This window comes from Bittarella massiliensis (ex Durand et al. 2017), from assembly GCF_017566145.1.
GTDB classification, from domain to species: domain Bacteria; phylum Bacillota; class Clostridia; order Oscillospirales; family Ruminococcaceae; genus Bittarella; species Bittarella massiliensis_A.
Genome location: NZ_JABFCL010000005.1, coordinates 1 through 114400, shown reverse-complemented (window position 1 = coordinate 114400; position 114400 = coordinate 1). Strand labels below are relative to the sequence as shown.

The window sequence follows — 114400 nt, the reverse complement described above, 5'->3', positions numbered from 1 at the left end:
GTAGGTGGCTGTCTGCCCGTAGCGCAGGGCCAGAGCGCCGGAGACCGGCCGCCCCTGCCAGCGGCAGAGAAAAAGGCGGCAGCGGGTGGGGCCAAAGGCCCGCAGCAACCGCTCCAAATAGGCCCGGGGGCGGATGACAAATCCGTCCCGGCGGCCGGTCTCTTCCAACAGCGGGTAGAAGTCGTCCAACCCCTCCGCCCCACCCAACCGGCACTCCACCCCCTTTTTGAGCGCCTGGCGCAGATTGTAGCGGCACTTCTGTGAAAAGCCCGCCAGCAGTTCCTCCTCCCCCCTGCCCGCAAGGGGGAGGAGATAGCCAAACCGGGGCTGCAGGGTGCGGTAGTCCCCCACCCCCGGCCGGTGGCGAAAGCCGGCCGACTGCAGGGCGGCCGCCTCCGGCCCGCCGGGGGCGATCAGGGGGTCGAGCTTGAGCAGACAGGCGCGCTCCCTCTCTGCCAACCGGGCAAAGCCCTCTGTCAAATCGTCCAGGGCCGCCCGGTCGCCCCAGTCCCCCACCGGCCCCCGGGGGCAGTAGAGCAGCGCCCTCCCCGCCAGCGGCAGGGGGCGAATCAGGACCTGGGCCGCCGCGCGAACCCCGCCGTCCTCCCCCCGGGAGAGCAGGGCCTGAGCCCGCCAGTTTTCCTTGACCTCCCCCCAGGCGAGGGACTGAAAAAAGCTCCCCCACTCCTCCACAAACGCCTCGTACTCCGCCGTCAAGGCCTTGTCCGCCCGATCCACCCACACAAGCACGCGATCTCCTCCTCTGCCTTTTTCTTCATGTTATCTGTATTACAGATAAAAGTCAATATCTTGATTTCAGATAGCACATACTGTCACTGGGTGATCAAAATGGCTTACAAACACATTCGCGACCTTCGCTGCGATCGGGACATCCGCCAGCGAGAGGTGGCCGAGTATCTGGGGATGGCGCAAAACACCTATTCCCAGTACGAGACCGGCACCATCGCCCTGACGGCGGAGGTGCTCTGCCGCCTGGCCGACTTTTACAGCACCAGCGTCGACTACCTGCTCGACCGCACCGACAACCCCGCCCCCTATCCGCCGCCCAAGCGGTGAGGGCGGCGGCTCAGAGAAAAAGAGCGAGGGGAGCGAACCGTCTAAACGGTTCGCTCCCCTCGCGCCCATCGGCCCGTCCTGCGGGCGGCGGCTTACAGGTGCAACTGAAAGGCGCCGAAATCGCGCACCCCCAAGCCCTGGCGGCACTCCCCCTTTTGCCAGAGGCCGGCAAAGGCCCGGTCGATCTCCCCCACCAGTTCGGCGGGGATGTCCAGGCGGTGGTGGCCGGGCAGCACCCGCCGGGGCGACAGGGCGTGTACCCGCTGGATGGACCGCCAAAAGGCCAGGGGGTCGGTGGTGGGGTAGAAGGCGTCCAGGCAGCCGGCATAGACCAGGTCCCCGGCATAGAGGGTATCCCGCCGGGGCTCATAAAAACAGAGGTGTCCCGGCGAGTGGCCCGGGGTGTGCAGCACTTCTATCACCCTATCCCCCAGGTCGATGGCGTCGCCGTCGCCCAAGGTGATCGCCGCGCCCCCCTGGTAGATGCGGTACTGCTCCGGGTCAAAGGCGGGCGGAAAGACCGTCTCCTCCCGCAGGAGTTCCGCCTTGACCGCCGACGGGGGCAGGGGAAAGTGGCCGGCAAGCCACCCCTGCTCCTGCGCGCCGACGGCGATGTCGCCAGGGGCAAAGCAGTGGTGGCCGCCGATGTGGTCCCAGTGGGCGTGGGTGGTGGCCAGCAGCACCGGCAGCGGGGTCAGTTCCCGCACCGCCCGGCCGATGTCCGCCACCCCCAACCCGCTGTCGATGAGCAGGGCCCGCCGCGCCCCCAACAGCAAGTAGCAGTGGCTCTCCTCCCAGTGGCGGTATTCGCTGATGGCGTAGGTGTCGCTCTCAATCTGCTCGACGGTAAACCAATCGTCCATTTTTTGTACCCCTCTCCCCGGTCGCCCGCCTTTTGGGGCGGCCTCTCTCCCCTTACCATATCCCTCCCCTCCCCCGCCGTCAAGCTGTTTCTCTGTCCCTCGCCAGCGCGCCCGCCGCGCTGGCGGGCACTTCCCCCTTCTCTTCTATTTTTATTTTTTCGCTTGACTTCTCTCACTTTTGATACTATTATCACTATTGAGAACAATCGCAAGAGGAGGGGTGTCCATTGCAGTTCACAGCAGACACCATGAAGGCCATGCTCAACCCGGTGCGGATGCGGATCGTGCAGCACCTGATCTTGCACCCCACCGCCACCAGCGGCGAGATTGCCGCCGCCCTCTGCGACGTGCCGAAGGCCACCCTCTACCGGCACATCAAAAAGCTGGCGCAGCTGGAGCTCCTGCAGGTGGTCGAGGAGCGGCCGGTGCGGGGTTCGGTGGAGCGGGTCTACCGCCTGGCCCCCAGCCCGCCGTGGCACGGCAGCGGGGAGGAGCTGGAGCAGATGCACCAGGGGCTGTTTGCCATCCTCCTGGGCATCATGGGCGACTTTGAGCGCTACTTTGCAGAGCAGCCGCCCCCCGACCCGGCCAAGGGGGACATCGCCCTCACCACCTCGACGCTGATGCTCACCGACGATGAGCTGCGGCGCTTGAGCATGGAGATGGGCAAAGTTCTGGGCCCGCTGGTGGAAAACGGGCCCGCCCCCGGGCGCAAGGCCCGCAAACTGACCTTTATCATCACGCCGGCGGAGACGCCGACTGTCCCCCCAGCGGGGGGAGAGAAGGAGGAAACCCCATGCTGAAAATCGAGCATTTGACCAAGGTGTACAAGGGCGGCAAAAAGGCCGTCGACGACCTGAGTTTAGAGGTGGCCGCCGGCGAAATCTACGGGTTCATCGGACACAACGGCGCCGGCAAGACCACCACCATCAAGGCGGCGGTGGGGATTTTAGACTTTGAGGGGGGCGACATCTTCATCGACGGCCACTCGGTCAAAGGAGAGCCCATGGCCTGCAAATCCGTCACCGCCTACATCCCCGACAACCCCGACCTGTACGACCACCTCACCGGCATTCAGTACCTCAATTTTGTCGGCGACGTCTTTGCCGTCGAGGGGGAGCTGCGCCGCCAGCGCATCGCCCAATACGGCGATCGGCTGGAACTCACCGCCAACCTGGGCGACCCCATCTCCTCCTACTCCCACGGGATGAAGCAGAAGCTGGCCGTCATCTCCGCCCTAGTCCACGCCCCCAAGCTGTTTGTTTTGGACGAACCGATGGTGGGGTTGGACCCCAGCGCGGCCTTCCAGCTCAAACAGATCATGAAGGAACTCTGCGCGCAGGGCAGCACCATCTTCTTTTCCACCCACGTGTTGGAGGTGGCCGAAAAGCTCTGCGACAAAATCGCCATCATCAAAGAGGGGCGGCTGGTCGTCAGCGGCCCCACCCGCGAGGTGATCGGCCAGAGCAGCCTCGAAGACGTATTTTTGGAGTTGATCGACCATGAATAAGCTGTTTTTGCTCGGCAAAGTCTACGCGCTTCAATCCCTGGGCATCGGCAAGATGCTGCACGCCAAAGACCCGGCTGCCAGGCGCAAGTCGCTGCTCATGGGGGTGGGCTTTGCCTTTGTCGCCGTCCTCCTGGTATCCATGTCGGCTGTCTACTCGGTGGGGATGGGGCAGCTGGCCGCCATGGTGGGGCGGCCGGAACTGGTGCTGACGGTCATGGCCGTGGCCGCCTCCCTCCTCTCCCTCGTCACCGTCATCTACAAGGCCGGCAGCGTCCTCTTCTCCTTTCAGGACTACGACCTGCAGATGGCCCTGCCCATCCCCCAGAGCACCATTGTCGCCAGCCGGGTGCTCATCCTCTACTCCAGCAGCCTGCTCTTTTCATGCCTGCTCCTCCTCCCCGCCGCCGTGGTCTACGCGGTGCAGACCGGCCCCTCTCTCTGGTTTTGGTTGGCCCTGGTGCCCGCGCTGCTGGCAATGCCCATCCTGCCGCTGGTCGTCGGTCTGGTGCTCGGGGGCGCGGTGGCCCTGCTCGCCGCCCGGTTGGGCCGCAGCAAAATTCTCTCCATCCTCCTGTACGGGCTGCTGATCGTGGGGGTCCTCTTCGGCTCCACCGCCTTGAGCTACCGCGCAGCCGAGATGGAGGTCACCGAACTGGCCCAGCTCGGCGGCCAGATCGCCCTGCAGCTGGAGTCGGTCTACCCGCCGGCCCGGCTGTTCACCCAGGGGGTGGCCGGCGGCGACTGGGGCAGCTGGCTTCTGCTGATGGCCCTGTGCATCCTCCCCTTCGCCCTCTTTTGCCTGTTGGTGGGGCGCTACTACCGGCAGCTGCACGCCATCTTCACCACCACCTCGGCCAGGGGGAAATACCGCCTGGGCGAACTGCGCCAGTCCTCCGCCCTCTCGGCCCTCTACAAAAAGGAGTGGCGGCGCTTCACCTCCTCCACCCTCTACATCTTCAACGCCGGGATGGGGGCGCTGATGTTGGTGTTGCTCTGCGGGGCGCTGCTCTTTCTGCCCCAAAGCCAGCTGGAGGCCGTGTTGGGCATCCCCGGCCTGGCCGGGATACTCACCGGCATCTTCCCCCTGGTCATGGCCGCCGTCGGCGGGATGGGGTCTGTCAGCAGCAGCTCCATCTCCCTGGAGGGAAGCCACCTTTGGATTTTGCAGTCCCTGCCGGTTTGCACCTCGCAGGTGTTTGCCGGCAAGGCCCTGGTCAACCTCACCGTCCTCGTCCCCGCCTGCCTGCTGGGCTCGACCATGGCGGGGATCGCCCTGCACCCCTCCCCCGCCGGGTGGGCGCTCTTCTACCTGACCCCGCTGGCCTTCGCCCTCTTCACCTCCCTGGGGGGGCTGATCTGCAACCTCCTGTTCCCCAAGTTGGACTGGCAGAGCGAGGTCACGGTCATCAAGCAATCGGCCGCCTCCTTTTTGGGATACTTTGCGACCCCCCTTCTGGCCGCGGCGTTCATCGGTCTCGGCTTTGCCCTCCACCTGTCCATGGTTTTGGTCACGGCCGTGGCGAGCGGGGTGGCCCTCCTCCTCTGCCTGGCCATGTGGGGGTGGCTGAAGACAAAGGGCGCGCAAATATTTACCCGGTTATAGCGACCCAATCCAGGGGCAAGGCCCCTGGATCTTTCATTTTCCAGGCCGAGTTCACCCACACAAATATTGGAAAACTCTTTCTCCCCTCCTTGCAAGGGAGAGGAAGATTCACTATAATAACAACAGACCAGTCATTTATTTTGAGAGGACGTGGGGCGATGCTACTGACAGCCGAGGAGAAAGAGGCACGAAGGGTCAAAATCATGGAGGCCTGTTTTGACTGCTACTGCGAAAACGGCCTCAACGAGACGGGCATGAAGGCGTTGGGCGAGGCCTGCGGAATGAACCACTCCTCCTTTTACAACTACTTCGAGAACCTGGACGAGCTGATTGTCGCCTCCACCGCCCACTGCATGGCAAAGGTGGAGGACGAATTTATGGAGAAGGCCTTCTCCTACTGCTCTGAGGACGGCCCCGTGGACCTGGGCGTAGTCCTCCAATTTTTGCGGGAGGTGCCCTACTGGACGGCCGAAAAGCACGGCAAAAAGTACCGCTTTATGTATCAGGTGTACTCCTCCCCCAAATACCTGGAGCACGGCAAGCGGTTTTTCGAGGGCGTCAACACCCGCTATGCCGCCTACGCCGCACAGCTGGAACCCAGGATCGGCATCCCCCGAAAGGTCATCGAGGGGATTATCTTTACCGTGGTCCGGGCCTCGGTCCACTTTGCCATGTTTGAAGACGCCTATTACCTGACGGCCCAGCTCGACTTGCTGACCGCGGCCGTGCAGGCAATCGCCGGCAGAAATTCCGGCGAAGCAGTTCCACCCCCCAAACGCCAATAGAGTAGAAGCGGACGCGTCCCTTGTTTCGCCTGCTGCCAAGGTCAAATCCGCCCCGGCAATGGGGCCAAAGGAGTTTTTGCCATGAAAAAAGCAATCGCGGTATGCACCCTCTGTGCACTGCTTCTCTCCGCATTCCCCCTGCCGTCAGCGGCGGCCCCGGGAGATGTGGTGGTGCGGGTGAACACCTATGCCGAACTGGCCGCGGCGGCGGCAGACCCCAACTGCGAGGTCATTGAAGTCATGGAGGACATCGTCCTCAACGCCCAGATCGCCCTCACCCACAGCGTGAGCATACAGGGCAATGGCTTCACTGTATCAGTGCCGGTACCGGGTCTCCTCGACTCGGGGGTGCTCAACACCGCCGACAATATATCGGCCTTTCGGGCCTTTGCGGCGACCGCCCCCCAGACGAGCATCTCCCTCTCCAACCTAAAGATCATCGGCGGCAGGATGGAGGGGGGCGGAATCTATGTGGCGGGCGGTGCGACGGTCTCTCTCGACCGGGTGACCATCACCCGCAGCGGCGGCGGTCAAAGCATTCCGGGCGGCGGCATCAACAACGCGGGGACCATCTACATCCGCAACAGCCAGATCAACCGCAACGCGGCCAGACACGGCGGCGGCTTTTTGAACACAGGTACCATGGTCATCGAGAACTCCAGCTTCAGTGAGAACAGAAGCCTTAGCTCTGGCGGCGGCGGAGGCGCTGGTGAAAACCAGGGGAAACTCTACATCAACAACTGCACCTTCTCCAACAACAAGAGCACCGAACTGGGCGGCGCCATCAACGACTATAAGGGCATGGCCTATATCATGAACTCCACCTTTACCGGAAACGTGGCCTACGGTTCGTCTAACGGGGGCGCGCTGCGGGGCAGCGCCTCCATTGCGGTCAACTGCCTGTTTGGGTACAACTACCATTTAAACAACGATTCCTACACCGTCAACGACATATCGAACTGGGGCAGCGGGACCATAGGCAGCACAGCCCCGATCACCGCGCGGTTGATCGGGTCTGTATTCCACGATGCGGCGCTGCGCGGAAAAGGATTGTCAATGACCTACTACGGCGGGGCAGGCGACGGCAGCGACGACACGCTCTTTGCCGGCGGCACCCGCACAAAGGTGCTCGCCGCCGACGGCAGCCAGACTGGCAGCGAACTGATCTACCAGCCCTACCTCCATACCCCGGAAGGTGGGTACAGTTCGATGGTCCCCGTCAAAGCCCCTCTGCCCGCCGTCTTGGGCGGCGGGGTGAGAACCCTGTTCGATCCCTATGCGAAAGCACCCCTCATCGCCTACTACAATGATTTTAGCGACCCCGCCAATCCCCAGTGGTCCCACCTGGACGTGGACAGCAACACCTGGAGTTGGTTTGCCCCCACACCCGAGCAGCTGCTCAAAGAGGTGAACACCGATCAGGCAGGCAATCCGCGAGATGAAGGGGTTGTCGGCGGCTCTGCCACGTCGGCCGACGACCTCTACATGATCAAGCTGCTGCACAAGGCGGACCAGGCCCACGGCACGGTCCACGGGGTGACGGTGTACGGCGATGTGTATGAGAGCGGCGACAGGGTCACCCTGATCGCCACCCCCCACGACGGCTACTATTTTAAGGAGTGGGTGGAGGAGTACACCGACAGCGCGGACCAGATACAGACCGTACCGCTGAGCGCTCAAAACCCCTACCGCTTTGCCGTCAGCCGGGACATCTCCCTCTACCCCACCTACTCCACACAGCCCACCCGCCCCCAGACCGCGACAGAGCTGCAGGGGGCGGCGATCAGCCCCACCCTCATCGACCTTGACAACCCATTGAGCAATCGAACCGTCACCGCCTCCGCCACCCTGAAGGACAGCGCGGGCAACCCGCTGGGGGGACAGCCGGTGACCTTCTATATTCTCAACAGCGCCGGGCGGATTGTCTTTGAAAAGACGCTGGACACCGGCGCCGACGGCGCCGTATCCTTTGCCGGCGGGAACGGCTGGACGGCGACGGCCTCGGGGGCATACCGGGGGCTGATCGCCTACACGGGCGACGCCGACTACATCGCCGCCTCGGCGGAGGAGAGCATCGTCGTGCAGGCACAGACCTACGCCATCAACTACCAGCTGGGCGAAAACGGCTCCTCCTCCATCCCCCTGCCCCGCACCGGCATCTGCGACACAGCGGTATACGTGGCCGCGCCCGTCCGCGTGGGCTATACCTTCACCGGTTGGAAGGTCGAGGGGGTCGATTTGGCCAACGCCCGCTACGGTTCGGGGGCCAACCCCTCCAGCCCGTTTGCCGGCGAGGACACCGTCTGCTTTTTTGGCCCCGGCAGCGGCATCTACTTTAAAAACCTCACCGACAACGGCGGCGCGGTCACCCTGACCGCGCAGTGGTCGGTCAATAGCTATCGCCTCCAATACGACCACAACGGTGGCAGCGCGGGGGGAAGCGAACCGGCCTCCAGCGCGTACGACGCCGCTTTCACCATAGCCAATCCCACCCATCCCCAAGGCCTCCCCTTCGCCGGATGGACGGTGGAGGGTGGGGACTACGCGGTGGCAGAATACGGACAGGCCAGTCCCAACGCGTCCATCCCCGACAACACCCAGCTCTGCGCCTCCCTGCCCGGACAGACAGCGGTGTCCTTTCAAAACCTGACGGGGGTCGACGGCGCCACCGTCAAGCTGACGGCGCGGTGGATGCAGCCGTTCACCCTCACCCTTGCCCTGGACAGCGCGCCGCGGACCGGGCTCGCCGTGACCCTTCAAAACGCCTCCAACACCTATGCCCTCACGGCCGCGCCGAACGCCGGCGTCTACCTCTCCACCGCGGTCCCCGACGGCGTCTACGACATCTATTACGACGGCGTCAAATCCAACGAGCAGGCCAGACTGCCCGTGGGCACCTCGGCCCTGGCGCTGGACTACTTCACCGTCACCTTCCACCCCAATGGCGGCACCCCCGCCCCCGCGCCGCAGCAGGTGGTATCGGGCGGAAAGGTGGGCAGCGTGTCGGTGAACCGCCCCTATGGCGATCAGGTGAACTTTGATGGCTGGTACACAAGCCCCACCTATGCCGGGGACAAATGGGTCTTTGCCTCGACCCCGGTCACGGGGACGACCGACCTCTACGCGCGCTGGCTCTCCACCGTCAGCGAGATGACGGCCTTCTCCATTGCCAGAACCGAGAGCGGGACCCCGGTGGGGGCAAGCGGGGTCATCAGCGGCTCCGACGTCACCGTCACCCTGCCTGCCGGCACCGACCTGACCAGCCTGGTGGCGGAGTTCACCCTCAGCCCGGGGGCAGAGGCCAAAATATACAATCCGTCCTCCTATCGGTACGAGCCACAGGAGAGCGGGACAACAACCAATTCCTTTGTCGACCAACGGACTTACCGGGTATACAGCGAAGCGGGAGCAGGTTGGAGCAAAGATTACTCTGTACAGGTTCTCTCCGCCCCGGACATTGCCACCACATCTCTGCAGAGCGGGTCGGTCGGCTCTCCGTACAGCGCCATCCTCGCCGCCAACGGCTCGGGCCCGTTCACCTGGGGTATTGCGGCGGGGAGCAGCCTGCCATCGTGGCTCTCCCTCAACGCCAGTACCGGCGCCCTCTCGGCGACGAGCGCCGTGGCAGGTACCTACGCCTTCACCGTCCAGGTGACAACTTCGCAGGGCAGCGACACCCAGGCACTGACCCTGTCGGTGCTGAACCAGTACACCGTGACCCTGACCGACAGTGACCCGGGCATCACCGGCCTGCAAGTGAGCACAGACGGCCAAGCCTACTCCGACTACACGGGCGCGCTCACTCTGGAGGAGGGAGACGACCTGTGGATCAAAGCGATTTTGGCGAGCGGCTACACCTTTGAAAAGTGGGAGAACGGGATCACCGCCAACCCCTATAAGATCGAGGACATCACCCGGTCCCTGGCGTTTGCCCCCACCTCCGCGCGCACCACCTACGCCATTTCCTATGACGCCAACGGCGGCAGCGGCGCCATGGACGCCGACAGGGCGACGGCCGAGACCCCCTTTGTCCTGCCCACCTGCAGCTTTCAAGCGCCCGCCGGCAAGCAGTTTAAAGAGTGGGCCGTCGGCAGTGCGGACAGCGCCATCAGGGTAGCGGCCAGCGGGTCGCACACCTTTGCGGCGGCCACCACCGTCTACGCCGTGTGGGAAGACCAGCCCCCTGCCCTAGCAGCGCCGCTCATCACCGCGCAGCCGGGCGATCAGGCGGTGACGAGCGGCCAGCGCGCGGTCTTTGGGGTGACGGCCACCGGGAACCCCGCCCCCACCTACCAGTGGCAGATCAACCGAAACGGCGGCCGCGGCTGGGAGGACATCCCCCAGGCGACCGGCGCCAGCTATACCACCGGCGCCACAGAGCTGTCGGAAAGCGGATACCGATACCGCTGTTTGGCCGCCAACAGCAAGGGCCGCGCCACCAGTGAGGAGGCCCTCCTCACCGTGACCAGGGTCCCCGTCGACCCGCCCCCCTCGGCAAACAGCATCACCGGCATCACGGCAGGGCAGGTCTTTGCCCTGGGCGACACGGTGACCTTCACGGCCAACGGCGGCGGGGTCCCCAACGCCTCGCCGGTCACGGGCGACAGGTGGTGGCTGCCGACCGGGTGGGCGATCCATCTCTCCGGCGACTTCAGCGGTGGGTTTACCCAGCGCGTTTCCACCGCGAATATGCCCGCCGGCCCGCACACCCTCACGGTCACCTTTGCCCGACAGCGCTACGACGGGACCGCCTGGGTCAGCACCGGGGAGAGCGATCAAAAGAGCATCTCCTTTGCGGTGGTGGACGCCATCCAGCTGGCGCCGCCCATCTTCACTTCACCCGCGCAGGAGCAAATCGTCGAGGTTGCGCTCGGCCAGCGGGTCACCTTCACCGTCGCCGCGCAAAACGCAGCGAGCTATCAGTGGTGGGTTGAGCGCGACGGCAGTCATGCGCCCATCAGCGGCGCGGACGGCGCCAGCTACACCCTGTCCGCAGTCACCTTGGCCGACGGCGGAGCCCGCTACTACTGCGTGGCGAGGGAGGAGGGGGGCAGCGCCGACAGCCCGGCGTTCCTCCTGCATGTCGCCGAGGAAGCGCCCGTTGCGCCGCCGGACGAAGAGCCGGCCAAACCGCCCGTTCTAACACCCGTCGAGCCCCCGGCCGCCGTCGATACGGGCGACTCCATCGCGCCGGGCCTGTGGGCGGGCGCCCTGCTGGCGGCGGGCGCAGGGGTTGCCGCGGCAGCCGCGCGCCGGCGGCGTAGAGGGCAAAACAGCTAAACCGCAGCGGCGCGCGAAAAGCGGGAAGCCGCCGGCAATCGCCCCTCGAGGGCAAAAAGAACCCGCCCCCAATTGCAAAGGCCGCCCCTCTCACACGGTGGAGAGGGGCGGTCTTTTCCCCGCCGTGGGCGCAATGGGAGTGCGATTTCGAGCGGCAAAACGCGGGCCGGACCGGCAGGGGACGCAGCGGGTCTCGCCCTGGCGGGCGGCGAATCCGGGTGGGCGGGGCCGGTCTCTCCCCTGAGGAGGGGCTCCGGCGCCGCCATTTTCCCGGCGGCCCGGGGTCTCCCCTGCGGGCGAGGGGCGGGCCGAGCCCCCCTGCGACGCCCACCTTGTTTGTGCACCCGAGATCGGGCGAAGGCGCCGCCCCTCCCCTCTCAACCGCCCCCGGCCCTTTGCAAAGGGCGCGCAAAAAAGGGTCTCTGCCCGAATCGCTCAAGCAGAGACCCTTTTTGATTTTTCTCGATTGGCTGCAATCGGGGAGTCGCGCAGGTGTTTACATCATCCCGCCCATGGGGGGCTGGGCCATACCGGCGGCGGGGTTCTCCTCTTTCTGGTCGGCGACCAGGCTCTCGGTGGTCAGGACCATGGCGGCCACGGAAGCGGCGTTCTGCAGGGCGCTGCGGGTCACCTTGGTGGGGTCGACGATGCCGCTCTCCAGCATCTCGACATACTGGTCGCTGTAGGCGTCGTAGCCGTAGCCCATCTTGCGGGAGCGCTTGATCTTGTCGACCACGACCGAGCCCTCGACGCCGGCGTTGGCGGCGATCTGGCGAACCGGCTCTTCCAGGGCCTTGAGAACGATGTTGGCGCCGGTCTTCTCGTCGCCGGTGCAGCTGGCGGCAACCTTGGCCACAGCGCCCACGGCGTTGAGGTAGGCGGTGCCGCCGCCGGCGACAATGCCCTCGGCCACGGCGGCCTTGGTGGCGGACAGGGCGTCCTCGATGCGCAGCTTGCGCTCCTTCATCTCCACCTCGGTGGCGGCGCCCACCTTGATGACGGCCACGCCGCCGGACAGTTTGCCCAGCCGCTCCTCCATGTGCTCCTTCTCAAAGTCGGAGGTGGAGGCGGCGATCTCGTTTTTGATCTGGGCGATGCGCTCGTCGATGGCCTCTTTGGCGCCGGCCCCGTCGACGATGATGGTGTTCTCCTTGGTGACCTTCACCTGCTTGGCGTTGCCCAGCTGCATGACGGTGGTGTCTTTCAGTTCCAGACCCAGCTCGCTGGAGATGACCTCGCCGCCGGTGAGGATGGCGATGTCGCGGAGCATCTCCTTGCGGCGGTCGCCGAAGCCGGGGGCCTTGACGGCCACGCAGTTAAAGGTGCCGCGCAGCTTGTTGACCAGGATGGTGGTCAGGGCCTCGCCCTCGATGTCCTCGGCGATGATCAGCAGCTTTTTGCCGGCCTGAACGATCTGCTCCAGCAGGGGCAGCAGGTCCTGAATGCTGGAAATCTTCTTGTCGGTGATCAGGATGTAGGGATCGTCGAGGACGGCCTCCATCTTGTCGGTGTCGGTGACCATGTAGGGGGAGATGTAGCCGCGGTCAAACTGCATGCCCTCCACCACTTCGGAATAGGTCTCGGCGGTCTTGGACTCCTCAATGGTGATGACCCCGTCGGCGGAGACCTTCTCCATGGTCTCGGCGATCAGCTTGCCGACGGTCTCGTCCCCGGCGGAGACAGAGGCGACCCGGGCGATGTCCTGGGAGCCGTTGACCTCTTTGGCGTTGGTGACGATGAAGTCCACCGCGGCGTCGACAGCCTTCTGCATCCCCTTGCGGATGACCATGGGGTTGGCGCCGGCGGCCACGTTCTTCATCCCCTCGCGAACCAGGGCCTGGGCCAGAACGGTGGCGGTGGTGGTGCCGTCGCCAGCGGCGTCGTTGGTCTTGGTGGCGACCTCTTTCACCAGCTGCGCACCCATGTTCTCAAAGGGGTCGTCCAGCTCGATCTCCTTGGCGATGGTCACGCCGTCGTTGGTGATGAGGGGGGAGCCGAACTTTTTGTCCAGCACCACGTTGCGGCCCTTGGGGCCCAGGGTGACCTTGACGGTGTCTGCCAGCTGATCGATGCCGGCCTGCAGGGACTGTCTGGCTTCCTCGCCGAATTTAATCTCTTTTGCCATGTTGCCTTACTCCTTTATCAGTTGTAGTGATGTTTAGCGGTTGTCTGCGGGCGATGGTCCGGGGCCGGTCCTACTCGACGATGGCCAGGATGTCGCTTTGCCGCAGCAGGGTGAATTCCTCGCCTTCCACCTTGACCTCGGTGCCGGCGTATTTGCTGGCGATCACCTTGTCGCCCACCTTCAGGGTCATGGTGACCTCGTTGCCGTCCACCATGCCGCCGGGGCCCACGGCCACCACTTCGGCCACCTGGGGTTTCTCCTTCGCGGCGTCGGGGAGAATGATGCCGCTGGCGGTCTTCTCTTCCGCCTCGAGCAGTTTAATCAGAACGCGGTCAGCCAAGGGTTTGATGGTCATACTGAATTCCTCCTATATAATAGTTTGATATGATTGGTTTGGCAGTCTGTATACCTGAGTGCTAAATATCATTGTAATCACTTTCCAACAAAAATCAAGGGGTATTCCAGGAAAATCAGTTAAAGTCAAAAGAATTTACATTTTGTACAAATTTGAAGTCCTATTTTTTCCCTCCGTGTGCATTTTAGGGCTGGCTTTGGCCTTTAACCATCGCTTCTCCCCTTTTCAGTTTGGGGGATCACACGCCTTTGCATACCCCTTGAGCGAGCAAAAATCCCCCCTCGGCACAAAAAACAGCCCCGCGAGAGAAACATTTTCTCCCGCGAGACCATTTTGAAGCCTTTTTTTGCGACAGATCGCCTGTTCGCCTTCTCCTGTTCTGCGCGGTGTCGCCCGCCCCGGCGCAGATCACATGAAAAAAGGGGCGTTTTCAGCCGTTTTAAATGTCGGGGGCGATCCCCTTTTTGCGCAGGGCCGCCTTGCGCAGCAGGTCCACCGGCAGCACCAGGGTGGCGATGAGGAGCACCGTCGCCAGCTCCCGCAGGGTGAGTCCCGCCACCCGAAAGAGACTGCCGCCAAAGTAGATGAGCAGCAGCTGCACCCCCGCCACCGCCGCCATGATGAACACAAAGGCACGGTTGCCCCCCAGGTTGGCAAAGAGGTTGACCCGCGGGGTGCGGGCGTTGAAGCTGTTGAGGATGCCGGTGAAGATAAAGAGGGCGAAGAAGGCGGTCATAAAGTACTGCTCTCCCCGCTCAATGCGAAAGAGGTGCTTGAAGAAGTCCACCTTCAAAAAGGCCACGCAGAGGCCCACGGTGAACACCCCCATGCAGACGATCTGGTGGACCATGGAGCGGGTGAGCACCGGTTCGTCCCGCCGTTTGGGGGGCTCCTCCATGTACTCTTCCAGGGGGGGCTCGCCGGCAAAGGCCAGCCCGGCCAGGGTGTCCATGATGATGTTGATCCAGAGCATCTGCATCACCGTCACCGGGGTGTCGATGCCGATGAAGGGGCCGATGACCGAGACCCCCACGGCACAGAGGTTCATGGTCAGCTGAAAGACGATGAATTTGCGGATGGACTTGAAGATGGTGCGCCCGTAGAGGATGGCCCGGGTGATGGACTGGAAGTTGTCGTCCAAGATCACAATGTCGCCGGCCTCTTTGGCCACCTCGGTGCCGCTGCCCATGGCAAAGCCCACGTCGGCCTTTTTCAGGGCTGGGGCGTCGTTGATGCCGTCGCCGGTCATCCCCGCCACCAGACCCAGCTCCTGGGCGGCCTTGACCAGGCGGCTCTTGTCCTGGGGCAGGGCCCGGGCCACCACCCGAATGCCGGGCAGGGCGTCTTTGAGCTGGCTGTCGCTCATGGCGGCCAGTTCCCCGCTCTCGAGGATGGCGCCGGGGGCGGCCTCCCGCAGAAGGCCCACGTCCCGGGCGATGGCGGCGGCGGTGTCCCGGTTATCGCCGGTGATCATCACCACCTGCACCCCCGCCGCCTGGGCCTGGCGCACCGCCTGCTTGGCCTGGGGGCGCACCTCGTCGCGAATGCCCACCAGCCCGATGAGGGTCAGCTCGGAAAAGCGGCCGCCGCCCTCCCCCACCGGGACGGCGCTCTGGCAGAGCACCAGCACCCGCACCGCCTGGGCGGTCAGTTCCCTCCAGCGCAGCTTGAGCAGCTTGAGGGAGCTCAGGGGCCGGGCCCGCCCCTCCCCGTCCACATACTTGGTGCAGTTCTCCAGCAGCTTTTCCGGCGCGCCCTTGACGAAGGTGCGCCCGTCCTCCAGGGTCACGGCGGCGTACTTGTTGGCCGAATCAAAGGGCACCCGCCGGGCCACCTGCACCTCGCCCTTGGTGCTCTGGGGCAGGGCGAAGGCCAGCAGCGCCCGATCGGTGGCGTTGCCCCCCAGGGGGCCCTGGGGGCTGATGACCGCCTGGTTGTTGTAGCGGCAGCAGTCCTCCACCTGCCGCCAGAGGCCCTTCTGCCCCCGCAGGGTGGCGGCGGTCTTGTACTCCCTGCCGTCCCCGGCGAGGAAGTGGGTCACCTCCAACCGGCCCCGGGTGAGGGTGCCGGTCTTGTCGGTGAAGAGGATGTTCAGGCTGCCGGAGGTCTCGATCCCCACCAGCTTGCGAACCAGCACGTGGTCTTTGAGCATCCGCCGCATGTTGGAGGAGAGGACCACCGTGATCATCATGGGCAGCCCCTCCGGCACCGCCACCACCACCACGGTGATGGCCAGGGTCACGGCGTGCAGAATGTGCTCCAACACCAGTGAGGGCTGGGCAAAGAGGGCCGAGATGGCCGCCGGGTCAAAGTGGTTGGAGAGGAAGAAGGCGTTGAAGAGGTCGGCGACGGCCACCAGGGCGGCGGCGCAGTAGCCCAGCCGGGAGAGGATCTTCGCCAGCCCCCCCAGCCGCAGCCGCAGGGGGCTCTCCCGGGTCTCCTCCTGCATCTCCCGGGCCATGCCGCCGTAGAAGGTCTTGTCCCCCACGGCCAGCACCTCCATGGCCCCCTCGCCCGAGCAGACCACGCTCCCCCGAAACAGCCAGTTGGGGGCGGCCAGATCGGCCTTCCCCGCCTCCCCGGCGGCGGGCTTTTTCTCCACCTCGGCGCTCTCGCCGTTGAGGGCGGACTGGTCCAGGTGGAGGCTGCCCTCCACCATCACCCCGTCGGCGGGCACCCGCTCCCCCGCCTGCAACAGCACCACGTCCCCCACCACCACCTCGTCGATGGGGACCGAGGCGGCCATCCCCGCCCGGCGGACCCGGCACTGGATGCTGGCGGCGTCCTGCTGCAGCTTGATGAAGGCCGACTCGCTGCCGTACTCGCTAAGGGTGGAGACAAAGGTGGCCAAAAAGATGGCCACCGCGATCCCCACCGTCTCGAACCAGTCGAAGTCGCGGAACAAAAAGACGATGTTGATGGCCAGCGCGCAGAGCAGCACCTTGATGATGGGGTCGCCAAAACTGGCCAGGAACTGCTTGAAAAACCCGCTGCGCTCCCCCTGGGTGAGGGCGTTGGAGCCGTGTCGCTGGCGGGCCTGCTCCACCTGGATCGGGTTGAGCCCCCGGCGGTAGTAGAGCGATGGCGCCATAGAAGTCATGTCGCATTCCTCCCTGTGAACATTCCTGCATTTTTCGGGACGGACTTGTCCCTTCTCTCCACTCTATGCAGCCCGCGGCGGGGAATATGCTCGTCCCCCTCTGCACCGGGGCGGCCAAACCGGGACGGCGGCGGATCGCCCCGCCCGGCAGGGGCCGGCAGATGCAGAAAAAAGGAAAAAACCACTTCCCCCCTTGACGCGCCCCCCTGTCTGCCGTACAATAGATACCGACGGTATGTATGTGAGGTGAACGAGATGGCCAGGAACAAGCACCCGGAGGAGACAGTCAAAAAGATTTTGGACGCCGCTCAGCGGCTGTTCACCCAAAAGGGGTATGAAAACACCTCCATCCAGGACATCATCGACCAGCTGGGAGGGCTCTCCAAGGGGGCCATCTACCACCACTTTCGCTCCAAGGAAGAAATTTTCGAGGCGGTCTGCCAGCGAATTGGCGAGGCCAATCTGGCCCTCTTCACCGCCATCCGCGACGACCCGGCCCGCAGCGGCCGGGAAAAATTGCGGGCCATGTTGGCGGCGGCCTGCCACAACCCCGGCGACGAGGCGATGGCGGCCATGGTGCTGGAGACGGTGCGCGACCCCCGCTTTGTCATCACCCAACTGGACGAGGTGTTCTCCCTGGTGGCCCCCCACTTCATCCAGCCGGCCATTGAGGAGGGGCTGCGCGACGGCTCCCTGCCAAACGCCGTTCAGCCCCGGGAGCTGGCCGAGGTCTTTGCCGTGCTGCTCAATGTCTGGGCCAACCCCTTTGTCCGCCCGGACCAGCCCGAGCGGCTGCGGGCGCGGGTGCAGCTGCTGGCGCGGATGCTCCAGAGCGCGGGGCTGGACATCATCGACCGGGAGCTGGAGGAGGACTACGTGGCCCTCGCCGCCCTCTTTCGCGCCCCCAAAGACAGCGCAGGAGAGACCCGGTAAAGGGGTCTTCCCCCCCGCGCCCCCTCTGACTGCCCCTCCCCTCCGCCCGGGAGGGAGTGGCGGCTCTCCCCCGGTGGCCACAGCGGCCGCAACAACTGCTCCTGTGCGGAGCAAATTTTTTTCGCAAAATACATACCGTCGGTTGGTATTAAAAATCGTCTTTCCGCTGACAAGGAGGCACCGATGAAAACAACATCTCCCCCCAAACTCTTTCACCGCGACTTCGCCCTGGTGGCGATCGGCCAGATCATCTCCCTCTTCGGCAACGCCATCCTCCGCTTCGCCCTCCCCCTCTACCTGCTGCGCCAAACCGGCTCGGCGGCCCTCTTCGGGCTGGTGAGCGCCTGCTCCTTCCTGCCGATGATCGCCCTCTCCTTTCTGGGCGGGGTGCTGGCCGACCGGGTCAACAAGCGCAATATCATGGTGGCGCTGGACTTCTTCACCGCCCTGCTGGTCCTCTCGGTCTACCTGGGGCTGGGGCGGCTGCCCCTGGTCCCCCTCATCCTGGTGGCGCTGATGCTCCTCTACGGCGTCAGCGGCACCTATCAGCCCGCCGTGCAGGCCAGCATCCCCGCCCTGGTGGAGGGGGAGCAGGTGCTGCGGGGCGGGGCGGTCATCAACCAGATTTCCTCCCTCTCGGGCCTGCTGGGCCCCATCGTGGGGGGGATGCTCTTCGGCGCCTTCGGCATCTTCCCCATCCTCGCCATCAGCGCCGCCTGCTTCTTTGCCTCGGCGGTGATGGAGCTCTTTATCCGCATCCCCTTCACCCCCCGGGAAAAGGGGCCGGGGGCCTTGCAGATCGTCCGCGCCGACCTGCGCGACAGCACCCGCTACATCCGCCGGGAAAAGCCCCTCCTGGCCAAGGTCATCCTGCTGGTGGCCGCCATCAACCTGGTCATGACCTCGGTGATGACGGTGGGCCTGCCGGTGGTGGTGGTGGACACCCTGGGGATGAGCGACCGGATGCTGGGGCTCTTTCAGGGCATCGGGGCCCTGGGCGGCCTCTGCGGCGGCCTCTTTCTCGCCGCGGCGGGCAGCCGTCTCACCCTGCGCCGCTCCCCCCAGCTGCTCCTCCTCTGCAGCGCCTTTGCCGGGGGGCTGGCCCTCCCCTTGCTGCTGGGCCTCTCCCCCGCCGTCAGCTTCTGGCTCATCACCGCCTTCAGCTTCTTCATCATGGCCCTGGCCACCGTCTTCAGCGTGCAGATGATGGCCGCCGTCCAGCTGGAGGCCCCGCCCCAGCTGGTGGGCAAGGTCATCGCCCTGATGATCGCCCTCTCCATGTGCGCCCAGCCCCTGGGGCAGGCCGTCTACGGCGCCCTCTTCGAGCAGTTTCCCGCCGGCGGCGGCGCCATCCTCCTGGCGGCGGCCCTCCTCTCCGCCGGGCTCTCCATCCTCTCCCGCCGCATCTTCGCCGACACTTAAGCACCCCCGCGCACAAAAAAAGGGCGCACCCTCTCGGGTGCGCCCTTTTTGGCGGCTTTTTACCTAGCGGATGAAGTTGGTGCGCAGCGGCGCTTCGGGGGCCGGCGGGTTGACGCCCGCGGCCTTCCCCGCCTCGATGCAGCGCAGCAGCCAGGCCATGTTCCGGCCCAGGGTGCGCATGATCTGCAGTCCCTCTAAGTCCTGGCGGACCTCCTCCGGGGTGTTGCCGTGCACCATGTTCCAGTACTGGGAGGAGACCACCGGCATCTTGGCGATGGTGAAGTACTTGTTGAGCGCGTCCAGCGAGGCGGTGGTTCCCGCCCGGCGGGCCGAGGCCACAGCCGCCCCCGGCTTGTAGGCAAAGGCGGCGCTGCCGGCGTAAAAGGCCCGGTCCAGCACCGAGAGGATCCGCCCGCTGGGGTGGGCGTAGTAGACCGGGGTGCCAAAGACAAAGCCGTCGGCCCCCTCGGCCTTTTCGATGAGGCGGTTGACCACGTCGCTGTCAAAGACGCAGCGGCGCTCCATCTTCCGGCAGCCGCCGCAGCCGATGCAGTCGCGCACCGGGTCGGCCCCCAGCTGCAAAATCTCGGTCTCCACCTGCTCGCCCTCCAGGGCGGCGGCCACCTCCGACAGGGCGGTAAAGGTGCACCCGCTCTTATTGGAACTCCCGTTGATCAGCAAAACTTTCATCAGGCTGCTCTCCCTTCTCGCGGTGGGCGGCCCCGTCCGGGCGGCGGGTGGCCTGTCCCCACATCTCTGTGTTTCAGTATAGCACGGCCGCCCTCTTTTTTCCAAATGATTTTTACCGCGGCAAAGGGGCCCGGCCTCGGCGCTCTCGCACCCGCTGCCGGGCCCCTCCCCGCCTGCCAAAAAATCAGAGCGCCTGCAACTCGCCCTTGGGCTCGGCGGTCAGCTGGCAGCCGTCGTAGTCCACCGCGATGGTGGTGCGGGGCGCCAGCTCGGCGCGGATGATCAGCCGGGCGATCAGGGTCTCCACCTTGCTCTGGATGAAGCGCTTGAGGGGCCTGGCGCCGTAGACCGGGTCATACCCCTGGGCCACCACGTACTCCTTGGCAGCGGCGGTCAGCTCCACCGACAGCTGTTTGTCCGCCAGCCGGCGGCGCAGGTCTGCGATCTGCAGCTCCACAATGCCGGCGATCTCCTCCCTGGTGAGGGGTTTGTAGAAGACGATCTCGTCCAGCCGGTTGAGGAACTCGGGCCGGAACTGGCGGCGCAGCATCCCGTTTACCTCCTCCTTGGCGCCCTCGGAGATCTGCCCGTCGGGGCCGATCCCCTCCAAAATCGCGCCGGAGCCCAGGTTGGAGGTGAGGATGATGATGGTGTTTTTAAAGTCCACCGTCCGCCCCTGGGAGTCGGTGATCCGCCCGTCGTCGAGCACCTGCAAGAGGATGTTGAAGACGTCGGGGTGGGCCTTCTCCATCTCGTCAAAGAGGATGACGCTGTACGGGTGGCGGCGCACCTGCTCGGTCAGCTGGCCCCCCTCCTCGTAGCCCACATAGCCCGGAGGCGCGCCGATGAGGCGGGAGACGGCAAACTTCTCCATGTACTCGGTCATGTCGATGCGCACCATGCTGCGCTCGTCGTCAAACAGGGCCTGTGCCAGGGCCTTGGCCAGCTCGGTCTTGCCCACGCCGGTGGGCCCCAAAAAGAGGAAGGAGCCGATGGGGCGGTTCGGGTCCTGGATCCCCGCCCGGGAGCGGAGGATGGCCTCGGAGACCTTCTCCACCGCCTCGTCCTGCCCCACCACCCGGCGGTGCAGCTCCTCGGGCAGCCGCAGCAACTTGTCGCGCTCCCCCTCCACCAGCCGGGAGACGGGGATCCCGGTCCAGCGGCCGACGATCTTGGCGATCTCCTCGTCGGTGACCCGGTCGCGCAGCAGGCTGCCCGCCCCCTTCTGGCCCTGCTCGGCGATCTTCTCCTCCTCTTCCAGCTCCTTTTTCAGGCCGGGCAGCCGCCCGTATTTCAGCTCGGCGGCCCGGTTCAAATCGTACTGCCGCTCCGCCTGCTCGATCTCGGCGCCCACCTGCTCGATCTCAGCGCGCAGGTTCTGCACCTTGGAGATGGCGCTCTTCTCGTTCTCCCACTTGGCCTTCATCTCCTTGAACTGGGCCCGCAGGTCGGCCAGCTCCTTTTGAATCTCCGCCAGGTGCTCCTGGGAGAGGCGGTCGGTCTCCTTCTTCAGGGCCGCCTCCTCGATCTCATACTGCATGATCCGGCGGGAGATCTCGTCCAGTTCGGCGGGCATCGAGTCGATCTCGGTGCGCACCATGGCGCAGGCCTCGTCCACCAAGTCGATGGCCTTGTCCGGCAGGAAGCGGTCGGTGATGTAGCGGTTGGAGAGGGTGGCCGCGGCGATGAGGGCGGCGTCCTGAATCTTCACCCCGTGAAATACCTCGTAGCGCTCCTTGAGCCCCCGGAGGATGGAGATGGTGTCCTCCACGTCCGGCTCCTCCACCATCACCGGCTGGAACCTGCGCTCCAGCGCCGGGTCCTTTTCGATGTACTGGCGGTACTCGTCCAGGGTGGTGGCGCCAATGCAGTGCAGTTCGCCCCGCGCCAGCATCGGCTTCAAGAGGTTGCCCGCATCCATGGAGCCCTCGGTCTTGCCCGCCCCCACAATGGTGTGCAGCTCGTCGATGAAGAGGATGATCCGCCCCTCGCTCTTCTTCACCTCTCCCAAAACGGCCTTCAGCCGCTCCTCAAACTCGCCCCGGAACTTGGCCCCTGCCACCAGGGACCCCATGTCCAAGGAGAAGAGCTTGCGGTCTTTTAAGTTGTCGGGCACATCCCCCCGGGCAATGCGCAGGGCCAGCCCTTCGGCAATGGCGGTCTTGCCCACGCCGGGTTCGCCGATGAGGACCGGGTTGTTCTTGGTCTTGCGCGAGAGGATGCGGATGGCGTTGCGGATCTCCGCGTCCCGGCCGATGACTGGGTCCAGCTTCTGGGCGCGGGCCAGCTCCACCAGGTCCTGCCCGTACTTTTTCAGGGCGTCATAGGTCTCCTCCGGGGTGTCGCTGGTGACCCGGGTATTCCCCCGCACCGACGACAGGGCGGCCAGGAAGCTGTCCTTCTGTACCCCAAATCGGCTCCAAATTTCCCGCATGGCGGCGCTGGGCCGCTCCAACAGCCCCAGCAACAGGTGCTCCACCGAGACGTACTCGTCCTGCATCCGCCCCGCCTCGGCCTCGGCCTGCACCAGGGCCTGGTCCACCTCCTGCGAGACGTAGATTTTGTCCGGCTCCCGCCCGGGGCCCGAGACGCCGGGCATCCCCTCGATGCGCTGGCGCAGGGCGGCGCGCAGGGCCTCCAGGTCGCAGCCCATCTTTTTGACAAGGGCGGGGATCAGCCCCTCAGGCTGTTCCAGCAGGGCCGAAACCAGGTGCTCCTGCTCGATTTGCACATTGCTGTGCTCTATGGCCAGGCTCTGGGCGGTCTGCACCGCTTCCAGCGATTTCTGTGTCAGTTTGTTGGCGTTCATTGGAACCACCCTCCCATTCTTTTCAACTTATTAGCAGTCTATCTTCTTGAGTGCTAAACACAATATACCCGATTTCTGTGTACAAATTATGAACGCCACAAAAATATTTTTGACTTTTTCTGACCTTTTGTTTTTTCCCCTTTTTAGACGACAAAAAAGGGCGGCTCCCCTCCCTTGCGGAAGAGGGCGCGCCCCTTTCACCCGGTTCTCTAGAATTCTTTTTTGGCGTAGATGCGGCAGGAGACCCCATAGGAGATCAGGGCCAGCCCTACCATCGCGGCGGCGAGCAGTCCCACCCAGAGCCCCGCCGGCAGCTGCGGCAGGGCGGGCAGTTTGAGGGCGGCAAACTTTTCCGCCAGAAAGGTGACGGCAAAGACGGCGGCCATGGCCGCATAGAGGATGATGCGGCTCTTCTCCGCCCCCCACTTAAAGGTGGGCGGCAGCAAAAGCAGATTGAAAAGCACCCCGACGCAGGCGGTCAGCCCCGCCGCCATGGCGTTCTCCACCATGTTTTCCGGGCGGATAAAGGAGTACCCGACGGTGATGAGGAAGGCGATCACACCCCCCAGCAGGGGCATTCCCACCCCCAGCGCGTACTTGGAGAGCACCACCTTGTTCCGGCTCACCGGCAGCGCGGCGACATAGGCCGGCCAGCGGGCCAGGTCGTCGTAGGAGAAGGTGGTGATACAGAGGATGGAGAGCATCATCACCATGATCCCGATGATGAAGGCAGAGCTGCTCATCCCCAACCCCAGCGCCGCCATCCCGATCAGGTAGAGGATGTAAAACTTGGCCGATTTGCCGAAGATGCAGAAATCCTTGAGCAACAGTCCCCTCATCTCTTCTTCCCCCTTATAAAATAGAGTACCATTTCCTCCAGAGAACAGCGGTCAAAGACCAGCCCCTCAAAGCGGCGGCGGTTTTCCTCGCTGCGCTCCACCAGCGCGTCAAAGCCAAAACTGGTCTCCCGCAGGCCGATGAGTTCACTGCGCTCCAGCCGCTCCAGCTGTTCCCGGGTGCCCTTGAGCACGCTGTAACCGTAGAGAAGGGCGTCCTTCTCCTCACAAAAAATCAGTTGGCCCTCGTCCAGCAGGGCGATGTAGTCGGCCACCCGCTCCAGATCGCTGGTGATGTGGGAGGAGATGAGGATCGAGCGCTCCCCGTCGCCGATGAACTCGGCAAAGATGTCCAGTATCTCGTCGCGCACCACCGGGTCCAGGCCGCTGGTGGGCTCGTCGAGCAGCAGCAGCTGGGGCGCGTGGCTCAAGGCCGCGGCGATGGAGAGCTTTGCCTTCATTCCCCGGGAAAAGTTCTTGATGGACTCTCCCGGCCGCAGGCCGAAGCGCTGCAGGTAGCCGGCAAACTGCCCCTCGTCCCAGTTGGGGTAGATGCCCGCCATGATCTTGGAGACCCTTTGCGGGGTCAAAAAGTCGTGAAAGGCGCTCTCGTCCATCACCACCCCCAGCTGCCGCTTGATGGCCATCTCCTCTTTTTGGTTGTCCATCCCCAGCACCGAGATCTCGCCGCTGTCCCGGGCGATCAGGTTTAAAATCAACTTGAGCAGGGTGGTTTTGCCCGCGCCGTTTTGCCCCACCAGGCCCATGATACAGCCCTTGGGCACACTCAAATTTATGTCCCGCAGGGCAAAGGAGCCGTAGCTCTTGCCAACCCCGCGCAGTTCCAAACAATTTTGCGTCATCGCACTCTCACTCTCCGCTGTAAAGCAATGTCACCAGCTGTACCAACTCCCGCTCCGACACGCCGCAGCCCCGGGCCAGCTCGACGGCTTTGGCCAAGCTCTCCTCCAGGGCGCGCATCCGCTCCTCCCGGGCGAATTCCAGGTTTTTTTCGGCCACAAAGCTGCCCCGCCCGGGTTGGGTGGTGAGGAATCCCTCCCGCTCCAGCTCCTCGTAGGCGCGCTTGGTGGTGATCACGCTGATCTTCAGCTCCCGGGCCAGCAGCCGCATGGAGGGCAGCGCCTCCCCCGGCTGTAAGACCCCGGTCAAAACCCTGTCCTTGATCTGGTCGACAATCTGCTGGTAGATGGGTTTGTCGCTGGAATTTTGGATGATGATGTCCATGGGTCACCTCAAACACAGAATATATCGATATATTGTATATACAGTATATATACAATCAGCACAGTTGTCAATATCTTTTTTCACCTGGAAAAAGGTTCCCCCGCCCCGCCCGTGGACAAAAAAGGCCCCTGCCTTTGGTCCGGTTCAAACAGGGGTAGGTCTTATGCTTTTTTCTATATCATTGAAATGCGGAAAAAGGGGGGCGGCATCCCGCCCCCGGACAGCTAGGTCACCTGTGTGCGCGGCGCGCCGGGCAACCGCACACCCGGGTATCGGCGCGGCAGCGGCGTCCCCCTTCCCGCAAAAGGCCCCCGGCACAGCGACTGTGCCGGGGGCCTTTGTCTAAATTGTTCTCTTTTCTCAACCGGCCTGGGGACTGCCCCGCCCCCGCAACGCCAGCAGGGGCCTACAGACCGCGGTGGAGAGAATGGCCGCCACCAGGGCTTCCGGCACCCCCACGGTCCCCACCAGGGCGGCGATCCACCCGAAGAGGGCGCTGTAAGCCACCCCCTGGGCCGCCGCGTAGGCCGGGCCGAAAAAGAGGTAGATCCCCCCCATCACCAGCAGGGTGTTGCAGAGGGAGCCCGCCACCGCCGCCAGGGCCATGGCCGCCGTCTTTCGCCGGCCGCCCCGGGCGATGGCCCGGTAGCACAGCCCCGCCACCACCCCGATGAGGATGCGGGGGACCAGGCAGATCACCAGGCTCCACAGGTTGCCGCGGGTCTCCCCCACCCCGTAGAAGGGGGAGAAGACAAAGCTGCTCAAGTTGGGCTGAAAGGTATTTTTCAGCAGGCTGGTGAGCCCGAAAAATCCCCCCAGCACCCCGCCGGCCTTGGGGCCCAGCAGAATCCCCCCGACGATCACCGGGATGTGGACGGTGGTGGCGTTGATGAACCCCAGGTTGATGTAGCCCAGCCAGGGCACCGCCGACAACACCGCAATCAGTGCGGCCAGCAGCGCCATCTGTACCAGGACGGTTGTTTTTTGTCTCGTTTTTGACACAGCGCATTCCTCCTGCTGCCGTTCCCGCATGAAGGGCGGGATACAGCGCATATTCTGGGAAAAGAGGGCCGGGGTTATTCGCCGCCCCGGCGCTCCGCTGTATTTTTCCGATAGATGGCCGCAAGGCCCCGCAGCAGCAGGTGCTCTTTTAAGAGGAAGGGCGCCCGGCAGTAGGGCTGCACCAGGGCTGCCCACCGCCCGCAGAGGTAGAGGGGGCAATCTCCCCCCAGCGCCTCCTGCAGCCGGCCGGCCATCCCGTCGAGCATGGCGGCGTGGCCGTGGAGCAGGCCGCCCCGCATGGCCCCCACCGTGTCGCTTCCCAGGGGGGGCGCAAAGCCCCCCTCCAGGGCGATCTCCGGCAGGCAGGCCGCCCTCTCCCGCAGGGCCTCCAGCGAGAGGGCCAGGCCGGGCATCACAGCGGTGCCCCGCAGGGTGCCGCCCTCCCCCAGGGCCACGGCGGCGGTGGCCGTCCCCAGGGAGAAGGCCGCACAGGGCCCCCCTGCCAGGGTCAGCGCCCCCACCGCCAGGGCCACCAGGTCGCTGCCGGTGGCCGCCGGGTTCTGGGTGCGGATGTCAAGGCCCGTCTTGACGCCGGGTCCCAACACCAACCTGCGCCCCCCCGGTTTCACCAGCAGGGCGGCCGCCTCGGCCGCCGCCTGGCGCAGCGAGGGCACCACGCAGGAGAGGATCGCCCCTGCAAAGGGCTTCTCCCCCCCGCCGGCCAGGGCCAGCGCCTGGCGGATGTGCAGGGCCAGATCAAAGGCGGTTGCGCCCTTGCGGGTGGCGGTCTGCGCGACAAAGCGCAGCTCCTCCCCCGCGAACGCCCCGGCCGAGATGGCGGTATTGCCCACATTGAGCGCAAGCAGCATAGCAAGGTCCTCCCCCTTGTGACAATCAATCGGAAAACCAGCGGATTTCCCGGTGTCAGTGTACCCCATTTGGGGCCGATTGTCAAGGCCGCGCCGTCCCCGCCTTTCCCCTGCCCCCCCCTCCCGGTGCGCACCGGCGGGCTGCACCGGGGAAAAGCGCGAAAAAAGAACCCTCCACCTTGTCAAAACCGCTTTTGATTTTTTGGTAATTTCGATAAAATAAAAGAAAATGATTGATTTTTTTGTTGACCACCACTATACTGTGGGTAGTGGTATTTACAGTTTGTTAACAAGAGGGAAGCGCTTGTCGAGGTCGTTTCCCGCCTTGTTTGGCAGGCCGAACGGATCACAACTTTTGAGGAGGTACGCATCCATGAAAAAAATGAACAAACTGGTCATCTTCTTAATTCCCATCGGCATTGCAGTCAACTTCGTGGGTGGGCAGATCGCCATTCTGCTCAAACTGCCGCTCTATCTGGACGCCATTGGCACCATTGTGGTGGGCGCGCTCTGCGGCGGCGTCCCCGGCGCCCTGGTCGGTCTCATCACCAACCTGCTCAACGCCATCACCTCGCCGACCACCCTCTACTACGCGGTGCTCAACGTGGCCTTCGGCTTTGTGGCCGGTTGGTTCTCCAAGCTCGGCATCTTTAAGAGCCTGTGGAAAACCCTGCTGTCTGCCCTGGTCTTCGGCTTTATCGGCGGCGTCATCGGCCCCTGCATCACCATCATCTTCCTGGGCGGCTACGGCGCCAACGCCACCGGCCTCATTACCGGTGCCCTGGTCGCGGCCGGCTGGTCGGTCGCTCCCGCCTGCTTTGCCTCTGAGGCCTTTGCCGACTTGCTCGACAAGATCCCCACGGTGATCATCGTCTTCATCATCCTCAAGAGCATGCCCAACCGCTTCCTCACCAAGCTGCCGCTCGGCCACGTCTACATCGGTGCCAGCGGAGCCGGGGAGGACGACGACGAAGAGGAAGAGACCCTCTAGAGTCCCCTCTCCCTCCCCAACCTCGACTGCAAAAAAGACAGGCCGCTGGGTGAGCAGCGGCCTGTCCCTTTTCCCAAGACACCCCCATTTTCAACACAAAGGAGTGGATCGGTTTGGATCTGGATTTTGCCTATTCCTTTAAAAATCCCCAGCTCTATAAAAACTGGCTGATGGATGTCAATCCCCTCAACAAACTCAACTTCTGCGCCGTGATGGCGGCCGTGGGCTTTATCCTCCCCTACTGGTGGATCGGCTACGCCATGATGGCGGGCTACCTGATCCTGGCGGCCAGCGCCGGGAAGTTTGGCCCCTTCTTCAAGATGTTTTACAAGGTTTTTTTGCTGGTGGGGGCCATCCTCTTTTTGATGCGCGCCATGTTCACCGAGGGCTCCACCATCCTCTTTTCCTGGGGCAATATCCACGTGAGCGTGGAGAGCATCTTCTACGGCCTGCGGGTGGCGGGCACGGTGGTCGCCTTCTGTGCGGCGGTCATCCTCTTTTACAACATCACCCCCATGCGCGATTTGATGTACTCCCTCGAGCGCGTCGGCGTCTCTCACGAGACCTCTTACATCTGCCTGGCCTCCATGCAGGCCATCACCGACTTGGGGGAGAGCTCCAAGGTCATCATGGACTCCCAGAAGGCCCGCGGCATTGAGACCGAGGGCGGCCTCATCAGCCGGATGAAGGCCTTCATCCCCATCATTGGGCCGCTGGTGCTGGGGGCCATCTCCAACACCGAGGAGAAGTCCATCGCCATGGACGCCCGCGCCTTCTCCGCCCCGGTGAAACACACCTTCTTGCGGGAACTGCGCAAGACCCCGGCTGCCGAAAAGGCGGTCATCATTCTCATCGATCTCGCCCTTGTGGCGGTCATTGTGGGGAGGGTTATCTGGCTATGAGTTTTATCACCTTACAAGACGTCTCCTACAAATACCCCCTGGCCAAGACCTTTGCCCTCAAGCATGTGGACCTGACCTTTGAAAAGGGGAAATTTTACGGCATCATCGGCCAGAACGGGGCCGGCAAAACCACCCTGTGCAACCTGGTGCGGGGGCTGGTCCCCCACTTCTACGGCGGCTCCCTCACCGGCAAGACGATCATCGACGGCACCAATGTCAAAAAGTGGGACACCGACCAGCTGGCCACCCAGATCGGCTATGTCTTTCAAAATCCCTTTACCCAGATCAGCGGTGTCAAAGAGACCGTTTTTGAAGAGATCGCCCTGGGCCTTGAAAACCTGGGCATCCCCAAGGACGAGATGATCGAGCGGGTCATTCGCGTCTGCAAGCTGCTGAAGATCGAGGACCTCATCAAGCGCGACCCCAACGCCCTCTCCGGCGGGCAGCGGCAGCGGGTGGCCTTTGCCGCCATCATCGCCATGGACTCCGACACCCTGGTCATCGACGAACCCACCTCCCAGCTCGACCCCGAGGGGACCGCCGACGTCTTCGCCATCATCCAGCTGCTCAAGGAGCAGGGGAAGACGGTGCTCCTCGTCGAGCACAAGATCGACCTGTTGGCCGAGTACGCCGACGAGATCGTGGTGCTGGAAAAGGCCCAGGTGGCCTTTCAGGGCCCCGCGCAGGAGGTGCTGCAAAACCCCGCCCTCCTGGAACACGGCGCGCAGATTCCCCAGGTGGCGCTGCTGGGCAGCCGGCTGCAGGAAAGGGGCATCGGCCTGGGGCGCATCCCCATCACCCAAAAAGACGCCATCGCGGCCATTGAAGAGAGATTGGGGGGAGAGAGCTGATGGCTATTGAACTGAAGGACGCGTCCTTTACCTACCCCAACGGCTACACCGCCGTTGAGCACCTGAACCTGGTCATCGAGAGCGGCGAAAAGGTGGGGATCGTCGGCCAGAACGGGGCCGGCAAGACCACCGCCGTCAAGATGATGAACGGGCTGCACAAGCCCTCGGGCGGCGACGTCATCGTCGACGGGGTCAACACCAAGGAGAAGACCACCGCCCAGATTTCCACCTATGTGGGCTATGTCTTTCAAAATCCCGACGACCAGATTTTCAACAAGAGCGTCATCGCCGAGATCGAGTACATGCCCCGCTACCTGAAGATGGAGGAAAAGGAGGTCAAGCGCCGGGTGGAGCGGGCGGTCGAGCTCACCGGCATCGCCAAATACCTCAAGAAAAACCCCTTTGACATCCCCTACTCCACCCGCAAATTCGTGGCCATCGCCGCCATCCTGGCCACCGAGACCCCCTACCTCATCCTCGACGAGCCCACCGCCGGGCAGGACGCAGAGGGGATCGCCATCCTCTCCCACCTGATCGACGCCCTGCAGGCCGAGGGGCGCAGCGTCATCACCATCACCCACGACATGGAATTCGTGGCCGACAACTTCGACCGGGTGGTGGCCATGGCCCAAAAGCAGATCATCGCCGACGGCAGCGCCCGCGACATCTTCTGGAATGAAGAGGTGGTGCGCACCTCCCGCATCCGCAAGACCGCCATCGGCGAACTGGCCAAAGAGCTGCAGATCGGCGAGCGCATCCTCTACTGCGACGAGATGGTGGAGGAGATCGCGCGGCGGCTGGGGCAGTGAGCCCTCCTCCCGCCAAAAGCAAGGGTACCCGGAACACCGCCTTGGTGTTCCGGGTACCTTTTTTCTGCCGCGGCGGTGGCGCGAGGGCTATCCGCCGCCCGAGGGCCAGCACTGCCGCGCCGGCACAGAGGGTCTTTTTCGGGGACGGGGGTCTCCCCGCGCCCGCGTCGGGAACCGGATCGGCGTCCGACAGCAACTCGAGGGACGACAAACGGGGACAAGGAGGCTATCGCGCGCGCCGGCGATGCCGCCGGAGGGCCAGTACAAAGGCGGCCCCGCAGAGGAGGGCGAAGGCTGCCCCCAGAGGGTAGGCAAGGGCCGGGGCCAGGCGCAGCCCCTCCTTGGCCATGAGGATGTAGGTGCCGCTCACCCCGGACATGAAAAGGGCGGGCAGCGCTGCCAACAGACAGGCCGCACCGGGCCGCTCCCGGCTGATATACACCGCCGCCGCCCAGAGGGCAATCATGGCAAGGGTCTGGTTGGCCCAGGAGAAGTACCGCCAGACCATGTCGAAGTTAAGCTGGGTCAGCATCGCCCCTGCCGCCAAAAGGGGGACGGTGAGAAGGAGCCGCTTGCCGATTTTGCTCTGGTCCAGGTGAAACCAGTCGGCCAGGGTGAGCCGGGCACTGCGAAAGGCCGTGTCCCCCGAAGTGATGGGACAGGCCACCACCCCCACCACCGCCAGAACGCCCCCTACAACTCCCAGCAGGGAGGTGGCAATTTCATATCCCACCCCGGACTGGCCCAGCGAGGCCAGGGCGTTTTGCAAACCGCCGGTGGCCCCGTAAAAGGCCACCCCCGCCGCCGCCCAAATCAGGGCGATCACGCCTTCGGAGACCATGGCGCCGTAGAAGACCTTGCGGCCATCCCGCTCGCGCTTCAGACAGCGGGCCATCATGGGAGACTGGGTGGCGTGAAAACCGGAAACCGCCCCGCAGGCCACGGTGACAAACAGGTAGGGCCAGACAGGGGTCCCATCCGGGTGGAGGTTTTGCAGGGTGAGCTCTGGTAGGGCATACCCCTGCCAAACCAGTCCCCCGGCAATGCCGGCCACCATCACCAACAGCACCACCCCAAACACCGGGTAGAGCCGGCCGATGAGCTTGTCGATGGGCAGCAGGGTGGCCAGCAGGTAGTACAGCAGGATAACTGCCACCCAGAAGGGGGTGCCCAGCTGGGCGGGGGTGAGCATGGCGATGAGGGCGGCCGGACTGGTAACAAAGACCGCCCCCACCAGTACCAACAGAAGCACGGAAAAGACCCGCATGACTTGCTTCATTCCCGCACCCAGATAGCGGCCCACCATCTCGGAGACACTCGCGCCCCCCAAGCGAACCGAAATCATCCCGGTGAAGTAATCGTGTACCGTGCCCCCCAGGATGCAGCCAAATACAATCCAGAGAAAGACCACCGGGCCGAACACCGCCCCCATCAATGCGCCGAAGATAGGGCCGGTACCGGCGATATTGAGCAGCTGGATTAAAAACACCTTCCAGGTGGGCATCTCCACGTAGTCCACCCCATCGGCCAGGGCCGTGGCCGGGGTGGGCCGGTCATCGGGTCTGAAGACCCGCTCCGCCAGCCTGCCATATAGGAAATAGCCGCCCACCAGCAGGGCAAGGGAAATCGCAAAGGTGATCAAAAAGATCTCTCCTCTCACAAAAACACTGTCGACAAAGAACAGCTGCCGCGCTGAAAGAAGGCAGATATTTTTCTAATTTTATCACACTTGATCCGTTTTGGGAAAGGGCTATCGCGCAGATGGCACAATTGGCGCTCAATTGGCATCCGCAAAGCTCTCACCCATCCCAAAAGAGCAGGGTCTGGCTGCTCCCATCCACATCAGCGCCATCCATGGAGACCGGCCACGGCGCCCCTCTGGATAGAGGTGGTGCCGGTGGCCACCGGCTTGCCGCCCTGCTTGCGCTTCATCACCGGCATGGGCAGAGCTGTGGCCCCTCCATCTTCTTGACAGCGGTGCCGGTGTCGCGATCGCATATATGTACCCCACATCTCCTTTATCGGCTTCACTCTGCGCAGTGGATACGGATGGTTGAAAAAATACGGGTTTCCGTCCTGGATGGACTTTGAACACAACGTGCAAAAAGGCTGGTTTGCTTTTCGCAAACCAGCCCAAAAAACACCTGCAAACTTTCTCTTTGCCGAACAGATGAAACACCTGCCTAGGCACTGCCGATCACTATGCCATTTGGCCAAAATACAGACATAGCCCCTCTCCCCACAGCGGCCGCCCAGCAAATTGGCGGCAGGCGGGGGCATCTCTCTAAAAGGCCTGTTTTGGCAGCCGGGGGCAAAAGAGAGGGGGGCCGCACCGGGCGGCCCCCCTCTCTTCGCGCCGGACGGCGCTATTTGGAGTTCTCCCCCCGCTCGGGGAAGAACTTGCACAGCAGCTTGATGCTCAAATAGATCACCAGGATAACGGCAAAGATGCCGCCCATCCCGTAGCCCATGACGGGCAGGGTCGATAAAAATTCGGGAATATGAAACACAGCGCGCCCTCCTTACTTGGCGATCAGGCTGATGATCAGCCCGCCGGCAATGACCGAGGCGATCTGCCCGGCCACATTGGCCCCAGCCGCGTGCATCAGCAGGAAGTTCTGGGGGTCCTCCTTGAGGCCCATCTTGTGGATGACCCGGGCCGACATGGGGAAAGCCGAGATGCCGGCCGCCCCCACCATGGGGTTGACCTTCTTCTTGCAAAAGAGGTTGAGCAGCTTGGCGAAGAACACGCCCCCCACCGTGTCGAAGATGAAGGCCACCAGCCCCAGCCCCATGATGAGCAGGGTCGCCGGCTGCAGGAAGTACTCGGCCTGCATCTTGGTGGCAATGGTCAGCCCCAGAAGCAGGGTGATCAGGTTGGCCAGCACCTTCTGCGCGGTCTCGGAGAGCATCCCCAGCACCCCGCACTCGCGGATGAGGTTGCCGAACATCAAAAAGCCGATCAGCGAGACCGATTTGGGGGCGATCAGCCCGGCGATGACGGTGATGAGGATGGGGAAGAGAATCTTGGTCGTCTTGGAGATGGAGAGGGGGTTGTAGGGCATTTTGATCCGCCGCTCCTTCTGGGTGGTGATCAGGCGGATCACCGGCGGCTGTACAATGGGCACCAGCGCCATGTAGGAGTAGGCCGCCACGATGATGGCCCCCACGTAGTTGGACTCAAAGTAGTTGGCCACAAAGATGGAGGTGGGGCCGTCGGCCGCGCCGATAATGGCGATGGAGGCCGCGTCGTGCAGCTCAAAGCCAAAGAGCGAGGCGATGCTCAAGGTGAAGAAGATGCCGAACTGCGCCGCCGCGCCGAAGAGCAGCATCTTGGGGTTTGACAGCAGCGGCCCAAAGTCGATCATGGCGCCAATGCCGATAAAGAGCAGCAGGGGGAACAGCTCGTTGGCGATTCCCGCCCGGAACAGGGTGTCGATGGCCCCCTGCTCCACCCCGCTGCCGGCCACCTGGTCCACCGCGCCCGAGAGGGGGAGGTTGACCAAGATGGCGCCAAAGCCCATGGGCAAAAGGAGGGTGGGCTCCATCTCCTTTTTGATGGCCAGCCAGATCAGCAGCCCGCCGATGACCCACATGACGATCTGGCCCGGGGTGATGTTGAGAATGTTTTCAAACAAAACTTCCATTGTGCACTCCCATTTCTTCGATCTGCGTTTGCGCCGCCCAAAACGGTGCAAAAAAAGAGACCCTCACCGTGAAAACCACAGTAAAAGTCTCACTTTTTATAGTATGTGCGGATTTTTTTGCAAAAATCGGATTGACGCACCATACGACAGCGACGGAGCGCTGCAAGTTACTCCCTTTTGGGCGGTATGCAGTTGTTACCGGATAAGAATACCACACTTCCCCGTCCCAATGCAAGGCCCATCTGTAAAGTCTGGGTAAAATCCCCCCCCTTGCTCAAAGAGGCCAGCGCCGCTCCCGCCGGCCCGAGAGCACCCACGAGATCACCGCCAGCACAGCCAGCCAGAGGGCAATCGAGCAGCCGTCCAGACTGCAGCGGCGGCGGGTGTAGAGCAGGGCCGACACCCCTGCCAACAGGGTGAAAAAGCAGCTGTCCCACCACTTCAATTGCCTGCCCTCCCCCTGTGCCCGGGGCCGCATGCCGGACGATCGCAGCGCCAGATAGGCGACGGACACCCCGATCCCCAGCAGGGCCAACCAGTGGATCGGGCACCCTTCCCCCGCCGGTTGCAGCGCCAAAAAAAGGCCGGCAGCCCCCTCCGTAGAGATCACCCCAGACCACCCCCTTCAAACAACCCTCTACCAATAGGTGTCTGAAGGGGGCGCAAAGCGGTCACTTTTTTCCCTTTTTGGCTCTTTTTTCTGCATTTTTGTGTCGATTGAGGCAGATTTAGGCCGAAAAGTGCGGCAAAAGGCGGTCAGGGGCGTCCCTGATCGCCTTTTGCAAACTGCCTTTCAAAAAGAGAAGGGGGCCGCCCAACCGGCTGCCCTCCCTCTCGCCGCACGCTGCCAGCCGCGCTCACTCGGCCGCGGCTGCCTGTGGCTCCCCTTTCCAGACCAAAACCCGGTCGATGCGCCGCTCTTCCATCCGCGCCACCCGGGCGCAGTAGCCCCCTCCCAAGGGGAAGACGGTGGCGTCCCCCTGCTGGGGAATATAGCCCAGCTCTTCGATGAGCAGGCCGGCCAGGGTGTCGTACTCGCCCTTGTAGTCCAGCTCCATGCCGAGGATTTCCTCCACCTCTTCCAATTCAATGGAGCCGGCGAAAAGGTAGCGGCCGGGCGCCAATTCTTGGCAATCGGCCTCTTCCCTGTCGTACTCGTCGGCAATGTCGCCGACAATGTCCTCCAGCAAATCCTCCATGGTGACGATGCCGGCGGTGCCGCCGTACTCGTCCACCACAATGGCCATGTGGACCTTTTCCTTTTGGAAGGTGCGCAACAGTTTGCTGCAGAGCATGCTCTCGGGCACATAGATGGGGGCGCGCATGCAGTCGGCCGCCTTTTCGACCTGTTTGGAGTCGTCCAGCAGATCCTTTACGTAGAGGATGCCCACCACGTCGTCGGCCGTCTCGTGATAGACCGGGATGCGGGAGTACCCCTCCTGCCGGGCCAGCTCCTTCACGGCGGCGATGTCGTCGCTGTCCTCCACCATGCTCACGTCGGTGCGGTGGGTCATCACCTCGCCCACCGTCTTGTCGTCAAAGGCAAAAATGTTCTCGATGAGCTCTTTCTCATCGCCGTCGAACACCCCTTTCTTGGTGCCGGTCTCCACCATCAAGAGGACGTCCTCGGGGGTGATCTCCTCCTCGTCCTCTCCCGGCTTTTGGCCCAGCAGCCGCAAAATGCCGTTGGTGGATTGGGCCAGCAGCCAGACAAAGGGGCGGGCGATGCGGTAAAACAGGGAGATGACCCCCGCCACCCGCAGGGCCACAGCCTGGGCCTTGCGCATGGCAATGCGCTTGGGCACCAACTCGCCAAAGACGATGGTGAAGTAGGACAGAAACAGGGTGATGAGCACCAGGGAACCGCCCTGCAGGACGCCCCGGTCCACCGGCAGGAAGGACAGGGCGTCCGCCAGCATCCCCGCAAAGTTGTCCGCCGCCACGGCCGAGGCCAGGAAGCCCGAGAGGGTGATCCCCACCTGAATGGTGGAGAGGAAATTGGAGGGGGTGCGGGTGAGGAAGAGCAACTTCCCCGCCGCTTTGCTGCCCCCGTCGGCGAGTTTTTGCACCTTGGCCTCGTTGACCGAGATGACGGCAATTTCGCTCATGGCAAAAAAGGCGTTGGTGGCGATGAGCACCAACAAAATGGCAATACTGAGAAAAAGACTACTGTCGGATTCCATATCCGCTCCCTTTCCTTGATGGGTCAAGTGGTGTCCGCCCATGGGCGGGCGGCCCGTCCGGCCGCTGTCTGCGGCCGCCCACAGGGGCAGCCGGGAAAAATGGTACAAGGTGATTCTATTATAGCGAAACAACGGCCAAACGCCAACAATCGGCCGGACTTCCCCGGCGGTGCGGCGGCAAGACAGAGAAAGGCAGAGGCCCCTCCCTTTCTCCGGGCGCACCATTCCCGGCCAAATCCACCCCAAAAGGGGGAAAATCGCCTTTGGCCTGCGGCAGACAGCGATTTCGAGGCCGCTTGACACAAATTTTACAGGGTTTCCGCAAACGGCGGCTGCCACCGGCCTCCTTTTGGTCCGGGGAACAGGGAGACAACTGCAGGCATTGACTTTTGCCCCCGTCTTTTTTACACTGGTACAAATTTCTGCAAAATAGGGGCGAGACGATGAAACGCACCAAAGAGGGACTTTCCACCCTCCTCTCCGGCCTGGTGGTGGGCAGCAGCATGCTCCTGCCGGGGATGAGCGGGGGAACCATGGCCATCATCCTGGGCATTTACAGCCGGCTCATTCACGCCATCAGCAGCCTGACCAGAGACCGGGGCGCCAAGCGCCGGCAGAGCCTTTTCTTCCTGCTGGTTTTCTGTCTGGGCTCGGTGGGGGGGATGTTGCTTTTCTCCAAGGCGGTCCTCTACCTGACCGAGCGCTTTGGCGACCCCATGCTCTTTCTCTTTTCAGGGCTGATTCTGGGCAGCCTGCCGGTTTTGTGGCGGCAGGCCGGCATCCGCCGCCCCACCCCCGGCTGTCTCGCCGGGGCCGCCCTCGGCCTGGGGCTGGTCTTTGCCCTGCGGCTGTTGCCGGACGGGCTCTTCGCCGCCGGAGAGAGCTTCTCCATTCAGGGGGCTCTGCTCCTCTTTTTGGCGGGGGCGGTGGTGGCCGTGGCCCTGGTGCTGCCGGGTATCAGCGCCTCCCACGTGCTGCTTCTGCTGGGGCTCTACCAGGTGGCTCTCTCGTCGGTGAGCCGGCTCTACCTGCCCTTCCTCCTCCCCCTCGCCCTGGGGCTTTTGGGGGGAATTCTCGCCACCACCTCTCTGCTCGACAGGGCCATGGAGCGCCGCCCCCAGCTCACCTACTCCCTGATCATCGGCTTTGTGATGGGTTCGGTGGCCGAGGTTTTCCCCGGCTTTTCCGGCGGCTGGGAGGCCGTTCTCACCGGCCTTATCTGCCTGGCGGCCGGGTGCGCCGCCACCCTTTTACTGGGGCGGCTGGGCCGGGCCCAGGGGTAGTCACACCATTCGGGCCAGGCGAACATATATTGGGGCGTGACCAGATCGTCACGAGATTTGTTCGTCCGCTTGAAAGGAGTGTCTATCCGTGTACCGTTCCAAATACATCTGCGGGTTTTTGGCCTTTGCCAGCGCAGTGTTGGGCGCCGTCTTTGCAGCTCTCTACTATACGGGCATTGCCGCTGTGTTGGTCTATGTGGCGCTGGGCTTTATTGCCGTCCTCTCCGCCATCGCCCTGCTTTTGCTGCTGATCTTTGCCCTGCGCCGTCCCTGCTGTGACAGCTGCGAGTTCTCCGACAGCATCTGCGGCTACCTTCCCTGCTTCCTCTTCTCCTCTCTCGGCGCCCTGATCCTCTCCCTCTTCACTGCCATCGTGGCGGTGGCAGGGGCGACGAGTGTAGCCGCCATCATCCTCCTCTTCTTTGCCGGCGCCTTTGCCTTCATGATGCTGTTTACCCTGGCGGCCCTGGTCCATGGGATCATCAAGGGGGGCTGCCCCACCTGCGACTGCCACTACAGCTGCAACTGCGAGCGCCACTGACCCCCCGACCGGCTGGCACTGCCGCGCAAAAAGGGACCGGACGACTGTCCGGTCCCTTTTCTTTTGCCCGGCCTAGCGGACAAAATTGCTGACGACGGCGGCGATGGAGTTGAGGGCGGCCACGCAGATGGCCACTGTGTTGAGGACCTTTCCCACCGTGTCCTTTTCCCCTGTATAGGGGTTTTGCCCGGACATCACCAGACCGGGGATGGAGCAGCAGTAGGTGACAATGGGCAGCAAAATTGAAAAGACCAGCCCAATGATCCCCAGCGTCAGGGTGGTGGTTTTGCTGTTTTTGCGGGGTCTCGGAATCTGGTAGGGCATCTGCTGGGGCGGCTGATAGGGGGACTGGCCGCTCTGCTGGGGGGGAATTTGCTGGTAGGACGGCGGCTGCGGGGGCGAGGGTGGGTACTGGTCGTTTGGCCGGTAGTTTTGCGCCTGTTTCCCTGCATAGGGGTCACCCACGTAGGTGGTGGGTGGCGGTGGGGGCGGCGGGGCGTAGGCCGGCCGGTTGGCAGTGGCGCTGGGGTCCTGGGGCGGGGTGCTGCCGTCCAGCGCCGCGCCGCAGGTCTGACAAAAACGGGCTCCCACTTCTGCGACAGCGCCGCAGGTGGGGCAATATCTGGTGTCCATCTCTGAAGCCTCCATTTTCAGGCGGCCCTTTCCGCCGGGCGGGGGCGGCCTGTCGGTAATCCAATGTATCCAGTATACTGAAAAGCGGCCCCGGGAACAAGTTTTTTTGCCCCCTTTTGGGAATTTTCCCTGTTTTTTTGCGGCAGTATATGGTAGAATGGCAACCGTCGGCGGATGCCGAGGAGTATGCCAACGCGGAGGATTTTATGATTACCGTACAAAATGTCAGCCTGCAGTTCGGCGGGCAGAATCTCTTTAAAAACGTGGACCTGAAATTCACCCCTGAAAACTGCTACGGCATCATCGGGGCCAACGGGGCGGGGAAGTCGACCTTCCTGCGCATCCTCTCGGGGGAGCTGGAACCCTCTACCGGCGAGATCATCATCCCCCCTGGGACCCGGATGTCGGTGCTGGGGCAAAATCACTTTGCCTACGACGAGTTCACCGTACTGGACACCGTTTTGCAGGGCAACCCCCGGCTCTTTGCAATCATGAAGCAGAAGGACGAGCTCTACCAAAAGCCCGACTTCTCAGAGGAAGACGGCATCCTCGCCTCCGAACTGGAGGGGGAATTCGCCGAACTCGGCGGCTGGGAGGCCGAGACCGAGGCCCAGCAGATTCTGCAGGGCCTGGGCCTGTCGGCCGAGCTGCTCTACGAGGGGATGGCCGGCCTGGCCGAAAAGGTCAAGGTCAAGGTGTTGCTGGCCCAGTCCCTCTTCGGCCACCCGGACATCATCCTCTTAGACGAGCCCACCAACGGTCTGGACATCGACGCCATCAACTGGCTGGAGGACTTTTTGCTGGATTTTGTGGGCACGGTGATCGTGGTCTCCCACGACCGGCACTTTCTCAACGTGGTCTGCACCCACATGGTGGATGTGGACTACGGCAAAATCAAGATGTATGTGGGCAACTACGAGTTCTGGTACGAGTCCAGCCAGCTGATGCAGCGGCTGCTAAACGACCAAAAGCGCAAACGGGACGAGAAGATCAAGGACTTACAGGACTTTATCTCCCGCTTTTCGGCCAACAAATCAAAGGCCAAGCAGGCCACCTCCCGCCGGAAGCTGCTGGACAAGCTGACGGTGGAGGAGATGCCGGCTTCCTCCCGCCGCTACCCCTTTGTGGGCTTCACCATGGACAGGGAGCCGGGCAAAGAAATCCTGACGGTGGACCGCCTCTCCAAATCGCTGGAGGGGATCCCCGCCCTGCAGGAGGTCAGCTTCACCGTCAACCGGGGGGACAAGATCGCCTTTGTGGGGGAAAACGACCTGGCCTTCACCGCCCTGTGCAAGGTGCTCACCGAGGAGGAGGAGCCCGACGGCGGCAGCTTCAAGTGGGGGGTCTCCACCAGCCGCAGCTACTTCCCCCAGGACAACACCGCCTACTTTGAGGGGGAGGACAAAAACCTGGTGGAGTGGCTGGCCCAGTACTCCCTGGGGGACACCACCGAGACCTACCTGCGGGGCTTTTTGGGGCGGATGCTCTTTTCGGGCGATGACGTGTACAAGCCGGTGAGCGTCCTCTCCGGCGGCGAGAAGGTGCGCTGCATGCTCTCGCGGATGATGCTGGGCGGGGCCAACGTGCTGCTGCTGGACCAACCCACCAACCACCTGGATTTGGAATCCATCACCGCTGTGCAGAAGGGGCTGCAAAACTTTGGGGGAATTCTCCTCTTTGCCTCCCACGACTACCAGACGGTGCAGTCGGTGGCCAACCGCATCATCGAAATTCGCGCCGACGGCATTCTCGACCGCCAGGGCAGCTACGAGGAATTTTTGGAGTACAAAAAGGAGCGGGGCCTGTAAGGGGCTGCTCTTTTCTGGCAAAGAAGGAGGGCGAGGCAGATGCCTCGCCCCTTTCTTTTGCCAAAAGCCCCCCTTCTCCCGGCTTTTTGACCGGCCAACCCGTATACTGGCGGCAGAGCGTTGCCGTGCTGCCACAATGCGGCCGAGGGAGGGGCGCACATGGACGAAGTCCTTGATTTTGGGCTGCGCCTAAAGGCGCTGCGGCAGAAGATGAACCTATCCCAGCAGGCGCTGGCCCAGCGGCTGGAAATCAGCAAGGAATCGGTCTACCGCTGTGAGAGCCCAGACCCCCAGCTGGGAGATGGCCGTCCCCTTTCGCGTCTCGCCGGACTACCCGCGCATCTCCCCCGCCCAATTTTTTGATATTCCGGAGGAGAGTGAGCAGGCCGCAATCATCCAGCGGTTTCTGGCCGCCGGCCCTTCGCGCCATCGACGAGCTCATCCGGCGAATTTCATAGCCCGTCTCCCCCCCCCGCCGCTCTCGGCGGGGGGATTTTTTATCCCCTGTGTAAAGGGGCTCATTCCCCGCGCCATGGCTCCATTTCTTTCAAAACTGCCATTCTTTCTCCATCACTTCTCAAGAAATGCACCAGAAAGAATACAAGCGCCCCCTGCTCTTTTCTGGTTTGATGGAGGGGAGAAAGGAGCTGCATTGCCAATGACAAGACAGAGGAAAAAGAAGAGGGGAAAAGCGCTGCTGGCAGCCGCCATTTTGCTGGCGGCCCTGGGGGGCGGGCTGGCCCTGCGCGCCACAGGGGGAGAGGCGATTCCCCGCCCCTTCCCCGTGGAGAGCGCTCCCCAATTTGACGACCGGGGAACGGACGCCCCCTTGGAACTATACAGCCCGGTCGCCCTGCTGGTGGAGTGTGGGGGCGGACAGGTGCTGCTCTCCCAGCGGGGGGAAAAGCGCATCTACCCCGCCTCCCTCACCAAGATCATGACGGTTTTGCTGGGGATCGAGGCCCTTCCCGACTGGAACGCCACGGTGCGCCTGCCCTCAAACTTTCAGCCCCTCTACGCGGCAAACGCCTCGATGGCCGGGTTCCTCCCCGGCGAGGAGGTGCGGGTGGCAGACCTGTTTTACGGCGCTCTCCTCCCCTCTGGGGCGGACGCCTGTCTGGGCATCGCCACCGCTGTCAGCGGGTCGGAGCCCGCCTTTGTGGAGCGGATGAACCGGCGCGCCCGGGAACTGGGGATGGAGGACACCCACTTTGTCAACGCCGACGGGCTGCACCACCCCGACCATTACAGCACCGCGGCGGACATCGCCCTGCTGCTGGACAGCGCCCTGCAAAACCCCGCCTTTTACCGCGTCTTTACCGCCCACAGCTACACCACCGCCCCCAATTCGGCCCACCCCAACGGTCTTTTTCTCACCAGCACCCTGTTTGGCGTGGGGATTCCCTCCCAGCTGGGAGGAGGGGCGATTGTGGGAGGCAAGACCGGCTACACCGAAGAGGCGGGCCTCTGTCTGGCCACCCTGCTGCAAAAGGGGGACAGCCGCTATCTGCTGGTGACGGCGGGGGCCCCCGGCTCCCACCAGAGCGCCCCCTACCACGTGGAAGACGCCCTCAACATCTGCCAAAATGCCCTGCCCGACGCCTGACAATCCCTGTCCCCTGTGCTATACTGGTATCAAGTTGCTGCACAGGGGGAATTTTTTGTGAAGCTGATCGACACCACCTCCATGAAGGAGGCAGAGCGCCGCGCCGACGCGTCGGGGCTCTCTTATTACCAGATGATGGAAAACGCCGGGCAGGCGGCTGTCTCGCTGCTGGCCGGGCGATATTCCCTGCCGGGCAGGCGGGTCTGCCTGCTCTGCGGCAAGGGGAACAACGGGGGCGACGCCCTGGTCATGGCCCGGCTGCTGGCGGAGGCGGGGGCCCAGGTCTGTCTCTACCTCACCGACGGGGTCCCCCGCACCGCCGAGGCAAAACAGGCCCTGCAAAATCTGGCGGGGGCGGTCTCCCCCACCCCGCTGAAACAGGTCCCCCAGGGGGAGACCTTCGACCTGCTGGTGGACGGGGTCTACGGCACCGGCTTTCGGGGGGAGTTGGACCCCTTTCACCGGGACCTGTTTGCCTGGGCGCGGGGAGCCGCCCCCTTTGTGCTGGCGCTGGACATCCCCTCCGGGGTGGAAGCGGACACCGGCCTGGTGGCCGGCGGGGCCCTGCGGGCCGACCTGACCGCCGCCTTTGCCGCCGCCAAGCAGGCCGCCCTCCTCCGCCCTGGCCGGGAGTGGATGGGGGAGTGCGCCGTGCTGGACATCGGCATTGAGGAGGGACAGCTGGCCGATCTCACCCGCCGGGTGGAGATGGCCGACGAGGGGTACCTGCGGGCGCAACTCTCCCCTCTCTCCCCCCTCTCCCACAAGGGGACAAACGGCAGGCTGGCGGCTGTCTGCGGCAGTGACCTCTATCGGGGGGCCGCCGCCCTGGCCGCCGAGGCGGCTCTGCGGACGGGGATCGGCTACCTGACCCTCTGCTCCACCGAGCGCGTCTGCCAGCTGGTCTCCCTCCGCTCGCCGGAGACGGTGCTTTGCCCCCTGTCAGGGGGCGAGGAGGGCCAACTCTCCCCCGGCGACCTGCCCGCTCTCTGGGCGGGGGCAGCGGGGGCGGACGCCCTGCTCGTCGGCCCCGGCCTGGGGCGCAGCGAGGGGGCGGGAGAGCTGGTGGGAAAGCTGTTGGAAGGCTTTTCCGGTCCGGTGCTGGTGGACGCCGACGGGCTCTACCACCTCGCCCGCCACCCCCAGTGGTTGGCCAAACGGCAGGGGGCCACCCTGCTCACCCCCCATCTGGGGGAGATGGCCCGCCTCACCGGCGAGAGCGCCGAGAGGATCGCCCAAAACCCCTTGGCCTGCGCCGCCCACTGGGCGGCCGAGTGGGGGGCGGTGGTGCTGCTCAAGGGGCACAACACCGCCATCGCCGGACCGGACGGAGCTCTGGCTGTCAACCCCACCGGCGGGGCGGGCCTGGCCAAGGCCGGCAGTGGCGACACCCTCTCGGGCATCCTGGCGGCCCTGCTGGTCCAGGGCACGCCCCCCTTTGCGGCGGCGGTCTGCGCCGCCTGGCTCCACGGTCGGGCGGGGGATCTCTGCCAGGCGGGCCGTTCGGCCCGCTCCACCCTGCCCCGGGACCTACCCGGGCAGCTGGGGGAGATCTTCGCCCAGTTGGGGATATAGACTTTTTTGACCGAGAGTGCAAAAGGAGAGATGGTTGTGGTGCAAAACGGAATTCTCCCCCAAAAGGGCGGCCACTGCGCCCTGCGGGTGGTGGGCAGCTGCGGGGTCTTCACCCCCGACGCGCTGCGGGCGGCGGCCCAGGTGGCCGAGCGCTGCGGCGGCGGGCGGGTGACCGCCACCAGCCGGGGCACCCTGGAGATCGACCGCATCCCCGCCCAGCGGCTGGATGAGGCGGTGGCCCTGGCCGGGGCGCTGGGGCTGAAACTGGGGGGCACCGGCGCCACGGTGCGGGCGGTGGCCGCCTGCAAGGGGACCGACTGCCGGCGGGGCGTTTTCGACACCCACCGGCTGGCCCTCCAACTGGATCGGGCCTTCTTCGGCGCCCCCGTTCCCAAAAAGTTTAAAATCGGGGTCTACGGCTGTCCCAACAGCCTGGGGAAAGCCCGCGGACAGGACGTGGGGATCCTCCCCGCCCCCGGCGAGGCAGGGCGGTTTCTCCTCTTTGTCGGGGGGATGATGGGCCGCCGCCCCCGCCTGGGCGACGCGCTGGGATCTGCACTGCCGGAAAGCGCCCTGGTGGAGGCGGTGGGGCGGGTTCTGGCCTTCTACCGCCGCCACGGCGCAGAGGGGCAGCGGCTGGGCGACCTGCTGGAGGCGGGGGGCGCGCCCCTTTTTGCCCAGCTGCAAGCAGAGCTAAAAGAGTTGGCTTAAAGAGCAAAAGAGGGCCCAACCCCGGGCTGTTCCCGCGGGTTTGGGCCCTCTTTTGGGCAACATCACTGTTCCCGGCTCAACTGTTGCGCCAAATCCTGCACACTCTTGAGGCTGAGATTGTGGTTGACGGCGCTCTCCCCCTCCAAATTGAGGGCGGCGCAGGCCAGGGCGTGAAAGATGGTGTCCTCTTCCGAATAGTCATAGGCCAGGCCGTAGCAGAGACCGGAGGTAAAGGCGGTACCCACCCCCGCGTCGCTCACCGGCTTGACCGGGCGGGTGCGGTAAATCCCCTCGCCGCTGGCACTGGAGAGGGCAACGCCCCGGGCCCCCATGGTGACCACCACCCGCTTGGGCCCCATCCGGCCGATCTGCTTGGCTGCCCGCAGGGCCTCCTTCTCGGTGCTGATGGCGATGCCGGAGAGGTACTCGGCCTCCGCACTGTTGAGCTGCAGGGTGGGGATGGCGCTTATCAGATGGCGGATGGCGGAGAGTTTGGCCACCGACCCGGCGTCGATGACGATCTCCTTGCCGGCAAAGGCGGTGAGGAGGTACTCGATGCTCTCGCACGGCAGCCCACTGCCCACCGACATCACCTTTGCCCCGGCGAGAGCGCCCCAGCGCCCCTCCAAAAAGGCGGGGGTGATCCGCCGCTCGATGGTCATGTCCGACAGGCCGAGGGCCATCTCCCCGTCAGGGCTGACGATACCGATGAAGAGGGAGGAGCTCTCCCCCGGGAGGACGAGACAGCCGGTGACGTCGATGCCCAGGGAGCGGCAGTCGGCGAGGATCTTCTCGCCAAAGACATCGCCGCCGATGCTGGAGATCAGCTTGACCCCCATCCCCAGCCGGGCCAGATTCTCCGCCAGGTTGCGGGCCTCCCCGCCCGGCTCGAGGCGAATCTTTCCGGCGTTGAAGTTTTGGGGGATCAGGGGGCCGGAGGAAAAGCCGTTGACATCCATATTTGTGCCGCCGATGACCACGGCGTAGTTGGGCTGCTCAAGGATGTAGCCCCGGCCGATGATCTTTCCCTTTTTGGTCAGGTTGGTCAGGTGGACCGACGCCGCCGAGCGGGTGATGCCCAGCCGCTCGGCCAGTTCTTTGTGGGAGATGGTGGGATTTTTGCGGAGGATGGTCAATATCTGCGCCTCGCGCTTGGTGACTCCCGTCTCTTTGCCAGTGGTGTTTTGATGCATGGGCATTTCCCTTCCGGACCCTGGGGCCCCTTTTTCACTTTCCGATATTAGTATAGAAAAGCCCCTTTGACCGGTCAAGGAGAGACGGCCCTTTTCAGGAAAATGCCCTGTTTCAGGCGGGGTTTTTAGGCAGTTGTGCCAACGGTTCCCTCCAGGGGCACCACCTGCCAGCGGGCGCCGCCCCAGAGGTCTCTCTGCCGGTAGTCAAAGGCGATGGCCACCGGGCCGGGAGCGCCGGTGAGGGGGTGAAGGGAGAAGACCTCCAGGTGGGCGGTGCGGGCGATGCGGCCGGGGTGCTCGCCCAGGTAGGAGGGCAGGTAGCGGGCAACCTTCTCCCCGTCGCCAAAGAAGTCGCCGACGGCGCGGCGGTAGCGGGGGGTCAGGCTGCTGTCGTCGAGAAAGGGCAGCCGCTTGCGGGGCTTTTCGCAGCAAAGCCAGTCCAGCCGCAGGGCCTCCCGCAGCCGCTGCTCGTCGACCCCGGGGCGGCCCCTGCCAAAGCGCCAGAGAAAGGCGTGTTTCCCCTCCCGGGAGAGGGCGGGCTCCTCCGCCAGGGCGTCCCCTAGCTGGCAAAAGAGGGCGAAGGGGCTGCCCTGGCAGGCGGACAGGTAGGCCATTGACGCCCGGTAGCGGCCACTGTTGGAAAAGGTCTCTAGCGCCTCCTCCGCCCGTTTGAGGGCGCAGATGTCGCCGTAGGAAAGCCAGCGGGTCTTCAGCACCTCGTAGGGGGGCAGATCGGGGCAGAAGACGATGCCGTAGCCCCCCGCCTCCTCCCGCAGGCGGCTGCCGTGAAGGAGTTTGAGAAAGCCCAACTGCAGTTGGTGGGGCCCCAGGGCATACACCTGGTCAAAGGAGCGGCCGAAGCTCTCCCTGTCCTCAAAGGGGAGCCCGGCGATGAGGTCGAGGTGGAGGTGGATGTTCTCCCCCGCCAAAAGCCCCCGCACCGCGCGGGAGATGGCCGCAAAGTCGTGTACCCGCTGCACCGAGGCCACCGTCCGGGGGTTGGTGGACTGCACCCCGATCTCAAACTGAAAGAGGCCGGGGCGGGCGGCGCGCAACAGCTCCACCTCCTCCGGGCCCAACAGGTCGGCCCCCAGCTCAAAGTGAAAGTTGGTCACCCCGTTGTCGCGCTCCATCAGGTGGCGCCAGATGGCCCGGGCCCGCCGCCGGTCGCAGTTGAAGGTGCGGTCGACAAATTTGACCCGCACCACCCGCTGCTCCAAAAAGAAGTCGAGCTCCCGCAGGGTCTGTTCCAGGGGCTTGAAGCGCACCCTTCCCCCAGCCCCCGAGAGACAGTAGTGACAGGAAAAGGGACAGCCCCGGCTGGACTCGTAGTAGAGGTGGCGGTGGGGCGGCAACGCCCCCTCGCCGTAAACAAAGGGGAGCTTTTCCAGGGGGAGGGGCGGCGCGGGGGGATTGCGGCGAAGGGTCCCTCCCTCGCGGTGGAGAAGGCCGGGAACCTCCCCCTCGGGCCGGCCGGCGGCGAGGAGGGGGAAGGCCCCCTCCCCCTCCCCGCAGAGCACCCCGTCGCACCAGGGATGCCGTTCCAAAAACTGGGGGTCCCACTCGGCCTCGGGGCCGCCGCAGTAGAGGCGCAGATCGGGGCGGACCAGCCGCAGCCGCCGGGCCACCAGGTCGATAAAGGAGCGGTTCCAGATATAGCAGGAAAAGGCCACCCGCTCCCCCGCCAGGCGGGCGATGGCGGCGGTCACCTCGTCGGGCTGCAGGTTGATGTGGTACTCGGCAAAACCGCAGTCCTCCGCCCCGGCGCGGCGGGCGCAGGCGGCGAGATAGCGCACCGCCAGATTGGTGTGGGTGTACTTGGCATTGACGGCCACCAGCAGGGTGGAAAGCATGGGCGGGGTCCCCCTTTGTCTCTTTATGATCAGAAGGAGGGCGTCGGGGACGCCTCTCCCGGCTTTTTCTATTGTAGCACCTGGCGGCGGGAAAGTCATGGCCCGCCGCCCACTGGAAGCTCCACCCAAAACAAAAATGAGAATTGTTATTATTTTTTTCGCAAAACCTATTGACGTAACTGGATGGTCGTGGTATAGTTAAGCCATGGTAAGAAACCCCAGCAAAACAATAAAAACAACAATTTTATTTTGAGGTAGGAGGAACAAAAAATGTCTAAATTTGTTTGCACCGTCTGCGGTTATGTGTTCGAGGGAGAGGCTGCTCCCGAGAAGTGCCCGGTCTGCGGGGCCCCTGCTGAGAAGTTCAAAAAACAGGCTGAGGGCGAGCTGTCCTACGCCGACGAGCACGTGGTGGGCGTGGCCCAGGGCGCTCCCGAGGAGATCATCGAGGGCCTGCGCCAGAACTTTAACGGCGAGTGCAGCGAAGTTGGGATGTACCTGGCCATGAGCCGGGTGGCTGACCGCGAGGGCTACCCCGAGATCGCCGAGGCCTACAAGAGATACGCCTTTGAAGAGGCCGAGCACGCCGCCAAGTTCGCCGAGCTGCTGGGCGAGGTGCTGACCGACAGCACCAAAAAGAACCTGGAGATGCGGGTGGACGCCGAGCACGGCGCCTGCGAGGGCAAAAAAGAGCTGGCGACCCTGGCTAAGAAGCTGAACCTGGACGCCATCCACGACACCGTGCACGAGATGTGCAAGGATGAGGCCCGCCATGGCCGCGGCTTCGCCGGGCTGCTGAAGAGATTCTTCTAAGCCCCCTCCCCCTGGTTTTTCCTGAACAACTTGCTTTTTCTCTTGAGAGGGAAACGGCTGCCTTCCCCGGGCGGCGGTTTCCCTCTCTTTTTTGCGCCTCTTCCCCTCTCCGCCAGGGGCGAGAGGGGGGAAGGGGCGCAAAAAATGGCCGGCGGGGCTTTCCCTGCCGGCCACTGTTCACCTTTCAGAAGGGGCGCTCTCTTTGGCCTGTTCCAAATCGGTCAGGATGGCGTCGAGGACGTTGCAGACGTGGCGGGCCCGGTCCGGCGGCAGTTCCCCGATCGGCAGCAGCCGCGAATCGACGGCGGTCTCGTCCACCGGCCAGGGCTCGCCCCGGAGCAGCTCGTTGGCCGAGCAGCCCAGGGTGTTGACCAGCTTGACAAAGGTCTCCACACTGGGGTAGACCCTGCCGGAAAATACACCATTGAGAAAACCGACGCTGACATCTATCTTTTCGGCCAAAAGCTCCGTTTTTATCCCCGTCTTTTTGCGAACTCTGTTGAGGCGCTTGCCGAATTCCACCCTAGTCATCCGCCTTCTCCTCCTTTTGCATGGCATTGACAAAGTACCGCGCAGCACCGTACAGATACTCCCTTTCCGCTTCTGGCAAACCGTCTATGCGCACCGAGATGTCTTTGATTCTGTAAAGGACACCAGCATCCAGAAAATCACACAAAATGTCCTCAACTGCGGTATCCGCATAAACCTCTGTCAATTTGATAAAGGTTTCAAATATGGGTGCAGTCTTTCCCGTTTCTATCTTCCCAATCGAAGGCACTGACAGTTCTATCACTTCTGAAAGTTCTTTCTGTGTGAGACCGTGTGCTTTCCTAATTTTGCGAAGTCGTTTGCCCAACAAGCTTTTCAACATATTGCAACCCACACTTTACATTAAATACTATTGACTTATAAAGCGTAGGTAAAACAAATCGCCCCTTAAATATATCTATAGTTATACACCCGCAATATTACATTGTATTTTTTCTGCTTTTTTGCTATAATAATAAAAAACATTGTCAAATACGGGGGATTTGCAGATGTTAAAAGGACATTCGCGTCACCGGAGGTCTTTTCGCGGAAAAAGGGGGAAACAGAATGCGGCCCGGGCGACTGCGGCCGCGGCGGCAGACTTTTTTCTGCCGGAAATCTTTCGGCAGCCGCTTTGCTACCTGGACGAACACGACGCCTGCTTTCGCGCCCGGCGGCAGTGCTTTGGCCGGGACTGGGCTGCCTTTTGCCGACAGGTGGAAAAACAGGGGGTGCTGACCGGAACCCACTGCGCGCTGTTTGAAGCGCAGCTGGCCCACCTCTGCTACCTGTACAGCGCCGGGGCCATCCTGGCGGGAATGCAGGAGGTGGACGCCCTTGGGGTAGAGGGGGTGGCGCTGGCCCCATTTGCAGACGACGAGGGCGGGCGGGCCGCCCTGCACGACGCCATTTTGTGGAAGGTGGGTTCCCTGGACCGGGAGGCGCTGGCCCGCTGGCCGGGAGCGGAGGCCGATTTTCGCGCCGCGCTCGCCCCGCAGGCGCGCAAGGCGTACCAAGGGCTGCAGGGGGTGCTGACCGGGTGCTTTCACAGCTGGCTGCCCGTCTGCTTTATCGCGGGGGTTGAGGTGCGTTTGGCCGACCAGCCGCACCCGGCGGAAGCGGCGCTGGCGGCCCAGGTAGAGCGGATTTACCGCCTGCTGGGACTGGCGCGGGAGGCAAAGCGACACTGGAAAATTTGAGCGCAGGCGAACAGGGGGCAAGAATGCCCCCTATTTTTTACGGGCAAAACCGGCGCGCTTGTGGTATCATAGGGAGTGGAAAAAGGGCGGCGAGCCGCCCGGGGGAAGGGGGCGCGCCGGATGGACGACCGGGTGATCTTGCACTGCGATTGCAACGGGTTTTACGCCTCGGTGGAGTGCGCCCTCAACCCGGCCTACCGGGCGGTGCCCATGGCCGTCTGCGGCGACCCGGAGAGCCGCCACGGGGTCATTTTGGCCAAAAACGAGCTGGCCAAGGCCTATGGCGTGCAGACGGCGGAGACGGTGTGGCAGGCCCGGCGAAAGTGCCCACAGCTGGTGCTGGCCCCGGCCCACCACAAAAAGTACCGGGAATTTTCGGAGGCGGTCAACGCCATCTACTGCCAGTACACCGATTTGGTGGAGCCCTTCTCCATCGACGAGTCGTGGCTGGACGTGACCGGCAGCCAGACCCTCTTTGGCAGCGGGGTGCAGATCGCCGACGAGCTGCGCCGCCGGGTGAAGAGGGAGACCGACCTGACCATCTCGGTGGGGGTGAGTTTCAACAAAATTTTTGCCAAACTGGGCAGCGACTACAAAAAGCCCGACGCCACCACCCTCATCACCCGGGAGAACTACCGGCAAATCCTCTGGCCGCTGCCGGTGGGCTCGATGATCTATGTGGGAAAGGTGGCGGCGGAAAAGCTCGCCCGCGCGGGGATCGACACCATCGGCCAGCTGGCCCAGGCCGACGAGGCCCTGATCGAGCGGCTGCTGGGAAAGGCCGGCATGGCGGTACAGCTGTACGCCCGGGGCGAGGACGAGGAGCCGGTGCGCCCTGCCGGAGCCGAGCGGGAGGTCAAGAGCGTGGGCAACGGCATCACCTTTCGCCGCAACTTGGAGGGGGAAGAGGACGTGCGGGCCGGGCTGTTGATGCTCTGCGACACGGTGGCGGCCCGGCTGCGCCGCTACGGCCTTCGCTGCCAGACGGTGCAGGTGCAGATCAAGTCGCCCCAGTTCAAGGTGATCTCCCGCCAGCGGCAGTTGGAGCGGAGCACCGACCTCTCGCGGGAGCTGTTTGCCGTCTCGATGGAACTGGTGCGGCAAAACTGGGACCTGCGCGCCCCCATCCGGATGTTGACGGTGACCGCCGCCGGGCTGGGGGGGAAGGACAGCGGGGAGCAGCTCTCCCTCTTTTCCGACCGGGCGGCTTTGGCCCAGCGGGAGAAGCAGCGCCAGCTGGAGACGGCCATGGACAGGGTGCGCGCCAAATACGGGGAGGGGGCGCTCTCCTTTGCCTCCCTGTTAAAGACCGACATCGTCAGCAAGAGCCAGGGCGAAAAGCTGCACGTCGAGGGGGCCGACTCCCCCGACAGCCCCGCCGGCCCCTCTGAAAAATAGCGGGGACCGCCAAAAAATTTACAAAGTTTTTCCTTTTTCACCCGGGTGCGCAGGCCCGCTGCGGCCCGGTATGATCCCCTTTTGAGCCGTTTTTCAAAACCTCCCCCATCTTCTGGACTTGTTCACATTTGGGTGTTACAATAGGGGACAAATGCCAAAACCGCCCGCAAAAGGGCGTTTTCCCACAACTTTATTTTCCGCAACAAAGGTGGTCGTAAACTGATGGAAGAAACCAACTTCACCCCACAGCCCCCCCTCTCCCCCCAGCCGGGGGTGCAGCCCGGCGCCGCCGGCGCGGCGGAGAGCTCCGCCCCGGTGTTTGACCGCCCCGAAGGGGCCGCCGGCTCTCCCCCACCCCCTGTAAATGGGGCCCCCCACGTCCCCGGGGGAGAAACGCCCCCTGTCCCGCCGGGCATCCCCCCTCTCTCCCCCGCAAAGCAGGCCAAAAAGGCGCTGCGGCGCTGTTCCAACCGCAACAGTCTGCTGCTGCTCTTGCTGGTGGTGGGCACCAACCTGGTGGCCCTGGGGGTGCTGTTGGTGATGAAGCTGCTGGGGGTGCGCATGAGCACCTCCGCCTTTGCCACCGTGGCCAACCTGATCTCCTACGGCTCGCTCTACCTGGTGATGGCCCCCCTGCTGCTGCTCATCGGCAACGCCGGCCAGCCCCACAAGGTGCGCACCTACTTCACAAAGCCCAAGGCCAGCGGCAAGGAGGTCGCCAAGTGGACCCTCATCGGGGTGGGACTCACCTACGGCATCAGCTATGTCTTCAACTTTCTCTTCACCATCATCCAGCTGCTGTTCGGGGTGGAACTTGCGGCCCCCAGCCTGGTGACCGACACCGGCTTTGCCAACGCCCTCATCTCCTTTTTCTTCATGGCCCTGGCCGCCCCGCTGATGGAGGAGCTGATCTTCCGGGGGACCCTGCTCTGCCACACCCTTCCCTTTGGCAGCTGGTTTGCCATTGTGGTGGTGGGCATCTCCTTTGGGCTGACCCACATGAACTACCAGCAGCTGTTCTACGCCATCATGATGGGGATCGCCGCCGGGTTCGTGGCGGTCAAGAGCCAGTCCATCTGGCCGGCTTTGGGGATTCACCTCTCCATCAACCTCATCGGCGCCGCCCAATCCATCCTGGTCGGGCACATCGATCTGTCGGTGCTCACCGGCGGGGGCAGCAGCCGCTATGTCATGACCTATCTCCTCTCCAAACTGCCCTACCTGTTGCCGGTCCTGCTCCTCTCCCTTCTCTGCCTGGCGGCGGCGGTGGGCGGGTTTGTCCTCTTTGTCATCGAGGTGGTCAACCACAAGGACACCTTCCGCCTGGAAAATCCCTGCACCGTCCTTACCCCGGCGCAGAAGGCGGGGGCCTACCTGTCGGCCCCCGGCACCATCCTCACCCTAGTGGTGATGCTCGGCATGACCGTCTGCAATGCCCTGGGGGTCCTCTGACCGCCCGCTCCACCGCAGCCAAAAAGGGGCCGCTCCTTCACCGGAGCGGCCCCTTTTTCCTGCTGCTGGGGAACAGAGCATCCCCCGCCAAAATGGCCGAACAAACGGGCTTTCGCCGCTTAAAAGCGCCCCTATCAATGGGGAAGGACAAAGCGGCCCGACAAACGGGGGCCGATCAGATCGGAGAGCTGCCAAACCCCTTTTGCAAAAACAGGATGCGTTTTTCAATGTTTTCAACCGCTATTTGGGTATTTATGGCGCAGTCATACCCGTGGATGGTCCCCCTGGTCTCGTTTTGCTCCACATTTGCCCCCGCCTCCCGCAACCTCTCCCCATACAAAATGCCCTCATCGTGCAAACAGTCGTATTCCGCCGTTTCGATGTAGGTGTCGGGGATGATGCGGGGGAGCCGGCTGTGCATCGGCGAGGCGGCATATCTCTCTTCCTCTTTCAATGCTCCACAGCAATACGACCACATGCGCCTGTTGCTTTTGGCGTTCCATACCGGCGTATCCAAAAACCGCTTCATCGAATCCGTCTGCATCTCCACATCTGTCAAGGGGTACACCAGCATCTGCAAACAGGGCGGCTTCAGCCCCTCCCCCTCGCAGCGGTTGCAGATCAGTGCGGCGATCGACGCGCCGGCGCTGTCCCCCGCCACGCCAATCCGCTCGCCGTCGATCCCCAATTCCTCTAAGTGGGATACAACCCATCTGTACAGCGCCAAAACATCGTCGTAGGCGGCCGGATAGGGGTACTTCGGCGTCAGGTGGTAGTCTGGAAAATACACGCTGCAACCCGCTCCCGCCGCATAGAGTGCCGCGAGTTTTTTGTGGTAGGCGGAGGCCCGATAGCTAAACGCCCCTCCGTGCACATAGAGCAGGCAGGGCCGTTTTTCTGTTTGGTCTGCCGGCTCAAAGATGTCCACCCCAAACAAAAGCCCCCTGTGTCCTTTCAGCACAACCCGCCGATCGGTCACCCCTCCCGGCGTTTTGGTCAGGCGATAAGACACCCTCTGAAAGAGGTTGGCGCACCTGATAACCGCCCGATTATACGGCACCTTTCTGGCGATTTTCCTCAATTCAGGGTGAATCTGCTCGCTGTATTTCACGCGCAGCTCCCCTCCTTTCCCACCTTGGCCCATCTCCATTTGCGGGCCTGCCTTCTGGCTCCATCATACTACATCGCCGCGCGCCCCACAAGGCAGTTGGTCAAACGGGCGCCGCACATCCCCACAGGCGGGCCGGGCATTGGGCTGCGGGAGCTGGCGGCTGGCCGAAGCGGCTGGCTGGCCAAGCCTTCCGCCGCTCCCGCAAAAAAAGAGTCCGCACCCCTCGTTTTTAGAGGGGTGCGGGCTCCTTCACTGCCCTTCCGGGTAGGGGAGGGGGCTGACCACCGGTTTTCCAAAATGGTCCAGCAGCGGGGTGAGGCCGCCGGAATACCCCTCTTGGTGAAAGAGGTAGTTGACTCCCGTCATCCGATCCACCCAGATTTTGGTGAGGCTCATGGAGCCCTGCTTGTAAACAACAATAAAGCGGTCGCTGGGTTTTGCCATCTCTCATCCACTTCTTTTCCACCCGCCTGCAAGGAGGGTAGTCCTTTCAGTGTAGAGCAGGCGGGGAACGGTTGTCAACAGGGGAAGGCGAGAAGTTTCCCATCTCTGATTTCCGTTCTTGCGGCAAATCCCGACAAGCCCCTTGTGGCGAACCGAGCGATATGGTACGGTAATAAAAAAGAGCGCTTTGCCTTCGACGGATAATGCACCCTTGACAAATCGAAATTTATAAAGGAGAGACAGATTATGAGAGTAGGAATTATACGCTGCCAGCAAACGGAAGACTATTGTCCGGGAACAACAGATTTTCGTATGATTAGAGAGAAACAAGGGGCTTTTGAGGGTATCGAAGAAGATATTGAAATTATTGGTTTTATCAACTGTGGAGGCTGTCCGGCAAAGAAAGCTGTTCTTAGAGCAAGAGAATTGGTAAAGCGTGGTGCTGATACCATAGCTTTTGCAAGCTGTATCCAAAAAGGGACTCCAATAGGGTATCCGTGTCCATTCGCAAAAAAAATGAAAGACTTGATCGCAAAAGATCTAGGCGACAGCGTTAAATTTTTAGATTATACACATTAGTGACAACTTTCCGTTTATCGGACTGATCTAACTGCGCCTATTACAATAAAGATGGACAGGAAAGCAGGACAGTCAGTCTGACCTCCTTTTCATCTCGGACCTAAGCTACAATGAGAGGAACAGCTTGTCTGACCCAGTGCGCTTTGGGCGATCGTGCCCGTCAATAAGACTGTCAGCCACCCTCTTGTTGCGGCGTTCGATTTGAGCAGATTGAGCCTACCGGGGAAACGGAGTGTTCGTGTCACCCAAATAGATCGGAATCAACAGCGAGAAAAAGACGGATTCCTATTGTGGATTCTTTGTATTGGGGGAATGTAAATAAACTGCGTTGGTATTGACATCTCCAAGGGCAAGCGCATAATTGCCGCCATTCGTCCTTTGGAGAGGTAGCCATCTCACTCCTTGAGGTGCAGCATACGGATAGCGAACCAAACGGGCTGGCAAAACTACTCAAAGGTCTGAACGGTGAGACCCGTGTGGTGATGGAATCCACGGGCATTATCACGTGCCGGCAGCATATCTGCTCCACGATGCGGGCTTTTATGTTCCCGCCGCCAACGCAATGCCGGTGCATGACCACGGGAACAACAGCTTAAAACGGGCTAAGACCGACAAGAAAGATTTTGTGAAGCTGGCCAACTACGGCTTTGACCATTGACTCACACTGCCAAGGTGTGTTCCAGAAGAAGATACCCGGTTGATGTTCAAAAACTGCTATCGACAGTACAACAGTATTCTAAAGTTCAAACCATGCTGAAAAACGCTCTCACTTCCTTGCTGGATTCTGCGTTTCCCGATGCAAAACCGCCTGTTCGCCGGCCCACTTCGCGCCGATGGTAAGAAGTGGGTGGATTTTGTAGACACTTTCTGGCATTGTGGGTGCGTCTGTGGCCTTTCTAAGAAGGCTTTACCACCAAGTATTAGAAGTGGTGCAAGCAACACGGCTACAACTTCAGCGAAAAAAAGGCCTTGAACACCTACGCACTCCCTGGCGGATTCTCTGCCAGAGTATCCCGCAGCAATAGAAATGTTCGGCTGCAGGCCCGCACTCGGCCCACAGCTCATGGCTGAAATTGGTGATGTGCGTCGTTTTCACTCCAAGAATGCTCTGGTGGCCTTTGCGGATATTGACGCCCCGCCTTGCCAGTCTAGACAGATGATATTCGCAGTCGCAGCATTTCTAAATGTGGGTCTTCATCCCCGCGAAAAACTCTTTTTCTGGTCATGTCTGTCATACTCAAACGTGCTCCTGTAGACGAGCCGGTGTATCAGTTCACGGACAGAAAACGATCCGATGGCAAGCCTTACAGGGACTATATGATAGCTTCCGCCAACAAGTTCCTCCGCATTTACTACGCAACCGTGTCGGCTTTCCTGGGCTCTTTGAAACTACGCTGACCATACATTGAAATATCGACGACTGGCCGTCTCTTCAACCTTGGGGTTGCTCAGCGGCTTCGTTCTGTGTATCTATTTTATTCCATTCAGATTGTTGAAATCTACACTTGACTTTCCTTAGCGAGCCTTATCGGGGAAAAGGAGACCCGACAGCGCCGAAAAAACGTTCAGACTGGGTTCAGGACAGATGCCGGATGAAACCCTGTAAGGAGAGATCTTCTCCGAAGGCGCGGCCTCTCTTTTCTCTGCATATCGGCCCCAGCCAGTGCGGGGCAAAAAGGGGGCGCAAAGACAGGGGGGTAAAACGCCCCGTTCGGGGAACACTGATGGGGAAAATGAGGTGATCGCTTTGAAGCGTGAGGAAATTGCCCACTTGCTCCCCCTAAAGGAGAGCTTTGACCTGCTGGAGAAGCCGGTGGTGATCGGCGGCCGGCAGTGCTCGGTCTTCTTTTTAGACGGGTTCATGAAGGACGACCTCTTCCAGCGCATTTTGCAGTTTTTCTTCTCCATCACCCCGGAGCAGATGGACGCCCTGACAGACCTGGAGGACTTCTGCCGCCGCTTTCTCCCCTACACCGAATACGCGGTGACCGAGCGCCCTGAGGAGGCCGCCCAGGCAGTGCTGTCGGGCCCTTCGGTTCTGGTGATCGAGGGGTTTGCCGGGGCGGTGGTGATGGACACCCGCACCTACCCCAACCGGGGCATCGACGAGCCGGAGAAGGACAAGGTGCTGCGGGGTTCGCGGGACGGGTTCTCCGAGACGGTGGTCTTTAACACCGCCCTCATCCGCCGGCGCATCCGCGACCCGCGGCTGACCTTTGAGATGCTGTCGGTGGGCGAGTCCTCCAAGACCGACGTGGCCCTGGGCTATATCGACGGGGTGGCCGACCCCAAACTGGTGGCGGAGCTGCGGGGGAAGATCGAAGCCCTCACCCCCAAAAACATGGTCATCAACCAGCAAAACCTGGTGGAACTGCTGCTGAAAAAGCCCTCCATCAATCCCTTCCCAAAGGTGCGCAACACCGAGCGGCCGGACGTGGCCGCCGCCCAGCTGGTAGAGGGGCGGGTGGTGCTGATCGTGGACAACTGCCCCACCGCCATCATCCTGCCCACCTGGCTGGCCGACTTCTCACAGGAGGCGGACGACTTCTACTTCCCGCCCCTGGTGGGGTGGTACATGAAGCTGATTCGGATCGCCACCTCCCTGCTGACCATGCTGGTGACCCCCCTCTGGCTGGTGCTGCTGCACTACCAGGACGCCCTGCCGCCCCTCCTCTCCTTTCTCAAGGTGCAAAACGACACCGGCATCCCCCTGATCTTGCAGCTGCTGCTCATCGAGTTTGCCATCGACGGGCTGCGGCTGGCCTCGGTCAACACCCCCACGGCGCTGGCCAGCTCCTTGAGCATTGTGGGAGGACTGATCTTGGGGGACTTTGCGGTGCAGTCGGGGGTGGTGGTGCCCCAGGTCATCTTCTACATGGCCTTTGTGGCCATCGCCACCTTCTCCCAGCCCAGCATCGAACTGGGGTACTCCATCAAATTCTGCCGGATGCTATTGCTGATCGGGGCCTGGGCAGGGGGGCTCTGGGGCTTTTTGCCGGTGCTGGTCTTCTGTCTCTGGCTGGCCTACGCCAACCCCACCGTCACCGGGAACCGGTACTTCTACCCAGTGCTCCCCTTCTCGCTGCGGGGCTTCATCGCCCTGTTCAAGCGCAAGTTCTCCCGCAACAGCGAGGACGTGCCCCACATGGGAAAGTAAACGGCATATTTACGGGCCGGCGCAATCTGCGCCGGCCCTTTTTTCCCTTTAGCGGCCGGATGTGATAGAGTAGGGGGAAGGGATAGGCCTGACACCCCGGCGCAGGGAAAGTCAAGAACCCGGCGGCAAACGGGGGTATCATGGTCTCATGCGGAAGGGAGTGGGAAGATGAACTGGATCAGTGGAATACAGCGGGCCATCGACTACGTGGAGGAGCACCTCACCGAGCCGGTGGACTACGAGGAGGTGGCCGAACAGGCCCTGTCCTCCAGCTTTCACTTTCAGCGGGTGTTCGCCATCCTCTGCGGTTTCACCCTGGGGGAATACATCCGCCGGCGGCGGCTCTCCCTGGCGGGGAGCGAACTGGCCGGCACCGGCCGGCGGGTGCTGGACATCGCCCTGAAATACGGCTACGACACCCCCGAGAGCTTTGCCCGGGCCTTCACCCGCTTTCACGGGGCGACACCCTCCCAGGCCAAGGCCGGCGGCGCCGTTCTCAAGACCTTCTCCCCCCTCTCCGTAAAATTGATTTTGGACGGAGGAACGACCATGGACTATCGCATTGTAAAACAGGGGCCCTTTCAGATGATCGCCAAAAAGAAGCGGGTGCCGCGGGAGGAGGAGGCCACTGCCGCCGAGATCTCGGCATTCTGGCAGCAGTGCGGCAAAGACGGCACCATTCCCGCCCTCTGCCGCTACACCGACCAGAACAGCCCCTTTGGCCAGCGGCTGCTGGGGGCCAGTTTCGGCACAGACGCCGCCGATCAGGACTTTCCCTACGGCATCGGCGGGGTCTACAACGGCGCTCCCATCGCCGAGGCGGAATTCACGGTGGAGGACATTCCCGCCCACACCTATGTGGTCTTCCCCTGCACCGGAGCCATGCCCGACGCATTTCAAGCCCTCTACCGCCGGATCTACGGCGAGTTCTTCCCCGCCAGCGAGTATCAGCCCTGCGGGGGGACCGATTTCGAGGCCTACCCGTCGGACCAGGTGGATTCCCCCGACTACTGCTGCGAAATTTGGATCGCCGTAGAGAAAAAGTAGGGACAGGAAAAAGAGAGACGCCCCTCGAGGGGCGTCTCTCTTTTTGCCTAGGGAGCGGGGGCTCCCTCCCCCAGCAGCGCCCGGGCAAGGGACTCCAGCGACGCCCGGGTGTTGACGGCGCGCCCAGACCAGACCCCTTCCAACAGGGCCCGCTGCAGCCGGCCGATCTGGGGGCCAGGAGCGGCCCCCAGGGCCAGCAGATCGCCGCCGGAAAGGGCCAGTTCCCGAACGGTGAGGCAGACCCCCTGTTCCAGCAGGGAGAGCAGTCCGTCGGCCAGCCGTTCGGCCGCTCCGTCCGAGAGGCGGCCGATGGCCTGCCAGAGGGCGACCAGGCGGAGGGCCCCCTCCCGCCCCCTGCTTGCCAAAAACCGGCAGAGAGCGGGCCTTTCCCGGGGAATGGGGGCATGGGCGGCGGCGACCAGGGCCATCACCTCGCCGGCGGTGCGGCGGTCGGGGCGCAGGCGGGCCACCATGGCTTCGGCGCGCCCGGCGGCCCCCTCCGCCGGGCCAGCCAGGCAGAGGAGGGCCAGGCGGAGGGGAAAGTCGGCCGGCGCGCCCTCGACCGCTTCGGCGGCGGCCAGCCAGGCTCCCTTCCCCCCAGCGGGGCAAAGGGCGGGGACGGCGGCCCAGAAGAGGGGGCCGAACCGGGCCAGCAATCCCCCCGCCCCGGGACAGGGGAGAAACCGCCGCCACTCGGCCAGCACCCGCTCCCCCGAAACGCCGGACAGCAGCCCGGCCGCCGCGTCCATGGCGGCGGCCGTGGCAGGGTGAACGGCAAAGCCGAGCTGGGCGGCAAAGCGGACCGCTCGCAGCAGCCGCAGGGCATCCTCCGCAAAGCGGCGGGCGGGATCGCCCACACAGCGGATAAGGCGATTTTGCAGGTCTACCTGGCCTCCAAAGGGGTCACAGAGCCCCCGCTGGGGGGAATAGGCCAGGGCGTTGACGGTGAAGTCCCGGCGGGCCAAATCCTCCTCGACAGAGCCGGCAAAGGCGACTGCATCGGGGTGGCGGTGGTCAAGAGAGGGGCCGTCCACGCGAAAGGTGGTCACCTCCACGGCCTCCCCCTCCCAAAAGAGGGTGATCGTGCCGTGGGCAATGCCGGTGGGAACGGGGTGGCAGTCGCCAAAGAGGGCGATCACCTGTTCGGGCCGGGCGGCGGTGGTCACGTCCCAGTCGTGGGGCGGGCGGCGAAGGAGGCTGTCGCGGACACAGCCCCCCACCACATAGGCGGGAAAGCCCGCCGCCTCCAGCCGCCAGAGGATGGCCGCAGCGGCGGGGGACAGGGCGATCTTCTCCACGGGGCAGCCCTCCTTTTTTATCTGCTCAGAGATCGATTTCCAGCGAGACGGGGCAGTGGTCGCTGCCGAAGATGTCGCTGTGGATGGTGCACTCCCGCACCGCACCGGCGATGCGCGCGGAGACCAAAAAGTAGTCGATGCGCCACCCGGCGTTGTTCTTGCGGGCGTTGAAGCGGTAGCTCCACCAGCTGTAAGCGCCGGCCAGGTCGGGGTTGCGGGCGCGAAAGACATCGGTGAACCCGCTGTCGAGAAGGGCGCCAAACTTCTCCCGCTCCTGGTCGGAAAACCCGGCGTTCCCCCGGTTGCTCTTGGGGTTTTTCAGGTCGATTTCCTGGTGGGCGACGTTCATATCGCCGCAGACAATGACCGGCTTTTTCTCGTCCAGGGCGTGCAGGTAGGCGCGGAAATCGTCCTCAAACTGCATGCGGTAGTCGATGCGGGCCAGCTTCTCTTTGGAGTTGGGGGTGTAGACGTTGACCAGATAGAACTGGGGGTATTCCAGGGTGAGGACCCGCCCCTCGGTGCCGTGGGCGTCGATGCCGATGTCCCGGGTGAAGGACAAGGGCTCGGTGCGGGCAAAGACGGCGGTGCCGGAATAGCCCTTTTTGAGGGCGCTGTTCCAGTACTGGGCATAGCCCGGGGTCTCTATCGGGACCTGTCCCTCCTGCATCTTGGTCTCTTGGATGCAGAACAGGTCGGCGTCGGCCGCCGCGAAAAAGTCAAAAAAGCCCTTGGTGATACAGGCCCGCAGGCCGTTGACGTTCCAGGTGACAAGTTTCAAAGGGGATTCCCTCCTCGTTTTTTGAAATGGGCGGCTCCTTCCAGCCGCCATTGCGGTTTGCAGGCGCGCGGGGGTGCTGGGGCGGGCTCCGGCATCCCCGCTGTGGCCGCGCAGTGGCAACTGACCGTAAAGCAAGGGAGCACACCGTTTGCGCATCTGCCCGGTCATCCCCAGGTATAATAGCCGCTCTGCGGCTATTATACCACGAAAAAGGGCGCTCCAACAGCGGGAGCGCCCTTTTTTGACGGGGGACGGGCCGTCAAGCGGAAATCTAGGCGGCCAGCAACACGATGTTCAAAATCCAGCCCACAGCGCCCAGAGCAGCGCCGATGATGCTCAGCACCAGGCCAAAGATGGCCATCACCTTGGAGGTAGACTTGATCCCGGTGATGCCGGCGGTGATGCCCACGATCCCCAGGACAATGCCTATCAGGGCCGAAAAGTACCAGGAGATGGGGATGGAGAGGACGCCCATCACCAGGGCCAACACCGCTTTGCCGGTGGGGTTGTGAACGGCCACCGGCACCGGGGCGGGCTGGGCGGCAGCTGCCTGCTGGGGCGCGCCCTGGGGAACACCCGCCTGAGGAACCGCCGTCCCCTGGACGGCAGCGGCGGGAGCGCCCTGGGGCACCGCGTCGGCGGGGGTGAGCTGGTTGAGCAGGCCGATGAGGGTGTCCACCCGCTTTTTCAGGTTGGCCTTGGGCAGGGCGCCCATAAAGCCGTCAAGCCCCATCTCCCCCGCGTAGACGCCGGGGAGGATGGCGTATTTCAGCCAGGCCTCGATGTGGACCTTGCCGCCGCCGTAGATCAGCTTGACAAACTGGGGCGCGGTCATCATGCCGACGCCCTTCTTCCAGACGATTTCGCCCTTGACATTGGCCACCTCGAACCCCTCTTTCAAAAAGAAGTCCTCCGAGATGAATTTGATCATGTCGTCGGGTTTGTTGCACGCAAATTCCGCAATAAATCTGCTCACAGTTGCATATCCTCCTCAAAATTGATCTTCCACAGCGAAAGTGCTGTCGACAACTCGTTATCCCTTTGACACACAGGGACAAAAAAGGAGCCGTTCCGGGCAGGCGCGCCTGTGGGCGGAATGGCTCTCTTTCCTCGGGTAAAACGCCTATTTGACAAACTCGCCCTCACGGGGATTGCCGGCGGCGTTGGCCTCGTCGGTGTCGATGTGCATGGCGGTGGCAAACTTTTCGCTGACGCGAATCACCACGTCGCCAAAGATGAGGGAGCGCTCAGGGGTGTCGACCTTGACCTGCACGATCTCCTTGTCGCAAACGCCGTAGGCGGCGGCGTCCTCAGGGGTCATATGTACATGGCGCTTGGCGACGATGACGCCCTCGCTCAGCTCGACCTCGCCCGCGGGGCCCACCAGTTTGCAGGGGGCGCTGCCGGCCACATCGCCGGACTCCCGCACCGGGGCGGCGACGCCCAGCTTGCGGGCCTCGGTGGCCGAGACCTCGATCTGGGTGGCCGAACGGGTGGGGCCCAGGATGGAGACGTGGGGCAGGGTGCCCTTGGGGCCCACCACGTCGACTCGCTCCTCACAGGCGTACTGGCCGGGCTGGGACAGGTCCTTTTTGGGGGTCAGCTTGGCGCCCTTGCCAAACAGCGTTTCCAGGTCGGCCTCGGTCACGTGAACGTGGCGGGCAGACATTTCCACCAGGAATTTTTTCATCGTGCAATCCTCCCAATTGACTGCCGGGGCGCGCCCGGCAAAATAGCTGTGAAAACCGCCCGACAGGCGGCGGCAAAAGCGGCGGTCTCCCGCTTTCAAAGGGGAATGGCAGTCGCCTCTACACTCTTTTTTATTGTATCACAATCTGCCGGCTTTGCAACGGAAAACAGGGATTTTTTCGGGAAAGGGCGGCGGTAAAGCGGTGTCAAAAAAGGCGGGGGAAGAATAGAATGCCCTACCATTTCCCTGCGGCAAAACGAGCGGCCGCTCCGGCGGCACTTCCCCCCTGCCCTCCTTCCGGCGAGAGGGGCAGGGCGCGCCGCCGATCTTCCCTCGCCGGAGAAAAGGGGTTTTGACATGATGGATTACAAGGGAAAGCGGCTGGATTTCTTTTTGGCCGCCAACAGCCCGGTGGGCTTTGCCAGCTATTTCGGCGCCCTGGACGGGGGAGACCCGGCTTTTACCACCTACATACTGGGCGGATGTCCGGGCTGTGGCAAGTCCACCCTCCTGCGCCGGGTGGGGGAGGCCCTGCTCGGCCGGGGTGAAATGGTGGAATTCATCCACTGCGCCTCCGACCCGGGGTCCTATGACGCTGTGCTCTGTCCCGGACTGCACCTGGGGGTGGTGGACGGCACCCCGCCCCACGGGATGGTGCCCCGCTATCCCGCCCTTGCAGAGCAGTTTGTCGACCTCTACCGCTTTACTGATCCGGAGGCAATTGCCCCTCACCGAGAGGAGATCACCGCCCGGCTGGAGGAGAGCGCCCGGCTGCAGCGGCGCGCCGGCCGATTCCTCTCGGCGGCGGCCTCGCTGCTGCGGGACAACAGCGCCGCGGTGATCCCCTGTCTCGACCTGCCCAAACTGGAGCGGTACGCCCTCTCCACCGCCAAGCGACTGCTGCCCCCGCTGGACAAAGCGGGGCGAAAGTTTGACCGCTTCCTCTCCCACCTGGCCCCCTCCGGTCCCCAGCCCCTCTGTGAGACGGCGGCGGGTTTTGGCCGGGTCATCTTGCTGGAGGACGGCTACCAGACAGCGTCCCCCCTCTTTTTGGAGCGGATGGCCAAGATCGCCCTGGCCGCCGGATACGACGTCTACGCCTGCTACTCCCCCCTCTCTCCCTACGACAAGTTAGAGCATCTGGTTTTGCCCGAAGCGGATCTCTGTTTTGTCAGCGAGCCGCGGCAAAACGCCTACGCCCAGGCGCTGCCCGCCCCTTTTCGCCACGTGTACAGCCGCCGCTTCACCGATCTGGACGCCCTCTACCCCTACCGAAACCGCCTCTCCTTCAACAAAAAAGCGGCCAAGGAGCTGGTGCGGGAGGCCGCCCGACTCTGCGCCGAGGCCCAGGAGGCACACCGCCAGGCCGAGGCCCTCTACGCCCTGGGCACCGACCGCGCCGGGGTCGACGCCCTGGCGGGACTTCTAGTGGAAAAACTGACCGCCTGTTAGGGGCCGGTCCCAAATTCCAGCGGCGACAAAAAGGGATGCATATCGCACCGGCGAGCGGTCTATAATGCAACTATACCGCTATCCGAAGGAAGGGGGCGCAATATGGCACGTCCAAAGAAGGCGCGCAACTTCGACGAAGAGCTGATGAAGGTCGAGGCCCAGATCACCCGGCACAAAAACACCATTCTGGAGCTGGAGGAGACCCGCAAACAGATCGTCCGCGAAAAGCAGCAGGCAGAACTCAGCGCTGTCTATCAGACCATCTCCGACTCGGGGATGTCCATCGACCAGGTCATCTCCCTCATCCGACAGCAGTCGGACAGAGAAGAGAGCCGGGCCAGTTGAGCGCAGACAGGCAAAAAAGAGGGCCGGACCCGATGGGGTCCGGCCTTCTCCCTGTCTTTCAAATCAGCTGTGGAAGTAGGAGAGCACCAGCGATCCGGCGATCTTCATGCCGGTGGGCAGGCTCTCCAGGTCGATCCACTCGCCCCGGGTGTGGGCGCCGCCCCCAGTACAGACCCCGAAACAGGCGGCGGGGATTCCCTGGGAGAGGGGGATATTGCAGTCGGTGGAGGAGGCCAACATCCCGACGCGCTTGCCGGTGAACTGCTCAATGGCATCGAGGCAGCGGTTCTCCAGCTCCCGCTGGGCGGCGGGGTCCACATCGCCGGTACAGGGGCGCTCGCCCAGCAGCTCGACCTCCACCTCAATGCCCATGGCGCGGTAGCACTCGACGGTCTTTTCAAAGAAGTTCTGCATAAAGGCCAGGTCCTCCCGGCAGTCGGAGCGGAACTCGTAGAGCATCTCGGCGTTCTGGGCGATGGTGTTCACCGAGGTGCCGCCGGAGATGGTCCCCACATTGTAGGTGGTGCGCCCGCCGGTGGGGGCCTTGACGGTGTAGAGGGTGTCGATCATCGAGGCCAGGCAGGCAATGGCGTTGCGGTTGCCAAAGTTGCCGTAGGAGTGGCCGCCCTCGGTCTTGATCTCGACCCGGTAGCGCTGCGAGCCCACGGCGCCGTTGCAGAGCATCAGGTAGTAGCCGTCAAAGGAGACCACCTGGCGGATGCGCCCGGCGTAGTCCTTTGCCAGTTGGCGGGAGCCCTTGAGGTTGCCCAGCCCCTCTTCGCAGGAGTTGGCCACAAAGAGGACGCCGCAGCCGGCCTGCAACCCCTGGCGGGTGACATAGGCTGCCAGCAGCATCAGCACGGCCAGGTTGGCGGTGTCGTCCCCCACGCCGGGGCAGTACATCTTGCCGTCCTCACAGCGGGGGGCAAAGGGCTCCAAATCGGGGAAGACGGTGTCGGTGTGGGCCATGAAGATCATCACGTCGCCCGCCGGCTGGCAGCCGTAGGGGTAGACCACGTTGAGGGCCTCGTCAATGTACACCCCCCGGGCACCGCGCGCTTCAAACCAGCGCTTGCAGAAGTCGGCCCGGGCCCCCTCGTTGTGGGAGGGGGCGGGGATGGCGCAGAGGTCGGCGATCAGGTCGATCAAGACCTGGCGGTTCTCCTCTACATAGTCGATGAAGGTCTGGGGCAATTTTTCCAGCATGACAGGTTCCCTCTTTCTTCAAGTAGCTTTGCAGGCGGACCGCCGCACGGCGAAAACGGCTGCGTTTGCCCCCATTATACCACGATTTTGCGGGGGTGGGCGGGCGGGGAAGAAAAAGATTTGCCCCTCTCCCCCGCCCGCCGCCCAGCAGACGGGGGAGTATGTAGGTTCTAGAGGCGGGGGCTGCTGGTCTGAAAGTCGGCGATGATGCGAAAGACCGGTTGGTTGGCGGGAACCGTTCCCCCCGCCTTGCGGTAACCGGCCATGTAGGCGTCCCGCACCAGGTTGAAGAGAATCCCCTCAAATTCGTCGTACTTTAGGCTGTCAATAAACTGTCCAAAATCCTTTTCAAAAGCATCCATTTTTTTCTCCTTTCGAGGGGGTGCCTCGCATTCCCCTCCGGTTTGACAGGACTTGTGCTATCTGCGACCTTTCCCGTCCCGATGTGACTGGTTTAGCTTCATTATAGGGCTGGAAAACGGCGCAGATTGTCGATTTTAGAGGGATGAACGCATCTTTACAACTTTGAAACAAATGGCTTTAGAGGGCGGGTGGTCTCGTTTTACAAGGGCTCTACCCCCTGTATTCTTTCGACAGGGTTCCCCATTACAAAGAGGAGAAAAAGCGGGCCTTAAAAGGCGTCGCCCCCACCCTTTTACAGGGTGAGGGCGACGCCTCTATGACATGCAGCAGATATCTAATTCTTGTAGACCTTGCCGTCTTTCATGATAAAGGTGACCTCCTTGAGGGCGGTGATGTCGGCCAGGGGATCGCTGTCCACAGCCACCACGTCGGCGAACAGCCCCTCTTTGAGGGTGCCGACCCGATCCTCCCAACGGATGAGCTGGGCGGCCCATTTGGTGGCCGAGAGGATGGCGTCGCCCGGATCCATGCCCTGTTTCACCATCAGCTCAAACTCCAGCGCCTGGCTGCCGTGGGTGGCAAAGGGGGTGCCGGTGTCGGTGCCAAAGGCGATTTTGATGCCCATCTTGTAGGCCCGGGCAAAGGTGGCGAAGTGGGTCTCCATCACCCCGGCGCACTTTTCCACCAGGGGAGCGGGGATGCCCATCTGGGTGCCGTTTTTCATGATATGCCAGGGGGCCTGCAGGGTGGGAACCAGCCAGGTGCCGTTTTCCAGCATCAGGTCGTGGGCCTCCTGGTCGGCCATGGTGCCGTGCTCAATCGAGGTGATGCCGGCGCGCACCGCCATCTTGATCCCCTCGGCCCCGTGGGTGTGGGCGGAGGTGATGCGGCCCTTGGTCTTGGCCTCGTCGATGACGGCCTTCATCTCCTCAAAGGTCAGCTCGGGGGCGCCCGGGTCGTCGCCAAAGGAGAGGACCCCGCCGGTGGCCATCAATTTGATCTGGTCGGCGCCATACTTGAAGTCCTTGCGGGCGGCCTTGCGGCCCTCGTCGGGGCTGTCGATGATAAAGCCCATGCTGGTTTCGCCGGTGATGTAGGGGTTGAAGTGGCTGTCGGCGTGGCCGCCGGTGGTGCCGATGGGGATGCCGGAGCAGAACATTCTCGGGCCGTCGATCTTGCCGGCGTTGATGGCGTCGCGCACGGCGATATCGGTGAAGAAGACCGACCCCTCGTCGCGGATGGTGGTAAAGCCGGCCATCAGGTCGGACTGGGCGTTGCAGATGGCGGTGATGGTGGAGTCGCCAATGGTCTGTTTGCTCATGTAGTCGGTGGCGGGTTCCCCATTCATATTCACGTGGACGTGGCAGTCAATGAGGCCGGGCAGGACGTATTTGTCCGACAGGTCGATCACCTCATAGCCCTCCTTCAAGGGGGCGCCGGTGGACAGGGCCTCGATCTTGTTGCCGTCGATGTAGAGGTCGACCCCCTCGACAAACCGCTTGGTGTCGGTGTCAAACAGGTGACCGCAGCGCAGAACTTGTTTCATCTTACCATTCTCCTTTATTCTATGTCGTTTCGGTGGACTGCCTGCGGGGACTATCCCTTGCAGACCTGGCCGCCCTTCATGACGAAGGAGCAGTCGCTCACCGCTTCTATGTGCTCCAACAGGTTTTGGTCAAAGGCGGCAAAATCGGCGAATTTGCCGGCCTCCACGGTGCCCACCCGGTCGGACCAGCGCATCAGCTCGGCATTGACCTTGGTGGCCGCCAGCAGGGCCTGGGCGGGGGTAAAGCCGTAACGGACCATCAACACCAGTTCGTAGGCCTGCTCGCCGTGGTGGTTGAAGAAGGTGCCGGCATCAGTGCCGAAGCCGATCTTAACACCCTTTTCCCGGCACTTGGCCAGATTTTTCTGGTGGTTTTCCAGACAGCGGGCTGATTTCTCCACCGCCGAGGCGGGGATACCGGCGTCGGTGCCGTACTCGACGATGCGGTCGCCGGCGATGATGGTGGGAACCAGGTAGGTGCCGTGGGCGGCCATCAGGTCGATGCACTCGTCGTCCATCAACATCCCGTGCTCGATGGTGGCCACCCCGGCGCGAATGGCGTTTTTGATCCCCTGGGCGCCGTGGGCGTGGGCCGAGGAGAGCTTGCCCCGGCTGTTGGCGACGTCGAGCATGGCCTTCATCTCCTCAAAGGAGAGTTCGGGCGCGCCCGGCTCGCCGGGGGAACCCACCCCGCCGGTGGCCATGATCTTGAGCTGGTCGGCGCCGTACTTGAACATCAATCGGGCTGCCTTGCGGGCCTCGTCGGGGCCGTCGATGACATGGCCGTACTCGTGCATCCCGGTGATGTAGGGGTTAAACCAGGAGTCGGCATGGCCGCCGGTGGAGCCGATGCAGAGCCCGGAACAGAGCATCCGCGGGCCCATCACCTTGCCGGCGTTGATGCCGTCGCGCAGGGCGATGTCGGCAAAGCCGTAAGAGCCCATGTCCCGCAGGGAGGTAAACCCCGCCATCAGGTCGCTGCGGGCATTGCAGAGGGAGCGAATGGTGCAGGCCCCCACCGTCTCGGAGATCATCTGCTCCATAAAGTTGAGTTCGCCGTCGATGTTGGTGTGGACGTGGGCGTCGATGAGGCCGGGGGTGACAAATTTGTCCGACAGGTCGATGACCTGGTAGTCCTCCCCCCGAAACTGGGCGCGGGGCATCACCGCCTCGATGGTCTCGCCGTCGATCAAGACGGCCTGGTCGCGGAGCACCTCTTCCCCAGTGGCGGGGAAGAGCTGACCGCAAAAGAGCACTTTTTTCATGGAATTCCTCCCTCTCTGTTCACTAAGATCGCACAGATAGGCCATTTGTTGCAAATTGCAGTTTAAAGCACGAAAGCGAACAAAGCAACGATAAGTGGCTGCTCACACAGCCACTTATCAGATTATACCAGTATTTTTAGCCCTTGTAAACCACGCCGTCCTTCATGACAAAGGAGCAGTGGTTCATGATCTCGATGTTGTCAAAGGGGCTCTCGTCAAAGGCCACCACGTCGGCCAGCTTGCCGGCCTCGATGGTGCCGACCTTGTCGCCCCACTTCATCAGCTCGGCGTTGGTGCGGGTGGCGGCAATCAGGCACTCGGCAACCGGGAACTTGCCGTACTCGGTCATCAGGCCAAACTCGCGGGTCTGCTCGCCATGCCGGTTGTAGTAGGTGCCGGCGTCGGTGCCAAAGCAGATTTTCACGCCCTTGGCGCGGCATTTCTCCAGGTTCTTGCCGTGGTTCTCCAGGCAGCGCTGGGCCTTGCCCACCGCCTCGGCCGGCAGGCCGTTCTCAACGCCCATGGCGACGATTCGCTCGGCGGCGATGATGGTGGGAACCAGGTAGGTGCCGTGCTCGACCATCATGTCCATGCACTCCTCGTCCATCAGCATCCCGTGCTCGATGGAGGTGATGCCGGCGCGGATGGCGATCTTGATGCCCTCGGCCCCGTGGGCGTGGGCGGTGGAGATTTTGCCGCGGGAGTTGGGCACGTCGAGGATGGCCTTCATCTCCTCGTAGGTGAATTCGGGGGCGCCGGGTTCGTCGCCGATGGACATAACGCCGCCGGTGGCCATGACCTTGATCTGGTCAGCGCCGTATTTCAGGGTGTAGCGGGCGGCCTTGCGGCCGGCGTCGGGGCTGTCGATGACCTGGCCCATGCTGTGCTGCCCGGTGATGTAGGGGTTGTAGTGGGAGTCGCAGTGGCCGCCGGTGGTGCCGATGGGAATGCCGGAGACGAACATTCTGGGGCCGGTGATCTTGCCGGCGTTGATGGCATCGCGCACGGCGATGTCGGCAAAGCCGTAGGAGCCCTCGTCCCGCACGGTGGTGAAGCCCGCCATCAGGTCAGACTGGGCATTTTTCATACTGTCAATGGTCATATCGCCGATGGTTTTTTTGCCCATGTCATCCATGCAGGTGACTTCGCCGTTCATGAGGGTGTGCAGATGGGCGTCGATCAGACCGGGCATCACGAACTTGCCCGACAGATCGATGACCTCACAGCCGTCGCAATCGCAGCCGGAGATGGGGCCGACCGACTCAATTTTATTGCCGTCGATGACAATGGCGATGTTCTCCAGGACCTTGTCGTCCACCGCACTGAAAAATTTGCCGCATTTGATCACTTTTTTCACAATCATCCACTCCTTTTTTTATTTGAAGGGCCGCCTGTCGAAAGAGCCGGCGGGCAGCACATCTGTACCGCGGTGTGTTCCGGGGGTCGCTTTAACGATTTAAAGTGCCCCCTCTCTGCAAGTGAACCGCCTGCAAATGCAGACGGTCGACTCGCGAAACCTTCTTTTCAAACGCACAAGATGCAATTTTTCCCAACAGAAACCACTTCTGTGAATGCGCTCTCCCCTTAGGAGAAGATGAAGGGGGAGATGATGCCGGCAAAGACCACCGAGGCGATGGTGACGGTGGTGAAGCCACCCACCAGCATCTTGGGCAGGATCACGGCGGAGACAGCAGCCTTCTGCTCGTCGCTGGCGTCCAGACCGGCGACAATCTCGTCGGTGATGACCTGGGTGCCGGGGTAGCCGATGAGGGCGGTCATGCCGATGGCAATGGAGACCAGGGGGCTGTAACCCAGCAGTTTGCCCATGATGATGGCAAAGAGGCCGATGCCGACAGCGCCGATGACCAGGGTGCCGACCAGGGGCAGGATCATGTCGAGGAAGGCAGCCGGGGTGACCGAGGTGAAGGAGCCGGGCAGAACCGCCAGCAGGGCGATGCTGAAGAAGCCGTAGGCGCCGGCCTTGGTCAGGGCGTTTTTGTTCAGGAAGCCGATCTCACAGAAGATGATACCAAAGAGGAGGTAGGCCACATTGGGGTTGAGGATGTAGTTGACCGGGTTGGAACCGGGGATGACAGTCAACATGGCCACAACATAGGCGATAAAGGCCACAATGCCCAGCTTGGCGATGATGGCGGTGGGGGTGTTGAGGAACTTGGGGCCCTCCGGCAGGAAGCGGAGATTGATCTTCTTTTTCTTGCCGGTGGCAGCGCTCTCGGCGACAACGCCGTTTTTGACCATCTTGCCCGCCTCTTTCTTCAGGCAGAAGGAGGCGATGGGCATGCCCACGAACATCTGGAAAGCCACGACCAGCATGGCGAATCCGCCCAGGGCGGGCTTGCCGGCGGCCACAGCAGCGTCATTGGTGATGATGCCGGCGATCAGGCCGCCCGCGATGGGAGAGGCGGCGCTGAGGGCGTACTCTTTGCCGAAGAGCCAGGTGGAGATGGTGAAGCTGACCAGGGCCAGACCCACCAGACCAACCAGAGCGATGACAACCGTCTTCCACTCTCTCAGCAGGGACTCCAGGTCGAGGATGGTGCCCAGGTTGACCAGCAGCACGGCAATGCCAAAGGCGCTCATCATGCCGGGCAGGGTGCTATCTGCAACCGAGGTGGGCGGGATAATGCCGGTCCAGAACCCTACGAGGTAGACAAAGCACCCCACGATAATAGCGGATATCAATCCTTTTGTTTTCTCTGCCACGATGTCGCCGAGGGCGAAGACGACCACGAAGACGACAAACGAGAACAGCGGTGTCCAAATTGTTGTCATCAGATTTCCTCCTAAATCGAATTTGACGAAAGCTGTTGGGGGCCCCGTCGATTTGATACACATTATAGCACGGCCCCGGGGGCTTGTCACCGGGCCGGTCACAGTTTTGTAACATTTTTTATTTTAGCGGTGAAAAGTGGTGAAACGAATAGTGAATTTGGCCAAATTGCGAACAAAAAATCATACAAGATATGCAATGAATGGGAAATTCCGGCCCCTTCGCCTTTCCCTTTTCCCCCTTTGGGTGTAAAATAAGGCAGAAAGGGCGCGGATACTCCGGTTTTTGCCGCCCATTGAGAGGGGGAAAAGCGGTTGCTTCGCTGGATTCGGACCCTGGTCGGCGACATCGTCAAAGACTGGCGGCAGTTTGCCCACTATGTGTTCTGGGGCGCCATTACCGCCTTTCTAAACCTCTGCCTTTTCTTTGTCCTTGCCAACTGGTGCGGCTGGAACTACGCCCTCGCCAATGTGGCCGCCTGGGTGGTCTATGTGGTGGCGGCCTACTTTACCAACCGCTGGTTTGTCTTTCACCGGCGCGGGGACGGGGCAGGGGCGGTCTGGCGAGGACTGCGGGACTTTGCCGGCTGCCGGTTGGGCACCTGTGTGCTGGAAACCGCCCTCATGGCGCTGCTGGTCTCGGGGTTGGGGCTGCCCAAAAACCCGGTGAAGATCGGCGCCTCCGCCCTCTCGGCCACCATCAACTACATTGTCAGCCGGTTTTGGATCTTCAGCAAGGTGAAAAGAGAGGCCAAAAAATACACCGATCAGGGGTGACCTCTCTGCCGCCGGGTAGGGCGACCCCTTTTGCCGCCCCGGAAAACAAGAGGGAGCCAAAAGGGACCGCCCCGCAAACAAGTTGAAAAAGAGAGGGGAGCGCTGCGGCGCTCCCCTCTCTTTTTGGTATCGAAAACAGGTTGGGCAGAGGATCCCTGCCGGGCAAGACAGTTCTCACCCCCTTTGCCGGACGGCAGAGATCGCCTTCCCACCCTGTACCGCCGCCCCCGGCCCCCTCTGTGCTGGGGTGGGAGATACAGGGCAAACCCCTCAAGCCTGTCCTCCCCCCGTCGGACGGACGCAATGTCCTCCCCGTTGCGGACGGCAGGAGGGGGAGGGAAACCATCCGTCTGCAATGTTCGGCCGCTACAAAATCGACAGGGGCAGCCCCCTGGACAGATCAGCGGGCGCTCCTCCCCCGGCCGCTCTCCCCCTCCAGCCGGTCGATACGGCGGGCCAGGTGGGCCAGCTGGTTGTGCAGCAAGTCGGGGTAGTCCCGCTGGTTGAGGGCCTCGCTGGCGGGCGGGCCGACCCGGCGGCCATTTTGGCGGACCACTGCGGCGGGAATGCCGATGGCGGTGGCCCCGGCCGGCACCGGGCGCAGCACCACACTGCCCGCGCCGATGCGGCTGCCGTCCCCGATCTCAATGGGGCCCAGCACCTTGACGCCGGCCCCCAGCAGCACGTCGTTGCCCACAGTGGGATGGCGTTTGCCCTCCCCCTTTCCGGTGCCCCCCAGGGTGACTCCGTGGTAGATGGTGCAATTGTCCCCCACCACAGCGGTCTCTCCGATGACCACTCCGGCCCCGTGGTCGATAAAGAGGCCCCGGCCGATCTGGGCCCCGGGATGGATTTCAATGCCGGTAAAACCCCGCCCCAACTGGCTGAACAGCCGGGCGAGAAAGAAGTGGTTTCGCCGGTAGAGACGGTGGGCAAGCCGGTACCACAACAGGGCGTGGTAGCCGGGGTAGAGCAAAATGACCTCGGCCAGACTTCTGGCGGCGGGATCTTTTTTTAGAATGGAGCGGGCATCTTCAAGCCATTTCATTGGAATCTTCCTCCTGTGGCAGCGGGCCGCCCCGAAAAAGGCGGGCGGCCGGTCAAACGGCGGCTGTCACGGGCGGAGACATCGCCCCCAGGGGCGGCGAAGGGGGAACCCCTTGCGCCGCTTTCTCCCGCGGGCAGTCAGTGCGCTCATCACAGGGTCTCCCCTCCTCTCTGCGGCCTTTCCCGGCCGCCTGTACAGTGTATGCCGGGCCGGTTCTACCCGCCCGAAAAAAACAGAAAAAGAGAGCCGCCCGGCGCACACCGGGCGGCTCTCAATCGCAGTCGCTTGAAGGGATCTACTCCTTCTCTTCGTGGTCGCAGCCGCAATCGCAGCAGTCGCACTCCTCTTCGTCGTCAAAGGCGAAGTCGGTGTCCAGTTCCAGCTCCTCGCCACAGTTGGGGCAGGGCATGGAACCCACGTCGGTCAGGGTGTCCTCGTCGACATAGATGGTCTCGCCGCAGGTGGGGCAGGTCACTTCGTACATGGGCTCATCGCAGCAACAGTCATCGTCGTCGTCCTCGTCGCCGTAGAGGTCGTCCTCCACATCGGAGAGATCCTCGTCCAGCTCCTCCACAAAGTCCATCACTTCGTCCAGGTCTTCCTCGATGTCGTCGACAGTCAGGGCCAGGTCCTCAATGATGTCAACCATCGCCAGGATGATCTTGGACTCCTTTTTGCCCTTGTCGATGTCCAGCCCCTCAATGAGGCCCTTCAGGTAGGATACTTTTTCGCCGATGGTCATAGCTTGTCTCTCCTATTCAAATCAATTGGGGAAAAGGCGGGCGGGCAGAGTGGTTCTGTCCTACGCCCTCTCCATGTACTCGCCGGTGCGGGTGTCAATGCGGATGCGGTCGCCCTCGCTGAGGAAGAGGGGGACGCGAATCTCGGCGCCGGTCTCCAGGGTGGCCTCTTTCAGGGTGTTGGTGGCGGTGTTTCCCTTGAAGCCGGGATCGGTCTTGGTGATCTCCAACTCGACAAAGAAGGGGGGCTCAACGCCAAAGACATTGCCCTTGTAGGACAGCACCTTGACCACAGTGTTCTCTTTGACAAACTTGAAGTTGTCGCTGAGGATGGACTTGTTGATGGGCAGCTGCTCGTAGGTCTCCTCGTCCATGAAGTAGTAGAGGTCGCCGTCGTTGTACAGGTACTGCATGTCCCGCCGGTCAATGAAGGCGGTGGGATATTTGTCGTTGGGGTTGAAGGTCTTTTCCAAAACCCCGCCGGTGATGACGTTTTTAATTTTAGTGCGGACGAAAGCGGCCCCCTTGCCGGGTTTTACGTGCTGAAACTCCACTACCTGCACGACGGTGCCGTCCATCTCAAAAGTAACTCCGTTGCGAAAATCTCCCGCAGAAATCATGGGTCCATCCTCCAAATCATTAGTTCTTATCCATTCTATCCTATCACCGTCTATTTTTCAAGTTCTTTTTCGGCCTGGCGCCAGGGCTCAAAGGAGGATCAGCTCTTTGGGGGAGCGGGTGATGTCCTCGGTCCCCTGGGGGGTGATGACCACCATGTCCTCGATGCGCACCCCGAACTCGCCGGGCAGGTAGATGCCCGGCTCCACGGTGATGACCATCCCCTCTTCGAGGGCAGTCTTGCAGCCGGGCGAAAAGCGGGGCTCCTCGTGGATGTCCAGCCCCACCCCATGGCCCAGGCCGTGGCCGAACTGGGCCCCATAGCCAAAGGAGGCGATGTAGTCCCGGCTGGCCCGGTCCACCTCTTCACAGACAGCCCCCGCCCGGGCGGCGGCAATGCCGATCTCGTTGGCCTGTAAGACGATGTCGTAGATCTGGCGCTGTTTTTCGCTGACTTTCCCCAGGGCCACGGTGCGGGTCATGTCGCTGCAGTAGCCGTCCACCGTACAGCCAAAATCCATGGTGAGGAAATCGCCTGCCTGCAGCACGTAGTCCCCCGGCACCCCGTGGGGCTTGGAGGAGTTTTGTCCCCCCACCACGATGAAGTCGAAGGAGACCCCTTGGGCTCCCTGGCGGCGGATGAAGAACTCCATCTCCAGGGCGATCTCCCGCTCGGTCTTCCCCGGGGCGATGTGGCCGAGAATGTGCCGGAACCCCTCGTCGGTGAGGGCCTGGGCCGCTTTGATCTTGGCCAGTTCAGCGGCGCTCTTGCGCATCCGCAGGCCGCCCAGCACCTCTTCAAAGCCGCTGCCGTCCACCAGCCGGGCGGGGAGTTTCTCCATCCACCCGCGGGCCTTCGACAGGGAACAGAGGGAGTCCACCACCCCGTAGGACCGGACCCCGTGGCGGGCAAACAGCTCGCCGATCTGGGCGTAGAGCTTGTCCTGCAAGAGCACCTGGCAATCCCGCGCGGCAGCCCGGGCCATCTCGATGTAGCGAAAGTCGATGATCAGGTAGGTCTCCTCCCGGGTGACGACGACGGTGCCCGCCGAGGAGCGGACCCCGGTGAGGTACTGGCGGTTTTTCTCATCGTCCACCAGGGCGGCGTCAATGCCCTGGGGCAGCCGTTCACAGACACGCATGGCTACACCCTCCCCGCCAGGGCCTCAATGGCCAACAGATAGCCCTGGGTGCCCAGGCCGCAAATCTGGCCCACGCAGACCGGTGCGGTCACCGAGCGGTGGCGAAACTCCTCCCGCTGGTGGACGTTGGAGATGTGCACCTCCACCGCCGGCAGCTTGACGGCAGCCAGGGCATCGCGGATGGCGTAGCTGTAGTGGGTGTAGGCGCCGGGGTTGATGACGATCCCCTGAAATTCGGTCAGGCCCCGGTGGATGAAGTCGATGAGCTCGCCCTCGCCGTTTGCCTGAAAGCAGACGCAGGAGAGCCCCAGTTCAGCGCATTTTTGGCGGCAGGACTCCTCCACGGTCTGCAAATTTTCCAGCCCGTAGTGGCCCGGTTCCCGCACCCCCAAAAGGTTCATGTTGGGCCCGTTGATGATGGCAATGGTCTTTTCCACGTAGATACACCCCTCTTTATTTTTCTCCGCCCCGGCGGGGCGGGATGGCGCTCTATTTCTGCAGGGAGCGGTAGTAGTCTTTCATGGTGCGCGCGTCCTCGGCCTGGGTGCCGGCGGACTCGCAGATGAAGGTGGGGCTGCAGCCATACTGGCAGACCAGCTCCATCAGCGGCTCATAGGCGGGGCCGTAGACGGTGTCGGCAAAGGTCAGGTGCGCCTTTTCGCCCCCCTTTTCGGTGTACTGAATCTTGGAGAAGTGGGCGTGAAATCCCTTCATCCGACCCTCGCCCAGCCGCTCCCCCACCGCCAGCAGGATGGCCTCGTAATCGCTCTTCTGGGCAATGCCGCCCAGGGTGCGGGCGTTGAGGTGGCCAAAGTCGATACAGGGGATCAGCCGCTCGTCGAGACGGCAGAGGGCGAGCACCTCGTCCAGGGTGCCCAACTGGTTGATCTTCCCCATGGTCTCGGGGCAGAGGTGGACATGGCCCAATCCCTCCTCGTCCATGGCCGCCAGGGCCTGCCGCAGGGTGTCGCCGGCCAGGGCCAGAGCCTCTTCCCTGCTGATTTTTGAGCAGGAGCCGGAGTGGACCACCACCCGGTCAGCCCCCATGCCGTCGGCGGCGCGGACGCTCTGGAGGATGTACTCCACCGACTTCTGGCGCTTCTCCTCCTCCACCGAGGAGAGGGAGATATAGTAGGGCGCGTGCAGGGAGAGGGCGATGCCGTGCTCCACCGCCTTTTTGCCAAAGGCGGCCGCCGCCTCAGGGCTGATGCGCACCCCGTGGCCGCACTGGTACTCGTAGCAGTCAAGGCCCATCTTCTCCACATAGCCGGGGGCCTGGATGGTGGCCTTGTACCCCTGGTCTTTAAAGCTCTGGGAGTTGCCCGCCGGGCCGAATTTCGCCGCCATCCTAGTCCTCCTCCCGCTTGACAAACAGCCGTTCCAGCTTGCGCTTGAACTGAATCTGTGCCAACTCCCGCTCGTCGATGGGGTTGACCAAAATGGTCTTGACCCCGGCGATGTTTCCCCCCAGCATGTCGGTAAAGAGCTGGTCACCCACCATGGCGCAGGCCTCCCGGGGCAGGCCCAACAGCGCCACCGCCCGGCGGTAGCTCTTCGGCAGGGGCTTTTTGGCGCTGTGGACATAGGGCAGGCCAAGCAGCTGGGCAAAGGGGCGCACCCGCTCCTCCCCGTTGTTGGAGATGATGCAGAGCTTGATCCCACCCGCCCGCATGGCCTCGACCCATTCGCGCGCGCCCGGGGCCGGGGTGGGGTCGTCGTGTTTGGCAAGGGTGTTGTCGATGTCGACGATCAGCCCGCCGATGCCGGCGGCTTTCAGGAATTGCAGGGTCACTCCCTGCACGCTCTTTTGCATGTAGTCTGGTCTCAGCACCTGCTCGCTCCCCCTTTTGGGCGGTCGTGGCCGCCCTTTTAGTATCCCAAAAAATTGTTTCAAAATTGCGAAGAAATAGAAGACGGCAAATGAAAAAGCGGGCTGAGCAGCCCGCTTTTATCTTTTGTTCGCCGTACCGATGGACCTGCAAGCCTATCTCTTTTTGAATTTGCGCTTGCGAGCCGCTTCGGATTTCTTTTTGCGTTTTACAGAGGGCTTCTCGTAGTGCTCACGTTTGCGAACCTCCTGCAAGACACCCGATTTGGCGCACTGGCGTTTGAACCGCCGCAGCGCGTTGTCCAAGCTCTCATTGTCTTTGACGCGAATTTCCGACATTTACTTCCCCTCCCTCCGCCATGCGGCAGGAGTTTACGGCGCCGCGCCCCCGCAGGAACCGCCCCGTAAGATGCCGCCGCCCAGGACTTTCGCCCGTGGACCTGGCCGCTACAAGTTGTACTGGCAGGTGCAACTTGTATAACAGAGACTATTATACAATGCCCTCCCAAGGGCTGTCAATAGCTTGCAGGGGGCAAGTTGGAAAAATTCAAAAAGCAAGCGGTTTCCAGCAAAAAACACCCTATTTGATGACGATGTTCACCAGCCGGCCGGGGACGTAGATCTCGCGGATGGGCATCTTCCCCACCAGCGCCTCGGCAATGGCGGCGTTGTCCTTGGCGATCTGGATGGCGGTCTCCTTGTCGCAGTTGACCGGCACCACGATCTTGGCCCGCACCTTGCCGTTGACCTGTACCGCCAGCTCCACCGTCTCGTCGACGCACTTGCTCTCGTCAAAGACCGGCCACTTCTCCTTGGCCAACATGGGGCCAAAGCCGTGCTTCTCGTACATCTCCTCGGTGATGTGGGGGGCAAAGGGGTTGAGGATGACCAGGAAGTCGTGCAGCTCGTCTTTGGTGATCCCCTTCTTGGCGTAAATCTCGTTGATGAGGGCCATCATGGCGGCGATGGCGGTGTTGAACTTGAGATTTTCAATGTCCTCGGTGACCTTCTTGATGGTCTTGTGGAAGCTGACCTCCAGCTCTTTGGAGTAGCCCTCGCCCGGGATGAGCAGCTTGGAGAGCCCCCAGACCCGATCCAAGAACCGGCTGCAGCCCTTGATGGAGTCGGCACTCCAGGGGGCGGCCTTTTCAAAATCGCCGATGAACATCTCGTACAGGCGCATGGTGTCGGCCCCGTACTGGTCAACAATGTCGTCGGGATTGACCACGTTGCCGCGGGACTTGGACATCTTCTCCCCGTTCTCGCCCAGGATCATGCCGTGGCTGGTGCGCTTGGCATAGGGCTCCTTGGTGGGAACCACCCCGATGTCGTAGAGGAACTTGTGCCAGAAGCGGGAGTAGAGCAGGTGCAGGGTGGTGTGCTCCATCCCCCCGTTGTACCAGTCCACCGGCAGCCAGTACTCCAGCGCCTCTTTGCTGGCGATCTCCTGATCGTTGTGGGGATCGCAGTAGCGCAGGAAGTACCAGGAGGAACCCGCCCACTGGGGCATGGTGTCGGTCTCCCGCTTGGCGGGGCCGCCGCAGTGGGGGCAGGTGGTGTTGACCCAGTCGTCGAGTTTGGCCAGGGGGGACTGCCCATCCTCGGTCTGGTGGAAATCGGCCACTTCGGGCAGTTTCAGGGGCAGTTCGGACTCGGGCAGCGGCACCCAGCCGCACTTCTCACAGTAGACCATGGGGATGGGTTCGCCCCAGTAGCGCTGGCGGCTGAAGACCCAGTCGCGCAGCTTAAAGTTGACTTTGGGGTGGCCCTTGCCCTCTTTTTCCAGCCAGGCGATGATGGCCTTCTTGGCCTCCTCCACCGCCATGCCGTTGAGAAAATCGGAGTTGACCATCACCCCGGTGGCGCAGTCGGTGAAGGCCTCTTTCTCCACGTCGCCACCGGCCACCACCTCGACGATGGGCAGGTCAAAGGCCTTGGCGAAGTCGTAGTCGCGGGTGTCGTGGGCGGGCACCGCCATGATGGCGCCGGTGCCGTAACTCATGAGCACATAGTCGGAGATGAAGATGGGGATCTCCTTGCCGCTGGCCGGGTTGATGGCCCGCACCCCCAAAATCTCGACGCCGGTCTTCTCCTTTTGCATCTCGGTGCGCTCAAAGTCGGACTTGCGGGCCGCCTTCTCGCGGTACTCCAGCAGCGCGGGCATGTTGGTGATCTGCCCGGCCCACTGGTCGATGTAGGGGTGCTCGGGGGAGAGGACCATGTAGGTGGCCCCAAACAGGGTGTCGGGGCGGGTGGTATAGACGGTGAGCTTCTCGCCGGCGGTGGTGGTAAAGTCCACCTCGGCGCCGGTGGAGCGGCCGATCCAGTTGATCTGGGAGCTCTTGACCCGGTCGATGTAGTTGACCTCTTCCAGGTCGTCGATCAGGCGCTGGGCGTATTCGGTGATCTTCAGCATCCACTGGCTCTTCACCTGGCGGATGACCTCGCCCCCGCAGCGCTCGCAGACGCCGCCGACCACCTCTTCGTTGGCCAGCACCACCTTGCAGGAGGTGCAGAAGTTGACGGCCATCTCCTTTTTGTAGGCCAACCCCCGCTTGTACAGCTGCAGGAAGATCCACTGGGTCCACTTGTAGTAGCTGGGGTCGGTGGTGTTCACCTCTCGGTTCCAGTCAAAGGAGAGGCCCAGGGACTTGAGCTGCTCTTTGAAGTGGGCGATGTTTTTGGCCGTGACGATCTCAGGGTGGATGCCGGTTTTGAGGGCGTAGTTCTCGGTGGGCAGGCCAAAGGCGTCCCACCCCATGGGGTAGAGGACGTTGTACCCCTCCAGCCGGCGCTTGCGCGCCACGATGTCCAGCGCGGTGTAGCTGCGGGGGTGCCCCACGTGCAGCCCCTGTCCCGAGGGGTAGGGAAACTCCACCAGGGGGTAGAATTTGGGTTTGGAAAAGTCGGTGGTGGCGGCAAAGACATTCTCCTCGTCCCACCGGTCCTGCCATTTCTTTTCAATCTGTTTGAAATCGTAGCTCAACGCTGTATCCTCCCTCAAAACGCCCCAAAGGCCGCGGTCTCCCGCGGCTTTTGGCTGCCTTATTTCTTCAGTTCGCCGGTGTCCACCGGCCTGCCATCGGCCCAGAGCCGCTCCAGCCCGTAGAACTCGCGGGACTCCTTGTGAAAGACGTGGACGATCACGTCGCCGTAGTCCAGGACGATCCACCCAGCGGACTGGTAGCCCTCGATCCGGTCCGGTTCCACCCCGTTTTGGCCCAGGAAAAAGTCCACCTGGTCGGCCAGGGCCTTCACCTGGGTGGTGCTGGTTCCCTCGCAGAGGACGAAGTAGTCCCCCAGGGTGGACACCTTGGAGATGTCGAGAACCTTGATGTCTCCGGCTTTTTTATCTTCTAGCGCCTGCACAGCCAGTGCGGCGATCTCTCTTGCAGTCATTCTCTGCTCCCTTTTCATCAATTGGTGTTTACTCCCCGCTGGAAGAGCCGGAGGAGGTGGCCGAACTGCTGCTCTCCTTGCCGGAAATGGTGTCTTTGCCCGGCTTGGCCCCGCCCAACAGGTCGTCGACGGTGTTGCCGTTTTTGTCGTACCAGGAGGAGGAGTTGGCCACCTCAGGGCAGGTCAGGGCCTCGGCCGCCACCGCCTCTGTGTGGGGGCGAAACTTCTCGTTGAGGAGATTTGCCAACTCCGCTTTGTGCACCGAGTAGATGGACAGCCCCGCCTTGGAGTAGGCGGGCTCGCCCGGCACCATGTACATCTCGACTTGCGAGAGGTCCAGCTTGGACGCCTTCTGGGCGTAGTTCAGGATGTCGGCGCCGGTCAGGTCGGTCTCGACCTTGTCGTAGCACAGCCCCACCAGCTTGATGATCTCGTTGGTGGAGAGTTTGGTGATCTTCTCCATCCCCGCGGCAATGAAGAGCCGCTGGGCCTTGACCCGGCCCAGGTCGCCCTCGGCGTAGAGTTCGCGGGAGCGGACAAAGCACTGGGCCTGCTGACCACTCAAAGTCTGCTGGCCGGCCTTGATCTCCAGCCCCTCGTCGACGATGGTCACGTCGTAGGGGACGTTCATCTCGATGCCGCCGATGGCGTCCACCGCGTCGATGAAGGTCTGCATGGTGATGGTGATGTAGTGGTCGATGGGCAACTGGTACTGGGTGGTGATGTAGTTGACCAGGTTGAGGATGTGCTTGTCCTTGTTCTCCCCGCGGGAGAAGACGGCGTTGATCTTGCCCGAGGGGATGTCGTCGCCCACGTAGGTGTCCCGTGGGATCTGCAGGATGTGGGCGGTCCCGTCCTCCATATTGAAGTTGACCACCATGATGACGTCGGTGAGCTCATGGTCGGCGTACTCGGGGCGGGAGGTGTCGTTGTCGGTGCCGACGATGAGGATGTTCACCGACTTCTCCTGCACCTCCTGCGAGTTGCCGTACTCGGACATATCGGCCCCGCCGAAGAGGTTGGAGTGCAGCAGCACGTACACCGCCGTTCCCCCCGCCACCACCAGGGCCAAGACCACCGTGGTGACGATGATCGCGATCTTCTTTTTTCTGCTGCCGGTCTTCTTGCCTTTGTGGGGGGTCTCCCGCATCCTCTTTGCCATTTTACTCTCCCTTAATATAGTGGTTATACGCTGTGACCGACCCCTCAAAGATGGGGCGGCCCTGCTGGGCCAAATAGATCAGGTTGTTCTGCAGGGCCCAGGCCATAGCGCGGTTTAAATCGGTAAAACAGAGCTGCCGCAGCTGCTCCACCCCGGCGAAGGTCCGCTCGGGACCGGTCATATCCGCCAGAAAGACGATCTCCTCCTCCGCCGACATCTGGGGCCGGCCGGTGGTGTGGTAGAAGATGGCGTCGAGCACCCGGGGATCGGCGATGCCAAAGTGTTCCCTGGCAAAGGCGGCCGCTGCTGGCCCGTGCAGCAGCGCGCGGCTGCTGCGGGCCAAGGCATTGTTTATTATAGCAAACTCTCTGCACCAATGCAACAAAGTGTCCAGGCTTTCCCCCTTCATGCAGTCGTGCAACCAGGCCGCCCGCAGACAGACATCCTCGTCGGCCCCGTGATGCCGCGCCAGGATGCCGGCCTGCTCCACCACGTTTTTGGTGTGGCGGTAGCGCTCGTCGGAGAGGTGGGCTTTGACGTACTCGCGGTAGGGTTTGTAGGGGTTCACTTGCCATCCTCCCCTCGGTAGAGGCGGCGCTCCTCAATGTAGTGCAGCACCGCCGGGTCCAAATAGTCCGACACGTCCTCCCCGGCCGCAAGGCGGGCCCGCAGCCAGGTGGAAGAAACTTCTAGCGGGGGGGCGTCCACCAGCAAAAACGTCCCCCCCTCGGCCCGCAGGGAATCGGCCGCCCCCTGCAGGGCGGCCCGGTCGTCCTCCCGCCGCGGGGCCACGCAGAAGATGGCCATCCCCAGCAATTCCCGGTAGCGGTGCCACTGGCGAAAACTCAAGAGCATATCGCTGCCCATGAGGAAAAAGAGCCGGTCCTCGGGCCAGCGGCGGTGAAATTCCGCCAGGGTGTCGAAGGTGTAACTCCGACCGCCCCGGCGCAGTTCCACGTCGCTGATCTCCACCGGGACCCCCCAGTTGCAGAGGGCGGCCATCTCCAGCCGCTGGGTGGGGCTGGCCCCCGCTGCCGGGGCCTTGTGGGGGGGCTGAAAGGTGGGCACCACAACGCAGCGGGCAAGCCCCAGCGCCCGGCAGATGGCCCCCACCAGCAGGGTGTGCCCCCGGTGAGGCGGGTTGAAGGTGCCGCCAAAAATAGCCGTATCCATCTCGCTTGCGCCCTCCCTCGCCTTACAGGGTGTAGGCGGAGTCCTTTTTCTTCTGCTTGAAGAGGACAAATTTGGTGCCGATGACCTGCACCACCTCGCTCCCCGTGTACTCGGCCAGCTCGGCCGCCGCCTCGTGGGGGGTGTAGGGGCTGTTTTCCAGCACCCGGCCCTTGATCAGCTCCCGGGAGGCCAGGGCGTCGGCCACCTGTTTGGTGACCGCCGGTTCGACCCCGTTCTTGCCGATCTGGACAATGGTGTCCAGGCCGTTGGCGCGGCCCTTTAAATACGCTCTCTGTTTGCTTGTCAACATGGTCGGTATTCCTCTCTATCTCTCATGAGCCGGGCCGAAAGCGCGGCTCACAGGTATTTTTTGAGCTCTTCCGCAAAGAGCCGCAGGGCCTTGCCCCGGTGGCTCATGGCGTCTTTTTCCTCGGGGGGGATGCTGGCAAAGCTCCGCCCCTCCCCCACCTGGAAGATGGGGTCGTAGCCAAAGCCGTTGTAGCCGATGCGCTGGTGGGCGATCTGCCCCGCGCACTCGCCCCGGGTGTGGAAGCTGCGCCCGTCGGGAAAGACGATGGTGATGACGCTGACAAAGCGGGCGGTGCGCCCCTCGTCGGGGACGTCTTTGAGGGCCGCCAGCAGCTTGTCCACATTCTCGTCGTCGGTGGCGTTCTCCCCGGCGTAGCGGGCCGAGTAGACCCCCGGCGCGCCGTCCAGGCAGTCCACCGCAAGGCCGCTGTCGTCGGCCACCGCCGGCAGACCGGTCAAGTCGCAGATGGTCTGGGCCTTGATGCGGGAGTTCTCTTCAAAGGTGGCGCCGGTCTCCTCGATCTCCTGGCAGATGCCCGCCTCCTTCAAGGAGACGCACTCCACCCCGCAGGGCTCCAGGATGCGGTGGAACTCCCGCACCTTTTTGTCGTTGTTGGTGGCGATGAGCAATTTCACAGCCTCTGTCCTCCTATTTGTTGTCGTCTGGGGGCGCTACTCCTCGCAGAAGAGGGCGTCCACAAAGGTCTGGGCGTCAAAGGGCTGCAGGTCGTCGACCTGTTCTCCCACCCCGATGTAGCGCACCGGCAGGCCCAGCTGGTCCTTGATGGCCACCACCACCCCGCCCTTGGCGGTGCCGTCGAGCTTGGTGAGGACGATGCCGGTCAGGTCGGTGACCTCCATAAACTGCTTGGCCTGGTTGACCCCATTCTGGCCGGTGGTGGCATCCAGCACCAAAAAGGTCTCCTTCTTGCTGTCGGCGGCCTCCCGGTCGATGACCCGGTTGATCTTGGCCAATTCATCCATGAGGTTTTTCTTGTTGTGCAGCCGCCCGGCGGTGTCGCAGATGAGGACGTCCACCCCCCGGGCCTTGGCGGCGGCCACCCCGTCGTAGATGACGGCGGCGGGGTCGCTCCCCTCCTGGTGGGCGATGACGTCGCAGCCGCTGCGCTGCCCCCAGACTTGCAGCTGGTCGATGGCCGCGGCGCGGAAGGTGTCGGCCGCGCTCAAAAGCACCGTGTGTCCCTGGTTTTTGAGCAGGGCGGCCAGTTTGCCGATGGTGGTGGTCTTGCCCACCCCGTTGACCCCGATGACCAGCAGCACCGTGGGCTTGGTGGTGATCTCCAAATCGGTGTCGCCCTGGAGGATCTCCAGCAGGACCCCCTTCAGATAGCGGCGGATCTCCTTGGGGTCGGTGACCCGGTCGCGCTTGACGGCCTCGCGCAATTTCTCCACGATTTTGAGGGAGGTGTCCACCCCCACGTCGGCCATGATGAGGGTCTCTTCGATCTCCTCAAAGAGCTCCTCGTCGATTTTGGTAAAGCTGGCGGCAATGCCGCCCAGGGCCCCGGCAAAGGAATCCCGGGTCTTTTGCAGCCCCTTTTTGAATTTGTCAAACAGCCCCATGCTGCGCCCTCCTCTCAAACGATCCCATTCACTCGGTTTCCAGGATACCATCCCAGCGGTATTTCTGCAAATCCACCCGCCGGTCGGGGGTGACTTCGACCCCCTCCACCTCCAGCAGGAGGCGCTGTTCATCCAAGGGGCCAAAGGTCCCCTCCGGCGCCAGGCGGCCTCCTTTTCCCACCACCCGGTGGCAGGGGACGCCAGCGCCCGCGGGGCAGCGGCGCATGGCGCCGCCCACCACCCGCGAGGCCCGGGGGCTGCCGGCGAGAAAGGCCAACTGCCCGTAGGTGGCCACCCGGCCCCGGGGAATCTGCCGGGCCAGGGCGTAGACCCGCTGGTAAAAGTTCATCTGCCCACCCCTTTTATCGCATGTATTTCCCGGGGAAAAAGCCGCCGTCTAGTTGACGAATTCGGACCCCACCTCAGAGACGTCCAGCTTCAGCAGCTTGGAGACCCCCTCCTCCTGCATGGTGACGCCGTAGAGGACGTCCGCCTCCTCCATGGTGCCGCGGCGGTGGGTGATGCAGATGAACTGGGTCTCCCCCGACATGGTGCGCAGATAGGCGGCGTACTTGTTGACGTTCACGTCGTCCAGGGCGGCCTCGATCTCGTCGAGGATGCAGAAGGGCGACGGGTGGACGGTGAGGATGGCGAAGTAGATGGCGATGGCCACAAAGGCCTGCTCGCCGCCGGAGAGGGATTGGAGGTTGTTGATGATCTTCCCCGGCGGGGCCACCTGGATGTCGATGCCCGACTCGAGGACGTTTTCCGGGTCGGTGAGGCTGAGGGCCGCCTTTCCCCCGCCGAAGAGATCGACGAAGATGCGGCTGAAGTGTCGGTTGATCTGGGAGAAATTCTCCTCAAAGCGGGCGATCATCTCCTTGGTGAGGGCGGCGATCAGCTTGTGCAGGCTGTTCTTGCTCTCCTCCACATCCGCGATCTGGGCGCTCATGAACTCGTAGCGCTCCTTCTCGGTCCGGTACTCCTCAATGGCGTCCAGGTTGACCGAGCCCAGGGCCCGCATCTTCCCCTTGAGGGAGGCCAGGCGGCGCTTGGCCTCCCCCTCATCCTCCAGGGGACGGGCCTCCTGCTCGGCCTGGCTGCGGGTCAGCTCGTACTGGTCGTAGAGGTCGGCCACGATCTTGTCGTAGTCCTGCTGCATGGTCTGCTTGCGCTCTTCCAACCGGGCCAGTTCCCTGGCCACCCCGTCCTTGTCGGACTGGATGGACTTTTGCTCCTGGCGGTTTTGTACCGCCTCCTGTTCCAGGGACTGGCGGCGCTGGGAGATCTGGTGGATGGCGGCGCGGCGCTCGGCGATCCGCCCCATCAGGTCGCTGTTTTGCTCGGCCAAGTCGGCGATGTCCCGGTCGATCTTCTCGCTGCGGGCCTTGGCCGCCTCGATCTGGGCGAGAATCTCCTCTCTCTGCCTGCTGCTGCCCAGCTTGGTCTGCTGCAGGGAGATGATCTCCTCCCCCCAGACCAGGGTGTCCTTTTGCAGCCCGGCAATCTCCATCTTCTGCTCGGCGATCTCGTCGAGGATGGCCTGCCGGGCGTCGGTAAAGGCCTTGGCAGAGGTGGAGAGGGCGGCCAGTTCGCCGTCGAATTTCTGGTAGAGGGCGGCAGTCTGCTCCTGCTCGGTGAGCAGGGCGTCGGTCTCCCCCGCCAGCTTTTCCAGATAGGTGCGCTGGGCCAGGGCGTCCCGCTCCAGCCCCTCCAACTGGCTGCCCGCCTGCGCGAGGTACTGGCCGATGCGGGCCAGCTCGCCCTCGCAGCGAATCTTGTCCTGCCCGGCGGTGATGAGCTCGCTCTGGGCGCCCTCCATCACCGCCTGCAGCTGGGCCAGCTCCTCCCGCAGCTCCCGCTCCTCCCCAGTCAGTTCCTCCAGGCGGGTCCGCTGTTTGGCCGCCCCCTCCCGCAGGGCGGTCAGTTCGCTCTCGCGGGAGAAGACGCCGGTGGTCTTGGAGAGGGAGCCGCCGGTGAGGCTGCCCCCGGCGTTGACCACCTGGCCGTCGAGGGTGACCACCTTGAAGCGGTAGCCAAAGGCCTTGGCCAGGGCCACGGCGGTGTCCAAATCCTCCACCACGGCGGTGCGGCCCAACAGGTTTTCGGCGATGGGGCGCAGCCGCTCGTCGCAGTCCACCAGCTCGCTGGCGGCCCCCACGTAGCCGTCCCAGTCGCCCAGCCCCCGCTCGCTCAATGAACGGCCGCGAATGACCGTCAGGGGGAGGAAGGTGGCCCGCCCCCCCCGCTGCTGTTTCAAAAACTGAATGGCCGCCTTGGCCGCCCCCTCGTCCTGGCAGACGATGTTCTGGGCGGCGGCTCCCAGGGCCACCTCAATGGCGGTGGCATAGGCGCGCTCGACCTTGAGCAGGGTGGCCACCGGGCCCAAAATGCCCCGCAGCTTCCCCTCCTTGGCCGAGAGGGTCACCTTTTTGACGCTGTAGGCAAAGCCCTCCATGTTGTCCTTCAGGTCCTGCAGGACCTTGATCTTGTTCTGGGCGTCGGTGCAGGCGGCCCGCAGGCGGTCCAATTCCTCTTTTGTCCGGCGGTGCTGCTGCTGGCGGCTCTCCCACTTGAGGGCGTAGCCGTCCTTGGTGTTCTGGGCGGAGGTCAGCTGTTCCACCACCTGCTCCAATTGCTGGGCGACCTCTTTCTGTTCGGCCTCGGCCCTCTGCATCTCGCCGGTCAAGAGCTCCCTTTTCTCCCCCAGGTCCTGTAAGACAGCCTGGGAGCGGGCCCGGTTGTCGGCCCCGGCGTGCAGCCGCACCTTGATCTCGCTGAGTTCCACCGAGTAGCCCGAGAGGGCGGCAGTCAGTTCCTCCACCCGCTCCTGGGTGGAGGAGTTTTGCACCACCAGACCGGAGAGGGTCTCCTCCCGCTCGGCAATCTCCCGCTCCCGCTGGGCCACCAGGGCGCGGCTCTTTTCGATGAGGGATTGCTTGTCGGCGATCTTCTGGTCGATGTCCTCCCCCCGGCGGGCCAGGTCCTCGATCTCCCGCCGGTGGCGCTCCACCTCTTCGCCGGCGTGTTTCTGCTCGTTTTGCAGCACCAGCACGCTGGCCTCGTTCTGGTTGATCTGGGCGCCCAGCTCGGCGATGTCGGCGTTGACCTCCTCGATCTCTGAGGCGCAGCGGTTCATCTGCTGGTAGAGCTCCTCGTTTTTCTGGTCCATGCCGTCGATTTTCTGCTGCATGGCCTCAAAGTCCCGCTGGGCCAGGAGGAGCTTGTCCTCCTGCTGGCGCAACAGCTGCCGGGACTTGGCCAGGGTGTAGACCCAGAGGGAGACCTCCAGCTGCCGCCGCTCTCCGGCCAGCTGCAAAAACTGGCTGGCCCTCTCGCTCTGCACCCGCAGGGGTTCCAGGCGGCTCTCCACCTCCTGCAGGATGTCCCGCAGCCGCAACAGGTTTTCCTCGGCCCGCTCCAGCTTGCGCTCGGCCTCGTTTTTTTTGTAACGGTATTTGGCAATGCCGGCGGCCTCTTCAAAAATCTCCCGCCGCTGCTCGCTCTTGGCGCTGACGATCTCGGAAATTTTGCCCTGGGAGATGATCGAGTAGCCGTCTTTGCCCAGGCCGGTGTCCATGAACAGCTCGTGCACGTCCTTGAGGCGGACGGCCTGGCCGTTGATGCGGTACTCGCTCTCGCCCGAGCGGTAGAGCTTGCGCAGCACCGTGACCTCCTCGGCCTGAATGCCCGCCAGCTTCCCGTCGGCGTTGTCGATGACCAGGGCCACCTGGGCAAAGCCCATGGGGGAGCGGGCCTGGGTGCCGCCGAAGATGACGTCCTGCATCTTGGCCCCCCGCAGAGACTTGCTGGACTGCTCGCCCAGCACCCAGCGCATGGCGTCGGACAGGTTGCTCTTGCCGCTGCCGTTGGGTCCCACCACGGCGGTGAAGCCGTGGTCAAATTCCAACCGGGTCTTGTCCGGAAAGGACTTGAACCCGTAAATTTCCAGTGCCTTTAAAAACAAACTCTCACATCCTCCGGATGGTGTAGGGCGCCACCGCCCCGTCTTCGTATACCTTGATGCGCAGACCCCGCTCGGCCAGGGCCCGGCGGTTTTCCCCCTGGTGCCCCACCGCCTTGGAGGCGTGGCCAGGGGCCACCCCCAGTCGGTACGCCCCGGCGGGGAGGCCGGCCAGCGCCTCTTCCAGCAAGCCGGCGTACCGCCTGCTCTCGCAGAGTTCCCGAAAGGCCGGGTGAAAGGGACCCGCCACCCAGCCCTCGGCCAGGCTCTCGTCCGGGTGCAGCCCCACCCGAATGACCCGGATGCGCGCGCTGTCAAAAAGCCGCAGAAGCGCGGCGGTCTGTTCCACCGCCTCTTCCAGCGAAAGGGGCGCGTATGCGCCTTTTTCATAGAGCGCGCAGAGTTCGGTGTCCCGCATCACCAGGGTGGGGTAGATGCGCACCGTGTCGGGGGCCAGGGCGACAAAGGCCTCGGCGGTGCGCCGGTCGGTCTCCCGCCCGGCGCCGGGGAGGCCGGTCATCATCTGCAGGCCCAGTTCCAGCCCGGCGGCGCGAACGGCCCGGCAGGCAGTGCGGACATCCTCTGCCGTGTGGCCCCGCCGGTTTCTCGCCAGCACCCCGTCGTCCATGCACTGGGCTCCCAGCTCCACCGCCGTGACCCCGCGGGCAGCCAGGTGGCGGGCCATCGGCTCGTCCAGGCAGTCGGGGCGGGTGGAGAGGCGGATGCCCGCCGCCTGCCCCCGGCGGACAAAGGGCTCGGCCACGTCCAGCAGCGCCTCCCGGTAGGCCGGGTCGACGGCGGTAAAGCTGCCCCCGAAAAAGGCGATCTCGCAGTGCGCCCCGTCAAAGCCGGGGGCGCGCACCGCCCCCTCGAGCAGCCGGGCCACCTCCTCTGGGGAGGGGGCCCGGGCGGCCCCGGAGATGCGGTTTTGGTTGCAGAAGCTGCACCGCTGGGGGCAGCCCAGATGGGGGATGAAGATGCCGATGTTGCCGTGTCTCACTCTTCCCCCATCAGCCGCAGGGCCTCTTTGGCGGCGTCCTGTTCGGCCGCCTTTTTGCTGCGGCCCCGGCCGGTGGAGAAGACGTTGTTGTCCAAAATCACCTGCACGGTAAAAATTTTGGCGTGGTCGGGTCCCTCCTCCCCCGCCAGGCGGTACTCCAGCTGGTCCTCGGGGTTTTGCTGGACGATCTCCTGCAGGCGGGTCTTGTAGTCCACAAAGGGGGTGTAGGTGCGGTTGGAGAGGAGGGAGGACATGTTGCGCAGGATGAAGGCGGAGGCCGCCTCCATCCCCCCGTCCAGGTAGATGGCGGCGATCACCGCCTCAAAGGCGTCGGCCAGGATGGAGGGCCGGTCCCGGCCGCCGGAGAGGTCCTCCCCCCGGCCCAGGCGCAGGTAGTCCCCCAGGTGGATGGCCCGCGCCAGGTCGCAGAGGGATTTCTCGCAGACCAGGGTGGCCCGCACCCGGGTCAACTCCCCCTCGGGCATGTCGGTGAGGTTTTTGAAGATGTAGTCGCTCACCACAATGGAGAGGACCGCGTCCCCCAGAAACTCCAGCCGCTCGTTGTACTGCACGCCGGGACCCCGCTCGTTGGCAAAGGAGGAGTGGGTGAGGGCCGTCTCGATGAGCCGCTTGTCAAGAAAGCTGTAATGCAGCGTTCGCTCCAGCTTTTCCATTACGCTTCGCCCCCTTCGGCGGCCTTCTGCCGCATCTCCCCCAGGGCGGTCTCGATGGTGGAGATCACCCCGTTTTCCACCATGGTCTTGGCCTGGCGGATGGCGTTTTGAAACGCCTCGGCCCCCGAACTGCCGTGGGCCTTGATCACCGGCGCTTTCAGCCCCAGCAGGGGGGCCCCGCCGTACTTCGAGTAGTCCATCTTGTCCTTAAAGCCCTTCATCCCCCCGGCCATGGTCAGGGCGCCCAGCTTGGTGAGGGGATTTTTGAACATCACCTGTTTCACCTCGCCGGCCATCATCTTGGCCAGCCCCTCGGTGAGTTTGAGGATGATGTTGCCGGTAAAGCCGTCGCAGACCACCACGTCGGCCACCCCGAAGGGGATGTCCCGCGCCTCGGCGTTGCCGATGAAGCGCAGGGGCGCATCCTGCATCAGCCGGTAGGTCTCCTGCTGTAAGGGGGTGCCCTTGTGGGGCTCGGTGCCGATGTTGGCGATCCCCACCTTGGGGGCGGCGATCCCCATGATCTTTTCCATGTAGGCCGACCCCATCACCCCGAACTGCACCAGCATCTCGGGGCGGCACTCGGCGTTGGCCCCCACGTCGGCCAGCAGGTAAGCGCCGGTGGCCGAGGGGATGACGGTGGTGAGGGCCGCCCGCTTGATCCCCTTGAGCCGCCCGGCGATCATGGTCGCCCCCACCACCAGGGCACCGGTGTTCCCGGCGGAGACAAAGGCGTCCCCCTCGCCGGATTTGAGCATCCGCAGCCCCTCGGCCATGGAGCAGTCGCCCTTCTCCTTCAAGACGGCGGTGGGCTCGTCCTCCATGGAAATCTGGGTGGGGGCGTGGCGGATGTCCAGCCCCGCCAGGTCGACTGACAGGGCGGCCGCCCGCTCGGTGAGCAGGGGCTTGTCCCCCACCAGGGTGATCTCCACCCCGTACTCGTCCCGGGCCAGCCGGGCCCCCTTGAGGGTCTCGTCGGGGGCGTTGTCGCCGCCCATGGCGTCAAAGATGATTCGCATGGTCCATTCCTCCCGTCTCTAGTTCTGTGTGGCTTCGGCCTCGCCCGCCGCCCGCAGGTAGCTGCGCAGGCTCTGCAGGGCGCGGGCTGCCAGGGCGCCGTAGCGCTCCTGCTTGCCGCGGATGCGATTTTCCAGCGGGGGCAGCACCCCCATGTTGGCCCCCATGGGCTGAAAGTCTGCGGTCCCCTCGTCGCTGATGTAGTGGGTGAGCGCCCCCAGCATGGTGTCCCGGGGCAGTTCCAACAGGGGTTCCCCCCGGGCGGCGCGCAGGGCGTTTTTTCCCGCCAAGATGCCGCCGGCCGCGCTCTCGGTATAGCCCTCGGTGCCGGTGATCTGCCCGGCGAAGAAGACCTTGGGGTGACGCCGCAGGTGGAGGGTGGGGCGCAGCAGCTTGGGGGAGTTGAGGAAGGTGTTGCGGTGCATGACCCCGTAGCGCATGAATTCGGCCCCCTCCAACCCGGGGATCAGCGAGAACACCCGCTTTTGCTCGGGGAACTTGAGGTTGGTCTGAAAGCCCACCAGGTTGTAGAGGCTGCCCTGCACGTTCTCCTTTCGCAGCTGCACCACCGCCCAGGGGCGGTGGCCGGTGGCCGGGTCCCGCAGCCCCACCGGCCGCAGCGGCCCAAAGCGCAGGGTGTCGTGGCCGCGGGCGGCCATCACCTCCACCGGCATGCAGCCCTCATAGACCCCCACCTGTTCAAAGTCGTGCAGGGGGGCCCGCTCGGCGGACACCAGGGCGTCGATAAAGGCGTCGTACTCCTCCTTGTTCATGGGGCAGTTGAGGTAGTCGGCGTCTCCCCTGTCGTAGCGGGCGGCGGCAAAGACCCGGTCCCGGTTCAGGGACTGGGCGGTGACGATGGGGGCCGCCGCGTCGTAAAAGCTCAAGTACCCCTCCCCGACCAAGTCGGCGATGGCCGTCGAGAGGGCGTCGGAGGTGAGGGGGCCCGAAGCGACCACGGTGAACTCGTCCGGGTCGATGGCGGCGACCTCTCCCTCGACGACCTCGATGTTGGGGTGGCGGCGCACCGCCTGGGTGATAGCGTCGGAAAATCGCACCCGGTCCACCGCCAGGGCGCCCCCGGCAGGGACCCGCGTCTCGTCGGCGGCCCGGCAGACCACCGAGCCCAGCAGCCGCATCTCGGCCTTGAGCAGGCCGGCGGCGCTCTCCACCCGCTCGGCCTTTAGGGAGTTGGAGCAGATGAGTTCGGCAAAGCCGGGATACTGGTGGGCGGGGGTGTACTTTTGCGGCTTCATCTCGCAGAGGAGCACCCGCTCCCCCCCGTCTGCGATCTGCAGGGCCGCCTCACAGCCGGCCAGGCCGGCGCCGATGACCCGGATCATTCTGCCCGGTCCTCCCGCTCATAGCCACAGCCCTCTTTGGCGCAGTAGATCTTGGCGTCCCGCCCGGTCTTTTTAAAGAGGGTGGCGCCGCACTTGGGGCAGGTCTCGGGGATGGGCAGGTCCCAGGTCATAAAGGAGCAGCTGGGGTTGTGCTCGCAGCCGTAGAACTTTCTCCCCCGCTTGGACTTCTTCTCCAACATCTTGCCGCCGCAGAGGGGGCAGAGCCCGCCGGTCTCCACAGTGATGGCCTTGGTATTTTTGCACTCGGGGAACCCGGGGCAGGCCAAAAATTTGCCGTAGCGGCCGGTCTTGATGACCATCTTCCGCCCACAGAGCTCGCAGACGATGTCGGTCTCCTCGTCGGGCACCTTGAGCCGGGTGCCCTCCATGGCCTTCTCCGCCCGCTCCAGCGTCCCCTCAAACTCGCCGTAAAAGGCGCGCAGGACCTTGACCCAGTCGGCCTTTCCCTCCTCGATCTCGTCGAGGCTGCTCTCCATCCCCGCGGTGAACTTCACGTCGACGATGTTCTGAAAGTGCTCTTCCAGCAGCTGGGTGGTCACCTCCCCCAGGCTGGTGGGGACCAGCATCTTCTGCTGGCGCTCCACATAGCCCCGGCCCAAGATGGTGGTGATGGTGGGGGCGTAGGTGCTGGGGCGGCCGATGCCGTTTTCCTCCATCGCCTTGATGAGGGTGGCCTCGGTGTAGCGGGGAGGCGGCTCGGTGAAGTGCTGGCCCAGGTCGATCTTCTCGGTGAGAATCTTTGAGTCCTTGCGGATGGGGGGGAGGGACTTCTCGTCGTCCTCGGCGGTGTCCTTCCCCTCGATGTAGACCTTGGTGAAGCCGTCGAAGCGAACGGTGAAGCCGGAGGCGCGGAAATTGTACCCCTCCACCAGCAAATTGACCGTCACTGTGTCCAGCAGGGAGGAGGCCATCTGGCTGGCGATAAACCGCTTCCAGATGAGGCTGTACAGCCGGTACTGATCGGGGCTCAAGGAATCCTTGATCTGCATGGGGGTCAGGGAGGGCATGGTGGGGCGGATGGCCTCGTGGGCGTCCTGGGTGTTGGCCCCCTTGCGGGCCGAATAGACCCGGGGCTTCTCGGGGAGGTAGTCCTTCCCGTACTGCTTTTCAATGAAGGCGGTGGCCTCGTCCTGGGCGTCTTTGGAGATGCGCAGGGAATCGGTCCTCATATAGGTGATGAGGCCGACGGCCCCCATCCCCTCGATCTCAATGCCCTCGTAGAGCTGCTGGGCGGCCTGCATGGTGCGCCGGGACTGAAAGCCCAGTTTGCGCGAGGCCTCCTGCTGCATGGTGGAGGTGGTGAAGGGGGGCGAGGGATTGCGCTTGCGGCTGCCCTTTTTGATGGAGTCGATGACAAATTCCCTGCCGGCAATGTCCCGGTAGATGGCCTGGGCGGCCGCCTCGTTGGGAATCTCGATCTTCTTGCCGCCCTTGCCCACCAGCTTGGAGGAGAAGGCCGCCTGGGAGCCCTCGACCCGGTGGCGGGCCTCCACGCTCCAGTACTCGGTGGGGACAAAGGCGCGAATTTCCTTTTCCCGGTCGACGATCAGCCGCACCGCCACCGACTGGACGCGGCCGGCGGAGAGGCCCTTGCGGACCTTGCGCCAGAGAAAGGGGCTCAGTTTGTAGCCCACGATGCGGTCGAGGATACGCCGGGCCTGTTGGGCGTTGAAGAGGTCCATGTCGATGGTGCGGGGGGCCTTCATCCCGTTTTGGATGCCGGTCTTGGTGATCTCGTTGAAGGAGACCCGGTTGGGCTCGCTCACATCCAGGCCCAGAATCTGCGCCAGATGCCAGGAAATGGCCTCCCCCTCCCGGTCGGGGTCGCTGGCCAGGTAGACCTTGTCGCTCTTTTTGGCGGCGGCCTTCAGTTCGTTAATCAGCTTGCCCTTGCCCTTGATGTTGATGTATTGGGGGGCAAAGTCGTGCTCAAAGTCCACCCCCATCTTGGTTTTGGGCAGGTCGCGCACATGGCCCATGGAGGCCACCACGTTGTAGCCTCTGCCCAGATATTTTTTAATGGTCTTTGCCTTGGCAGGCGATTCCACAATAACCAGTTTCGACAATCCATTCACTCCTCGTTTTTCGAGTGGGTTTCGCACGGCCCTCGCCGCGAATACTTCATTATAGCACCCTCCGGTAGCGCCCGTCCAGCCCTCGGGCGATCTGCCCGGCCAGTTCCAGACCCGATAGCGCCGCCAACACCGCTGGGGGCGGGGCCTGCACCCCGGCCAAAATTTCCTCCAGAGGGGCAGGGCCTGCGCGCAGCAGGGCGAGGACCGCCCCGGCCGGGCCGCTCGGCTCCCCTCTCGGCGAAGGGGGTGGGACGGCCGCCTCTTCTTGAGGATGGTCCAGCAGCTGGCGGGGATATACGCAGACCTGTCCCCCCTCCTGCAGCAGCCGCCAAAAACCGGCGGCAAAGGGGGTGCGTACATCCCCCGGCAGGGCGTAGACCGGCTTTTGCAGGGCGCGGGCAGCCGCAGCTGCCAGGTGAGCGCCGCTCTTCTGGGCGCACTGGGGGACAAAGAGCCGGTCCCCCAGCGCTGCCAGGAGCCGGGCTCTCTGGTGATAGGCCTGGCGGGTGACCGGGCAGTCGTCGGGGTGTTCACTCACCACCGCGCCCCCGGCGCGGACAATCCGCTCGCAGAGGTCCCGGCAGCCGGCGGGGGCCAGGTGCCCAAACCCCGCCGGGAGAACGGCCACCGCCCTTCCCCCGGCAGAGAGGGCCCCTTCCAGCGCGGCCTGGTCTACCCCGTAAGCCACCCCGGCCACCACCGCCGCGCCGCCCTGGGCCAGGGCCCTTCCAAAGGCGCGGGCGCAGTCGGCGCCGTAGGCGTCGGGGGTGCGGGCCCCCGCCACCGTCACCGCCGGACCTGTCAGGGCCGCTGGGTCCCCCTCGCAGAGGAGAAAGCCCGGCGGGTCGGGCAGCGCCGTCAATCGGGCGGGGTAGTCCTCCCCGCCCCAGCAGAGGGCCCGGCGGGAGAAGGGCGGCTCGTCCACCGGGTCGCGGGAGAAGAGGCGCACCCGCTCCCGCTCGGTAAAAAAGCCGTCCTCCCGCCCCCGCTGCCAGACGGCTTCGGGGGAGCCAAAGCGCGCCAGCGCCGCCCTTAGCCGGGGGTTGGCGGGGCCCAGACCCCGGTAGAGCCAGAGGGCCGGATTCAACGGGCCATCTCCCACAGAAAGAGGGAGGCGGCCACCCCGGCGTTGAGGGATTCGCAGCCGGGCGCCATGGGGATCTCCACCAGTTTGTCGCACCGCTGGGCCACCTGGGGGGAGATGCCCGCCCCCTCGTTGCCCACCACCAGGGCGCAGGGGGATCTCCAGTCGATCTGCCCCACCGGCACGCTCTCCCGGTGCAGGGCCGAACCGTAGACGGGGAGCCCGGCGGCCCGCAACTCCTCCACCGCCTCCGCAAGATCCGGGACCACCGTCAGCGGCACCTTGAAGATGGCGCCCATGGCCCCCCGCACCACCTTGTCACCCAAAAAGTCCGCCCCGCCCTCCCCGGCGATGATGCCGGTGACCGAGAAGGCGCAGCCACTGCGGACGATGGTGCCCAGGTTGCCCGGGTCGGCCACCCCGTCCAAGAGGAGGTAGTGGCCGTTGGGGTCAACAGGGCCCAGTTGGCGGCGCACCAGACCCGCCCGGCAGGCGGCAAGCACCCCCTGGGGGCTTTCGACCCCACTGATTTTGGCCATCACCCCGTCGCTGACACAAAAAGTGGACTGGGCCGCCCCCTCGAGGGCGGAGATCAAGTCGGGCCAGCGGGTGCGGGCCTCCTCGGTGAAAAAGGCGCTCTCCACCGCGCCGGAGGCGGCGGCCTCGGCGCAGAGGCGGGCCCCCTCACAGAGAAAGAGACCCGCCTCCCGCCGGGCCTTGGCCGACGAGCGCAGACGGCAGATTGCCTTGACGCGGGGATTGTCCCGGCTGGTGATGCGTTCTGACACAGCAATTTCCTCCTTTCGCCGCCCGCGGCGGTGCGAAAACCGCCCGGTCAAATGGCTTGACCGGGCGGCGGATGCGCATATTACGCCCCTTTACAGAGCGGCCTTGGCCTTTTCGCACAGGGCGGTGAAGGCGGCGGCGTCATGGATGGCGATCTCCGACAGCATTTTGCGGTTGAGGGAGATGCCGGCCTTTTTCAGGCCGTTGATAAAGGTGGAGTAGTTCATGCCGTTTGCCTTGCAGCCGGCGGAGATGCGGGTGATCCACAGTCTGCGGAAGTCGCGCTTTTTCTGCTTGCGGCCGATGTAGGCGTACTGGCCGGATTTCATCACGGCCTGTTTGGCGGTTTTAAACAGCTTGCTCTTGGCGCCGTAGTAGCCCTTGGCCAGCTTCAGAACCTTTTTTCTTCTCTTGTGCGTCATGGTCGCTCTCTTAATACGAGCCATATCCTTATACCTCCTAGGTTTCCTTCAAAAATTCCGGCCTCTATTTAGGCGTAGGGCAGCAGTTTCTTGATGGCCTCTACGTTGGTCTTGTCGGCGTAAGCCGCTTTGCGCAGGCCGCGTTTTCTCTTGGTGTCCTTTTTGGTCAGGATGTGGGACTTGTAGGCGTGACCCCGCTTCACCTTTCCGTTTTTGGTCAGCTTAAAGCGTTTCTTGGCACCGGTGTGCGTCTTCAGCTTCGGCATTGTATATGCTCCTCCTTAAAATGTTACTTCACGGGCTTGGGGGACAGAAAGGCGACCATGCTGCGCCCTTCCATCTTGGACGGTTTGTCGACCACGGCCTCGTCGCCGATGAGCTCAATAAAGCGGTTCATCAGTTCGACGCCCAGGTTTTTGTGGGCCATTTCGCGCCCCCGGAAACGGATGGACACTTTGACCTTGTTGCCCTGGCCCAAAAACTTTTTGGCCTGGCCGATCTTGGTCTCCAGATCGTGAGTATCGATGTTCAAAGACATGCGAACTTCTTTGATTTCGACGATCTTCTGTTTCTTTTTGGCCTCTTTGTCCCGCTTGGACTGTTCAAAGCGGTACTTGCCGTAGTCCATGATCTTACAGACCGGCGGCTGTGCCGTCGGGGAGATCATGACCAGGTCCAGATCGCGGCTGTACGCCATCTCCAACACCTGACGGGTGGGGAGAACGCCCAGCTGACTGCCGTCGGAATCGATTGCCCGAACCTCTTTTTCTCGAATACTCTCATTGATGAGCATGTCTTTCTTAATTGCCCATACACCTCCATAAGCCCTGAAATTACAAAAGTGCGACAACACCGTTGCCGCACTTGACCAATCGCTCAAACGCACGCCACTCCTATGAAGAGGCGCCCCTTTTTTGATTGACCGCACCGCCACAGAAGGCTGGTGGGTGAGAACGGCAGATGTTGTTCTACTTTGTTGTCTAAACCAGTATAGCAGCCCCACCTGGCTCTGTCAACTGTTTTTTGCGGCGGGCGGCGGCTTTTTCCCTACTCCAGTTCCAGCGCCTTTTGCAGGTAAAAGGAGTAGAGGATTTTGTGGCGCACCGGCTTTTCCAGCAGGTCGCCGATGCCCTTGGTGTAGACTTGCAGCTGCACGGCATAGCGCTCGCCCAAGGCCGCCAGGTCCTTCACCCGGTCGGTCTTGTAGTCGATGATGGTCAGTTCGCCCCCCTCTTCGAGGACGCAGTCGGCCACCCCCTGCACCAGTACCGTCTCCCCAAAGCCGGCGGCCTCACCGTCCAGCTCCCCTGCATCCATCCGGGTGAAAAACCGCAACTCCCGGTGGATGCGGTCGGCCTGGGCGATCCGCCGGCCCACCGGGCCCGCAAAAAAGCTGCGCAGGGCGGCAGGGTCGATGCAGTCGGCCTCGGGGCCGGTGAGGTACTGTTCCCCCTTCAGGCGGGCGATCTCCCCCTCGGGGTCGGCCGCGGCGGCCCGGTAGTCGCAGTACTGCATGAATTTGTGGTGGGCGTTGCCCCGCTCGGTGGGGGTGAGCCCCCCCTGGTAGGTAAAGACCGGGCGGGTGTTGAGCCAGCTCTTGCGCCCCTTGGCCAACTGGGAGACCGATGCCTTGGCCGGCAGGGCGGTCAGGGCCCGATAGGGGTACTGGTAGGCCAGTTTCTCCCGCAGCCGGGCCACCTGGGCGGGGTCGGCCGGCACCTCTTCCCGCGCCGTCTCCCGGGGGGTGGGAGGGGCGGGGCGGACCACTGCCGCCTTTAAGGGGAAGGGCGCTTCCCCCGCCGGGAGAATGACCCCAGCCCCCTGAAAGAGGCCGTCGGCCCCCGGGTGCTGGGCCAGGGCCGCCAGCACAAAGTCGGCAAAGCAGCCGCTGCGGCGGACGGCGTAGGGGCTGGTGCCCCGGGCCCAGCAGGCGCGGGCATAGCCCTGGGGGTCCTTCTGGGCGGCGGTGAGGATCAGTTTCTGCTTGGCTCTCGTCAGGGCCACATAGAGCACCCGCATCTCCTCGCTCAAAGACTGCTGCACCGCCTCCCACTTGGCCGCCTCGTGCATCAGGGTGGAGTGCTGCAGAAAGTGCTCCCGCCGCCGGTAACAGGTAAAGCCCATGGTCGGCGAGACCTGGGCTCGGGCCCGGGCGTCCTTCAGGTTGTAAGCGCCCCCCAGCCGGGAGACAAAACAGACAGGGAACTCCAGCCCCTTGGAGCGGTGGATACTCATCACCCGCACCCCGTTGCCCCCGCCGCCGGACTGGGCGCCGGGCAGGTCGTCCCCCCCCTCGGCCACCCGCTCCAGATAGCGCAGAAACTCCCGCGCCGAGCCGGACTGGGAGAACTCCTGGGCATAGGTGAGAAAGAGGCGGAGGTTTTCCCGCCGGGGGGCGGGATTTGCCAGCCCACTGACCAGGTTTTCCACATCGGTGGCCAGGTAGATGCGCCCCAGCAGTTCCCGCGCGGGGAGGACGGCCGCCAGTTCGCGGAAGTAGCGCAGGTCCTTTAAAAAGCCGTCTATCTTGGGGGTGGACGCCGCCCCCAGCAGCCGGGCGTAAAGGCCCTTCCCCGCCCCCTTGGGCGCACCGGCGCGGATCTTGGCCAGCTCGTCGGGGGTGAAGCCGTAGAGGGGGGAGAGCATGGCCCCGGCCAGGGCCACGTCGTCCTTTGGGTTGTCGATGCACTTGAGCAAATCGGTGAGCATCCCGATCTCCTTGCGGCCGAGAAAGCCCTGGCTGCCGCTGCCGCTGGCCGGAACCCCCGCCAATTCCAGCCGCTCTAGGTAGAGGGGGGCCAGGGTGTTGGCGGAGCGCAGCAGCACGGCAAAGTCGCCGTAGCGGGCGGGGCGGGTGACCGGGCCGTCCTTGACCAAAAATCCGCCCTCCACCATGGAGAGGATCTTCTGGGCGACAAAGTCGGCCTCCCTCTCATCCAGGGTGCGGCGGTCGGGCGGGGGCGGCTCCTCCCCCTCCCGGGGCTGCGGGGGGCCGCCGTCCACCAGGTAGATTTCGGGCGCGTCGTCCACCGCCGCGCCGTCGTACCCGCCGGAGTAGACCAGCTCCTCCCCCTCGCCGTAGGGGATCTCCCCCACCTCCCGGCTCATGACCCGGGAGAAGAGGAAGTTGACAAAGTCGGTGACCCCCTTGGCGCTGCGGAAATTTTGGTCCAGGGTGATGAGGGCCGGGTAGGCGCTGCCGTCGTAGGGGTGAAACTGCTCCTTCTTGGCGATGAATATCTCCGGCTTGGCCTGGCGAAAGCGGTAGATGCTCTGCTTGACGTCCCCCACCAAAAAGAGGTTCTCCCCCCCCTTGGAGAGGGACTGAAAGAGGGCGTCCTGCACCCCGTTGGTGTCCTGGTACTCGTCCACCATGATAAAGGAGATGGCATTTGACAGTTCCCTCGCCAGCTCGCTGGGGAGGATCTGCACCCCGTCGGTGGTGGTGCACAGCCGCAGGGCATACTGCTCCAAGTCGGAGAACTCAAACTGGTTTTCGGCCCGCTTGCGCTCCTCCAGCTTGCGGCCAAAGCGGCTCACCGCCCCGTAGAGGGCGGCCACCAGGGGGCGCAGGGCCTCCATGTCCTCCCGGTGCTGGGCAGGGGTGCGGCAGAGGCGCTTGTCCCGCCACTCGGCCCAGTCGGCCCGCACCTCGTCGCGCAGCTCCTTGACGCGCACCTTGAGCGGGTCGTCGGCATAGCCCCGCACCGTGGGGAAGCGGGCAAAGCCGCCCCCCCGCAGCCGCTCCTCCAAGCCGCCCAAGTTCCCGGCCTGCGCTGCATCCAGGGCGCTTTGCACCAGGGCTCGATCGCTCTCGATCACCGGGGCCATGGCTGCGGCCAGCTTTCCGTCCCCGGCGGCGAGTTCGCCCATCTTCTCCAGCTGGGCGAGGGAGAAGGAGAGCATCTCCGCCGCGCCCGCGAGGAGGGCCCTGCCCCAGACGCTCTCCCCCGCTGGCCGGTCCCCGCCGTAGAGGGCCAGGGCGCCGTCGATCCAGTTTTGGGGGTAGGGCAGGGACTGGAGAAAGTCGTGCAGCTTTAAGAGGATGTCCTCCAGCCGGCGGTCGCTGCGCTCGGCGTTGACCAGCTCGGCCATCTGCAAAAAGGCGGGCTCCGCCTCCTCGTAGAGCTCCTGCAAAGTCTCGCCCAGGGCCCGCTGCTTGAGCAGCCCCGCCTGAGCCCCCTCCACAATGGAGAAGTCCCGGCGGATGCCCAGGGCCGAGAAGTGCTCCCGCACCAGCTTGATGCAAAAGGAGTCGATGGTGCAGATGTCGGCGCGGGAGACCAGGGCCTGCTGGCGGCGCAAAAAGGCGCCGCCCGGCCGGGCGGCGATCTCGGCGGCCAGCCCGGTGTAGATGCGCTGTTTCATCTCGGCGGCGGCGGCGTTGGTAAAGGTGACGATGAGCAGTTCCTCCGGGCTGACGGGGGCTGTCTCGTCGGCCAGGAGGGAGACCACCCGGCTGGTGAGGACCGAGGTCTTGCCCGAACCGGCGGCGGCGCTGACGAGCAGGGTGCCCCCCCGGTCGTCCACCGCGGCCTGCTGCCACCTGGTAAAGCGGGGCTTTTCAGCCATTGGTCACTCCCCCTTTGTCCTCTGGTAAAATTCGGCGTCCCCCTTCAGCTTGGGGCACTCCCGCCGCTCGTCCTTCTCCTCGATGAGGCAGACCCGGCGGTAGTCGCAGTAGGTGCAGGGGAGAAACTGCTCCCTTTGCAGGGGCACAGCGCCGATCTCCCCCTGGCGCAGCGCGTCCACCAACCCGGCCATGGTGTGGCGGATGTGCCCCTCGATCTGGCCCATCTGCTCCAGCGTCGCCAGGCGGCTTTGCTTGCTGAAGGTGCCGTCCTTGTTCTGCTTGACGGGGATGAAGTTCCCCGCCACCCCCGGCTCCATGGCGCGGACCACCTCCAAATCCCGCAGCACCAGCCCGCTCTGGGTCAGCCCCTTGGAAAAGAGGGCGGCGGACCCCTCGTCCGGCTCCCCCTCCACGTCGGAATAGGTGACGGCGGCGGGCATGTAGAGGACCCCGGCGGGCAGGCTGCCGGCAAAGGGCCCTTCCTTCTGGCAGAGGGAGAAGAGGTAGATGAGCATCTGCATATTCAGCCCGCTGTACACATCGCTCAAGGAGAAGGCCTTCCCCCCCGACTTGTAGTCCACCACCCGCAGGTAGGGCTGGCCGTCGATCTCGCAGGTGTCCACCCGGTCCACATACCCCTGCACCGCCACCTCGGTGCCGTCGGCGGCCCGCACCCGCAGGGGCGGGGCGCCCTTCCCCTCCCCCACCGGCAGCTCGAAGGCAGCGGGAAAAAACTGGCTCTGGGCCAGTTCTCTCTGCAGGTGGGTCAGCAGCAACTTGGTGTTCTCCCGCACCTTCTGCAGCAGGTACTGCTGGCGCTCGGTGAGGTTTTCCTCCCCCAGCTGCTCCGCCCCGTAGCGGGCGGCGGCGGTGTCCACAAAGCCGTCCAGCTCCGCCCGGGGGACGGCGGGAAAATCCCGCCCATAGGTTTTGAGGGCCTGTTCCAGCAGGTAGTGGATAAAGCTGCCCGTCTCCAAGGGGGAGACCTCCCCCTTGGGGGGCGGGGCGAGCCCCAGCCCCCGCTTGAGGTAGAAGGAGAAGGGGCAGTTTTCAAACTGCTCCAGCCCGGTGGGGGAGAGGTTTAATTTGGGCCCGAAGAGGAGGTAGCTGGCCTCCCTTCCGAGGGTGAAGCGGTAGCCCTCGCCGCTGCGGCGCACCCGCTCCAACCGGCGGCGCTCCGGCTCGCCCAGTGCCTGGGCCAGGGCGGCTGTCAGGGCCGGATCCTCCCCGGCGCAGAGGGCGGCAAAGGCGGTCTCCCGGTTGGAGACGGCCTCCTCCCCCGCCAATTCCCCGTCCTCCACCGCAAGGCCGGGAATTTTCAGGGCGGTCTCCACCAGCTCGCTGGGCTCAAACTGCTCCCCCTTCAGCGAGGCGGTGTGGTAGCCGATGTAGAGCCGCTCGCTGGGGGCACAGACCGCATTGTAGCAGTAGCCCAGTTCCCGGCTCACCGCCTCGCCGGTGTCCACGGCGTAGGCAAGGCCCCACTCGGCCAAAGCGTTTTTCTCCTTTTGGGTCAGCAGCCCCGGCGGGTCCTCCTGCAGGGGAAAGGCCCCAAAGGTCGCCCCCAGCACAAAGCAGACCCGACAGCCCTCCAGCCGGGTCTTGTCCGCCGAGCCCACAATGACCTGGTCCAGGCTGCGGGGGATGGCGCCAAAATCCCCCGCCTTGAGGGAGAGGCGAAAAATCTCGGCAAACCGGTCGATGTCCAGCGGCTGGTCCCCCAGGGTGAGGTAGAGCTCGTCCAGCACCGCCACCAGGGCGTCCCACTGGGCCACAAAGTCGTCGGCCAGAGCACTCTCCCCCAGCTCGTCCAGCCGGGCCACCTGCCGCTCCCCCAGCCGGGCCGTGCCGTAGCGCTCCAGCAGCGAAAAGAGGCCCTTGACAATCTGTCTGCCGGTGCCGCGGCGGCAGCTCTTCTCAAAGGCGATCAGGGGGTCGCACACGGCTTGACGCAGGGCCTCGACCCGGCGCAGGGTCTCGGCCCCTTCGGGGGTGAGGGGACCGCCGAAGCCGTCGGGATTTTTTTCAAAGGGCCGCTTGAGGGCCGCCCCCGAGAGGTTCCAGGTGTAGAGGTAGTTTTCCAGATCGCAGAGGGTCTCCTCGTCGGCGTCGGCCAGCCCCTGCCGGGCGATGAGGAGAAGGCCGTCTCCGTCCAGCCCCCGGGTGAGGGCCCGCAAGATGGCCAGTACCAGGCTGACGGTGGGCTTGGCATAGACCGGCTGGTTCTCGTCGATAAAATAGGGGATCTCCCGCCGGTCAAAGGCCTGGCGGATGGCCACGGCGCAGTCGTCGGCCCGGCGGCAGAGGACGGCGATCTCCCGGTAGCGGTAGCCCTGTCGGCAGAGCCGGTCGATCTCGGCCGCGGCCCAGTCGCACTCGGCAAACCGGTCGGGGGCGGCAAAGACCCGCACCTTCCCCTCTTCCAGCGGCGCGGGCTGCCGTCCGGCAAAAGCCGCCTCCACCTGGCGCAGGTCGGCAGAGGCAAAGCGGGGGGTGTCCAGCCGCTCGGGCTCGGCCACCCCCACCCCCATCTCCCGGCAGCTGCGGGCCAGGCGGCGGGCGGTCTTGCGGGCCTCGTAAAAGGGAGAGAGCTCCCGCCCGTCCCCCTGCCAGGGGTCGTCGCAGCAGAGGGCCACCGTCACCTCCTCCGCCTCCCGCAGGATGCAGTCGAGCAGGTCGTGCTGGGGCTTGGTGAAGCCGGTGAAGGCGTCCACAAAAACCGACTTGCCCAAAAAGAAATCCCCCCGCCGGTCGATGGCGCGGTAAATCTTCCCCGGTTCGTCGGTGAAGCTGCGGTCCAAGAGGGCGTCAAAGGCGGCAAAGACAGCGGAGAAGTCCCCCAGCTTGTCCTGCAGGGCCGGGCTCCCCAGGGCCTGGGCGGCCTCGTCGATGGCCTGGGGCGAGAGGCCCATGTTCTGAAACTCCTCCCGGGCGGCGATGAGGGCCGAGAGAAAGCCCTCGGTCACCGGCTGGCCGCCGTAGAGGCGCAGCTGGTCTTTGGTCTCGTAAAAGGCCGAGGCCATGAGGGAGGCCGCCCCCACCCCGGTCAGGTCAGGAACGGAGAGACCGCCGTTTTGGGAGAAGATGGTCTCGCACAGCCGGGTGATGGAGAGGACCTGCACCCGGCTGAAATCGCCGTGGGGCAGGGCGGAAAAGAGGCGGCTCTCGGTCTGGTAGGAGGCCTGTTCCGGCACCAGAAACAGCACCTCCCGCCCCTGGGCGGCCCGCTGGGCGACCCGGCTCTCCAGCAGGGTGCTCTTGCCGGTCTTGGCCCGGCCCAGCACCAGTTGCAGCATCTCCCTCTCCTCCTTCCCGCCCCTTCCACCGCCCCAAAAGGGCGGCGCAAGAGGCTGTCATTTGCCTTTCAGGATAACACGTTTTGCCCCGCCGGGCAAGTTGTCCGGGACGCAAAAAGGCGGGCGGCCACAGCGGAAAATCCTTCCGCTGTGGCCGCCCGCTCAAAACCCGCTCTAGTGGGTGTAGCGCGCGGCGCTCTTCCCGCCGGAGAAGAAGCGCTGCACCCCCTCAAACCACTCCACCACCTTGAACTTGACCTCCACCCCCTGGGCGGGGTCGATCTCCCCCGCCGCCTCGCCGTAGACGGCGTCGGGGGTCTGTTCGCTGGCAGTGGGGACGCAGAGGGGCGGGAACATGACGCACCACCAGTTGTGGCCCTGCCCCTCGCCGATGACCAGCTGCAGCGCGTCGTACTCCCCCGCTGGGAGGATCGCCCTGTCGCCGTAGCGCTTGATGTCAAAATAGAGGTTTGTCAGTTCGGCGCGCACCGGCTCCTGACAGCCGTTTTCCCGCAGAGCCTCCTCAGCGGCCTCCTCGATGGCGGGCAGTTTTTCCCGGAGGGCGGTCAGGGCCTCCTCCTTTCCCTCGAGGTCGCCGAAGAGCTCGTCGGAGCGGGCCAGCACCGCGTCGCGCACCTGCAGCTTGAGGGCCTGGTCCTCCGGCGAGTCGGAGTTCGCCACGATGTGCAGCCGCACGGTGTTCTCGCGGATGGTCTCCACCGACTCCCCCTCTGCGGACACCGCCGCGTAGAAGATGCAGAGGACCGAGGCCAGAGCCAGGGCCCACTCCCACTTGTGGACTTTTGCAAAACGCTTCACTGAAAACGCCCCTTCCGATTGGTCTGGGGAGAGTATGAAGCGCTTTTTTGCCAATTATACCTGAAAAATATTTTTTTGCCGCCGGCAGAGCAAAGGTAAGGGCAAGGGCAAGGGCAAGGGTAAGAGCGAGAGAGGAAAGCCAGGGCCGTTTTCCCGCCCCACCCCGTCGGCAGCCCTCGCGGAGCCTAGACCAACTGTCCCCGGCTGTCGGTCACCCCGAAGGGGGCGGGGCGACAGAGGGCGGTCTGGGGGTATAGTGCCCGCAGCGCCGCTGCGGCCCGGCGGGCGGGCTCCTCCCGGTCAAAGAGGCCGAAGACCGCCGAGCCACTGCCGCTCATACAGGCCCCCAGAGCCCCCTCCTCCCCCATCCGGCGGACGATCTCCCAGACCGCCGGCGGCACCACCCCCGGCAGCTGCATGGCGTTTTTCAGGGCCTGTCCCAAAGCGGGCAGGTCCCCCGCCGCCAGGGCGGCCAGCAGCAGCCGGGTGTCGGGGCGGGGGGGATTTTCCGCCCCGTCAAAGGCGGCAAAGGCCGCCCCGGTGGAGACCCCCTCCTCCGGCTTGGAGAGGAGGACAAAGCAATCCCCCAGCGGGGGAAGAGGGGTCAGTTTCTCGCCGAATCCCCCCACCCGGGCGGTGCCCCCCAACACCAGAAAGGGGATGTCGGCCCCCACCCTGGCCCCCACCTCGCAGAGCTGGGGGGTGGTGAGCCCCGCGCCGTACAGCACATTCAGCCCCCGCAGCACCGCCGCGCCGTCACTGCTGCCGCCCCCCAACCCCGCCTGGGCGGGGATATGCTTTTGGATGTGGATGGCGCAGCCGCCCGCCAGACCGGTCCGCTCAAAAAAGGCGCGGGCGGCCCGGTGGGCGATGTTTCCCTCGTCGCAGGGCAGGGTCGGGTCGTCCCCGGTGAGGGAGATGCCCGACGGCCTCCGGTACAGGGTGATCTCGTCGTAGAGGGTGATCGTCTGCATCACCATATCCATCTCGTGGTATCCGTCCGGCCGCCGGCCGAGGATGTCCAAAGACAGGTTGATTTTGGCGTTGGCCCGCAGGTGCAAACCGTCCATGGGCGCGCCCTCCTCTCGCTTTTAATGTCTGGTGAGTATGTTTTTGGAGACGCGGATGGCCCCCACCGGGCACATCTCGTGGCAGCAGTAACAGCGGATGCAGCGCTCTCTCTGGATGCGGGCCTTCCCCCCTTCCAGAACAATGGTCTGGGGCGGGCAGCTCTCGGCGCATTTTCCGCAGCCCACACAGGCGGCGGTGTCGATGAGGGGCCGGGGGGTGAAGAGGGTGCGCATCACCCACCTGGCCGGGCGGCGCAGGGGGGTGGGAACCCCGGCCATGAAGTCCACAGTGGAGGAGCGGGGCCGCTGAAAGCGGCAGTTTTGCAGGGCGTCCTCATCCCCCGTCAGGGCCACCTCCCCACCGAAGATCCCCTGCTCCCGGGCCAGGCGCACCGTGGCCACCTGCTTTGGGGAAAAGCCCATCAGCTGGCAGAGGCACTCATCCACGGCGTAGGGGCTGCGGCTGCACAGGGTCAGCCCCACCTGCTTTTTCACCCCGCTGGAGGGGCCGTCCCCCTCCATGCACTCCACCGCGTCCACCAGCACCAAATCGGGCCGCACCGCACCGCAGAGGTCCAAGAGCATCTGGGAGAAGTCCTCGGTCTCGGGGAAGCGATAGTGCATCCGCGGCTTTTGCAGGCCGGGAATGCTGCCGAAGAGGTTTTTCACCCCGCCGGAAAGGGTGGTCATACAGTGGGTCTTGCACTTGGCCAGGTCCACGATGAAGTTGGCCCGGCAGATGGGGGCGATGACGGCAAACTTCTTGGCCTTCACCCCGGCGGGGTTCTCCCGCTCCCCCTCCCCCAGGTCGAAGTTGAGGCGGGCGCCGGTGTCCCGGGCCACCTGCTCCATCCCGCAGGTGCGGTAGATGCCCCGCAGGGCGCTCTCGGTATAGGGACCGCCGGGGCTGTCGGCGATGACGATCTCCCGCACCCCCAGTTCCTGCAGGCAGACCACCGCCGCGTACACCAAATCGGGGTGGGTGGTGGTGGCCCCCTCGGGGGCCCGCTTCATCAGCAAGTTGGGCTTGATGAGGGCGCGGGTGGCCGGCCCCACCTGCTCCCCCACCCCCAGGGCCGCAAAGTGGCGGCGGACGGCGGCCACCGCCGCCTCCCGTCCGTAGTGCGGGGTCTTGATCACCGAGACCAGTTCATCGCACATCGTTTCATCCCCCATTCCTCAAAACGGGCCGCGGCCCCTTCGGTCGCGGCCCGTGCCGTTTGATCTCGTTTTATCCCCGCCGCTGGTCCAGAAACTCGCCGATGCGCTTGATCGCCTTTTTCAGGTGGGAGAGGGCGTAGGAGTAGCTCACCCGGACAAAGCCCTCCCCGCTCTCGCCGAAGGCGTCTCCCGGCACCACCGCGATCTTTTTGGAGTAGAGCAGCTCTTCGCAGAACTGGGCGGAGGACATCCCGGTGGAACGGATGCAGGGGAAGACGTAGAAGGCCCCCTTGGGGGTAAAGCAGGGCAGCCCCAACTTGTTGAAGGCGTCGACGATGTAGCGCCGGCGGCTGTCGTACTCCTCCTTCATCTCCTCGATGCTGTCGTCGCAGTTGTTGATGGCCTCCAGCGCGGCGTACTGGCTGACGGTGGGGGCGCACATGATGGCGAACTGGTGGGCCTTTTTCATCTGGGCGAGGATGGGGGCCGGGCAGCAGGCGTAACCCAGCCGCCATCCGGTCATGGCAAAGGCCTTGGAGAAGCCGTTGACGGTGATGGTGCGCTCCCACATCCCCTCAATGTTTGCAAAGGGGGTGTGCTTCAGCCCGCCGTAGGTCAGTTCGGCGTAAATCTCGTCGGAGAGGACCATCACGTCGGTCCCCCGCAGCACCTGGGCAATCTCCTCCAGGTGGCGCCGCTCCATCACCGCGCCGGTGGGGTTGTTGGGGAAGGGGAGCACCAGCAGCTTGGTGCGCTCGGTGAGGGCGTCCTTCAGTTCCTGGGCGGTGAGGCGAAACTCGTTTTCCTCCCTGGTGGGGATGGGCACCGGCACCCCGCCGGCCAGCTGGACGATGGGGGTGTAGCAGACAAAGCTGGGCTCGGGGATGATCACCTCGTCCCCGGGGTTGACCAGGGCGCGAATGGCGATGTCGATGGCCTCGCTGCCCCCCACCGTGACCAGGATTTCGTCGCTGGGGTCGTAGGTGAGGCCGTCAAACCGGCGCTGCAGGTAGCGGGCGATCCCCTCCCGCAGGGGGGCCAGGCCGGCGTTGGCGGTGTACCAGGTCTTGCCCTCTTCCAGGCTTTTAATACCGGCCTGGCGCACCGAGTAAGGGGTGTCGAAGTCGGGCTCCCCCACCCCGAGGGAGATGACTCCCTCCATCTCGGCGGCGATGTCGAAAAACTTGCGGATGCCGGAGGGCTTCACCTGCAAAATTTTGTTGGAGAGAATTTTGTTGTAGTCAATCACAGGTTGGTGAGTCCCCTTTCATCGCGTTTTTCACCGCAGAAGAGGATGTCGTCCTCCTTGTATTTCTTGAGGACAAAGTGGGTGGCGGTGCCGGTCACCCCGTCGATGGTGGAGAGCTTCTTAGCCACCATCATGGCGATGTCCTGAAAGGTCTTGCCGGAAATGTGAACCGACAGGTCGTAGCCGCCGCTCATCAGGTAGAGGGAATCCACTTCCTTCATCTGGGCGATCTTGTCGGCCACGTAGTCAAAGCCGCAGTCCTTGCGGGGGGTCACCTTCAGGTCCACCAGGGCCTCCACATGGTTCTCCTCGGTCTCTTCAAAATCGATGACCGCCCGGTAGCCCTTGATGACCCCGTCCTCTTCCAGCTGGCGAAGCCGCTCTTCCACCTCCGCCTCGCTCTGGTCCAAAAGCAGCGCCAGCTGCGCCACCTCCATCATGCCGTTGCGCCGTAAGATCTTCAGTAATTTGTCCATCCGTCACTCACTCCTTCACATCTTTTTTCCAACCCCGGCAAAGGGGGCTGATTGAGTAAACAGTATACTCCCTTTTGCCCCCGCGCACAAGGGGGATGCACCGGGCAAAAACCCTCCGCCGGACGCATTTTTCTGCCCCTACACGGTGTTTTTGGGCGGGAAAATATGCTATAATGGCCGCATGGCGGTGTTCGCCGGGGCGACCCCGGCGGCCGGCGGCCCCTCCCCCCTGTTTTTGCGGGACTGCGCGCCGGCCCACGGCCCCCTTCCCCCCGCCTCGAGCGGCACTGTTTGAGCCGGGGGCCCCATCTCTTTTTAGCGAGGAGGTCTCTTTTTTGGAAAGCATTGTACGGGTGGCGGCGCTCACCTCCCGCATCTCCCTGGGGGACATGCACAAAAGCGCCGAGGCCCTGATCGAGGCGGCCCAGCAGTTGGGGGATCGCGCCCCCGACCTGGTGCTGCTGCCCAAATACACCCTCACCGGCGGCTCGCTGGGCGAGTTGGCTCAAAACGGCCAGTTTGCCCGGACCGCCGGGGAACTGCACCCCTACCTCGGCGCCAAGCTGGCGGCGCTGGGGGGGCTGTTCCTCTTCACCGCCCCCGCCCCCGGCGGGGAGCGCGCCTACCTCTACCGGGAGGGGCAGCTGCTGCTGGAACTCCCCGCCGAGACCGAACTGGGCCGCCCCCTCCCCACCTTCTCGGTGGGCGGCGGCACCGCCGCCCTCTTCTTCGGCGATCCGGCGCAACTCTCCCTCTACGCGCGGGAGATTGCGGAGAGCGGGGCCGGCCTTCTCCTCCTCTGCGCCTGCGAACCCGACCGGCTGGGCTACGGCGACCGGGTATTGCGCCAGATCAAAGAGGTCAGCGCGGCTTTGGGGATCTGCTGTGTCCTCTCCCAGGGGGGCGAGGGCGACTCGTCCGCCCCCCGTCTCTTCAGCGCCCAGACCGCCGTCTTCGAGTGCGACCGGCTGCTGGCCTTTGCCCAGGCGGTGAGCGGGCCCCCCGCGGCCGTCTGTGACGTGGACCTGGACATCATTGCCGGGTACCGGCGGGGGCAACGCCTCCCCGCCTTCCGGCCGCCCGAACCCGCCTTTTCGGTACCGGTGCGAACCGGCGGCAAAAAGCTGCTGCGCCCCCTGGGGCAAAACCCCTTCATCACCCGCCCTGAGCAGCTCGACGAGCTGTTCTCCCTGCAGGTCAAAAGCCTGGCGGTGCGGATGGAGAACACCGGCATCAAAGAGCTGGTGGTGGCCCTCTCCGGCGGGCTGGACTCCACCCTGGCGCTGCTGGTGGCCGCCGGGGCCTGCGACCGGCTGGGGCTGCCCCGCTCGGCCATCACCGCGGTGACTATGCCCGGTTTTGGCACCTCGCAGCGCACCAAGTCAAACGCCGAAAAGCTCTGCGAGGCGGTGGGCGCCCGGCTGCGCAAAATTCCCATCGGCCCGGCGGTGGAGGCGCACTTTGCCGACATCGGCCACGACCCCAAAAGCCACAACGTCACCTTTGAAAACGCCCAGGCCAGGGAGCGCACCCAGATCTGCCTGGACATCGCCAACGAGACCGGGGCCCTGGTGGTGGGGACCGGCGACCTGTCGGAGGCGGCATTGGGCTTTTGCACCTTTGGCGGCGACGCCCTGGCCAACTTCAACGTCAACATCTGCCTGCCCAAGACCTTGGTGCGGGCCGTCTGCCGGCGGCTGAAGGAGCGCTTTGCCAAGGCCGCCCCCTTCATTCAGGACATCCTGGACACCCCTGTCAGCCCGGAGCTACTCCCCCCTGACGAGTTCGGCAACATCGCCCAGAAGACCGAGGAGATTCTGGGGGAATACGACCTGTTGGACTTCATCCTCTACCACCACCTGCGCTACGGCCTGCCCCCGGAGAAGATTTTTTACTACGCCTGCGCGGCCTTTGGCGAGCGCTATACCGGCGCTTACATCAAGGAGAAGCTGGGCCTCTTCTACAAGCGGTTTTGCGCCTCCCAGTTCAAGCGGGTCTGCGCCCCCGAGTGTGCCGTCATCACCGAGGTCACCCTCTCGGGCGGTGCCTTTGCCATGCCCGGCGACATGGGTTCCCAAACCTTTTTAGAGGCGGTGGAGGCCATTCAGGTCTGACCCCCGTCACCCGTCTGTTCGCCGCCCCGGCGGGCGGCCTTTCAAAATAGAAGCAAAGTGAGGAAGAAAAGATGAAAGCTGTTATCTCTGTTATCGGCAAGGACACCGTGGGTATCCTGGCGGCTGTCAGCACCGTCTGTGCCGAGGCCAACGCCAACGTGCAGGACGTGACCCAGTCCATCCTGGGGGACATCTTCGCCATGATCATGGTGGTGGACATCTCCAAGTGCAACCTGGAGCTCTCCGCGCTGCGCGCCCGCCTGGAAGCGCTGGGTCAGGAGAGGGGCCTGCAAATCAACCTGATGCACGAGGACATCTTCAACTCGATGCACCGCATTTAGGGAGGGCCGCTCATGATCAGCACCAACGAAATACTCGAGACCATCAAGATGATCCAGGAGGAGAGCCTGGACATCCGCACCATCACCATGGGCATCTCCCTGCTGGACTGCGCCGATCCCGACATCGACCGCTCCTGCGAAAAAATCTACCAGAAGATCACCACCCGCGCCCGCGACCTGGTCAAGGTAGGGGAGGAGATCGAGGGCAAGTACGGCATTCCCATCATCAACAAGCGCATCTCGGTCACCCCCATCGCCATGCTGCTGGCCGCCAGTGGCGGCGACCCGGTACAGTACGCCCGCACCCTGCAGCGCTGCGCCGAAACAGTGGGGGTCAACTTCATCGGCGGGTATAGCGCCCTGGTGCAAAAGGGCTTTGGCCCCGGCGATCTGGAACTCATCGAGTCCATCCCCGAGGCGCTGCGGGTCACCGACCGGCTCTGCTCGTCGGTCAACATCGGCTCCACCAAGGCGGGCATCAACATGGACGCCGTTCGGCTGATGGGGCAGATCATCCGCCAGAGCGCCGAAAATACCGCCGACCGCGACTGCGTGGGTCCCTCCAAGCTGGTGGTCTTCTGCAACGCGCCGGAGGACAACCCCTTTATGGCCGGGGCCTTTCACGGGGTGGGCGAACCCGACTGCGTCATCCATGTGGGGGTATCCGGCCCCGGCGTGGTGCGGGCCGCCCTCTCCAAGATGGAGGGGGGCGACCTGACCGATGTGGCCGACTTGATCAAAAAGACCGCCTTTAAGATCACCCGCATGGGCCAGCTGGTGGGGGCCGAGGCCTCCCGCGCCCTGGGGGTGCCCTTCGGCATTGTGGACCTCTCCCTCGCCCCCACCCCGGCGGTGGGGGACAGCGTGGCCCACATTCTGGAGGAAATCGGGCTGGAGCAGTGCGGCGCCCACGGCACCACCGCTGCCCTGGCCATGCTCAACGACGCGGTAAAGAAGGGCGGCGTCATGGCCTCTTCCGCCGTGGGCGGCCTCTCGGGGGCCTTTATCCCGGTGTCGGAAGATGCGGGGATGATCGACGCCGCCCGCTCGGGCTGCCTGCTGCTGGAAAAGCTGGAGGCCATGACCGCCGTCTGCTCGGTGGGGCTGGACATGATCGCCGTGCCCGGCGACACCTCCGCCGAGATTTTGAGCGCCATCATCGCCGACGAGGCCGCCATCGGAATGGTCAACTCCAAGACCACCGCCGTGCGGATTATCCCCGCCATCGGCAAGAAGGAGGGCGAGGAGCTGGAGTTTGGCGGCCTCTTCGGCAGCGCCCCCATCATGAAGGTCAACTGCGCCTCCCCCGCCAAGATGATCGCCCGCGGCGGCCGCATCCCGGCCCCGCTACAAAGTTTGAAAAACTAGCGAGAGGGCAGCGGCCACTCTGCAGAGCAGATGCCAAAGCAGCGCTTTGGCAAGGCCGATGCCGCCAAGCAAACGGAGCCCGTTTGCGGGGCCCCGCTACAAAGTTTGAAAAACTAGCGAGAGGGCAGCGGCCACTCTGCGGAGCAGATGCCAAAGCCGCGCTTTGGCAAGGCCGATGCCGCCAAGCAAACGGAGCCCGTTTGCGGGGCCCCG

The 114400-nt window shown here is 63.7% G+C and carries 102 protein-coding genes and 1 pseudogene (1 of these 103 cut by a window edge); 33 read left to right on the top strand and 70 right to left on the bottom strand.

Features of this window, described 5'->3' with window-relative positions:
- Nucleotides 1-750 carry the 5' portion of a lipid II:glycine glycyltransferase FemX gene (locus tag HJY11_RS07385; protein ID WP_208075345.1) on the bottom strand. Its footprint begins 321 nt before the window's first position, so only the first 750 of its 1071 coding nucleotides appear in the window; its start codon is at nucleotides 748-750; its stop codon lies off the left edge, out of view.
- A gap of 99 nt (nucleotides 751-849) precedes the next feature.
- On the opposite strand from HJY11_RS07385, the gene HJY11_RS07380 reads away from it, so the two are divergent.
- Nucleotides 850-1077: a helix-turn-helix domain-containing protein gene (locus HJY11_RS07380; protein WP_208075344.1), complete on the top strand. Its 228-nt coding sequence runs from the start codon at nucleotides 850-852 to the stop codon at nucleotides 1075-1077.
- A gap of 92 nt (nucleotides 1078-1169) precedes the next feature.
- Here the strand turns inward: HJY11_RS07380 and HJY11_RS07375 are convergent, their stop codons facing one another.
- Nucleotides 1170-1940: an MBL fold metallo-hydrolase gene (locus HJY11_RS07375; protein ID WP_208075343.1), complete on the bottom strand. Its 771-nt coding sequence runs from the start codon at nucleotides 1938-1940 to the stop codon at nucleotides 1170-1172.
- 227 nt (nucleotides 1941-2167) lie between these two features.
- On the opposite strand from HJY11_RS07375, the gene HJY11_RS07370 reads away from it, so the two are divergent.
- The 5 genes from HJY11_RS07370 (at nucleotide 2168) to HJY11_RS07350 (ending at nucleotide 11118) form a co-directional block, all read left to right on the top strand.
- Complete coding sequence (locus HJY11_RS07370; RefSeq protein ID WP_208075342.1) at nucleotides 2168-2743, top strand: helix-turn-helix domain-containing protein; 576 nt, start codon at nucleotides 2168-2170, stop codon at nucleotides 2741-2743.
- Nucleotides 2737-3450, top strand: a complete 714-nt coding sequence (locus HJY11_RS07365; protein ID WP_208075341.1) for an ABC transporter ATP-binding protein — start codon at nucleotides 2737-2739, stop codon at nucleotides 3448-3450. The genes HJY11_RS07370 and HJY11_RS07365 overlap by 7 nt, the downstream gene beginning before the upstream one ends.
- Complete coding sequence (locus HJY11_RS07360; protein WP_208075340.1) at nucleotides 3443-5053, top strand: hypothetical protein; 1611 nt, start codon at nucleotides 3443-3445, stop codon at nucleotides 5051-5053. Before HJY11_RS07365 ends, HJY11_RS07360 begins: the two co-directional genes overlap by 8 nt.
- 158 nt (nucleotides 5054-5211) lie before the next feature.
- On the top strand, nucleotides 5212-5838 hold the full coding sequence (locus HJY11_RS07355) for a TetR/AcrR family transcriptional regulator (RefSeq protein WP_208075339.1): 627 nt from the start codon (nucleotides 5212-5214) through the stop codon (nucleotides 5836-5838).
- An 81-nt stretch (nucleotides 5839-5919) separates the two neighbouring features.
- A complete protein-coding gene (locus tag HJY11_RS07350) occupies nucleotides 5920-11118 on the top strand; it encodes an InlB B-repeat-containing protein (RefSeq protein WP_208075338.1) in 5199 nt (1732 codons plus the stop codon).
- Nucleotides 11119-11614: 496 nt separating this feature from the next.
- Here the strand turns inward: HJY11_RS07350 and groL are convergent, their stop codons facing one another.
- The 3 genes from groL to HJY11_RS07335 all read right to left on the bottom strand — a co-directional run bounded on the left by groL (nucleotide 11615) and on the right by HJY11_RS07335 (nucleotide 16698).
- A complete protein-coding gene (gene groL, locus HJY11_RS07345) occupies nucleotides 11615-13243 on the bottom strand; it encodes a chaperonin GroEL (RefSeq protein WP_208075337.1) in 1629 nt (542 codons plus the stop codon).
- Between the two features lie 70 nt (nucleotides 13244-13313).
- Nucleotides 13314-13598, bottom strand: coding sequence for a co-chaperone GroES (groES, locus tag HJY11_RS07340; protein ID WP_208075336.1), 285 nt, complete (start codon nucleotides 13596-13598; stop codon nucleotides 13314-13316).
- Between the two features lie 439 nt (nucleotides 13599-14037).
- On the bottom strand, nucleotides 14038-16698 hold the full coding sequence (locus HJY11_RS07335; protein WP_243764304.1) for a calcium-translocating P-type ATPase, PMCA-type: 2661 nt from the start codon (nucleotides 16696-16698) through the stop codon (nucleotides 14038-14040).
- Between the two features lie 255 nt (nucleotides 16699-16953).
- Here HJY11_RS07335 and HJY11_RS07330 point away from each other — a divergent pair, with 255 nt between their 5' ends.
- Nucleotides 16954-17631, top strand: a complete 678-nt coding sequence (locus HJY11_RS07330; RefSeq protein WP_208075335.1) for a TetR/AcrR family transcriptional regulator — start codon at nucleotides 16954-16956, stop codon at nucleotides 17629-17631.
- Between the two features lie 183 nt (nucleotides 17632-17814).
- Nucleotides 17815-19053 carry an MFS transporter gene (locus HJY11_RS07325; protein WP_208075334.1) on the top strand — a complete coding sequence of 413 codons (1239 nt, stop codon included), beginning with the start codon at nucleotides 17815-17817 and terminating at the stop codon, nucleotides 19051-19053.
- A 63-nt stretch (nucleotides 19054-19116) separates the two neighbouring features.
- On the opposite strand, the gene HJY11_RS07320 is transcribed toward HJY11_RS07325, so the two are convergent.
- The 7 genes from HJY11_RS07320 to HJY11_RS07290 all read right to left on the bottom strand — a co-directional run bounded on the left by HJY11_RS07320 (nucleotide 19117) and on the right by HJY11_RS07290 (nucleotide 26504).
- Nucleotides 19117-19743, bottom strand: a complete 627-nt coding sequence (locus HJY11_RS07320) for a flavodoxin family protein (RefSeq protein ID WP_208075333.1) — start codon at nucleotides 19741-19743, stop codon at nucleotides 19117-19119.
- 184 nt (nucleotides 19744-19927) lie between these two features.
- A complete protein-coding gene (gene clpB, locus HJY11_RS07315; RefSeq protein ID WP_208075332.1) occupies nucleotides 19928-22552 on the bottom strand; it encodes an ATP-dependent chaperone ClpB in 2625 nt (874 codons plus the stop codon).
- A 209-nt stretch (nucleotides 22553-22761) separates the two neighbouring features.
- Nucleotides 22762-23391 (bottom strand): ABC-2 transporter permease, encoded by a 630-nt coding sequence (locus HJY11_RS07310; protein WP_208075331.1) that lies wholly within the window; start codon nucleotides 23389-23391, stop codon nucleotides 22762-22764.
- On the bottom strand, nucleotides 23388-24251 hold the full coding sequence (locus HJY11_RS07305; RefSeq protein WP_208075330.1) for an ABC transporter ATP-binding protein: 864 nt from the start codon (nucleotides 24249-24251) through the stop codon (nucleotides 23388-23390). Before HJY11_RS07305 ends, HJY11_RS07310 begins: the two co-directional genes overlap by 4 nt.
- A 7-nt stretch (nucleotides 24252-24258) precedes the next feature.
- Nucleotides 24259-24633: a GntR family transcriptional regulator gene (locus HJY11_RS07300; protein WP_208075329.1), complete on the bottom strand. Its 375-nt coding sequence runs from the start codon at nucleotides 24631-24633 to the stop codon at nucleotides 24259-24261.
- Between the two features lie 360 nt (nucleotides 24634-24993).
- Nucleotides 24994-25635 (bottom strand): ECF transporter S component, encoded by a 642-nt coding sequence (locus HJY11_RS07295; RefSeq protein ID WP_368041554.1) that lies wholly within the window; start codon nucleotides 25633-25635, stop codon nucleotides 24994-24996.
- 74 nt (nucleotides 25636-25709) lie between these two features.
- Entirely contained in the window at nucleotides 25710-26504 is a 795-nt protein-coding gene (locus HJY11_RS07290; RefSeq protein WP_208075327.1) for a type III pantothenate kinase, read from the bottom strand.
- A gap of 373 nt (nucleotides 26505-26877) precedes the next feature.
- Here HJY11_RS07290 and HJY11_RS07285 point away from each other — a divergent pair, with 373 nt between their 5' ends.
- The 4 genes from HJY11_RS07285 to HJY11_RS07270 all read left to right on the top strand — a co-directional run bounded on the left by HJY11_RS07285 (nucleotide 26878) and on the right by HJY11_RS07270 (nucleotide 30057).
- A complete protein-coding gene (locus tag HJY11_RS07285; protein ID WP_208075326.1) occupies nucleotides 26878-27495 on the top strand; it encodes an ECF transporter S component in 618 nt (205 codons plus the stop codon).
- A gap of 113 nt (nucleotides 27496-27608) precedes the next feature.
- Nucleotides 27609-28397, top strand: a complete 789-nt coding sequence (locus HJY11_RS07280) for an energy-coupling factor transporter transmembrane component T family protein (RefSeq protein WP_243764303.1) — start codon at nucleotides 27609-27611, stop codon at nucleotides 28395-28397.
- Nucleotides 28394-29248, top strand: coding sequence for an energy-coupling factor ABC transporter ATP-binding protein (locus tag HJY11_RS07275; RefSeq protein WP_208075325.1), 855 nt, complete (start codon nucleotides 28394-28396; stop codon nucleotides 29246-29248). Before HJY11_RS07280 ends, HJY11_RS07275 begins: the two co-directional genes overlap by 4 nt.
- A complete protein-coding gene (locus tag HJY11_RS07270; protein WP_208075324.1) occupies nucleotides 29248-30057 on the top strand; it encodes an energy-coupling factor ABC transporter ATP-binding protein in 810 nt (269 codons plus the stop codon). Before HJY11_RS07275 ends, HJY11_RS07270 begins: the two co-directional genes overlap by 1 nt.
- 226 nt (nucleotides 30058-30283) lie before the next feature.
- Here the strand turns inward: HJY11_RS07270 and HJY11_RS07265 are convergent, their stop codons facing one another.
- The 6 genes from HJY11_RS07265 to HJY11_RS07240 form a co-directional block, all read right to left on the bottom strand.
- Nucleotides 30284-31699 carry a carbon starvation CstA family protein gene (locus HJY11_RS07265; RefSeq protein WP_208075323.1) on the bottom strand — a complete coding sequence of 472 codons (1416 nt, stop codon included), beginning with the start codon at nucleotides 31697-31699 and terminating at the stop codon, nucleotides 30284-30286.
- A 200-nt stretch (nucleotides 31700-31899) separates the two neighbouring features.
- The gene (locus HJY11_RS07260) at nucleotides 31900-32055 is read right to left on the bottom strand and encodes a hypothetical protein (RefSeq protein WP_208075322.1); all 156 of its coding nucleotides are present in this window, start codon (nucleotides 32053-32055) and stop codon (nucleotides 31900-31902) included.
- A gap of 368 nt (nucleotides 32056-32423) precedes the next feature.
- Nucleotides 32424-32567, bottom strand: coding sequence for an OadG-related small transporter subunit (locus tag HJY11_RS07255; RefSeq protein WP_208075321.1), 144 nt, complete (start codon nucleotides 32565-32567; stop codon nucleotides 32424-32426).
- A gap of 12 nt (nucleotides 32568-32579) precedes the next feature.
- Nucleotides 32580-33704 carry a sodium ion-translocating decarboxylase subunit beta gene (locus HJY11_RS07250; RefSeq protein ID WP_208075320.1) on the bottom strand — a complete coding sequence of 375 codons (1125 nt, stop codon included), beginning with the start codon at nucleotides 33702-33704 and terminating at the stop codon, nucleotides 32580-32582.
- A 274-nt stretch (nucleotides 33705-33978) separates the two neighbouring features.
- Nucleotides 33979-34314 carry a hypothetical protein gene (locus HJY11_RS07245; RefSeq protein WP_208075319.1) on the bottom strand — a complete coding sequence of 112 codons (336 nt, stop codon included), beginning with the start codon at nucleotides 34312-34314 and terminating at the stop codon, nucleotides 33979-33981.
- Between the two features lie 247 nt (nucleotides 34315-34561).
- On the bottom strand, nucleotides 34562-35887 hold the full coding sequence (locus HJY11_RS07240; protein WP_208075318.1) for a hemolysin family protein: 1326 nt from the start codon (nucleotides 35885-35887) through the stop codon (nucleotides 34562-34564).
- 443 nt (nucleotides 35888-36330) lie between these two features.
- Here HJY11_RS07240 and HJY11_RS07235 point away from each other — a divergent pair, with 443 nt between their 5' ends.
- Nucleotides 36331-37170: a DUF368 domain-containing protein gene (locus HJY11_RS07235; protein WP_208075317.1), complete on the top strand. Its 840-nt coding sequence runs from the start codon at nucleotides 36331-36333 to the stop codon at nucleotides 37168-37170.
- Between the two features lie 88 nt (nucleotides 37171-37258).
- Complete coding sequence (locus HJY11_RS07230) at nucleotides 37259-37711, top strand: hypothetical protein (RefSeq protein WP_208075316.1); 453 nt, start codon at nucleotides 37259-37261, stop codon at nucleotides 37709-37711.
- Between the two features lie 72 nt (nucleotides 37712-37783).
- Here the strand turns inward: HJY11_RS07230 and HJY11_RS07225 are convergent, their stop codons facing one another.
- A complete protein-coding gene (locus HJY11_RS07225) occupies nucleotides 37784-38344 on the bottom strand; it encodes a zinc ribbon domain-containing protein (RefSeq protein WP_208075315.1) in 561 nt (186 codons plus the stop codon).
- A 206-nt stretch (nucleotides 38345-38550) separates the two neighbouring features.
- On the opposite strand from HJY11_RS07225, the gene HJY11_RS07220 reads away from it, so the two are divergent.
- The 5 genes from HJY11_RS07220 (at nucleotide 38551) to HJY11_RS07200 (ending at nucleotide 44044) form a co-directional block, all read left to right on the top strand.
- Entirely contained in the window at nucleotides 38551-40152 is a 1602-nt protein-coding gene (locus HJY11_RS07220; RefSeq protein ID WP_208075314.1) for an ABC-F family ATP-binding cassette domain-containing protein, read from the top strand.
- Between the two features lie 159 nt (nucleotides 40153-40311).
- Nucleotides 40312-40515: a helix-turn-helix domain-containing protein gene (locus HJY11_RS07215; RefSeq protein WP_208075313.1), complete on the top strand. Its 204-nt coding sequence runs from the start codon at nucleotides 40312-40314 to the stop codon at nucleotides 40513-40515.
- A gap of 295 nt (nucleotides 40516-40810) precedes the next feature.
- Nucleotides 40811-41758, top strand: coding sequence for a D-alanyl-D-alanine carboxypeptidase family protein (locus tag HJY11_RS07210; protein WP_208075312.1), 948 nt, complete (start codon nucleotides 40811-40813; stop codon nucleotides 41756-41758).
- 57 nt (nucleotides 41759-41815) lie between these two features.
- Complete coding sequence (locus HJY11_RS07205) at nucleotides 41816-43333, top strand: NAD(P)H-hydrate dehydratase (RefSeq protein WP_208075311.1); 1518 nt, start codon at nucleotides 41816-41818, stop codon at nucleotides 43331-43333.
- Between the two features lie 36 nt (nucleotides 43334-43369).
- On the top strand, nucleotides 43370-44044 hold the full coding sequence (locus HJY11_RS07200) for a hypothetical protein (RefSeq protein WP_208075310.1): 675 nt from the start codon (nucleotides 43370-43372) through the stop codon (nucleotides 44042-44044).
- A 62-nt stretch (nucleotides 44045-44106) separates the two neighbouring features.
- Here the strand turns inward: HJY11_RS07200 and HJY11_RS07195 are convergent, their stop codons facing one another.
- Complete coding sequence (locus HJY11_RS07195; RefSeq protein WP_208075309.1) at nucleotides 44107-45237, bottom strand: PfkB family carbohydrate kinase; 1131 nt, start codon at nucleotides 45235-45237, stop codon at nucleotides 44107-44109.
- Nucleotides 45238-45362: 125 nt separating this feature from the next.
- Entirely contained in the window at nucleotides 45363-47090 is a 1728-nt protein-coding gene (locus tag HJY11_RS07190) for a B12-binding domain-containing radical SAM protein (RefSeq protein WP_208075308.1), read from the bottom strand.
- Between the two features lie 270 nt (nucleotides 47091-47360).
- Here HJY11_RS07190 and HJY11_RS07185 point away from each other — a divergent pair, with 270 nt between their 5' ends.
- Nucleotides 47361-47903 carry an NADH peroxidase gene (locus HJY11_RS07185; protein WP_021658517.1) on the top strand — a complete coding sequence of 181 codons (543 nt, stop codon included), beginning with the start codon at nucleotides 47361-47363 and terminating at the stop codon, nucleotides 47901-47903.
- Between the two features lie 177 nt (nucleotides 47904-48080).
- Here HJY11_RS07185 and HJY11_RS07180 read toward each other — a convergent pair whose 3' ends face one another.
- Nucleotides 48081-48434, bottom strand: a complete 354-nt coding sequence (locus tag HJY11_RS07180) for a helix-turn-helix domain-containing protein (protein WP_208075307.1) — start codon at nucleotides 48432-48434, stop codon at nucleotides 48081-48083.
- Complete coding sequence (locus HJY11_RS07175) at nucleotides 48427-48774, bottom strand: helix-turn-helix transcriptional regulator (RefSeq protein ID WP_208075306.1); 348 nt, start codon at nucleotides 48772-48774, stop codon at nucleotides 48427-48429. The genes HJY11_RS07180 and HJY11_RS07175 overlap by 8 nt, the downstream gene beginning before the upstream one ends.
- A gap of 166 nt (nucleotides 48775-48940) precedes the next feature.
- Here HJY11_RS07175 and HJY11_RS07170 point away from each other — a divergent pair, with 166 nt between their 5' ends.
- The 3 genes from HJY11_RS07170 to HJY11_RS07160 all read left to right on the top strand — a co-directional run bounded on the left by HJY11_RS07170 (nucleotide 48941) and on the right by HJY11_RS07160 (nucleotide 52480).
- A complete protein-coding gene (locus tag HJY11_RS07170) occupies nucleotides 48941-49630 on the top strand; it encodes a hypothetical protein (RefSeq protein ID WP_208075305.1) in 690 nt (229 codons plus the stop codon).
- Nucleotides 49631-49750: 120 nt separating this feature from the next.
- Nucleotides 49751-51028 carry a DNA polymerase IV gene (dinB, locus tag HJY11_RS07165; protein ID WP_208075304.1) on the top strand — a complete coding sequence of 426 codons (1278 nt, stop codon included), beginning with the start codon at nucleotides 49751-49753 and terminating at the stop codon, nucleotides 51026-51028.
- Nucleotides 51029-51250: 222 nt separating this feature from the next.
- On the top strand, nucleotides 51251-52480 hold the full coding sequence (locus HJY11_RS07160) for a CPBP family intramembrane glutamic endopeptidase (protein ID WP_208075303.1): 1230 nt from the start codon (nucleotides 51251-51253) through the stop codon (nucleotides 52478-52480).
- A 175-nt stretch (nucleotides 52481-52655) separates the two neighbouring features.
- On the opposite strand, the gene HJY11_RS07155 is transcribed toward HJY11_RS07160, so the two are convergent.
- Both HJY11_RS07155 and HJY11_RS07150 read right to left on the bottom strand, forming a co-directional pair.
- Nucleotides 52656-53408, bottom strand: coding sequence for an alpha/beta hydrolase (locus HJY11_RS07155; RefSeq protein WP_208075302.1), 753 nt, complete (start codon nucleotides 53406-53408; stop codon nucleotides 52656-52658).
- 432 nt (nucleotides 53409-53840) lie between these two features.
- Nucleotides 53841-54035 (bottom strand): DUF6440 family protein, encoded by a 195-nt coding sequence (locus HJY11_RS07150; protein ID WP_208075301.1) that lies wholly within the window; start codon nucleotides 54033-54035, stop codon nucleotides 53841-53843.
- Between the two features lie 246 nt (nucleotides 54036-54281).
- On the opposite strand from HJY11_RS07150, the gene HJY11_RS07145 reads away from it, so the two are divergent.
- The 4 genes and pseudogenes from HJY11_RS07145 to HJY11_RS07130 all read left to right on the top strand — a co-directional run bounded on the left by HJY11_RS07145 (nucleotide 54282) and on the right by HJY11_RS07130 (nucleotide 58818).
- The gene (locus HJY11_RS07145) at nucleotides 54282-54614 is read left to right on the top strand and encodes a CGGC domain-containing protein (protein ID WP_208075300.1); all 333 of its coding nucleotides are present in this window, start codon (nucleotides 54282-54284) and stop codon (nucleotides 54612-54614) included.
- A 318-nt stretch (nucleotides 54615-54932) separates the two neighbouring features.
- Nucleotides 54933-56012 (top strand): annotated as a pseudogene (locus HJY11_RS07140) (IS110 family transposase).
- Nucleotides 56013-56361: 349 nt separating this feature from the next.
- Nucleotides 56362-57771 (top strand): spore germination protein, encoded by a 1410-nt coding sequence (locus tag HJY11_RS07135; RefSeq protein ID WP_208075299.1) that lies wholly within the window; start codon nucleotides 56362-56364, stop codon nucleotides 57769-57771.
- A gap of 168 nt (nucleotides 57772-57939) precedes the next feature.
- Nucleotides 57940-58818 (top strand): AraC family transcriptional regulator, encoded by an 879-nt coding sequence (locus tag HJY11_RS07130; RefSeq protein WP_208075298.1) that lies wholly within the window; start codon nucleotides 57940-57942, stop codon nucleotides 58816-58818.
- A 47-nt stretch (nucleotides 58819-58865) separates the two neighbouring features.
- Here the strand turns inward: HJY11_RS07130 and HJY11_RS07125 are convergent, their stop codons facing one another.
- The 4 genes from HJY11_RS07125 to HJY11_RS07110 all read right to left on the bottom strand — a co-directional run bounded on the left by HJY11_RS07125 (nucleotide 58866) and on the right by HJY11_RS07110 (nucleotide 62587).
- Nucleotides 58866-60116 carry a CCA tRNA nucleotidyltransferase gene (locus HJY11_RS07125; RefSeq protein ID WP_368041553.1) on the bottom strand — a complete coding sequence of 417 codons (1251 nt, stop codon included), beginning with the start codon at nucleotides 60114-60116 and terminating at the stop codon, nucleotides 58866-58868.
- A 25-nt stretch (nucleotides 60117-60141) separates the two neighbouring features.
- Nucleotides 60142-60897 carry an exodeoxyribonuclease III gene (locus tag HJY11_RS07120; RefSeq protein WP_208075297.1) on the bottom strand — a complete coding sequence of 252 codons (756 nt, stop codon included), beginning with the start codon at nucleotides 60895-60897 and terminating at the stop codon, nucleotides 60142-60144.
- A gap of 271 nt (nucleotides 60898-61168) precedes the next feature.
- Nucleotides 61169-61873, bottom strand: a complete 705-nt coding sequence (locus HJY11_RS07115) for a hypothetical protein (protein WP_208075296.1) — start codon at nucleotides 61871-61873, stop codon at nucleotides 61169-61171.
- Nucleotides 61874-62020: 147 nt separating this feature from the next.
- Nucleotides 62021-62587, bottom strand: a complete 567-nt coding sequence (locus tag HJY11_RS07110; protein WP_208075295.1) for a PduL/EutD family phosphate acyltransferase — start codon at nucleotides 62585-62587, stop codon at nucleotides 62021-62023.
- 357 nt (nucleotides 62588-62944) lie between these two features.
- Here HJY11_RS07110 and HJY11_RS07105 point away from each other — a divergent pair, with 357 nt between their 5' ends.
- Nucleotides 62945-64039: a hypothetical protein gene (locus HJY11_RS07105; RefSeq protein ID WP_208075294.1), complete on the top strand. Its 1095-nt coding sequence runs from the start codon at nucleotides 62945-62947 to the stop codon at nucleotides 64037-64039.
- Between the two features lie 102 nt (nucleotides 64040-64141).
- Nucleotides 64142-64384, top strand: a complete 243-nt coding sequence (locus HJY11_RS07100) for a hypothetical protein (RefSeq protein ID WP_208075293.1) — start codon at nucleotides 64142-64144, stop codon at nucleotides 64382-64384.
- Between the two features lie 63 nt (nucleotides 64385-64447).
- Here HJY11_RS07100 and HJY11_RS07095 read toward each other — a convergent pair whose 3' ends face one another.
- From HJY11_RS07095 to HJY11_RS07070, 6 genes are all read right to left on the bottom strand, one after another.
- Nucleotides 64448-65590: a M20/M25/M40 family metallo-hydrolase gene (locus tag HJY11_RS07095; protein ID WP_243764302.1), complete on the bottom strand. Its 1143-nt coding sequence runs from the start codon at nucleotides 65588-65590 to the stop codon at nucleotides 64448-64450.
- Nucleotides 65591-65760: 170 nt separating this feature from the next.
- The gene (locus HJY11_RS07090; protein WP_021658439.1) at nucleotides 65761-65952 is read right to left on the bottom strand and encodes a hypothetical protein; all 192 of its coding nucleotides are present in this window, start codon (nucleotides 65950-65952) and stop codon (nucleotides 65761-65763) included.
- 335 nt (nucleotides 65953-66287) lie between these two features.
- Nucleotides 66288-67499 carry a metal-dependent hydrolase family protein gene (locus HJY11_RS07085; RefSeq protein ID WP_208075292.1) on the bottom strand — a complete coding sequence of 404 codons (1212 nt, stop codon included), beginning with the start codon at nucleotides 67497-67499 and terminating at the stop codon, nucleotides 66288-66290.
- A gap of 50 nt (nucleotides 67500-67549) precedes the next feature.
- The gene (locus tag HJY11_RS07080) at nucleotides 67550-68764 is read right to left on the bottom strand and encodes a metal-dependent hydrolase family protein (protein WP_208075291.1); all 1215 of its coding nucleotides are present in this window, start codon (nucleotides 68762-68764) and stop codon (nucleotides 67550-67552) included.
- 136 nt (nucleotides 68765-68900) lie between these two features.
- Entirely contained in the window at nucleotides 68901-70121 is a 1221-nt protein-coding gene (locus HJY11_RS07075) for a metal-dependent hydrolase family protein (protein ID WP_208075290.1), read from the bottom strand.
- A gap of 227 nt (nucleotides 70122-70348) precedes the next feature.
- Complete coding sequence (locus HJY11_RS07070) at nucleotides 70349-71557, bottom strand: hypothetical protein (protein WP_208075289.1); 1209 nt, start codon at nucleotides 71555-71557, stop codon at nucleotides 70349-70351.
- Nucleotides 71558-71869: 312 nt separating this feature from the next.
- Here HJY11_RS07070 and HJY11_RS07065 point away from each other — a divergent pair, with 312 nt between their 5' ends.
- On the top strand, nucleotides 71870-72331 hold the full coding sequence (locus tag HJY11_RS07065; RefSeq protein ID WP_208075288.1) for a GtrA family protein: 462 nt from the start codon (nucleotides 71870-71872) through the stop codon (nucleotides 72329-72331).
- Nucleotides 72332-72731: 400 nt separating this feature from the next.
- Here HJY11_RS07065 and epsC read toward each other — a convergent pair whose 3' ends face one another.
- The 35 genes from epsC to HJY11_RS06890 form a co-directional block, all read right to left on the bottom strand.
- A complete protein-coding gene (gene epsC / locus HJY11_RS07060; protein WP_208075287.1) occupies nucleotides 72732-73379 on the bottom strand; it encodes a serine O-acetyltransferase EpsC in 648 nt (215 codons plus the stop codon).
- Between the two features lie 295 nt (nucleotides 73380-73674).
- A complete protein-coding gene (locus tag HJY11_RS07055) occupies nucleotides 73675-74121 on the bottom strand; it encodes a CD1247 N-terminal domain-containing protein (RefSeq protein ID WP_208075286.1) in 447 nt (148 codons plus the stop codon).
- Between the two features lie 60 nt (nucleotides 74122-74181).
- Complete coding sequence (efp, locus tag HJY11_RS07050) at nucleotides 74182-74739, bottom strand: elongation factor P (protein WP_021658448.1); 558 nt, start codon at nucleotides 74737-74739, stop codon at nucleotides 74182-74184.
- Between the two features lie 87 nt (nucleotides 74740-74826).
- Entirely contained in the window at nucleotides 74827-75879 is a 1053-nt protein-coding gene (locus HJY11_RS07045) for a M24 family metallopeptidase (protein WP_208075285.1), read from the bottom strand.
- A 2-nt stretch (nucleotides 75880-75881) separates the two neighbouring features.
- Nucleotides 75882-76316: a type II 3-dehydroquinate dehydratase gene (gene aroQ, locus HJY11_RS07040; RefSeq protein ID WP_368041552.1), complete on the bottom strand. Its 435-nt coding sequence runs from the start codon at nucleotides 76314-76316 to the stop codon at nucleotides 75882-75884.
- Between the two features lie 52 nt (nucleotides 76317-76368).
- Entirely contained in the window at nucleotides 76369-77226 is an 858-nt protein-coding gene (locus tag HJY11_RS07035; protein WP_208075284.1) for a TIM barrel protein, read from the bottom strand.
- Between the two features lies 1 nt (nucleotide 77227).
- The gene (locus tag HJY11_RS07030) at nucleotides 77228-77710 is read right to left on the bottom strand and encodes a YqeG family HAD IIIA-type phosphatase (protein ID WP_208075283.1); all 483 of its coding nucleotides are present in this window, start codon (nucleotides 77708-77710) and stop codon (nucleotides 77228-77230) included.
- A 153-nt stretch (nucleotides 77711-77863) separates the two neighbouring features.
- Nucleotides 77864-78046: a 30S ribosomal protein S21 gene (rpsU, locus tag HJY11_RS07025; protein WP_021658453.1), complete on the bottom strand. Its 183-nt coding sequence runs from the start codon at nucleotides 78044-78046 to the stop codon at nucleotides 77864-77866.
- Nucleotides 78047-78287: 241 nt separating this feature from the next.
- A complete protein-coding gene (leuS, locus tag HJY11_RS07020) occupies nucleotides 78288-80693 on the bottom strand; it encodes a leucine--tRNA ligase (RefSeq protein ID WP_208075282.1) in 2406 nt (801 codons plus the stop codon).
- 59 nt (nucleotides 80694-80752) lie between these two features.
- Nucleotides 80753-81106: a ribosome silencing factor gene (gene rsfS / locus HJY11_RS07015; RefSeq protein ID WP_208075281.1), complete on the bottom strand. Its 354-nt coding sequence runs from the start codon at nucleotides 81104-81106 to the stop codon at nucleotides 80753-80755.
- A gap of 28 nt (nucleotides 81107-81134) precedes the next feature.
- A complete protein-coding gene (locus HJY11_RS07010) occupies nucleotides 81135-82268 on the bottom strand; it encodes an LCP family protein (protein ID WP_208075280.1) in 1134 nt (377 codons plus the stop codon).
- Nucleotide 82269: 1 nt separating this feature from the next.
- The gene (gene yqeK / locus HJY11_RS07005; protein ID WP_208075279.1) at nucleotides 82270-82836 is read right to left on the bottom strand and encodes a bis(5'-nucleosyl)-tetraphosphatase (symmetrical) YqeK; all 567 of its coding nucleotides are present in this window, start codon (nucleotides 82834-82836) and stop codon (nucleotides 82270-82272) included.
- Entirely contained in the window at nucleotides 82833-83441 is a 609-nt protein-coding gene (nadD, locus tag HJY11_RS07000) for a nicotinate (nicotinamide) nucleotide adenylyltransferase (RefSeq protein WP_208075278.1), read from the bottom strand. The genes yqeK and nadD overlap by 4 nt, the downstream gene beginning before the upstream one ends.
- A gap of 22 nt (nucleotides 83442-83463) precedes the next feature.
- Complete coding sequence (locus HJY11_RS06995; RefSeq protein WP_208075277.1) at nucleotides 83464-83751, bottom strand: YhbY family RNA-binding protein; 288 nt, start codon at nucleotides 83749-83751, stop codon at nucleotides 83464-83466.
- 47 nt (nucleotides 83752-83798) lie between these two features.
- Nucleotides 83799-84386, bottom strand: a complete 588-nt coding sequence (locus HJY11_RS06990; RefSeq protein WP_208075276.1) for an XTP/dITP diphosphatase — start codon at nucleotides 84384-84386, stop codon at nucleotides 83799-83801.
- A 36-nt stretch (nucleotides 84387-84422) separates the two neighbouring features.
- Complete coding sequence (gene ftsY, locus HJY11_RS06985; RefSeq protein ID WP_208075275.1) at nucleotides 84423-85334, bottom strand: signal recognition particle-docking protein FtsY; 912 nt, start codon at nucleotides 85332-85334, stop codon at nucleotides 84423-84425.
- A 28-nt stretch (nucleotides 85335-85362) separates the two neighbouring features.
- The gene (locus HJY11_RS06980) at nucleotides 85363-85683 is read right to left on the bottom strand and encodes an MGMT family protein (RefSeq protein ID WP_208075274.1); all 321 of its coding nucleotides are present in this window, start codon (nucleotides 85681-85683) and stop codon (nucleotides 85363-85365) included.
- 48 nt (nucleotides 85684-85731) lie between these two features.
- Nucleotides 85732-89301 carry a chromosome segregation protein SMC gene (smc, locus tag HJY11_RS06975; protein ID WP_208075273.1) on the bottom strand — a complete coding sequence of 1190 codons (3570 nt, stop codon included), beginning with the start codon at nucleotides 89299-89301 and terminating at the stop codon, nucleotides 85732-85734.
- Nucleotides 89302-89305: 4 nt separating this feature from the next.
- On the bottom strand, nucleotides 89306-90298 hold the full coding sequence (locus HJY11_RS06970) for an elongator complex protein 3 (protein ID WP_208075272.1): 993 nt from the start codon (nucleotides 90296-90298) through the stop codon (nucleotides 89306-89308).
- Nucleotides 90295-90972 (bottom strand): ribonuclease III, encoded by a 678-nt coding sequence (gene rnc, locus HJY11_RS06965; RefSeq protein WP_208075271.1) that lies wholly within the window; start codon nucleotides 90970-90972, stop codon nucleotides 90295-90297. Before rnc ends, HJY11_RS06970 begins: the two co-directional genes overlap by 4 nt.
- Nucleotides 90972-91991, bottom strand: coding sequence for a phosphate acyltransferase PlsX (gene plsX, locus HJY11_RS06960; RefSeq protein WP_208075270.1), 1020 nt, complete (start codon nucleotides 91989-91991; stop codon nucleotides 90972-90974). The genes rnc and plsX overlap by 1 nt, the downstream gene beginning before the upstream one ends.
- An 18-nt stretch (nucleotides 91992-92009) precedes the next feature.
- Nucleotides 92010-93332 carry a methylenetetrahydrofolate--tRNA-(uracil(54)-C(5))-methyltransferase (FADH(2)-oxidizing) TrmFO gene (trmFO, locus tag HJY11_RS06955; RefSeq protein ID WP_208075269.1) on the bottom strand — a complete coding sequence of 441 codons (1323 nt, stop codon included), beginning with the start codon at nucleotides 93330-93332 and terminating at the stop codon, nucleotides 92010-92012.
- Nucleotides 93329-95419, bottom strand: coding sequence for a type I DNA topoisomerase (gene topA, locus HJY11_RS06950; protein ID WP_208075268.1), 2091 nt, complete (start codon nucleotides 95417-95419; stop codon nucleotides 93329-93331). Before topA ends, trmFO begins: the two co-directional genes overlap by 4 nt.
- A gap of 58 nt (nucleotides 95420-95477) precedes the next feature.
- Nucleotides 95478-96515, bottom strand: coding sequence for a DNA-processing protein DprA (locus HJY11_RS06945; protein ID WP_208075267.1), 1038 nt, complete (start codon nucleotides 96513-96515; stop codon nucleotides 95478-95480).
- The gene (locus HJY11_RS06940; RefSeq protein WP_208075266.1) at nucleotides 96512-97300 is read right to left on the bottom strand and encodes a TrmH family RNA methyltransferase; all 789 of its coding nucleotides are present in this window, start codon (nucleotides 97298-97300) and stop codon (nucleotides 96512-96514) included. Before HJY11_RS06940 ends, HJY11_RS06945 begins: the two co-directional genes overlap by 4 nt.
- Nucleotides 97301-97390: 90 nt before the next feature.
- The gene (gene rplT / locus HJY11_RS06935; protein WP_185914877.1) at nucleotides 97391-97744 is read right to left on the bottom strand and encodes a 50S ribosomal protein L20; all 354 of its coding nucleotides are present in this window, start codon (nucleotides 97742-97744) and stop codon (nucleotides 97391-97393) included.
- 44 nt (nucleotides 97745-97788) lie between these two features.
- Nucleotides 97789-97986, bottom strand: coding sequence for a 50S ribosomal protein L35 (gene rpmI / locus HJY11_RS06930; RefSeq protein ID WP_021661506.1), 198 nt, complete (start codon nucleotides 97984-97986; stop codon nucleotides 97789-97791).
- Nucleotides 97987-98009: 23 nt separating this feature from the next.
- Entirely contained in the window at nucleotides 98010-98513 is a 504-nt protein-coding gene (gene infC / locus HJY11_RS06925; RefSeq protein WP_208075265.1) for a translation initiation factor IF-3, read from the bottom strand.
- A gap of 254 nt (nucleotides 98514-98767) precedes the next feature.
- Nucleotides 98768-102292, bottom strand: a complete 3525-nt coding sequence (gene addA / locus HJY11_RS06920; RefSeq protein ID WP_208075264.1) for a helicase-exonuclease AddAB subunit AddA — start codon at nucleotides 102290-102292, stop codon at nucleotides 98768-98770.
- A 3-nt stretch (nucleotides 102293-102295) separates the two neighbouring features.
- Nucleotides 102296-105589 carry a PD-(D/E)XK nuclease family protein gene (locus HJY11_RS06915; protein WP_208075263.1) on the bottom strand — a complete coding sequence of 1098 codons (3294 nt, stop codon included), beginning with the start codon at nucleotides 105587-105589 and terminating at the stop codon, nucleotides 102296-102298.
- Nucleotides 105590-105763: 174 nt separating this feature from the next.
- The gene (gene spoIIR / locus HJY11_RS06910; RefSeq protein WP_208075262.1) at nucleotides 105764-106408 is read right to left on the bottom strand and encodes a stage II sporulation protein R; all 645 of its coding nucleotides are present in this window, start codon (nucleotides 106406-106408) and stop codon (nucleotides 105764-105766) included.
- A 185-nt stretch (nucleotides 106409-106593) separates the two neighbouring features.
- Complete coding sequence (gene ispE, locus HJY11_RS06905) at nucleotides 106594-107478, bottom strand: 4-(cytidine 5'-diphospho)-2-C-methyl-D-erythritol kinase (RefSeq protein WP_208075261.1); 885 nt, start codon at nucleotides 107476-107478, stop codon at nucleotides 106594-106596.
- A 21-nt stretch (nucleotides 107479-107499) separates the two neighbouring features.
- Nucleotides 107500-108639, bottom strand: a complete 1140-nt coding sequence (locus HJY11_RS06900; RefSeq protein ID WP_208075260.1) for a DUF362 domain-containing protein — start codon at nucleotides 108637-108639, stop codon at nucleotides 107500-107502.
- A 70-nt stretch (nucleotides 108640-108709) separates the two neighbouring features.
- A complete protein-coding gene (locus HJY11_RS06895) occupies nucleotides 108710-109888 on the bottom strand; it encodes an aminotransferase class I/II-fold pyridoxal phosphate-dependent enzyme (RefSeq protein ID WP_368041551.1) in 1179 nt (392 codons plus the stop codon).
- A complete protein-coding gene (locus tag HJY11_RS06890) occupies nucleotides 109885-110364 on the bottom strand; it encodes an Lrp/AsnC family transcriptional regulator (protein WP_021661514.1) in 480 nt (159 codons plus the stop codon). The genes HJY11_RS06895 and HJY11_RS06890 overlap by 4 nt, the downstream gene beginning before the upstream one ends.
- Nucleotides 110365-110699: 335 nt before the next feature.
- On the opposite strand from HJY11_RS06890, the gene nadE reads away from it, so the two are divergent.
- From nadE to HJY11_RS06875, 3 genes are all read left to right on the top strand, one after another.
- Complete coding sequence (gene nadE, locus HJY11_RS06885) at nucleotides 110700-112478, top strand: NAD(+) synthase (protein WP_208075259.1); 1779 nt, start codon at nucleotides 110700-110702, stop codon at nucleotides 112476-112478.
- Nucleotides 112479-112549: 71 nt separating this feature from the next.
- A complete protein-coding gene (locus HJY11_RS06880) occupies nucleotides 112550-112819 on the top strand; it encodes an ACT domain-containing protein (RefSeq protein WP_208075258.1) in 270 nt (89 codons plus the stop codon).
- A gap of 12 nt (nucleotides 112820-112831) precedes the next feature.
- Entirely contained in the window at nucleotides 112832-114187 is a 1356-nt protein-coding gene (locus HJY11_RS06875; RefSeq protein ID WP_208075257.1) for a PFL family protein, read from the top strand.
- The last annotated feature ends 213 nt before the right edge of the window (nucleotides 114188-114400 follow it).

Coding starts and splice junctions, on each gene's coding strand:
- HJY11_RS07380 (WP_208075344.1), top strand. CDS start 850: ATGGCTTACAAACACATTCGCGACCTTCGCTGCGATCGGGACATCCGC.
- HJY11_RS07375 (WP_208075343.1), bottom strand. CDS start 1,940: ATGGACGATTGGTTTACCGTCGAGCAGATTGAGAGCGACACCTACGCC.
- HJY11_RS07365 (WP_208075341.1), top strand. CDS start 2,737: ATGCTGAAAATCGAGCATTTGACCAAGGTGTACAAGGGCGGCAAAAAG.
- HJY11_RS07360 (WP_208075340.1), top strand. CDS start 3,443: ATGAATAAGCTGTTTTTGCTCGGCAAAGTCTACGCGCTTCAATCCCTG.
- HJY11_RS07355 (WP_208075339.1), top strand. CDS start 5,212: ATGCTACTGACAGCCGAGGAGAAAGAGGCACGAAGGGTCAAAATCATG.
- HJY11_RS07350 (WP_208075338.1), top strand. CDS start 5,920: ATGAAAAAAGCAATCGCGGTATGCACCCTCTGTGCACTGCTTCTCTCC.
- groL (WP_208075337.1), bottom strand. CDS start 13,243: ATGGCAAAAGAGATTAAATTCGGCGAGGAAGCCAGACAGTCCCTGCAG.
- groES (WP_208075336.1), bottom strand. CDS start 13,598: ATGACCATCAAACCCTTGGCTGACCGCGTTCTGATTAAACTGCTCGAG.
- HJY11_RS07335 (WP_243764304.1), bottom strand. CDS start 16,698: ATGACTTCTATGGCGCCATCGCTCTACTACCGCCGGGGGCTCAACCCG.
- HJY11_RS07330 (WP_208075335.1), top strand. CDS start 16,954: ATGGCCAGGAACAAGCACCCGGAGGAGACAGTCAAAAAGATTTTGGAC.
- HJY11_RS07325 (WP_208075334.1), top strand. CDS start 17,815: ATGAAAACAACATCTCCCCCCAAACTCTTTCACCGCGACTTCGCCCTG.
- HJY11_RS07320 (WP_208075333.1), bottom strand. CDS start 19,743: ATGAAAGTTTTGCTGATCAACGGGAGTTCCAATAAGAGCGGGTGCACC.
- clpB (WP_208075332.1), bottom strand. CDS start 22,552: ATGAACGCCAACAAACTGACACAGAAATCGCTGGAAGCGGTGCAGACC.
- HJY11_RS07310 (WP_208075331.1), bottom strand. CDS start 23,391: ATGAGGGGACTGTTGCTCAAGGATTTCTGCATCTTCGGCAAATCGGCC.
- HJY11_RS07305 (WP_208075330.1), bottom strand. CDS start 24,251: ATGACGCAAAATTGTTTGGAACTGCGCGGGGTTGGCAAGAGCTACGGC.
- HJY11_RS07300 (WP_208075329.1), bottom strand. CDS start 24,633: ATGGACATCATCATCCAAAATTCCAGCGACAAACCCATCTACCAGCAG.
- HJY11_RS07290 (WP_208075327.1), bottom strand. CDS start 26,504: ATGCTGCTTGCGCTCAATGTGGGCAATACCGCCATCTCGGCCGGGGCG.
- HJY11_RS07285 (WP_208075326.1), top strand. CDS start 26,878: ATGAAAAAAATGAACAAACTGGTCATCTTCTTAATTCCCATCGGCATT.
- HJY11_RS07275 (WP_208075325.1), top strand. CDS start 28,394: ATGAGTTTTATCACCTTACAAGACGTCTCCTACAAATACCCCCTGGCC.
- HJY11_RS07270 (WP_208075324.1), top strand. CDS start 29,248: ATGGCTATTGAACTGAAGGACGCGTCCTTTACCTACCCCAACGGCTAC.
- HJY11_RS07260 (WP_208075322.1), bottom strand. CDS start 32,055: ATGCGATCGCGACACCGGCACCGCTGTCAAGAAGATGGAGGGGCCACA.
- HJY11_RS07250 (WP_208075320.1), bottom strand. CDS start 33,704: ATGGAAGTTTTGTTTGAAAACATTCTCAACATCACCCCGGGCCAGATC.
- HJY11_RS07240 (WP_208075318.1), bottom strand. CDS start 35,887: ATGGAATCCGACAGTAGTCTTTTTCTCAGTATTGCCATTTTGTTGGTG.
- HJY11_RS07235 (WP_208075317.1), top strand. CDS start 36,331: ATGAAACGCACCAAAGAGGGACTTTCCACCCTCCTCTCCGGCCTGGTG.
- HJY11_RS07225 (WP_208075315.1), bottom strand. CDS start 38,344: ATGGACACCAGATATTGCCCCACCTGCGGCGCTGTCGCAGAAGTGGGA.
- HJY11_RS07220 (WP_208075314.1), top strand. CDS start 38,551: ATGATTACCGTACAAAATGTCAGCCTGCAGTTCGGCGGGCAGAATCTC.
- HJY11_RS07215 (WP_208075313.1), top strand. CDS start 40,312: ATGGACGAAGTCCTTGATTTTGGGCTGCGCCTAAAGGCGCTGCGGCAG.
- HJY11_RS07210 (WP_208075312.1), top strand. CDS start 40,811: ATGACAAGACAGAGGAAAAAGAAGAGGGGAAAAGCGCTGCTGGCAGCC.
- HJY11_RS07195 (WP_208075309.1), bottom strand. CDS start 45,237: ATGCATCAAAACACCACTGGCAAAGAGACGGGAGTCACCAAGCGCGAG.
- HJY11_RS07190 (WP_208075308.1), bottom strand. CDS start 47,090: ATGCTTTCCACCCTGCTGGTGGCCGTCAATGCCAAGTACACCCACACC.
- HJY11_RS07185 (WP_021658517.1), top strand. CDS start 47,361: ATGTCTAAATTTGTTTGCACCGTCTGCGGTTATGTGTTCGAGGGAGAG.
- HJY11_RS07180 (WP_208075307.1), bottom strand. CDS start 48,434: ATGACTAGGGTGGAATTCGGCAAGCGCCTCAACAGAGTTCGCAAAAAG.
- HJY11_RS07175 (WP_208075306.1), bottom strand. CDS start 48,774: ATGTTGAAAAGCTTGTTGGGCAAACGACTTCGCAAAATTAGGAAAGCA.
- HJY11_RS07170 (WP_208075305.1), top strand. CDS start 48,941: ATGTTAAAAGGACATTCGCGTCACCGGAGGTCTTTTCGCGGAAAAAGG.
- dinB (WP_208075304.1), top strand. CDS start 49,751: ATGGACGACCGGGTGATCTTGCACTGCGATTGCAACGGGTTTTACGCC.
- HJY11_RS07160 (WP_208075303.1), top strand. CDS start 51,251: ATGGAAGAAACCAACTTCACCCCACAGCCCCCCCTCTCCCCCCAGCCG.
- HJY11_RS07150 (WP_208075301.1), bottom strand. CDS start 54,035: ATGGCAAAACCCAGCGACCGCTTTATTGTTGTTTACAAGCAGGGCTCC.
- HJY11_RS07145 (WP_208075300.1), top strand. CDS start 54,282: ATGAGAGTAGGAATTATACGCTGCCAGCAAACGGAAGACTATTGTCCG.
- HJY11_RS07130 (WP_208075298.1), top strand. CDS start 57,940: ATGAACTGGATCAGTGGAATACAGCGGGCCATCGACTACGTGGAGGAG.
- HJY11_RS07110 (WP_208075295.1), bottom strand. CDS start 62,587: ATGAAAAAATTCCTGGTGGAAATGTCTGCCCGCCACGTTCACGTGACC.
- HJY11_RS07105 (WP_208075294.1), top strand. CDS start 62,945: ATGATGGATTACAAGGGAAAGCGGCTGGATTTCTTTTTGGCCGCCAAC.
- HJY11_RS07100 (WP_208075293.1), top strand. CDS start 64,142: ATGGCACGTCCAAAGAAGGCGCGCAACTTCGACGAAGAGCTGATGAAG.
- HJY11_RS07095 (WP_243764302.1), bottom strand. CDS start 65,590: ATGCTGGAAAAATTGCCCCAGACCTTCATCGACTATGTAGAGGAGAAC.
- HJY11_RS07090 (WP_021658439.1), bottom strand. CDS start 65,952: ATGGATGCTTTTGAAAAGGATTTTGGACAGTTTATTGACAGCCTAAAG.
- HJY11_RS07085 (WP_208075292.1), bottom strand. CDS start 67,499: ATGAAACAAGTTCTGCGCTGCGGTCACCTGTTTGACACCGACACCAAG.
- HJY11_RS07080 (WP_208075291.1), bottom strand. CDS start 68,764: ATGAAAAAAGTGCTCTTTTGCGGTCAGCTCTTCCCCGCCACTGGGGAA.
- HJY11_RS07070 (WP_208075289.1), bottom strand. CDS start 71,557: ATGACAACAATTTGGACACCGCTGTTCTCGTTTGTCGTCTTCGTGGTC.
- epsC (WP_208075287.1), bottom strand. CDS start 73,379: ATGAAATGGCTTGAAGATGCCCGCTCCATTCTAAAAAAAGATCCCGCC.
- HJY11_RS07055 (WP_208075286.1), bottom strand. CDS start 74,121: ATGACCATCGGCGAAAAAGTATCCTACCTGAAGGGCCTCATTGAGGGG.
- efp (WP_021658448.1), bottom strand. CDS start 74,739: ATGATTTCTGCGGGAGATTTTCGCAACGGAGTTACTTTTGAGATGGAC.
- HJY11_RS07045 (WP_208075285.1), bottom strand. CDS start 75,879: ATGCGTGTCTGTGAACGGCTGCCCCAGGGCATTGACGCCGCCCTGGTG.
- HJY11_RS07035 (WP_208075284.1), bottom strand. CDS start 77,226: ATGGCGGCGAAATTCGGCCCGGCGGGCAACTCCCAGAGCTTTAAAGAC.
- rpsU (WP_021658453.1), bottom strand. CDS start 78,046: ATGTCGGAAATTCGCGTCAAAGACAATGAGAGCTTGGACAACGCGCTG.
- rsfS (WP_208075281.1), bottom strand. CDS start 81,106: ATGACTGCAAGAGAGATCGCCGCACTGGCTGTGCAGGCGCTAGAAGAT.
- HJY11_RS07010 (WP_208075280.1), bottom strand. CDS start 82,268: ATGGCAAAGAGGATGCGGGAGACCCCCCACAAAGGCAAGAAGACCGGC.
- nadD (WP_208075278.1), bottom strand. CDS start 83,441: ATGGATACGGCTATTTTTGGCGGCACCTTCAACCCGCCTCACCGGGGG.
- HJY11_RS06995 (WP_208075277.1), bottom strand. CDS start 83,751: ATGTTGACAAGCAAACAGAGAGCGTATTTAAAGGGCCGCGCCAACGGC.
- ftsY (WP_208075275.1), bottom strand. CDS start 85,334: ATGGGGCTGTTTGACAAATTCAAAAAGGGGCTGCAAAAGACCCGGGAT.
- HJY11_RS06980 (WP_208075274.1), bottom strand. CDS start 85,683: ATGAACTTTTACCAGCGGGTCTACGCCCTGGCCCGGCAGATTCCCCGG.
- rnc (WP_208075271.1), bottom strand. CDS start 90,972: ATGGAAAAGCTGGAGCGAACGCTGCATTACAGCTTTCTTGACAAGCGG.
- plsX (WP_208075270.1), bottom strand. CDS start 91,991: ATGCGAATCATCTTTGACGCCATGGGCGGCGACAACGCCCCCGACGAG.
- trmFO (WP_208075269.1), bottom strand. CDS start 93,332: ATGATCCGGGTCATCGGCGCCGGCCTGGCCGGCTGTGAGGCGGCCCTG.
- rplT (WP_185914877.1), bottom strand. CDS start 97,744: ATGGCTCGTATTAAGAGAGCGACCATGACGCACAAGAGAAGAAAAAAG.
- rpmI (WP_021661506.1), bottom strand. CDS start 97,986: ATGCCGAAGCTGAAGACGCACACCGGTGCCAAGAAACGCTTTAAGCTG.
- infC (WP_208075265.1), bottom strand. CDS start 98,513: ATGCTCATCAATGAGAGTATTCGAGAAAAAGAGGTTCGGGCAATCGAT.
- addA (WP_208075264.1), bottom strand. CDS start 102,292: ATGGCTGAAAAGCCCCGCTTTACCAGGTGGCAGCAGGCCGCGGTGGAC.
- HJY11_RS06915 (WP_208075263.1), bottom strand. CDS start 105,589: ATGCTGCAACTGGTGCTGGGCCGGGCCAAGACCGGCAAGAGCACCCTG.
- ispE (WP_208075261.1), bottom strand. CDS start 107,478: ATGGACGGTTTGCACCTGCGGGCCAACGCCAAAATCAACCTGTCTTTG.
- HJY11_RS06900 (WP_208075260.1), bottom strand. CDS start 108,639: ATGTGCGATGAACTGGTCTCGGTGATCAAGACCCCGCACTACGGACGG.
- HJY11_RS06890 (WP_021661514.1), bottom strand. CDS start 110,364: ATGGACAAATTACTGAAGATCTTACGGCGCAACGGCATGATGGAGGTG.
- HJY11_RS06880 (WP_208075258.1), top strand. CDS start 112,550: ATGAAAGCTGTTATCTCTGTTATCGGCAAGGACACCGTGGGTATCCTG.
- HJY11_RS06875 (WP_208075257.1), top strand. CDS start 112,832: ATGATCAGCACCAACGAAATACTCGAGACCATCAAGATGATCCAGGAG.